General features: G+C 66.1%; 109 protein-coding genes and 4 pseudogenes (1 of these 113 running past the window's edge). 66 read left to right on the top strand and 47 right to left on the bottom strand.

The annotated features are described in order from the left end of the window. Positions 1 to 344: 344 nt before the first annotated feature. Both ASF16_RS07450 and ASF16_RS07445 read right to left on the bottom strand, forming a co-directional pair. Positions 345 to 1505 carry a nitronate monooxygenase family protein gene (locus ASF16_RS07450; RefSeq protein WP_056164885.1) on the bottom strand — a complete coding sequence of 387 codons (1161 nt, stop codon included), beginning with the start codon at positions 1503 to 1505 and terminating at the stop codon, positions 345 to 347. Between the two features lie 67 nt (positions 1506 to 1572). Further along, positions 1573 to 2442 carry a LysR substrate-binding domain-containing protein gene (locus ASF16_RS07445; protein ID WP_200926877.1) on the bottom strand — a complete coding sequence of 290 codons (870 nt, stop codon included), beginning with the start codon at positions 2440 to 2442 and terminating at the stop codon, positions 1573 to 1575. A gap of 42 nt (positions 2443 to 2484) precedes the next feature. Here ASF16_RS07445 and ASF16_RS07440 point away from each other — a divergent pair, with 42 nt between their 5' ends. Then, on the top strand, positions 2485 to 3795 hold the full coding sequence (locus ASF16_RS07440; RefSeq protein WP_369817121.1) for a YbfB/YjiJ family MFS transporter: 1311 nt from the start codon (positions 2485 to 2487) through the stop codon (positions 3793 to 3795). Positions 3796 to 3882: 87 nt separating this feature from the next. Here the strand turns inward: ASF16_RS07440 and ASF16_RS07435 are convergent, their stop codons facing one another. The 3 genes from ASF16_RS07435 to ASF16_RS07425 all read right to left on the bottom strand — a co-directional run bounded on the left by ASF16_RS07435 (position 3883) and on the right by ASF16_RS07425 (position 7701). Further along, positions 3883 to 5118, bottom strand: a complete 1236-nt coding sequence (locus ASF16_RS07435) for an ATP-binding protein (protein ID WP_056164883.1) — start codon at positions 5116 to 5118, stop codon at positions 3883 to 3885. Positions 5119 to 5121: 3 nt separating this feature from the next. Next, entirely contained in the window at positions 5122 to 5841 is a 720-nt protein-coding gene (locus ASF16_RS07430) for a response regulator (RefSeq protein ID WP_056164882.1), read from the bottom strand. Positions 5842 to 6045: 204 nt separating this feature from the next. Next, positions 6046 to 7701, bottom strand: a complete 1656-nt coding sequence (locus ASF16_RS07425) for a hypothetical protein (RefSeq protein ID WP_056164880.1) — start codon at positions 7699 to 7701, stop codon at positions 6046 to 6048. A gap of 171 nt (positions 7702 to 7872) precedes the next feature. Between ASF16_RS07425 and ASF16_RS07420 the strand changes: the two genes are divergently transcribed. The 3 genes and pseudogenes from ASF16_RS07420 to ASF16_RS27110 all read left to right on the top strand — a co-directional run. Further along, complete coding sequence (locus tag ASF16_RS07420; protein ID WP_056164878.1) at positions 7873 to 10035, top strand: hypothetical protein; 2163 nt, start codon at positions 7873 to 7875, stop codon at positions 10033 to 10035. A gap of 141 nt (positions 10036 to 10176) precedes the next feature. Continuing rightward, complete coding sequence (locus ASF16_RS07415; protein WP_082516792.1) at positions 10177 to 10854, top strand: response regulator transcription factor; 678 nt, start codon at positions 10177 to 10179, stop codon at positions 10852 to 10854. Further along, positions 10772 to 12691, top strand: a pseudogene (locus ASF16_RS27110) (sensor histidine kinase); the annotation flags it as partial. The gene ASF16_RS07415 and the pseudogene ASF16_RS27110, both read left to right, overlap by 83 nt. Positions 12692 to 12701: 10 nt before the next feature. Here ASF16_RS27110 and ASF16_RS07405 read toward each other — a convergent pair. Next, positions 12702 to 14141: an MFS transporter gene (locus tag ASF16_RS07405; RefSeq protein ID WP_056164874.1), complete on the bottom strand. Its 1440-nt coding sequence runs from the start codon at positions 14139 to 14141 to the stop codon at positions 12702 to 12704. Between the two features lie 166 nt (positions 14142 to 14307). Here ASF16_RS07405 and ASF16_RS07400 point away from each other — a divergent pair, with 166 nt between their 5' ends. After that, positions 14308 to 15156: a M48 family metallopeptidase gene (locus ASF16_RS07400; RefSeq protein WP_056164872.1), complete on the top strand. Its 849-nt coding sequence runs from the start codon at positions 14308 to 14310 to the stop codon at positions 15154 to 15156. Here the strand turns inward: ASF16_RS07400 and ASF16_RS07395 are convergent. Together ASF16_RS07395 and ASF16_RS07390 are read right to left on the bottom strand one after the other, a co-directional pair. Then, entirely contained in the window at positions 15132 to 16244 is a 1113-nt protein-coding gene (locus tag ASF16_RS07395) for a GGDEF domain-containing protein (protein ID WP_082516790.1), read from the bottom strand. The genes ASF16_RS07400 and ASF16_RS07395 overlap by 25 nt on opposite strands. 283 nt (positions 16245 to 16527) lie before the next feature. Further along, positions 16528 to 17166 (bottom strand): MBL fold metallo-hydrolase, encoded by a 639-nt coding sequence (locus ASF16_RS07390; protein ID WP_056164867.1) that lies wholly within the window; start codon positions 17164 to 17166, stop codon positions 16528 to 16530. A 248-nt stretch (positions 17167 to 17414) separates the two neighbouring features. Between ASF16_RS07390 and ASF16_RS07385 the strand changes: the two genes are divergently transcribed. Both ASF16_RS07385 and ASF16_RS07380 read left to right on the top strand, forming a co-directional pair. Beyond that, on the top strand, positions 17415 to 17951 hold the full coding sequence (locus ASF16_RS07385) for a pyridoxamine 5'-phosphate oxidase family protein (RefSeq protein WP_056164866.1): 537 nt from the start codon (positions 17415 to 17417) through the stop codon (positions 17949 to 17951). Beyond that, positions 17948 to 18859: a YihY/virulence factor BrkB family protein gene (locus tag ASF16_RS07380; RefSeq protein ID WP_056164864.1), complete on the top strand. Its 912-nt coding sequence runs from the start codon at positions 17948 to 17950 to the stop codon at positions 18857 to 18859. Before ASF16_RS07385 ends, ASF16_RS07380 begins: the two co-directional genes overlap by 4 nt. On the opposite strand, the pseudogene ASF16_RS26015 reads toward ASF16_RS07380, so the two are convergent. From ASF16_RS26015 to ASF16_RS07370, 3 genes and pseudogenes are all read right to left on the bottom strand, one after another. Beyond that, positions 18849 to 18968: pseudogene (locus ASF16_RS26015) on the bottom strand (exodeoxyribonuclease III); the annotation flags it as partial. The gene ASF16_RS07380 and the pseudogene ASF16_RS26015 sit on opposite strands and share 11 nt — an antisense overlap. Positions 18969 to 19075: 107 nt before the next feature. Further along, a complete protein-coding gene (locus tag ASF16_RS07375; RefSeq protein ID WP_056164863.1) occupies positions 19076 to 21886 on the bottom strand; it encodes an SIR2 family protein in 2811 nt (936 codons plus the stop codon). An 89-nt stretch (positions 21887 to 21975) separates the two neighbouring features. Continuing rightward, a complete protein-coding gene (locus ASF16_RS07370) occupies positions 21976 to 22779 on the bottom strand; it encodes an exodeoxyribonuclease III (protein WP_056164860.1) in 804 nt (267 codons plus the stop codon). 10 nt (positions 22780 to 22789) lie between these two features. On the opposite strand from ASF16_RS07370, the gene pyrE reads away from it, so the two are divergent. After that, entirely contained in the window at positions 22790 to 23488 is a 699-nt protein-coding gene (gene pyrE, locus ASF16_RS07365) for an orotate phosphoribosyltransferase (protein WP_056164911.1), read from the top strand. Between the two features lie 47 nt (positions 23489 to 23535). Beyond that, complete coding sequence (locus ASF16_RS07360; protein ID WP_235507286.1) at positions 23536 to 24192, top strand: DUF4124 domain-containing protein; 657 nt, start codon at positions 23536 to 23538, stop codon at positions 24190 to 24192. Between the two features lie 124 nt (positions 24193 to 24316). Here ASF16_RS07360 and gatB read toward each other — a convergent pair whose 3' ends face one another. From gatB to gatC, 3 genes are read right to left on the bottom strand one after another with little or no spacing between them, the layout of a single operon-like run. Next, positions 24317 to 25783 carry an Asp-tRNA(Asn)/Glu-tRNA(Gln) amidotransferase subunit GatB gene (gene gatB / locus ASF16_RS07355; RefSeq protein WP_056164856.1) on the bottom strand — a complete coding sequence of 489 codons (1467 nt, stop codon included), beginning with the start codon at positions 25781 to 25783 and terminating at the stop codon, positions 24317 to 24319. Position 25784: 1 nt separating this feature from the next. Beyond that, positions 25785 to 27287, bottom strand: a complete 1503-nt coding sequence (gatA, locus tag ASF16_RS07350) for an Asp-tRNA(Asn)/Glu-tRNA(Gln) amidotransferase subunit GatA (RefSeq protein WP_056164853.1) — start codon at positions 27285 to 27287, stop codon at positions 25785 to 25787. 11 nt (positions 27288 to 27298) lie between these two features. Continuing rightward, on the bottom strand, positions 27299 to 27598 hold the full coding sequence (gene gatC / locus ASF16_RS07345; protein WP_056164851.1) for an Asp-tRNA(Asn)/Glu-tRNA(Gln) amidotransferase subunit GatC: 300 nt from the start codon (positions 27596 to 27598) through the stop codon (positions 27299 to 27301). A gap of 216 nt (positions 27599 to 27814) precedes the next feature. Here gatC and ASF16_RS07340 point away from each other — a divergent pair, with 216 nt between their 5' ends. From ASF16_RS07340 to mrdA, 4 genes are all read left to right on the top strand, one after another. Further along, entirely contained in the window at positions 27815 to 28858 is a 1044-nt protein-coding gene (locus ASF16_RS07340; RefSeq protein WP_005798130.1) for a rod shape-determining protein, read from the top strand. A gap of 174 nt (positions 28859 to 29032) precedes the next feature. Continuing rightward, a complete protein-coding gene (mreC, locus tag ASF16_RS07335) occupies positions 29033 to 29956 on the top strand; it encodes a rod shape-determining protein MreC (RefSeq protein WP_056164849.1) in 924 nt (307 codons plus the stop codon). A 103-nt stretch (positions 29957 to 30059) separates the two neighbouring features. Further along, positions 30060 to 30578: a rod shape-determining protein MreD gene (gene mreD, locus ASF16_RS07330; RefSeq protein WP_056164847.1), complete on the top strand. Its 519-nt coding sequence runs from the start codon at positions 30060 to 30062 to the stop codon at positions 30576 to 30578. A 258-nt stretch (positions 30579 to 30836) separates the two neighbouring features. Then, positions 30837 to 32777, top strand: a complete 1941-nt coding sequence (mrdA, locus tag ASF16_RS07325; RefSeq protein ID WP_056164844.1) for a penicillin-binding protein 2 — start codon at positions 30837 to 30839, stop codon at positions 32775 to 32777. Positions 32778 to 33075: 298 nt separating this feature from the next. On the opposite strand, the gene ASF16_RS07320 is transcribed toward mrdA, so the two are convergent. From ASF16_RS07320 to ASF16_RS07295, 6 genes are all read right to left on the bottom strand, one after another. Continuing rightward, positions 33076 to 33975, bottom strand: coding sequence for a DMT family transporter (locus ASF16_RS07320; RefSeq protein WP_056164843.1), 900 nt, complete (start codon positions 33973 to 33975; stop codon positions 33076 to 33078). 216 nt (positions 33976 to 34191) lie between these two features. After that, positions 34192 to 35493 (bottom strand): DcaP family trimeric outer membrane transporter, encoded by a 1302-nt coding sequence (locus ASF16_RS07315; RefSeq protein ID WP_056164841.1) that lies wholly within the window; start codon positions 35491 to 35493, stop codon positions 34192 to 34194. 48 nt (positions 35494 to 35541) lie between these two features. Further along, positions 35542 to 36288 (bottom strand): amino acid ABC transporter ATP-binding protein, encoded by a 747-nt coding sequence (locus ASF16_RS07310; protein ID WP_056164839.1) that lies wholly within the window; start codon positions 36286 to 36288, stop codon positions 35542 to 35544. Then, positions 36285 to 37067 (bottom strand): amino acid ABC transporter permease, encoded by a 783-nt coding sequence (locus ASF16_RS07305; protein ID WP_056164837.1) that lies wholly within the window; start codon positions 37065 to 37067, stop codon positions 36285 to 36287. Before ASF16_RS07305 ends, ASF16_RS07310 begins: the two co-directional genes overlap by 4 nt. A gap of 35 nt (positions 37068 to 37102) precedes the next feature. Then, positions 37103 to 37867 carry an ABC transporter substrate-binding protein gene (locus tag ASF16_RS07300; RefSeq protein ID WP_056164836.1) on the bottom strand — a complete coding sequence of 255 codons (765 nt, stop codon included), beginning with the start codon at positions 37865 to 37867 and terminating at the stop codon, positions 37103 to 37105. Positions 37868 to 38231: 364 nt separating this feature from the next. Next, positions 38232 to 38990: a TSUP family transporter gene (locus ASF16_RS07295; protein ID WP_056164834.1), complete on the bottom strand. Its 759-nt coding sequence runs from the start codon at positions 38988 to 38990 to the stop codon at positions 38232 to 38234. Between the two features lie 365 nt (positions 38991 to 39355). Between ASF16_RS07295 and ASF16_RS07290 the strand changes: the two genes are divergently transcribed. Further along, positions 39356 to 40753, top strand: coding sequence for an ammonium transporter (locus ASF16_RS07290; protein WP_082516789.1), 1398 nt, complete (start codon positions 39356 to 39358; stop codon positions 40751 to 40753). A 182-nt stretch (positions 40754 to 40935) separates the two neighbouring features. After that, positions 40936 to 41268, top strand: a complete 333-nt coding sequence (locus ASF16_RS07285; RefSeq protein WP_056164833.1) for a hypothetical protein — start codon at positions 40936 to 40938, stop codon at positions 41266 to 41268. Between the two features lie 24 nt (positions 41269 to 41292). On the opposite strand, the gene ASF16_RS07280 is transcribed toward ASF16_RS07285, so the two are convergent. Continuing rightward, entirely contained in the window at positions 41293 to 41646 is a 354-nt protein-coding gene (locus tag ASF16_RS07280) for an antibiotic biosynthesis monooxygenase (protein WP_056164831.1), read from the bottom strand. A 304-nt stretch (positions 41647 to 41950) separates the two neighbouring features. Continuing rightward, positions 41951 to 43663 (bottom strand): GMC family oxidoreductase, encoded by a 1713-nt coding sequence (locus ASF16_RS07275; RefSeq protein ID WP_056164829.1) that lies wholly within the window; start codon positions 43661 to 43663, stop codon positions 41951 to 41953. A 293-nt stretch (positions 43664 to 43956) separates the two neighbouring features. Here ASF16_RS07275 and ASF16_RS07270 point away from each other — a divergent pair, with 293 nt between their 5' ends. The 5 genes from ASF16_RS07270 to ASF16_RS07250 all read left to right on the top strand — a co-directional run bounded on the left by ASF16_RS07270 (position 43957) and on the right by ASF16_RS07250 (position 48973). After that, entirely contained in the window at positions 43957 to 45084 is a 1128-nt protein-coding gene (locus tag ASF16_RS07270; RefSeq protein WP_056164826.1) for an ABC transporter permease, read from the top strand. Between the two features lie 148 nt (positions 45085 to 45232). After that, entirely contained in the window at positions 45233 to 46159 is a 927-nt protein-coding gene (locus ASF16_RS07265; protein ID WP_056164907.1) for an ABC transporter ATP-binding protein, read from the top strand. Further along, a complete protein-coding gene (locus tag ASF16_RS07260; RefSeq protein WP_056164824.1) occupies positions 46159 to 47124 on the top strand; it encodes an MlaD family protein in 966 nt (321 codons plus the stop codon). Before ASF16_RS07265 ends, ASF16_RS07260 begins: the two co-directional genes overlap by 1 nt. Positions 47125 to 47267: 143 nt before the next feature. Beyond that, positions 47268 to 47954 (top strand): ABC-type transport auxiliary lipoprotein family protein, encoded by a 687-nt coding sequence (locus tag ASF16_RS07255; RefSeq protein WP_056164822.1) that lies wholly within the window; start codon positions 47268 to 47270, stop codon positions 47952 to 47954. Between the two features lie 236 nt (positions 47955 to 48190). Then, positions 48191 to 48973, top strand: a complete 783-nt coding sequence (locus ASF16_RS07250; RefSeq protein WP_056164820.1) for a hypothetical protein — start codon at positions 48191 to 48193, stop codon at positions 48971 to 48973. A gap of 76 nt (positions 48974 to 49049) precedes the next feature. Here ASF16_RS07250 and ASF16_RS07245 read toward each other — a convergent pair whose 3' ends face one another. From ASF16_RS07245 to ASF16_RS07230, 5 genes are all read right to left on the bottom strand, one after another. Then, positions 49050 to 50459 carry an NAD(P)/FAD-dependent oxidoreductase gene (locus ASF16_RS07245; RefSeq protein ID WP_056164818.1) on the bottom strand — a complete coding sequence of 470 codons (1410 nt, stop codon included), beginning with the start codon at positions 50457 to 50459 and terminating at the stop codon, positions 49050 to 49052. A 180-nt stretch (positions 50460 to 50639) separates the two neighbouring features. Next, positions 50640 to 51173: a hypothetical protein gene (locus ASF16_RS26010; RefSeq protein WP_156371977.1), complete on the bottom strand. Its 534-nt coding sequence runs from the start codon at positions 51171 to 51173 to the stop codon at positions 50640 to 50642. Then, on the bottom strand, positions 51112 to 51402 hold the full coding sequence (locus ASF16_RS25340) for a hypothetical protein (protein ID WP_235507285.1): 291 nt from the start codon (positions 51400 to 51402) through the stop codon (positions 51112 to 51114). Before ASF16_RS25340 ends, ASF16_RS26010 begins: the two co-directional genes overlap by 62 nt. A 710-nt stretch (positions 51403 to 52112) precedes the next feature. Then, positions 52113 to 53558 (bottom strand): DUF1501 domain-containing protein, encoded by a 1446-nt coding sequence (locus ASF16_RS07235; RefSeq protein ID WP_056164814.1) that lies wholly within the window; start codon positions 53556 to 53558, stop codon positions 52113 to 52115. Between the two features lie 10 nt (positions 53559 to 53568). Continuing rightward, complete coding sequence (locus ASF16_RS07230; RefSeq protein ID WP_056164813.1) at positions 53569 to 55566, bottom strand: DUF1800 family protein; 1998 nt, start codon at positions 55564 to 55566, stop codon at positions 53569 to 53571. A gap of 432 nt (positions 55567 to 55998) precedes the next feature. Between ASF16_RS07230 and ASF16_RS07225 the strand changes: the two genes are divergently transcribed. The 4 genes from ASF16_RS07225 (at position 55999) to ASF16_RS07210 (ending at position 58895) form a co-directional block, all read left to right on the top strand. Next, positions 55999 to 56217, top strand: coding sequence for a CsbD family protein (locus ASF16_RS07225; RefSeq protein ID WP_056164811.1), 219 nt, complete (start codon positions 55999 to 56001; stop codon positions 56215 to 56217). Between the two features lie 72 nt (positions 56218 to 56289). Then, entirely contained in the window at positions 56290 to 56871 is a 582-nt protein-coding gene (locus tag ASF16_RS07220; RefSeq protein WP_056164809.1) for a hypothetical protein, read from the top strand. Positions 56872 to 57106: 235 nt separating this feature from the next. Further along, positions 57107 to 57634, top strand: a complete 528-nt coding sequence (locus ASF16_RS07215; protein WP_056164807.1) for a hemerythrin domain-containing protein — start codon at positions 57107 to 57109, stop codon at positions 57632 to 57634. 214 nt (positions 57635 to 57848) lie between these two features. Beyond that, the gene (locus tag ASF16_RS07210; protein WP_056164905.1) at positions 57849 to 58895 is read left to right on the top strand and encodes a sensor domain-containing diguanylate cyclase; all 1047 of its coding nucleotides are present in this window, start codon (positions 57849 to 57851) and stop codon (positions 58893 to 58895) included. Between the two features lie 89 nt (positions 58896 to 58984). Here ASF16_RS07210 and ASF16_RS26685 read toward each other — a convergent pair whose 3' ends face one another. Next, a complete protein-coding gene (locus ASF16_RS26685) occupies positions 58985 to 59380 on the bottom strand; it encodes a hypothetical protein (protein WP_235507284.1) in 396 nt (131 codons plus the stop codon). After that, positions 59377 to 60840, bottom strand: a complete 1464-nt coding sequence (gene creD / locus ASF16_RS07200) for a cell envelope integrity protein CreD (RefSeq protein ID WP_056164806.1) — start codon at positions 60838 to 60840, stop codon at positions 59377 to 59379. The genes ASF16_RS26685 and creD overlap by 4 nt, the downstream gene beginning before the upstream one ends. Positions 60841 to 61044: 204 nt before the next feature. On the opposite strand from creD, the gene ASF16_RS07195 reads away from it, so the two are divergent. Next, positions 61045 to 61449: a hypothetical protein gene (locus ASF16_RS07195; RefSeq protein WP_082516787.1), complete on the top strand. Its 405-nt coding sequence runs from the start codon at positions 61045 to 61047 to the stop codon at positions 61447 to 61449. Here ASF16_RS07195 and creC read toward each other — a convergent pair. The 4 genes from creC to ASF16_RS07175 form a co-directional block, all read right to left on the bottom strand. Further along, the gene (gene creC, locus ASF16_RS07190; protein ID WP_056164804.1) at positions 61446 to 62924 is read right to left on the bottom strand and encodes a two-component system sensor histidine kinase CreC; all 1479 of its coding nucleotides are present in this window, start codon (positions 62922 to 62924) and stop codon (positions 61446 to 61448) included. The two genes, ASF16_RS07195 and creC, sit on opposite strands and share 4 nt — an antisense overlap. A 146-nt stretch (positions 62925 to 63070) precedes the next feature. After that, a complete protein-coding gene (locus tag ASF16_RS07185) occupies positions 63071 to 63793 on the bottom strand; it encodes a winged helix-turn-helix domain-containing protein (RefSeq protein ID WP_056164802.1) in 723 nt (240 codons plus the stop codon). A 3-nt stretch (positions 63794 to 63796) separates the two neighbouring features. Next, entirely contained in the window at positions 63797 to 64432 is a 636-nt protein-coding gene (locus tag ASF16_RS07180; RefSeq protein WP_056164801.1) for a MarC family protein, read from the bottom strand. 171 nt (positions 64433 to 64603) lie between these two features. After that, the gene (locus ASF16_RS07175) at positions 64604 to 65359 is read right to left on the bottom strand and encodes an SDR family oxidoreductase (protein ID WP_056164799.1); all 756 of its coding nucleotides are present in this window, start codon (positions 65357 to 65359) and stop codon (positions 64604 to 64606) included. Between the two features lie 217 nt (positions 65360 to 65576). Between ASF16_RS07175 and ASF16_RS07170 the strand changes: the two genes are divergently transcribed. Next, positions 65577 to 66269: a dienelactone hydrolase family protein gene (locus ASF16_RS07170; RefSeq protein ID WP_056164798.1), complete on the top strand. Its 693-nt coding sequence runs from the start codon at positions 65577 to 65579 to the stop codon at positions 66267 to 66269. 235 nt (positions 66270 to 66504) lie between these two features. Next, positions 66505 to 67368, top strand: coding sequence for an amidohydrolase family protein (locus ASF16_RS07165; protein WP_056164796.1), 864 nt, complete (start codon positions 66505 to 66507; stop codon positions 67366 to 67368). Positions 67369 to 67416: 48 nt separating this feature from the next. Here the strand turns inward: ASF16_RS07165 and ASF16_RS07160 are convergent, their stop codons facing one another. The 3 genes from ASF16_RS07160 to hemB form a co-directional block, all read right to left on the bottom strand. Continuing rightward, positions 67417 to 68205 (bottom strand): DUF72 domain-containing protein, encoded by a 789-nt coding sequence (locus ASF16_RS07160; protein ID WP_056164794.1) that lies wholly within the window; start codon positions 68203 to 68205, stop codon positions 67417 to 67419. 967 nt (positions 68206 to 69172) lie between these two features. Continuing rightward, entirely contained in the window at positions 69173 to 70324 is a 1152-nt protein-coding gene (locus ASF16_RS07155; protein WP_056164792.1) for a magnesium transporter CorA family protein, read from the bottom strand. 66 nt (positions 70325 to 70390) lie between these two features. After that, positions 70391 to 71398 carry a porphobilinogen synthase gene (gene hemB / locus ASF16_RS07150; protein ID WP_056164789.1) on the bottom strand — a complete coding sequence of 336 codons (1008 nt, stop codon included), beginning with the start codon at positions 71396 to 71398 and terminating at the stop codon, positions 70391 to 70393. 434 nt (positions 71399 to 71832) lie between these two features. Here hemB and ASF16_RS07145 point away from each other — a divergent pair, with 434 nt between their 5' ends. From ASF16_RS07145 to ASF16_RS07040, 23 genes and pseudogenes are all read left to right on the top strand, one after another. Further along, complete coding sequence (locus ASF16_RS07145) at positions 71833 to 72270, top strand: CopD family protein (protein ID WP_056164787.1); 438 nt, start codon at positions 71833 to 71835, stop codon at positions 72268 to 72270. Between the two features lie 18 nt (positions 72271 to 72288). Continuing rightward, positions 72289 to 73386 (top strand): VanZ family protein, encoded by a 1098-nt coding sequence (locus ASF16_RS07140; protein ID WP_056164786.1) that lies wholly within the window; start codon positions 72289 to 72291, stop codon positions 73384 to 73386. Between the two features lie 210 nt (positions 73387 to 73596). After that, positions 73597 to 73944 carry a ferredoxin gene (locus ASF16_RS07135; protein ID WP_056164784.1) on the top strand — a complete coding sequence of 116 codons (348 nt, stop codon included), beginning with the start codon at positions 73597 to 73599 and terminating at the stop codon, positions 73942 to 73944. Between the two features lie 89 nt (positions 73945 to 74033). Next, positions 74034 to 74687 carry an alpha/beta hydrolase gene (locus tag ASF16_RS07130; RefSeq protein WP_056164782.1) on the top strand — a complete coding sequence of 218 codons (654 nt, stop codon included), beginning with the start codon at positions 74034 to 74036 and terminating at the stop codon, positions 74685 to 74687. A gap of 135 nt (positions 74688 to 74822) precedes the next feature. Next, complete coding sequence (locus ASF16_RS07125; RefSeq protein WP_056164780.1) at positions 74823 to 75992, top strand: D-alanyl-D-alanine carboxypeptidase family protein; 1170 nt, start codon at positions 74823 to 74825, stop codon at positions 75990 to 75992. 292 nt (positions 75993 to 76284) lie between these two features. Further along, positions 76285 to 76662 carry a 30S ribosomal protein S12 gene (rpsL, locus tag ASF16_RS07120; RefSeq protein ID WP_015012185.1) on the top strand — a complete coding sequence of 126 codons (378 nt, stop codon included), beginning with the start codon at positions 76285 to 76287 and terminating at the stop codon, positions 76660 to 76662. 174 nt (positions 76663 to 76836) lie between these two features. Then, a complete protein-coding gene (gene rpsG / locus ASF16_RS07115) occupies positions 76837 to 77310 on the top strand; it encodes a 30S ribosomal protein S7 (protein WP_005798541.1) in 474 nt (157 codons plus the stop codon). A gap of 154 nt (positions 77311 to 77464) precedes the next feature. Next, positions 77465 to 79567, top strand: coding sequence for an elongation factor G (fusA, locus tag ASF16_RS07110; protein WP_056164778.1), 2103 nt, complete (start codon positions 77465 to 77467; stop codon positions 79565 to 79567). Between the two features lie 226 nt (positions 79568 to 79793). After that, positions 79794 to 79889: pseudogene (locus tag ASF16_RS07105) on the top strand (GTP-binding protein); the annotation flags it as partial. 4 nt (positions 79890 to 79893) lie between these two features. Beyond that, positions 79894 to 81077, top strand: a pseudogene (gene tuf / locus ASF16_RS07100) (elongation factor Tu); the annotation flags it as partial. Positions 81078 to 81103: 26 nt separating this feature from the next. Continuing rightward, a complete protein-coding gene (locus ASF16_RS27105) occupies positions 81104 to 81184 on the top strand; it encodes a hypothetical protein (RefSeq protein ID WP_081345858.1) in 81 nt (26 codons plus the stop codon). A 27-nt stretch (positions 81185 to 81211) separates the two neighbouring features. Next, the gene (gene rpsJ, locus ASF16_RS07095) at positions 81212 to 81523 is read left to right on the top strand and encodes a 30S ribosomal protein S10 (RefSeq protein WP_005796953.1); all 312 of its coding nucleotides are present in this window, start codon (positions 81212 to 81214) and stop codon (positions 81521 to 81523) included. A gap of 212 nt (positions 81524 to 81735) precedes the next feature. After that, positions 81736 to 82407: a 50S ribosomal protein L3 gene (rplC, locus tag ASF16_RS07090; protein ID WP_056164776.1), complete on the top strand. Its 672-nt coding sequence runs from the start codon at positions 81736 to 81738 to the stop codon at positions 82405 to 82407. After that, positions 82407 to 83027: a 50S ribosomal protein L4 gene (gene rplD, locus ASF16_RS07085; RefSeq protein ID WP_010467171.1), complete on the top strand. Its 621-nt coding sequence runs from the start codon at positions 82407 to 82409 to the stop codon at positions 83025 to 83027. Before rplC ends, rplD begins: the two co-directional genes overlap by 1 nt. Next, the gene (rplW, locus tag ASF16_RS07080; protein WP_010467173.1) at positions 83024 to 83338 is read left to right on the top strand and encodes a 50S ribosomal protein L23; all 315 of its coding nucleotides are present in this window, start codon (positions 83024 to 83026) and stop codon (positions 83336 to 83338) included. The genes rplD and rplW overlap by 4 nt, the downstream gene beginning before the upstream one ends. A 2-nt stretch (positions 83339 to 83340) precedes the next feature. Beyond that, positions 83341 to 84165, top strand: a complete 825-nt coding sequence (gene rplB, locus ASF16_RS07075; RefSeq protein ID WP_010467175.1) for a 50S ribosomal protein L2 — start codon at positions 83341 to 83343, stop codon at positions 84163 to 84165. 10 nt (positions 84166 to 84175) lie between these two features. Beyond that, entirely contained in the window at positions 84176 to 84451 is a 276-nt protein-coding gene (gene rpsS / locus ASF16_RS07070) for a 30S ribosomal protein S19 (protein WP_056164774.1), read from the top strand. 9 nt (positions 84452 to 84460) lie between these two features. Then, positions 84461 to 84793, top strand: coding sequence for a 50S ribosomal protein L22 (gene rplV, locus ASF16_RS07065; protein ID WP_005796970.1), 333 nt, complete (start codon positions 84461 to 84463; stop codon positions 84791 to 84793). A 15-nt stretch (positions 84794 to 84808) separates the two neighbouring features. Beyond that, positions 84809 to 85690 (top strand): 30S ribosomal protein S3, encoded by an 882-nt coding sequence (rpsC, locus tag ASF16_RS07060; RefSeq protein ID WP_056164772.1) that lies wholly within the window; start codon positions 84809 to 84811, stop codon positions 85688 to 85690. Between the two features lie 2 nt (positions 85691 to 85692). Continuing rightward, complete coding sequence (gene rplP / locus ASF16_RS07055) at positions 85693 to 86109, top strand: 50S ribosomal protein L16 (RefSeq protein ID WP_056164770.1); 417 nt, start codon at positions 85693 to 85695, stop codon at positions 86107 to 86109. Positions 86110 to 86125: 16 nt separating this feature from the next. Further along, positions 86126 to 86320, top strand: coding sequence for a 50S ribosomal protein L29 (gene rpmC / locus ASF16_RS07050; protein WP_010467182.1), 195 nt, complete (start codon positions 86126 to 86128; stop codon positions 86318 to 86320). A gap of 10 nt (positions 86321 to 86330) precedes the next feature. Continuing rightward, positions 86331 to 86600, top strand: coding sequence for a 30S ribosomal protein S17 (gene rpsQ, locus ASF16_RS07045; RefSeq protein WP_056164767.1), 270 nt, complete (start codon positions 86331 to 86333; stop codon positions 86598 to 86600). Positions 86601 to 86757: 157 nt separating this feature from the next. After that, positions 86758 to 87267, top strand: a complete 510-nt coding sequence (locus ASF16_RS07040; RefSeq protein ID WP_056164765.1) for a peroxiredoxin — start codon at positions 86758 to 86760, stop codon at positions 87265 to 87267. Between the two features lie 6 nt (positions 87268 to 87273). Here the strand turns inward: ASF16_RS07040 and ASF16_RS26680 are convergent, their stop codons facing one another. From ASF16_RS26680 to ASF16_RS07025, 4 genes are all read right to left on the bottom strand, one after another. Continuing rightward, on the bottom strand, positions 87274 to 88080 hold the full coding sequence (locus ASF16_RS26680; RefSeq protein WP_235507283.1) for a reverse transcriptase family protein: 807 nt from the start codon (positions 88078 to 88080) through the stop codon (positions 87274 to 87276). After that, positions 87972 to 88889, bottom strand: a complete 918-nt coding sequence (locus tag ASF16_RS26675; RefSeq protein WP_235507282.1) for a hypothetical protein — start codon at positions 88887 to 88889, stop codon at positions 87972 to 87974. The genes ASF16_RS26680 and ASF16_RS26675 overlap by 109 nt, the downstream gene beginning before the upstream one ends. Before the next feature lie 221 nt (positions 88890 to 89110). Next, positions 89111 to 89602 (bottom strand): GNAT family N-acetyltransferase, encoded by a 492-nt coding sequence (locus tag ASF16_RS07030; protein ID WP_056164763.1) that lies wholly within the window; start codon positions 89600 to 89602, stop codon positions 89111 to 89113. A 46-nt stretch (positions 89603 to 89648) separates the two neighbouring features. Next, entirely contained in the window at positions 89649 to 90335 is a 687-nt protein-coding gene (locus tag ASF16_RS07025; protein WP_056164761.1) for a cytochrome b/b6 domain-containing protein, read from the bottom strand. A gap of 284 nt (positions 90336 to 90619) precedes the next feature. On the opposite strand from ASF16_RS07025, the gene ASF16_RS07020 reads away from it, so the two are divergent. Next, complete coding sequence (locus ASF16_RS07020; protein ID WP_200926874.1) at positions 90620 to 91075, top strand: cytochrome c; 456 nt, start codon at positions 90620 to 90622, stop codon at positions 91073 to 91075. A gap of 310 nt (positions 91076 to 91385) precedes the next feature. On the opposite strand, the gene ASF16_RS07015 is transcribed toward ASF16_RS07020, so the two are convergent. Next, complete coding sequence (locus ASF16_RS07015; protein ID WP_056164759.1) at positions 91386 to 91889, bottom strand: TlpA disulfide reductase family protein; 504 nt, start codon at positions 91887 to 91889, stop codon at positions 91386 to 91388. A gap of 248 nt (positions 91890 to 92137) precedes the next feature. Here ASF16_RS07015 and ASF16_RS07010 point away from each other — a divergent pair, with 248 nt between their 5' ends. From ASF16_RS07010 to ASF16_RS06985, 6 genes are all read left to right on the top strand, one after another. Next, positions 92138 to 92707: a hypothetical protein gene (locus ASF16_RS07010; protein ID WP_056164757.1), complete on the top strand. Its 570-nt coding sequence runs from the start codon at positions 92138 to 92140 to the stop codon at positions 92705 to 92707. Beyond that, complete coding sequence (locus ASF16_RS07005; protein ID WP_056164755.1) at positions 92704 to 93981, top strand: MFS transporter; 1278 nt, start codon at positions 92704 to 92706, stop codon at positions 93979 to 93981. The genes ASF16_RS07010 and ASF16_RS07005 overlap by 4 nt, the downstream gene beginning before the upstream one ends. Then, positions 93978 to 94430 (top strand): PTS sugar transporter subunit IIA, encoded by a 453-nt coding sequence (locus tag ASF16_RS07000; protein WP_056164753.1) that lies wholly within the window; start codon positions 93978 to 93980, stop codon positions 94428 to 94430. Before ASF16_RS07005 ends, ASF16_RS07000 begins: the two co-directional genes overlap by 4 nt. Then, entirely contained in the window at positions 94399 to 94668 is a 270-nt protein-coding gene (locus ASF16_RS06995; protein WP_056164752.1) for an HPr family phosphocarrier protein, read from the top strand. Before ASF16_RS07000 ends, ASF16_RS06995 begins: the two co-directional genes overlap by 32 nt. Positions 94669 to 94721: 53 nt before the next feature. Beyond that, a complete protein-coding gene (gene ptsP / locus ASF16_RS06990; RefSeq protein WP_056164750.1) occupies positions 94722 to 96491 on the top strand; it encodes a phosphoenolpyruvate--protein phosphotransferase in 1770 nt (589 codons plus the stop codon). 289 nt (positions 96492 to 96780) lie between these two features. Further along, positions 96781 to 98040: an MFS transporter gene (locus ASF16_RS06985; protein ID WP_056164748.1), complete on the top strand. Its 1260-nt coding sequence runs from the start codon at positions 96781 to 96783 to the stop codon at positions 98038 to 98040. A 157-nt stretch (positions 98041 to 98197) separates the two neighbouring features. Here the strand turns inward: ASF16_RS06985 and ASF16_RS06980 are convergent, their stop codons facing one another. The 5 genes from ASF16_RS06980 to ASF16_RS06960 form a co-directional block, all read right to left on the bottom strand. Then, the gene (locus ASF16_RS06980; RefSeq protein WP_056164745.1) at positions 98198 to 99031 is read right to left on the bottom strand and encodes a DMT family transporter; all 834 of its coding nucleotides are present in this window, start codon (positions 99029 to 99031) and stop codon (positions 98198 to 98200) included. Positions 99032 to 99123: 92 nt separating this feature from the next. Then, complete coding sequence (locus ASF16_RS06975) at positions 99124 to 99831, bottom strand: AraC family transcriptional regulator (protein ID WP_056164743.1); 708 nt, start codon at positions 99829 to 99831, stop codon at positions 99124 to 99126. A 19-nt stretch (positions 99832 to 99850) separates the two neighbouring features. Continuing rightward, entirely contained in the window at positions 99851 to 100831 is a 981-nt protein-coding gene (gene lipA, locus ASF16_RS06970; RefSeq protein ID WP_056164742.1) for a lipoyl synthase, read from the bottom strand. 24 nt (positions 100832 to 100855) lie between these two features. Beyond that, on the bottom strand, positions 100856 to 101554 hold the full coding sequence (lipB, locus tag ASF16_RS06965; RefSeq protein ID WP_056164740.1) for a lipoyl(octanoyl) transferase LipB: 699 nt from the start codon (positions 101552 to 101554) through the stop codon (positions 100856 to 100858). A 13-nt stretch (positions 101555 to 101567) separates the two neighbouring features. Beyond that, on the bottom strand, positions 101568 to 101888 hold the full coding sequence (locus ASF16_RS06960; RefSeq protein WP_056164737.1) for a YbeD family protein: 321 nt from the start codon (positions 101886 to 101888) through the stop codon (positions 101568 to 101570). Positions 101889 to 102164: 276 nt separating this feature from the next. Between ASF16_RS06960 and ASF16_RS06955 the strand changes: the two genes are divergently transcribed. From ASF16_RS06955 to ASF16_RS06915, 9 genes are all read left to right on the top strand, one after another. After that, positions 102165 to 102638 (top strand): ATP synthase subunit I, encoded by a 474-nt coding sequence (locus ASF16_RS06955; protein WP_056164735.1) that lies wholly within the window; start codon positions 102165 to 102167, stop codon positions 102636 to 102638. Between the two features lie 21 nt (positions 102639 to 102659). Continuing rightward, complete coding sequence (gene atpB / locus ASF16_RS06950; protein ID WP_056164733.1) at positions 102660 to 103538, top strand: F0F1 ATP synthase subunit A; 879 nt, start codon at positions 102660 to 102662, stop codon at positions 103536 to 103538. 60 nt (positions 103539 to 103598) lie between these two features. After that, complete coding sequence (gene atpE, locus ASF16_RS06945) at positions 103599 to 103868, top strand: F0F1 ATP synthase subunit C (RefSeq protein ID WP_007847749.1); 270 nt, start codon at positions 103599 to 103601, stop codon at positions 103866 to 103868. Positions 103869 to 103902: 34 nt separating this feature from the next. Then, positions 103903 to 104373, top strand: coding sequence for a F0F1 ATP synthase subunit B (locus tag ASF16_RS06940; RefSeq protein WP_007847746.1), 471 nt, complete (start codon positions 103903 to 103905; stop codon positions 104371 to 104373). A gap of 10 nt (positions 104374 to 104383) precedes the next feature. Further along, complete coding sequence (locus tag ASF16_RS06935) at positions 104384 to 104926, top strand: F0F1 ATP synthase subunit delta (protein ID WP_056164731.1); 543 nt, start codon at positions 104384 to 104386, stop codon at positions 104924 to 104926. Between the two features lie 42 nt (positions 104927 to 104968). Continuing rightward, positions 104969 to 106522 carry a F0F1 ATP synthase subunit alpha gene (gene atpA, locus ASF16_RS06930; RefSeq protein WP_056164729.1) on the top strand — a complete coding sequence of 518 codons (1554 nt, stop codon included), beginning with the start codon at positions 104969 to 104971 and terminating at the stop codon, positions 106520 to 106522. Between the two features lie 18 nt (positions 106523 to 106540). After that, complete coding sequence (gene atpG / locus ASF16_RS06925) at positions 106541 to 107407, top strand: F0F1 ATP synthase subunit gamma (RefSeq protein ID WP_056164728.1); 867 nt, start codon at positions 106541 to 106543, stop codon at positions 107405 to 107407. 35 nt (positions 107408 to 107442) lie between these two features. Continuing rightward, positions 107443 to 108873 (top strand): F0F1 ATP synthase subunit beta, encoded by a 1431-nt coding sequence (gene atpD, locus ASF16_RS06920; protein ID WP_056164723.1) that lies wholly within the window; start codon positions 107443 to 107445, stop codon positions 108871 to 108873. An 84-nt stretch (positions 108874 to 108957) separates the two neighbouring features. Beyond that, the gene (locus ASF16_RS06915) at positions 108958 to 109374 is read left to right on the top strand and encodes a F0F1 ATP synthase subunit epsilon (RefSeq protein ID WP_056164895.1); all 417 of its coding nucleotides are present in this window, start codon (positions 108958 to 108960) and stop codon (positions 109372 to 109374) included. Between the two features lie 405 nt (positions 109375 to 109779). Here ASF16_RS06915 and ASF16_RS06910 read toward each other — a convergent pair whose 3' ends face one another. Further along, positions 109780 to 109800, bottom strand: partial view of a hypothetical protein gene (locus ASF16_RS06910; protein WP_056164722.1) — the end only. 273 nt of this gene lie beyond the right edge of the window; only the last 21 of its 294 coding nucleotides appear in the window; the start codon falls outside the window, past its right edge; the stop codon is at positions 109780 to 109782.

Here is a 109800-nt window from a genome sequence, read left to right as displayed (position 1 = left end):
TCGGCGCTGAGGTGCGGCTCAGTTCCTTATCGACGCTCAGGGGCGGGGTGGGGGCTATCTTCGCCAGTCGGTCAAAGCCGATAGCCGGTATTCAGGCCCTCCACCCCAACACCTCCACCATACAAGCCGGCTCCACGGGTGCGCTGGCGTTGGGGGCGCGCCAGTTGCGAGGGCCGGGGCCCTCACCCTGCGCGGCTCTAACCCCGCCCCTCATCCGTTCGGGCTGAGCCTGTCGAAGCCAAGGCGCAGACGACGCAAACCTTGGCCTTGGCGTCGGGATTTTTGATTCAAATGGGCCGCTATCGGTTTTCCAGAAAGCGCAAACAGCTATTAAATCAATAGCGTTACTGCGCTGTGAGCAGCGCCGCTTGCGCTGCCAGCGCAGCCCGCCATTCCGCTTCCAGCGCGGCCACCAGCGCTGCGGCGGGCATAGGGCGCACGTTGGCCACGCCCTGGCCGGCCCACAGGGACAGGTGGTCTGCGCGGCCGGCCTCGGCGCTGGCCCGGCGCAGGGCGCCGGTGAGGGCGTTCTGCACGGGGTAGGCGGGCACGTCCGTCTCGTGCGCGTGCAGCTTCTGCAGCATCGGGTTGACGATGCCGCGCGCGGGGCGGCCCGAGAAGATGCGGGTGGTGCGCGTGTCGGTGGCGATGGCGCTCGCCATGGCGTCGCGGTAGGCACGGCCGATGCCCGATTCGTCGCAGGCGAGGAAGGCGGTGCCCATCTGCACCGCCTCGGCCCCCAGGGCCTGCGCCGCAGCGATGCCGCGACCGTCCATGATGCCGCCGGCCGCGATCACGGCCACGCCGTGGGGGCGCAGGGCATCGACGCACTGTGGCACCAGGGCCATCACGCCCACCATTGATGCGGCGAAGTCGGCCTGCGAGGGCGCTCCTGCACGCACAGCGGAGTCCGCGGGCGCCAGCCCTTCGGCCTGCGCGCGGCCCGTGGGCAAAAAGGTGCCGCGGTGGCCCCCGGCCTCCATGCCCGACGCGCAGACCGCGTCGGCCCCCACGTCGGCCCAGGCCAGGGCTTCGGCCACTGTTGTGGCGGTGCCGATCACGTAGCAGCCCGCGCTGTGCAGGCGCTCGACCTGCGCGGCCGTGAGGATGCCGAAGGTGAAGCTGGCCACCGCGGGCCGGGCCTCCACCATGGCATCGAACTGCGCACGGAAGTCCTCGCACCAGCGCGCGGGCACGGTGGCCTGTAGGCCGAACTCGGCGTACAGCGGGGCCAGGCGCGCCAGGGCGGTTTGCACGGTGGCGTCATCTGGCGCCGGGGTGTCTTGCACGAACAGGTTGAGCCCGAAGGGCCGGTCGGTACGGCGCCGGACCTCGGCGGCGGCCTCGGCCATGGCCGCTGGCGAGCGCATGCCGCAGCCCAGCGTGCCCAGCCCGCCCGCCGCGGACACGGCGGCCGCCAGGGCGGGCGTGTCCGCGCCGGTCATGGGCCCCTGCACGATGGGCAGGCGAAGGGAGAGGGCGGTGCGCAGGCTGCGGTCGGGCATGGTGACGTTCCGTGAAAGAAAGAAGGAAATGAAGTGGGAAACAAAGGGGGAAACGCGCTGAAGGCGGTCAGTCGACCAGCACCTGCTGCAGCGCATCGAGCGCGGCCGAGCGGTAGCCCTGGCGCCAGGTCAGCAAGGTGGTGATGGTGGTGATCGGCTCCTGGCTCAGCAATGCCGCGTGCGGCGAGATGCTGAGCACCGAGCGCGGCACGATGCCCGCGCAGCCGCCGCCCGCCACGCTGGCCAGAATGGCGTGGTACGAGCCCAGCTCCAGCAACTGCATCGGCTGCCGCCGGGGCGCAAACCACTCTTGCGCGATGCGGCGGTAGGTGCAGCCGGGCTCGAACACCGCCAGCGTGCCGGGCTGCACCTGGTCGGGGACGGCGGCGGGCGGGTGTCCGGCGGGCAAGACCAGCAGCAGCTCTTCCGTGAACACCGGGAGGGTTTCCAGGGCCGGGTCGGCGGGCTGGCCCGGTGGCCAGGCCACCAGCACCGCGTCGAGCGCGTGCGCGCGCAGGCGTTCCACCAGCACGCGGGTGGCAGCGGTCGTCAGCTCCAGCGCCACGCCGGGCCACTGGCTGTGCAGCCGCGCCAGCGGCGCGGGCAGGCGGCTGGCCGCGGTGCTTTCCATCGACCCCAGTCGCAGGCGGCCGGCGGGCGGGCCGGGTTGCAGCGCCTGCCGCGCCTCCTCGGCCAGCGCGAGCAGCCGGTCGGCATAGCCCAGCAGTACCTGGCCCTCGGGCGTGAGCGCCATGCGCTTGCCCTCGCGCAGGAACAGCGGCGTGCCCAGGTCGGCCTCCAGCTGGCGCACCCGCGTGGTCACGTTGGACTGCACACGCGACAGCCGCTCGGCAGCGCGCGTGACGCTGCCCTCTGCCGCCACGGTGCGGAAAATGTCGAGGGCGGCCAGGTCCAGAAGGGGTGGGGCTTTTTCCATCTTTAAAAAGTATGAATTACAAAAATTCAATCTCTTGCTAAGATGATAAGCACCCTCCACCCCCGTGGCAACCCTTCGCCACCCTGCACCGTGACCCAGGCGTCTCTTTCTCCCTCCGCCGATCATCCGCACACCGACGGCGCCGCAGCGCTGCGCGTGGCCCTGGCCGGCATGGCGGCGCTGGCAGCCGCCATGGGCATCGGCCGTTTCGCCTTCACCCCGCTCTTGCCCATGATGCTGCACGACGGCGTGGTGGACATCGCCACCGGCAGCTGGCTGGCCACGGCCAACTACGCCGGCTACCTGGCGGGGGCGCTCTTGTACATGGCGCTTCCGTGGCTGGGCCGCCGGCTGGGCGGCGTGCCGGGCAACGCCACGCTGGTGCGCGGCGGGCTGGTGGCCACCGTGCTGCTCACCGGCATGCTGGCACTGCCCTGGCCCGCGGTGTGGCCGCTGCTGCGCATGCTGGCGGGCGTGGCCAGCGCGCTGGTGTTTCTGGGTACGGCCAACTGGTGCATGGGGCGGCTGGCGCACCTGGGGCGCCCGGCGTGGGGCGGGTTGATATTCTGCGGGCCGGGGCTGGGCATCGTCATCACCGGCCTGCCCACCAGTGCCATGGTGGCCGCGGGCTGGAGCGCCGCGGCCGGCTGGGCGGCCTTCAGCCTGCTCGCAGCCGTGCTGTGCGCGGGCGCCTGGGCGGTGTTCCAAGGGGGTGAGGCGCCCCTGGCTGCGGCGCCCGGCAGCACCGGCGCGGCCTCGGTGCCTGCGCCACGCCCGGCCGCGGAGCGGGCCTTGCTCGCCATCGCCTATGGTCTGGCGGGCCTGGGGTACATCGTCACCGCCACCTTCCTGCCGGTCATTGCGCGCGCTGCACTCCCCGCGGGCTCGGTGTGGCCCGACCTGTTCTGGCCCATCTTCGGCGCGGGCGTCGCGCTGGGCGCGCTGCTGTCCACGCGCATCGCCCCCACGCGCGACCGGCGCTGGCTGCTGGCCGTGGCCTATGTGCTGCAGGCCGGCGGGGTGGCGCTGGGCGTGCTGTGGCCCGGGCCTGCGGGCTTTGCGCTGGGCAGCCTGCTGCTGGGCCTGCCGTTCACGGCCATCACGTTCTTTGCGCTGCAGGAGGCACGCTACCAGTGGCCGCAGGCGGGTGCCGGCTTCACCGGCCTCATGACGGCGCTGTACGGCATCGGTCAGATCGCCGGCCCGCCCATGGCGGCCGCGCTGCTGGCGCGGGCGGGGTCGCGGGCACAGGGGTTCGACTGGGCGCTGGGCGTGGCGGGGTCGGTGCTGCTGCTGGGGGCGGTACTTTACGCGGTCATGGCGTGGCGCTGGCGTCCACAGCACCAGAATTGAGCGGCTTGGAACGGATTCAAAGGTTTGAACTGCCTTTTTTAGCGTAAAAAAGACCTCTACCGCTTGCCCATCAAGCGCTACCAGCTATCAATGTGATAGCGGAAGCCTCAGCACGAAGCACGCGCCGCCACCGTCGCGGTCCTCGCAGTGCACGGTGCCGTTGTGGCGCCCGGCGATGGAGCGCACCAGCGCCAGACCCAGGCCCACGCCACCGGCGCGTTCGCTGGCGCCCGGCAGTCGGTAGAAGGGCTCGAAGATACGTTCGCGGTGCGTCAGCGGCACACCGGGGCCGCGGTCGCACACGCGCACTTCGGCGTGGCCCTGGCGGCGGTTGACCACCACGGTGATTTCGCCCGTACTGTAGCGGCGCGCGTTCTCCAGCAGGTTGCGGATGGCGCGGCGCAGCAGTTTGGACACACCCATCACGTCCACCGAATCGGGGCTGGCGCTCACGTCCAGGTCGGCGTCCACACGGGCGCATTCTTCGGCGGACAGGCCGATCAGGTCCACCAGCTCCACGGTGCCCACATCGGCCTCGTGCGCATCCAGGCGGCTGGCCAGCAGGATCTCGTCCACCAGCTGGTCCAGCTCGGCGATGTTGCGCAGGATCTCCTCGCGGAATGCGGGCGAGGGCTGTTGCCCGACCATGAGCTCCATGCCCATGCGGATGCGGGTGAGCGGCGAGCGCAGCTCGTGCGAGGCATTGGCCAGCAGCGACTTGTGCGACTTGACGAGTTTCTCCACCCGCTCCGCCGCAGCGTTGAACTGGCGCGCCAGGTCGGCCACCTCGTCCTGCCCCTGCTCGGGCACGCGCACCGAGAGGTCGCCTTCGCCAAAACGCTGCACGCTGCGCTGCAGCGCCTCCAGCCGCAGCGTGAGGCGCCGGATGATGGGGTACACGCCGATCGCCACCGCCAGGCCCACGATGCCCAGCAGCCACAAAAATCCGAAGGGCGGGCGGGTCCAGAAAGCGTCGCCGGGCCGGCCGCCGCCGCCCCGTTCACCGCGCTCGCCCCGGGGCTGGCGCGGCGCCATCTGCAGCACGAAGGGCTGTCCGTCTTCGGATTCGATGTTGAATTCCGCCCCTTCGCCCGGCTCGCTGGGCTGGCGTGTGGCCAGGCCGCGCAGCACCACGTTGCCCGTGTTGTCGCGCAGCACCATCTCGCGCGACGGGGGCACGAAGGGCTGTGCATTCTGGGCTTTTTGCTCCTCGGCCATGCGCCAGGCCCAGCCCACGGACAGCGTCAGCACCGCAATGCCGCCGACCACGGCCAGCCAGATGCGCAGATACAGGCGGCGGGAGAACGGTGTGGACAGGGACACCCGCTAGTCCTGCTGTTTGGCAAACACGTAGCCCACACCGCGCACGGTGAGGATGCGGCGCGGGTTCTTCGCATCGACCTCGATGGCTGCGCGGATGCGGCCCATGTGCACGTCGATGCTGCGGTCAAACGCCTCCAGCTCGCGGCCGCGCACGGCTTCCATGATCTGGTCGCGGGTCAGCACCCGGCCCGCGCGCTCGGCCAGCGCCACGAGCAGGTCGAATTGGTAGGAGGTGAGGTCGGCCAGCTGGCCGGCCACGGTGACGGTGCGCGCGTCGCGGTCGATCTCGAGCGTGCCGAAGCGCAGCGCCTGCGTGGCTGGCGTGCTGCCGCCATCGGTGCGCCGGCGCAGGATGGCGCGGATGCGGGCCAGCAGCTCGCGCGGCTCGAAGGGTTTGGGCAGATAGTCGTCGGCGCCCAGCTCCAGGCCGATGATGCGGTCCATGGGGTCGCCCTTGGCAGTCAGCATCAGCACCGGCACCTGCGCCGCGCTGCCTTGCAGCGAGCGGATGCGGCGGCACACCTCCAGCCCGTCCATGTCGGGCAGCATCAGGTCCAGGATCACCAGGTCGGGCAGCGCACCGGCCTCGGGCCCTTGCAGTTGCGCCAGGCCGCTTTTGCCATCGGCACGGTGCGTGACCTGCAGGCCCGACTGGCCCAGGTACTCACCCACCATCTGCGCGAGGCGGGCATCGTCTTCGATCATCAGCAGTTGGGAGCTCATGGGGGCAGTGTAGTAGCGGGTGCCACTCATGGTCGCGAGGCGGGGTCACGCGGTTTTGTCGGTCAGGTAAAGCTTCCGTAAAGCAAGCACTGCGGGTTGCGGATGTGCGTGTGCCTGCATTGCAGCGCGTGCCCATAAAAAAGGCTCCCCGCAGGGAGCCGGAAAACGTGCCCTTGGCAGCACGCGGGGTGTGTTCCGTCTCGCTCAAATCCCGAGCTTTGCGCGCAGGGCTGCCCACGCAGTGGCGTTCAGGCGGCGCGATGCGGTGAAGTTGAAGTCGACGCCGGTCTTGGTTTCGCGGGTCTGGAACACGCGGCTGCCGCTGGCGATGGTCGGCGCGTTGGCCACCTCGGAGTACGAGCGGGTGTGGCCCATGGTGGTGGGCGCGTGTCCGGCAAAGCGCATCACCCGCGCGCCGTGCAAGGTCGCGATGGAGTACGTGCCGGTCTGCGTGGCCGTGCAGTTGGAGATCACGGTCTGCGTGCTGTTGAGGTCGCATTCGTAGAACTGCACGGTGCCGGCCGTGGCGCTGGTCGTGCCGGTGAAGGCCACCCGCAGCGAGCGCGCGGGGCCGCTGGAGATGCCCAGGGACAGGGTGCCGGCACCCGTGCTCAGCACCACTGAGGACGCGGGCCGGGCCGTGATCATCTGCTCCAGGGTCGCTTCGCTGGCAGGCCGCGCATCGGCCGCAATGCTGTTGATGAAGACGGGCTGTGCGAGCGAAAGGTTGTAGCGCGTGTGCAGCCGGGAGCCGGCGGGGAAGGTGGCAGTGCCCACCGCGTTGAGCAGGTCGCTGGTGGAGGCGCCGTTGTTGTTGATGGTGTTCGTCTCGGCGTTGGCCTGGAGCGCGGTCACCACGCTGGACATGGTGCGCGTGTCGATGTCCTCGCGCGCCGTGAAGCCGACCTGCGTCAAGACCCCGCAGAAGCTGTTGCGGTTGGGTGTACCGACGGTGCCCTGCAGCAGGATGGTGTCGTCGCAGCGCTGCCAGCCGGTGGCCGTCAGGTAGGCCTGGTTGTAGAGCGTGCTCGCGGGCGTTGGCGAGCCGGCCGTGACACCGCCGCGCACGTCCCGCAAGGTGGTCCCTGCCGTGCCGCTGGCCTTGGCGATAGTGTCGATGGTGCGGTACGAGTAGTTGGCCGCATCGGCGTAGATGAAGCTCGACAGATCTCCAGCAGTAGCAGTGACCGCCGCCTGCTGGTCGCCGACCACCAGAGGCGCGCCTTCTTCCAGGCCTGCAGCCACCACCTTGGCCATGCTGCGCGCGCTGTCGAGCATGACGCCGGCCGTGGGGGCGTCGTCCTGGTAGTTGTCGATCTTGGCGGGGGCAATCGCCAGCTGCAGGGCGGCATTGCTGCGCGCCGAGGCTTCGGTCATGCCTGCGGTGATGCCCGCGGCCACCAGGGTGGTCAGCGGGTTGATCTGCCCGCTCTTGCCTGGCACCTGGCGCAGCACGTAGCGCGCGGCGGTGTTGCCCTCCGTCGTGTCGGCGGCGTCGATGGTGGTATTGGCGTCGGCCAGGGCTCCGGGCACCATGGGTGCTATCAGCGATGCGGCGGCGACCTGCGTCGTGCTGACCTGCGCGGTGTCATACGTCAGGGTGTAGGCGCCGTCGGCGCCGGTGCGGGCCGAGGCAGGCTCGCTGGCGTCGCAGGTGCTGTTGCTGTTCAGGTCCAGGCAGACGACGGCGTTGCGGATGGCCTGGTCGACGACCACTGTGCCGGTCAGCGTGACCTTGGTGTCCGGCGCTGGTGCAGGAGGGGCGGTGTCGTCGGAGGATGACCCGCCGCCGCAGGCCGTGAGGGTCAGGGCCAAGGCGCCGCCGAGTGCCAGCGCCAGGGTGGGGGAAGAAGTGTGCATGGAGTCGCTCCTGATCATGGTTGGGGAAGGTGAAGATGCCGTCACCGCGGGCGCTCGATGGCGATGCTCAGCGGTTACCTGACTGTCTGCAAATGCGCTGCGCGGCGCATCCCATGAACATGGGGGCCGGCCTTCTTGTGCGCTGGCAGGTTTGCCCCTACGCTGGGGCGCATGAAAATCGTCTTCACTTCCTGCATGGACGCAGAGCGCGTTGCGGACCAACCGATATGGAAGCGCATCGCAGAGCACGAGCAGCCCGACGTGCTGATGCTGCTGGGCGATCAGATCTACATGGACTGGGGGCTGGGCGCAGGCGCGACGGACTGGCGGTCGCTGATCGCCGCCAAGCCGGCCGCGGGCCTCACGGCGTACGCCGCCGACATGCACCGCCGCTATGCGCTGCAGTGGGATGTGGCGTCTTTCAGGGAGCTGGTCTGCGGCTTTGCGGGGCGCGCGGACCGGGCGCGGCTGCTGCTCACCTGGGACGACCACGACTACGCCTGGAACAACAGCCTGGGCGTGGATGGCTTGGATGGCTTGGATGGGGCGGGAGAAGCCTATCGCCACGGCGTACCTGCGCGGGTGAAGGCGGTCTCGCGCCGTCTGTTCGCGCAGTTCGAGCACCAGTTGCGCACGGCCAGCGTGGGCGATGCCTATCCCGCTCTGCCTGCTGGATGGGACGGCCCGCTGCCCGCCGGCACCGCAGACCTGTTCTGGTCGGGCGCGCTCGGCGGTTTGCAGGGGCCGCCCTGCCTGCTGCTGGACACCCGCTGGCATCGCCAGGCCAGAGCCGTGGGTGCCAGCATCCTTGGCGCCGACCAGGCCCATGCGTTGCTGGGTGCCGCGGGGGAGCCGGGCGCCGGCCTGCTGCTGGTGGCTGCTGGCACGCCCATGGCGCACCGCTATCTGCTGTCCCAGCAGGGATGGCATGCCGAGGGCGGTCCGAGCTACGTGGAGTTCGACGGCACCCTGCGCGCGGCCCGCAGGCCGGTGCTCTTCATCGGCGGCGATGTGCATGGCAACGCCTGGAGCGGGCGCTTGCCCTGCGCAGACGGCACGCCCAGCCGCGTGGTGCAGGCACTGTCGTCCGGCGCGGCCATTGGCCGGTACGGACCCAAGCGCTTCGCACCTTCTTACGGCGCGATCACGGTGCCGGACACCTGGCGCACGGGAGGCGCTGTGCAGTTGCAACTGTGGGCCCAGTCGCGCGAGGGGTCATGGGAGCCTGATCCGCCCGTGCCCGCGTTGCCCTTTGACGCCAACGACTGGACGCAGCCGCTGCATGCACAGGCGCAAAGCCGCGTGGAGGCTGCTGCGGATGACCAGCCAGTGGCCATGCTGGCCGCGCGCACCCGCACCGGGGCTTACCGGGGGAAGACCGCGGTGTCATTGCCCCAGGGGCTGGACGACCTGAATGCCGTGTACCTGGAGCAGCCCTTGCAGGACGGCCACTATGCCGAGCCACTGCATTGGCACGTGGCGCCGGATGGTGCCGCCTTCCTGCACGGCGAGGCCGACCTCGGGCGGCCCGACGACTGGCCTGCCGCAACGCGCCGGCTGGTGCAGTCCGCGTTCGATCGCGCGTTGGAGCAGCCGGGCACGACGTCGGTCGTGCTGTTCATCCACGGCTTTGGCAAGTCACCCGCACTGGGGCTTGCACAGGCCTACGGCTTGCGTGCCACGTACCCGGGATGCGAGCCGATTCTGTACGAGTGGGAGGCGGGGCGCGGCGGCGGGGTGCTTGCGGTGCTCGGTGGCGTACCGCGCGCCCGGCAGGGCGCAGAGGGCGGTGCCTTTGCGCTGGCGACGGTGCTGCACGCCTTCAACCTGGTGGCGGCATTGCCAGCCTATGCCGGGCTTGCCAAGGTGGTCCTCGCACGCAGTGCAGGGTGCCTCGCGCTGCACCACGCGCTGGACCGCATGGGCGTGGGTGGCCAGCGGCTGGGCCACGTGGACCGCATCGTGCTGTCGGCCCCTATGCTCAAGGCCTTCGAGTACAGACGCCAGGCGGGGCTGGGCGGGCTCGACGTGCCGGTGTTGATGACGCGCAACCGCCACGACCAGACCCTCCGATTCGCCGACTGGTTCGATGGCGTGGGCGCGCTGCTGGGGCTGGACGAGACTTTCGTGCCCGCGCGCCAGAGTCATGCCTGTGTGGATTTTTCAGAGAGCGCAGGCGTAGGGTCGCTGCACGACTACCTGCTGCTGCGCATCAACCCACAGCAGCACCGGCTGCAAGAGCAGCTGTTGTGCCAGCGCGAGTTTGCGTGGTCCGATGCCGTAGGTGGCGGCCTGGTATCGCCAGGCGACGCGGGAGTCTTTCATGTGCCTTGACCGAGGGATTGGCGCTGTGGATGTGGCGGGGGTGGCGGGGGCGATGGTGCCCATGGCGCTACCGGTGCTGCCGATGGCACTTGTCATGCTGATGGCACAGATGGCATTGATTCCACCGGTGGTGACTGCCGGAGCTTCCCATTGAGCGCCGCGCACCACAACACCTTGCCGGGCCCGGCCATCTCAGTGGCCCTGGTGGAGGACGACCCGCGCACCCGCGCACGGCTGGTGCGGGCCCTGGCCCGGGCGCCGCGCCTGAGCCTGGCTTTCACCGCCGCCACCGTGGGCGAGATGGTGGGCTGGCTGCACGACAACAGCGTGGATGTGCTGCTGGTGGACCTGGGCCTGCCGGACGGCTCTGGCCTGGAAGTCATCCGCCAGTGCCGCGCGCTGTCTCCGGTCACTGAAGTCATGGTCATCACCATGTTCGGCGACGAGGCCAACATGATGAATGCGTTCGAAGCCGGTGCGCGCGGCTACCTGCTCAAGGACGGGACGGAGGACGACCTGGCGCAGCACGTGCTGAGCCTGCGTGCAGGCGGCTCGCCCATGACGCCCATCATCGCGCGGCAATTGCTCGCCAGGCTGTCGCCGCGCCCGGCCGTGCCCCACAGCCTGACGCCGACCGATACGCTCACGGCGCGCGAGCAGGATATTCTGGCGAAGCTCGCCCGTGGCTACACCTATGCCGAGGTCGCCGAACTCCTGGGCATCGCCCCCTCCACCGTCCAGTCACATGTCAAGAACATCTACAGCAAGCTGGCCGTCCATTCCAAAGCCGAGGCCATCTTCGAGGCGCGGCAGATGGGGCTTTTGTAGCCGCACTTTGGCCCGCGCATGCTGCGGCGCGGCGCTGCGCCGGTGGGTGCTGTGGCCGGTGCTCTGGGTCATGCTTGCATCGTGGGCGGGGCTCGCAGGTGCACAAGACGCGGGCCAGGACGCCGCGCCGGCCTCTGCAGCGCAGCCCGGTGTGCACGTGCTGCACAAGGCCGTCGCGTACCTGGAGCCCGAGGGCGCGGTGCCCTGGTCCGGCACGTTGACGCTGCCCCACCGGTGGGACAAGGCGTTCGCGGGCCAATCCGGGAAGGCGCGCTATGTGCTGGAGATCCCTCCCGTGCCCAAGGGCAGCCCGCTGTCGGGCGTCTATTTCCCGCGGATCGGAAACCAGGTGGAGGTGTATGTGGGCGGCGAGTTGCTCATGCACCGCGGGGTACTGGGAGACACCCGCACCGACGCCGCCAAGTCGCCGCTGTGGATGCCGGTGCCCGCGAGTTTTCTGTCCGACGTGGAGCCCACCCCGCTCGAGGTGCGCGTGACCGCGCAACCCGGGCGCTGGGGTGGACTGGCCACGCCTCAATTCGGGCCCGAGGCAAGTCTGCTGCCCGAGTATCACGAGCGCTATGTCTGGCGGCAGTGGGCTGCGGTCGGCGTCGTGTTTTCACTGGCGCTCACCGGGGTGATTGCCGGTGGGCTGTGGCGCTTGAACCGCGAGCCGGTATATGGTTACTTTGCGCTGTGCGCACCGTTTGGCATCGTGCGGTATGGCGACAGGCTGTGGGAGACACCGCCCATAGGCTGGCCGCTGTGGGGCGGCCTCATGGCTTTTGCATTGGCCATCCATCTGCTGCTGCTCACCCGCTTCGCGCTGGCGATGGTGGGGTGCGATGGACCGCGCGTGCGCCAGGGATTCTGGGCATGGCTGGTGGTGGAGGTCGTGGTGATCTCGGGCGCGTTCGGAGCGGGCGTGCCCTGGCTCTGGACGCTGGGCCTGGCGCTGTTGTTTCCGCCCGCGTTCTTTGCCTACGCTTTGTCGACCCGGCACGCGGTGGTGACGCGCGAGCCCGAGGCGATCGCGCTGTGCCTGGCCAGCTTCATCCCGGTCGGTGCCAGCATCTACGACTTCATCGCGGTGCGCATTCCCAGTGCGGGGCAGGGACGCACCACCGTGCTGCCGCTGGCGACCATGCTGTTCGTGCTGCTGGTGGGCTGGCTCATCTTGAGCCGCTACGGCCGGCAGGCGCGCGCCTACCAGGGCCTGAGCAACTCGCTGGACGAGAAGGTGCGCCAGCGCGAGCGCGAGCTGCAGGTCAGCTACGACCTGCTGCAGCAAGAACACGCGCAGCACGCAGCGCTGCAGGAGCGCCAGCGCATCATGCGCGACATTCACGACGGCGTGGGCTCGCAGCTGGTGGGCTTGCTCAGCCTCATCGGCAAGGGCCGCGCCAGCCGCGCCGAACTGCGCGAGCACGCCAATGCCGCGCTCGATGAACTGCGCATGGCGGTGGATGCGATGCAGCCGGTGGATGGCGACCTGGCCACGGTGCTGGCCACCCTGCGCTACCGGCTGCAGCCGCGCCTGGCGGCTACGGGCATCCAGGTGGACTGGCAGGTGCAGGAGCTGCCGCCGCTGGAAACCCTCACGCCGCACATGGTGCTGCAGATCCAGCGCATCCTTCTGGAAGCCTTTACCAATGTGCTGCGGCATGCCCAGGCCACCAGCGTGCGGGTGAGTGCGCGGCACGATGCTGACCCGCAGCACCCGCCACCGTGCCTGGTGCTCGAGATCGCCGACAACGGCGTGGGCATGGAGGGCGCCGCACTGGCACGGGGCCAGGGGCTGGCCAACATGCGCGCCAGGGCCCAGGCCATCGGCGCGCTGCTGGAGGTCACGGCTGCGCCGGGCCAGGGGACGTGTGTGCAGATTGCATTGCCTGTGGTGCCGCAGGTGCCCGCACCCGCGATGCCAGCGCCACCAGCACCAACACCGGCAGCCCCAGCAGCGCCGTCGACGTGAAGAAGTGCGCGTAGCCAAACGCGTTGACGTAGTCGCCTGAAAACCCCGCGACGAACTTGGGTAGCAGCAGCATCATGGAGCTGAACAGCGCGTACTGCGTGGCCGAATAGCTCACGTTGGTCAGGCTCGACAGGTAGGCGATGAACGCCGCCGAGGCGATGCCGCTGGCCAGGTTGTCGGCCGAGACCACGGCGATCAGCGCCGTCACATCGTGCCCATGCCCTGCGAGCCAGGCGAACAGCAGATTGCTGCCCGCGCTCAGGATGGCGCCCAGCATCAGGATGCGCATCACGCCGAAGCGCATCGACAGCACGCCGCCCACGAAGGCGCCCGCCAGGGTCATGATGACGCCGTACACCTTGGTGACGGCGGCCACCTCGTCCTTGGTGAAGCCCATGTCCACATAGAACGGGTTGGCCATGATGCCCATTACCACGTCGCTGATGCGGTAGACGGCGATCAGCGCCAGGATCAGCGCCGCATGCCAGCCGTAGCGGCGCAGGAAGTCGGCAAACGGCTCGACCATCGCGCCCTGGATCCATTCGGCCGCGTTCTTTGCCGGGGGGAGCTGCACCGGCGCGGGCTCGCGCGAGAACAGCACCGTGACCACGCCCACAGCCATCGAGGCGGCCATCACCAGGTAGGCAGTTCGCCAGGCGCCATTCTGGTAGGCCGCAGCACCTTGGGCGATGGCTTGGCCGAGGGCGGGCGCGACCTCAGAGCGCGCCGCGATCCACAACACGCCGGCGCCGGCCCAGATCATCGCCAGGCGGTAGCCCGTCTGGTAGGACGCCGCCAGCGCCGCCTGGTGGTTGGCATCGGCCGATTCGATGCGGTAGGCGTCGAGCGCGATGTCCTGCGTGGCCGAGCCGAAGGCCACGGCGAGGGCGCACCACACGATAGGGCCAAGGGTCAGGCGCGGGTCGCAGACCGCCATGCCAACCAGCCCGGCGACCACGATGGCCTGCGACAGCAGCAGCCAGCTGCGGCGCCGGCCCAGCAAGGCGGTCAGCCCCGGGATGGGCATGCGGTCCACCAGCGGCGCCCACACCCATTTGAATCCGTAGGCCAGGCCCACCCAGCTCAGGTAGCCGATGGTGCTGCGGTCGATGCCCGCCTCACGCAGGCGGAACGACAGCGTGCCCAGCACCAGCAGCAGCGGCAGCCCGGCCGCGAAGCCGAGCGTGAGCATGCGCAGGCTGGCGGGCTCCAGGTACACGCGCAGCGTCTGCAGCCAGGGGGTGCGGCGGGGCACTTCGGGGGGCAGGGCGGGGCTGTTGGCGGTGGAATGGTTGGCGGAGGTGTCTGACATGGGCGCCCGGGGGTTTTGTCTATCATCGCTGACACCTTGCAGCCGGCCCGCCCGCCTTCATCTGGCAGGCAGTGCCGCTGCTCGGGGACACGGCCTGTGCCGTGCTGTCCTGCGTCAGTGCAGTTGCCTATTATTCCCTTGCCCTCTTCCCTTCAGGTGATCCGGTATGTGCCTTCTGTGCCCCACGCCTTCCGTTGCTCCCTCGTCGCCCTGGTCCGCGCGCCGCGGCTTCCTGCTGGCCGCCGGTGCCACCGCTGCTGCGCCCGTGCTGGCGCAGGTGGATGTGGGCACGGCGTCCAGCGTGCGCAAGCTGATCCCGGCGGAAACGCTGGAGGCCTCTGCCGCGCAGCAGTACCGCCAGATGCTCGAGCAAGCCAAGGCCAAGCGCGCGCTAGCGCCGGAGGGCCACCCCCAGCTGCAGCGCCTGCATGCCATCGCCAAGCGCCTGATCCCCTACACCGCGCCGTGGAACGACCGCGCCAAGCAGTGGCGCTGGGAGGTCAACCTGATCGGCAGCCAGCAGATCAACGCCTTTTGCATGCCCGGCGGCAAGATCGCCTTCTACACCGGCATCCTCGAGCAGCTCAAGCTCACCGACGATGAGACCGCGATGATCATGGGCCACGAAATGGCCCACGCCCTGCGCGAGCATGCGCGCGAACGCCTGGCCAAGACCCAGGGCACCAACCTGGCGCTGCGCCTGGGCTCGCAGCTGCTGGGGCTGGGCGACCTGGGCCAGGCCGCGGCCGGCCTGGGCGGGCAGTTGCTCACGCTGCAGTTCAGCCGGTCGGACGAGAGCGAGGCCGACTTGGTGGGGCTGGAGCTGGCGGCCCGTGGCGGGTTCGACCCCGCGGCGTCGGTGAGCCTGTGGAAAAAGATGGGCAGTGCCACGGGCAGCAAGCAGGGTGGACTGGCCTTCCTGTCCACCCACCCTTCGGGGCCCGCGCGCATCAAGGAACTGGAGATGAACGTGCCCAAGGTGCAAAAACTTTACGAAGCGGCGCGCAAGGGCTGAGCGGTCACGCGGTTGCGGCCGTCGTGCTTGCTGCGGTACAGAGCCTTGTCAGCGCGCGCGATGGCCGCAGGCAGGTCGTCGCTGCTGTCCACCTGCGCCACGCCGAATGACATCGTCAGCGGCACAGGCACACCCTGGTGGTCCAGGGCGATCCGCTCGATGGCGGCGCGGATGCGCTCTGCCACCTCCACGGCTGACGCCAGCGGGCTGGCTGGCATGAGCGCCAGAAACTCTTCGCCGCCCCAGCGCGCGAGCACGTCGCTTTCGCGCAGTTGCCCGGCGAGCACTTGCGCCACGGCCACCAGCACGCGATCCCCCGCCGCGTGGCCGTGGCGGTCGTTCACCTGCTTGAAATGGTCGATGTCGCACAGCATCAGCGCCACCGGCTCACCCGTGCGCTGGATGCGGGTGAGCGTGTGCCCGGCCAGCGTCTGGAAGTGCGCCCGGTTGTTCAGGCCCGTCAGCGCGTCGAGCGTGGCCTGCTTGAGCAGGCGGTTTTCGGCGATCAGGATGGTGCGCCGGTAGAACGCCGCCAGGGCGGCGAACATGCCGAAGACCACGCACACGTGCAACACGTTGACGATCTGCTGCCCCTGCCCGGCCAGCGGTGCCAGTGGCCCCAGGTGGTCGCACGCCAGGCGCAACCCCAGGTAGTAGGCCAGCAGCGCCAGCACCACGGGGACGGCGTAGCGGCCGGAGTTGGCGATCACCACCGCAGGAATGAACAGCCACAGGTAGTAGTGAAAGCCGCTGTCCCAGCCCACCAGCAGCGATCCCAGCGCGGAGTGCGCGATCACCTCCAGCCAGATGAGGAGGATGCCGGCCGTGTTGCGCCGCCGCTGGATGAGCGCATAGGCGCACAGGTACATCGCGATGCTGACCACGTTGACCAGTGCGAGCGGCACCGACCCCAGCCAGAGAAACAGCGCGATGTACAGCGTATCGATGCAGGCGGCGGTCAGTGCTACCCGCTGCGCCATCGCCCAGTAGGCCTTGCCCGCCACGCTGGAGCCGCGCTGGGCGGGTTCGTAGGGACGTGGTGCACGGGCCGGGGGAGCGGGTGGGGAGGAGCTTGCAGAGGAATCCATGGCGTGCGGCAGCCGAAGGGGCGCCTGCCGCCCCAGGGCGTTAACAAAATGTCACATCCTAGGGCGCGCGTGCGCGAGGCATCTGCAGATCAGGGTGGCGAAAACCGGTCAGTTGCCGGAAAGCCTGCCTTGATGGACCCTGGGTGCAAGGCCCGGGCGGCAGCGCATGCATCGGCGTTCCCCGCTGGGATGTGAATGCTCCTTTTTTGATGGCTGCTACCGCTCGCGCAGTGAGCGGTAGGGGCCAAAAAGAACCCTCAGGCCTTATTGCACTGCAGGCTGATCAGGTCCCGCCCACGTAGGGATTGCTCTGGCGCTCCCGCCCGAAAGTGCTCTCCGGGCCATGCCCGGGGATGAACACAGTCTGGTCGCCCATGGGCCACAGCCGCTGGGTGATGCTGTCGATGAGGTCCTGGTGGTTGCCCATCGGAAAATCCGTGCGGCCGATGCTGCCCGCAAATAGCACGTCGCCGACGAAGGCGCGGTCGATCTGCGGGGCGTGGAACACCACGTGGCCGGGCGTGTGGCCGGGGCAATGGCGCACCTGCAGCGTCTCGTTGCCGATCTGCACCGTGTCGCCATCGGCCAGCCAGCGCGTGGGCGTGAACGGCTGCGCCGGCGGAAAGCCGAACATCGCGCTTTGCTGCGGCAGCCCGTCGATCCAGAACTGATCGCCAGGGTGGGGGCCGACGATGGGCAGGGTCAGCCGCTGCGCCAGCTCGCCCGTGCCGCCCGCATGGTCGATGTGCGCATGCGTGAGCCAGATCTGCTCCAGTGCAATGCCCAGACGCTCGGTCTCGGCCAAGAGGGTGTCCAGATCGCCGCCCGGGTCGATGACGGCGGCCTTGCGGGTGGCATCGCACCAGACGATGGAGCAGTTCTGTTGAAACGCCGTGACGGGGACGGTGAGGTAGCGGAGCATGGGGCAGGGTGTGTGGGTGCAGACAATCCGCGATTTTGCCGACAAAGCAGGGATCTCTGGTTTACAAAGATGGAGCGATGCGATGCGATGCGATGTGGTGGGCGAGAGGGCCGCGCGAAGTGAGAGGTCCTGAGCCTCCCTGTTGCCTTCCCACGCACCGAGAGGGCAACTGCAAGGGACGGGCTCCTACAGTCCCAGCCACGGTGTTCAGGCTCAATTCCGACCTTCATACCCATTCGGAGATTGCCATGGATTCGATCAACCAGAACCAGCCCGAGGACACCCACAAGCACCTGAGCGGTACCGATGCCACGCAGCGCATCCGAGACATGGCCGAGGATGCCAAGTCGTGCTTCTTTTGCACCAACTCTCCCCACAGCGACACGCGCGGAACGCGGCCGATGGGGGTGGAGAAGGTGGACGAGGCGGGGCATCTGTGGTTCCTCAGTGCGTCCGACAGCCACAAGAACCGCGAGATCGAGGCGGACCCGCAAGTGCGGATTTTCATGCAGGCCTCCAAGCACTCGGGGTTTCTGGTGCTCGACGGCAAGGCCAGCATCCACCGCGACCAGGCGCTCATCGATGAGCTGTGGGATCCCATCATGAAAACCTGGTTCACCGAGGGCAAGGATGATCCGCGCATCACGGTGATCCAGGTTGCGCCGGTGTCCGGGTACTACTGGGACACCAAGCACGGCAGTCTCGTGGCCGCCACCAAGATGGTGATCGGCGCTGCCATCGGCAAGACGCTGGACGACTCGGTGGAAGGGCAGCTTCGCCCATGATGCAGGGCTTGCGGCGCCTGGGCCGCGCCATCACCGGCCTCCCGGTGGTGGGCGTGCTCATTCTGGCGACACGCAACTATGTCCTGCACCAGAGTGCCAACCAGGCGGGCAGCCTGGCGTTCTCTGCGGTGCTGGCGATGTTCCCGCTGCTGCTGCTGTTGTCGGCGGCCGCCGGCTTTGTCGGCCAGCCCGGCGACGCGGCGGCGCTGGCTGAACGCATACTGGGCTATGCGCCGCAGCTCGTGCGCGATGTGATGCAGCCCGTGGTGCAGCAGGTGCTGGCCCAGCGCAACGAAGCACTGCTCACCGTGGGGCTGGCCGTCACGTTGTGGACCAGTTCTTCCGGCATGCAGGCGGTGCGCTCGGCGCTCAACCGCTCGTACGGCATCGACAGGGGCCTGCCTTTCTGGAAGGCGCGCATCAAGTCCACACTGTTCACTGTGGTGGTGGGCTCGGGGCTGCTGCTGGTGTTCAGTTCGGTGATCGTCATGCCGCGTGTCTGGCAGTTCGTGGTCACCAATGTCGCGGCGGACGGCGAAGAGGTCATCTGGCTGTACGACAGCGTGCGCTATGGGGCCGCCTATCTCACGCTGGTCGTGCTGTACGCCCTGCTCTATGGCTGGTTGCCCGACATTCCGCAGCGCGTCGCCACGGTGCTGCCGGGCGCTTTGATCGGTGCCGGGCTGTGGGTGGCCGCTGCGGCCACGCTGTCGTACACGCTGCGCACGGCGGGCAAGCTGGTGCTGATCTACGGCAGCTTTGCAGGGGTGGTCGCCACGCTCGTATTTTTGTATGTGAGCGCGACCACACTGATCTATGGCGCGGAGATCAATGCGGTCATCCGCGAGCGCAAGTTACAGCCCCAGCCGAAGCTCAAGCCCGGTGGGCCGTTGCCCGCTACAGACTGAAGTCGTAGTCCACCGTGATCGGTGCGTGGTCCGAAAACTTCTCGCCCTTGTAGATGGATTCGCTGCGCGCCAGCGCGGCCAATGCCGGCGTGGCCAGGTGGTAGTCAATGCTACAAAAAACCTGCACCCGACCGTACGCTCGGCAACTTGACCTTTGGCTGGCTGCGGCATGTCGCGGACTTGAGCCAAGCCCGGAACAGGAGCGGCAACGCGAGCTTAGTTTGCCGTGCCGAGAAGTCCTCGAAGACCCTCAAAGGAGACCCTGTTCGGGTCCGCCAAGCCTTTCAGGACCGGGTCTTCGACCAGCCGCCCGGCACTGACTATTCCCGCAGCGAGCCAGCCGATGGCTTCGGCACTGTCTTTGGGGCGTGGAGTTCCAATGCGGTCAGCGTCTTTGTCGTACCTTTCGAAGTAGCTTAGTGATTTGCTGTCACTTCTGGTGAGGCGCCCCAGGTAGGCGACGGCGCGCCTAGCCAGCGCAAAGGGGCAACTGGGCTGGGATGTTGCAAGCTTGCTGAAGGCCACACCAAGTCCGGCGAAGGTTCTCTTAGCACGGTCCATCGTAATGGTGATTGGCCGGAAGTGATCCGACACCGAAAGCCCCTGGACCCATGCGTCCGCTCCATGATTTGTTCCGTGCTTTCCGGTCGATCCCTCCGCGACGCCCCATTCGTGCCAATAGCCACGAATGACGTCTTCGTAGTCCACTTTCGTCGGCGCATCCTTTAGGTGATCTCTGAACACATCGATTGCGTCGTCATACTGGCCGGCCAATCGATAGGCGTTACCCAGGCCCACCACGCAAGCCAACCACTCCGGCTTGCACTCGAGGGCAGTGCGAGCCGCCGACAGTCCTGCAGCGGTGCGATCGTTCTCGGGAATGGACTTTGGCAGGTCGTCACGCAACCTGGGACCAGCGTGGACCACCTTGGAGAACCAAAACATCGGCAACCGTTGCTCGCGATCCGTCCTGACCGTATGGCGCACAAGGGTAGACCAGATCTCAGCCAAGTCCATGCCGAAAGTGGAATGCGCTTCGGTCACGATTGCCATGGCCACGCGGGTGTGCCGTGTGACGATGCAGCCCGCACTCCTGACGGCGATAGACTCCTCCCCGAGCGGGCGCACCACGCGCGTTTGAATGCGCTCGCGGGGTACGGACAGCAGGTCGGCCAGGACGGCTTCATGGATACCAGCAATACCCACGGCGTGGCAGACCGCGATGTAAACGGCAGCGTCGAGAAGATTGTTCGCGCTCCCTTCGATGTGGATGTCGCGCAGATGGATGAGCAACTCGCGGACGTGGGTGAGCAGGCCCGCATCGTCGAAGCGCACAGCGAGCAGACCACCGAAGAGGGAGCCATCTCCGCGCCGCGTGGCTGCTTCCTTTGAGGCGAGCAGCAAGGCCGTGGTGCGCGATTCGAGGCCGTCGATTTCGGCTAGTTTCCCCAGGCCTTGTGGCCCAAACCGGCCCCAGGCGTCAACAATCAGTTGCGCATCCTCCGCGCTGACATGTCTGAGCATGATTTCGGGCTGAACCTTCAGCCACTGGCGCCACGGCGCCTCATGGGCGCGCACGGCGCGCCAGTCGGTGTCGCGCGCCGCCAGAAGGAAATCGACATTGGCTTGCCCGGCTCCGTGCATGGAGCGTGCACAAGCCGCCAAATCGCGGGCGGCGCTGTCGGCGTCATCCGCCACGATTAGCCACTGCGTGTCTGTTGCCAATCTGGACAAGTCGGCAGGCGTCAGCGTAGCCTCCGGCGATGCGCGCCAGAGGACGGTCCAATCGCCGCTGCGCACGAAATCTGCAGCCGCCTGGAGCAGCACTGTGGTCTTGCCCTCTCCACCCGCAGCCGTGATCAGCTGCATGCTCCCAACATCGGCCAAATCGGTCAGTTGGCTCGGCCATTTCGCCAGCATCTTGACCACTTCGCGGCGCGGAATGGCATCCGACACTGCGTGCCGCCACGTCGGTACGGCACCGTCAAAATAGCGAACTACCTGTTCTTGGCTCAGCGGCTTCAGCGCCGCGAGGTAGGCCGGATCGACCAAATCCCAACCTGGGATAGGTGACTTGGCGGCCTTCGCGGTGCTCGCGACAGAGACACTTGGTGCGCAGAGGTCCGAGAAGATTGAATGGCAGTCGATACCCCCATAGGCGATGAACCGGCCGCGTCGAATAGCGGGCTGGATGCGAGAGATCAGCCTCGCATAGCGGCTGGCGATCGCAGAAGGATCGCTTTCGTAAAAGCACCACACAATGTTAACTTTGGCTTCGTCGTCATCGAGGAGGCCTGCCAAAGCATCCGTGAACACGTCGTCCCAACCCGCATAGGCGGCAACGACCAACGTGTGCGCGCGCAAGAGATTCTGTAGGGAGGCTTTCAGCTTCGGCCTGGGGCTCGTGAGCTGCGTAGCGGTGTGCAAGGTATCGGACTCGCGCCAATACCCATGCAGATGAACGATCTGAACATGGCCAGGTTGCGCTTCGACGCTTCTGCCCGCACTCCCGTCGGAGTCCAGCACACGTATGCTGGCTCGGCCACCGCTGCCTTCAATGGCGAGCGACAGCAGTGGATCGAAGTTCGTGGTCAGAATCGGCCCGGTGAACTTCTCGTTTTGGGTGACGACCAGCTTCGCCAGATCGCGCGTCCCCCTAGGAAGCATCCAGTCGCCAGCTACGCCATCACCCACAAAATGAGAAGCGGCACCGCTCTTTCGCGCCTTGAGTACCGCGCGCTGGATCACTCTATTAACGGCGTCTTGGCCCAAGTTGCCCTGAAGCCACCGCATGCCCGTCTGGTACTTGTCGGCAGGTGTTGCGCCGCTGAGATCGGCGTCGTATCGTCCGCACTCGGTAGGGGCCTTTGCGGCGATTTCGTCGCGAACAAACTTAAGCATGTCGGAAACGCCAGGTACTCCTCCGGACAAATCGACGGAAAGCGCCGATCCCACGAGAAACGCGATCGGCCTATCGGTGGACCGTAGGGCGGTCAGCAGCGCCACCTTTGGATGTATGTCAATCATCTTCTTGTCCCATGGTCGTTCCACAATGCCAGGCCGGCAGCCATTGCGGATCGATTATCTAAGGTGAATGAAGCCATCGAGGCTGCTAGTCAAAGTTCGAAGTCGTAGTCGATCGTCAGCGGCGCATGGTCGCTGAACTTCACGTCCTTGTAGATGGTCGCTGTCAGCGCCTTCTCCGCCAGGGCCGGAGAGGCCAAGTGGTAGTCCAGACGCCACCCCACATTGTTCGCATACGCCTGGCCGCGATTGCTCCACCAGGTGTAGGCAGTGTCCGTGGCGGTAGGTTGTAACTGACGGTAAACGTCGATCAAGCCGCCGCCTTCATCAGTTGTGTGTAACAACTTTGTCATCCACGCACGTTCTTCGGGCAGGAAGCCGCTGTTTTTCTGGTTGCTGCGCCAGTTTTTCAGGTCGATCTGCTGGTGGGCGATGTTGATGTCGCCACACAGGATGAAATCGCGTTCGCCCTTGGTGCGCATGAGATGGGGGTGGAACTCCGCCAGGAAGCGGAACTTGGCCAGTTGCCGTTCTTCACCCGACGAGCCGCTGGGGAAGTAAGCGCTGATGATGGAGAGCTTGCGCGCGGGCGTGTCAAAGCGCAGTTCCACATAGCGGCCCTCGGCGTCGAACTCGGTCGAGCCATAGCCCACGACCACATCCGAGGGCTCGTGGCGCGTGTAGATACCCACGCCGGAATAGCCCTTTTTCTGCGCGAAGTGAAAATGCCCCTGCAGGTCCGCCACGCGTTCGAAGCGGTTGGCAATGTCGGCCGCCTGGGCTTTGACTTCCTGCACGCAAATACAATCCGGCCGCGTGGCTGCCATCCAGCTTTCCACGCCTTTGCTGGTGGCCGAGCGGATGCCATTGAGATTGAGGCTGATTAATTTGAACAAGGATTTTCCCATGGTGGATGTTGGCGCACAAAAAGATGGCCAAGGCGAGCTGGCACAGGATTTTGTACGTTTTGCCGTCGAATCGGGTGTGCTGCGCTTCGGCGAGTTCAAGACCAAGGCCGGCCGCCTGAGCCCGTATTTCTTCAATGCGGGGCTGTTCGACGACGGCAGCAAGATGGGCCGGCTGGCCGAATTCTATGCAAAAGCCCTGATCGCCAGCGGCATCGAATTCGACATGGTTTTCGGTCCGGCCTACAAGGGCATACCGCTGGCCGCCACTGTGGCCGTGGAGCTGGCGCGGCTGGGTCGCAACGTGCCTTTTGCGTACAACCGCAAGGAGGCCAAGGACCACGGCGAGGGCGGCACCCTGGTGGGGGCGCCGCTAAAGGGCCGCGTGCTCATCGTGGACGATGTGATGTCCGCCGGCACGGCAGCGCGCGAGTCGATCGCCATCATCCGCGCAGCCGGTGCCACCCCGCACGCGGTAGCTATTGCGCTGGACCGGCAGGAGAAAGCCACCGAGAATGGCCAGGACGTGGACCACAGCGCGGTCCAGTATGTGCGCCAGCAACTGGGCATGCAGGTGTGCACCATTGCGCGGCTGGCAGACTTATTGCTGTATCTCTCGCATAACGGGGGGGAGGGGATGCGTTCCCATCATGAGAATGTGCTGGCGTACCGCCAGCGGTACGGCGTCAATGAGAGGTAAATGACTTGAGCAGGTTGGCGTGGACCGTTGGGGCGGTGATGTGTGCCATGTTGGGTTCGGAGGCCGCGCGCGCGCAACCGCAGCCGGGCGGTATCTACACCTGCGTCGACCGCAATGGACGCAAGCTCACGGCGGACCGGCCCATTCCAGAGTGCCTGGACCGTGAGCAGCGCGAATTGAGCCCTTCGGGTACGGTCCGCCGCCAGATCGGCCCGTCGCTCACGGAGAACGAGCGTGCGGCCCAGGAAGTGCAGCGCCGCAAGGAGGCCGAAGAGCGCGCCCGTGTCGTCGAGGAGCGCCGCCGAGAGCGCGTGCTCACGGCCCGCTACCCCGACAAGGCCACCCACGACGTCGAGCGCGCCGCCGCCATCCAGCTGGTGGACGACGTCACGGCCACGGCAGAAAAGCGCATTGCCGAACTCAAGCAGCAGCGCAAAGGCTTCGATACCGAAATGGAGTTCTACAAGAAGGACCCCAACAAGGCGCCCATGACACTGCGCCGCAAGATCGCCGAAAACGAAGACAGCATTGCCGAGCAGCAACGCTTTCTGGCCGGGCAGGACCAGGAAAAGCGCCGGGTGCACCAGCGCTTCGATACCGAGCTGGCGCTGCTTCGCAAGCTGTGGGAATCGCAGCGAGCGCCTGTACTGGCACCTGCGGCCACCGGCGCAGGAGAGCTTGCTGCGCCTGCGGCGTCACGCTAGGCGGTAGATTCAAAGAGCTTGTAGCCGGCCTGCGCGCAGCGGGGCGATGGCACAAAAAAAGGGGCGTACTGCCCCTTTTTCGTTGCTGCAAGCCGGGGGAGTGTTTTCCCCCCAAGTTGCTCGTTCAGCCTGCCAGCTTGGCGCGCAGCACGTCGTTGACCTGCTGGGGGTTCGCCTTGCCCTTGCTGGCCTTCATGATCTGGCCGACCAGCGCATTGAAAGCCTTGTCCTTGCCTGCGCGGAACTGGGCGACGTTGTCTGCGTTGGCAGCGATGACTTCGTCGATGATTGCCTCCAGCGCGCCGGTGTCGTTCATCTGCTTGAGGCCCTTGGCCTCGATCACGGCATCCACCTCGTGGCCGTCACCGGTCCACAGCGCGTCGAACACCTGCTTGGCCGCGTTGTTGGAGATGGTGCCGTCGGCAATGCGCGCGATCAGCGCGGCCAGCTGGGCCGACGATACCGGCGCCTGCTCGATGCCGGTCTCCACCATGTTCAGGCGGCGCGACACCTCGCCCATGATCCAGTTGCTGGCCAGCTTGGCCTGGCCACAGGCCTTGGCCGCGGCCTCGAAATACGCGGCCATGGCCTTGCTCTGCGTGAGGGTCGTGGCGTCGTACTCGGGCAGGCCATAGTCCGCCACGAAGCGCGCCGCCATGGTGCGCGGCAGCTCGGCCATCAGAGCGCGCTGCTCATCGATCCAGGCTTGCGAGATGCACAGCGGCGGCAGGTCCGGGTCCGGGAAGTACCGGTAGTCGGCCGCGTCTTCCTTGGTGCGCATCGCACGCGTCTCGCCCGTGTCGGGGTCGAACAGCACGGTGGCCTGCTGGATCGCGCGGCCGTCTTCGATCTCCTCGATCTGCCAGCGGATCTCGTAGTCGATCGCCTGCTGCATGAACTTGAAGCTGTTCAGGTTCTTGATCTCGCGGCGCGTGCCTAGGGGCTGGCCCGGCTTGCGCACCGAGACGTTGGCGTCGCAGCGGAACGAGCCCTCCTGCATGTTGCCGTCGCAGATGCCGATCCAGGTCACGATCTTGTGCAACTCCTTGGCGTAGGCCACGGCCTCTTCGCTCGAGCTCATGTCGGGCTCCGTCACGATCTCCAGCAGGGGCGTGCCGGCGCGGTTCAGGTCGATGCCGGACTGACCCCCACCTCCGAGTGCTGAGTCCTCGTGCAGGGACTTGCCGGCATCTTCTTCCAGGTGAGCACGCACCAGGCGCACGGTTCGTTTCTCATCGCCCAGAAAGAACTGCACTTCGCCGCCCTGCACGACCGGGATCTCGAACTGGCTGATCTGGTAGCCCTTGGGCAGGTCGGGGTAGAAGTAGTTCTTGCGGGCAAAAATGCTCTTCTGCGCAATGTGGGAGCCCAGAGCCAGTCCTAATTTGATAGCGCAGACCACCGCTTCGCGGTTCATCACCGGCAGCGTGCCGGGCAGCGCCAGGTCCACCGGCGATGCCTGGGTGTTGGGCTCCGCGCCGAAGGCCGTGGGCGAGCGGCTGAAGATCTTGCTCTGCGTGGCAAGCTGGGTGTGGGTCTCGAAGCCGATGACGACTTCGTAGCCGTGGATCAATTTGGGGGTCGTCGTCATGTCACAGGCCTCCGGGTTGGCGGAGGTGGAAGTCAGTGGCTTGCTGCAGGCGGTGCGCAGCATTCAGAAGGCGGGCTTCCTGGAAGTAGTTGCCGATGAGCTGCAGACCCACGGGCATGCCGGCTTCGCCAAAGCCCGCGGGCACGCTCATGCCGGGCAAGCCGGCGAGCGAACCGGGCAGGGTGAAGATGTCGGCCAGGTAGTCGGCCAGCGGGTCGTTGCCATGCTCGCCCAGCTTCCAAGCCACGGTGGGCGCCACGGGGCCGGCGATCACGTCGCAATCCTTGAAGGCGTTCTGGAAGTCGTCGGCGATCATGCGGCGGATCTTTTGCGCCTGCAGGTAGTACGCGTCGTAATAACCGTGGGACAGCACGTAGGCGCCGATCATGATGCGGCGCTTGACCTCGTCGCCAAAACCTTCGGCCCGCGTCTTCTTGTACATGTCCACCAGGTCGGTGTAGTCCTTGGCGCGGTGGCCGAACTTCACGCCGTCGAAGCGCGACAGGTTGGACGACGCCTCGGCCGGGGCGATGATGTAGTACACCGGAATCGACAGCTCCGTGCGGGGCAGGCTGATCGGCACGAGTTTGGCGCCGAGCTTCTCGTATTCCTTGAGCGCGCCGTCCACGGCCGCGCGCACGTCGGGGGCCAGGCCTTCGCCAAAGAACTCGGCAGGGATGCCGATGCGCAGGCCGTCGATGGAGTCGTTGAGCGAGCGGCTGAAGTCTTCCGCAGGCACATCCAGGCTCGTCGAATCACGGTCCGGATCGGGGCCGCACATGGCGGACAGCAGCAGCGCGCAGTCCTCGGCACTGCGGGCCATCGGGCCGGCCTGATCCAAGCTGGAGGCGAAAGCGATCATGCCGTAGCGGCTGGCGCGGCCATAGGTGGGCTTGATGCCGGTGATGCCGCAGAACGACGCCGGCTGGCGGATGGAGCCGCCGGTGTCGGTGCCGGTCACGGCCGGGGCCAGGCGCGCGGCCACGGCGACCGCGCTGCCGCCCGAGGACCCGCCGGGCACACGGCTGGTGTCCCACGGGTTGCGCACCGGGGCGGGCGCGTCGAAACCCACCGGGGCCACGGCAGAATTTTCATTGGCCGAGCCCATCGCGAACTCGTCGCAGTTGAGCTTGCCCAGCGTCACCGCGCCGGCTTCGGCCAGCTTGGCCACCACCGTGGCGTCGAACGGCGACTGGTAACCGGCCAGCATCTTCGAGCCTGCGGTGCTGGGGAAGTCGCGCGTGACGAAGATGTCCTTGTGTGCCAGCGGCACGCCTTCCAGCGCGCCTGCCGTGCCTGCAGCCAGGCGGGCATCGGCGGCGCGCGCCTGCGCCAGGGTGGCGTCTTGGTTCAGCGCGACAAAAGCGCCCAATTGGGGGTGGGCCTGGGTGCGCGACAGAAAATGCTGCGCGGCTTCCACCGCAGAAAATTGCTTGGCGCGCAGGCCGGCGGCCAGTTCGGTCACGCCCAGGTCGTGCAGGGCTTTGTTCGTGGTCATGGTCATGCGGGCCTTCCTTACTCGATCACTTTGGGAACGAGGAACAGGCCGCGCTCCACGGCAGGGGCGCTCTTCTGATTGGCTTCGCGCTGGTTGGGCTCGCTGGCCACGTCGTCGCGCAGGCGCAGGGCCACGTCCTGAATGGCCGCCACGGGGTGCGCCAGAGGTGCCACGCCCGATGTATCCACAGCCCGCATCTTCTCCACGATGTCGAAGAAGCCATTGAGCTGGGTCAGCATGCGCTCACTTTCGGAGGGTGTCAGCTCAAGCCGCGCCAAATTGGCAATGCGGCCGATGTCCTGGGGGGTCAGTGCCATAGGGAGGAGAATCTAGAGAAACCAGAAGTAAAGCTGTGATCCACGCCGCGCCGGGGGGAGTTATTCACAGGGGATCGGGTATTATCCCGGCTTTGCCGCAATACCCTCTTTTCAGCCGGTCATTGTGCGAAAAAAGCGATATTTGACCCCCACTATTCCCTGACACACCCGGCGATGGCAGGCCGACGTGCATGCCGTGCCTGAGAGGATTTTTGAATGTTCGGAGCTTTCCGTCGGTACTTCTCCACCGACCTTGCCATTGATCTTGGCACAGCCAACACCCTCATCTTCGCCCGCGACAAAGGCATCGTTCTCGACGAGCCTTCCGTGGTGGCCATCCGCCACGAAGGCGGGCCCCACGGCAAGAAAGTCATCCAGGCCGTAGGCCGCGAAGCCAAGGCCATGCTGGGCAAGGTCCCAGGCAACATCGAAGCCATCCGGCCCATGAAGGATGGCGTGATCGCCGACTTCGTGATCACCGAGCAGATGATCAAGCAGTTCATCAAGATGGTCCACCCGCGCACGCTGTTCACCCCCAGCCCGCGCATCATCATCTGCGTGCCCTGCGGCTCCACCCAGGTCGAGCGCCGCGCCATCAAGGACGCCGCAGAAGCTGCTGGCGCCACCGCCGTCTACCTGATCGAAGAGCCCATGGCCGCCGGTATCGGCGCGGGCCTGCCGGTTTCCGAAGCCTCCGGCTCCATGGTCGTCGATATTGGCGGCGGCACCACCGAAGTGGGCGTGATCTCGCTGGGCGGCATGGTCTACAAGGGCAGCGTCCGTGTGGGCGGCGACAAGTTCGACGAAGCCATCATCAGCTACATCCGCCGCAACTACGGCATGTTGATCGGCGAGCCCACTGCAGAAGCCATCAAGAAGAACATCGGCTCGGCCTTCCCAGGCTCCGAAGTGCGCGAGATGGAAGTCAAGGGCCGCAACCTGTCCGAAGGCGTGCCGCGCAGCTTCACCATTTCTTCCAACGAAGTGCTGGAAGCCCTGACTGACCCGCTCAACCAGATCGTCTCCGCCGTCAAGAACGCGCTGGAGCAGACCCCTCCCGAACTCGGCGCCGACATTGCCGACCGCGGCATGATGCTGACCGGTGGCGGCGCGCTGCTGCGCGACCTCGATCGCCTGCTGGCCGAAGAAACCGGCCTGCCGGTGCTGGTGGCCGAAGACCCGCTGACCTGCGTGGTGCGCGGCTGCGGCATTGCGCTGGAGCGCATGGACCGCCTGGGCAGCATTTTTACCAGTGAATAATGGCACTCCCCCCTGAGTCGCTTCGCGGCTTCTCCCCGCTCTCGCAGCGCCGTGCGCTGCGGGCAGGGGGACGCACCCAGCAGCCTGGCAAAGCCAGTTCTGCGGGTGCACTGGCGTTGATCTCGCCAGGTTCGTAGGCCGGGGGGCTGGCGCACAGCGCTATGAATCACTGACATGCCTCTGGGTACCCTCGAGCGCAGCGCTCCCCCCTTCTTCAAGCAAGGCCCTTCGGCCCTGTCGCGTTTGGCCGTCTACAGCGCTTTGGCGCTGTTTCTCATGGTGGCCGACGCTCGCTTTCAGCTCACCGGGCCTTTCCGGCAGGCGGTGGGCACGGTGCTGTACCCCGTGCAGTGGCTCATGCTCAAGCCGGTGGAGATGGCCGGCCACAGCTCGGACTATTTTCAGTCGCTGACCACGGCACAGCAAGAGCTGGACGACGCGCGCAAGAAGATGACCGTCATGGGCCAGCGCGCCACCCAGGCCGAGCAGCTGGCGCTGGAAAACACGCGCCTGCGGCAACTGCTGGCGCTGCGCGAGCGGCTCGAAACGCCGGCCCAGGCGGCCGAGGTGATCTACGACACCGCCGACCCGTACACCCGCCGCGTGGTGCTCGACCGCGGCCAGATGGGCGGCGTGGAGCTGGGCTCGCCCGTGATGGACGAGGCCGGTGTGCTGGGCCAGGTCACGCGGGTGTTCCCGCTGGTGAGCGAGGTCACGCTGCTGGTCGACCGCGACCAAGCCATCCCTGTGCTGAACATCCGGACCGGCGCGCGCGGCGTGGCCTACGGCGACCCGGTGGCGGGCCACGGCGGTGGGATGGAGCTGCGCTTCATGCCCGCCAACGCCGATGTGCGCGAGGACGACCTGCTCACCACCAGCGGTGTGGACGGGCTCTACCCCTCGGGCTTGCCCGTGGCCAAGGTCGTGCGTGTGGAGCGCCGGGCCGACTCGGCCTTCGCACGCATCTACTGCGTGCCGCTGGCGCAGGTGCAGGGCGCGCGCCATGTGGTGGTGCTCAAGCCGCTGGCCGACAACGTACTGCCCCGGCCCGAGCCCGCCCACCCGGTGCCGGCCAAACGCGGCACGCGCAAGGGATGACGACGATGCTGATGCTGCAACACGCAAGCGTCCGACCCGTGGCATTGCCCTGGCCATGCGCCCCGGCGGACACACTGCTGCAATTTCTGAAAGGCCCCACGCCATGATCATGCCGCGCGGCGAGCCCTTGCTGCTGCCGGTCAACCCGGTGTTCATCGGCGTCAGCCTGGCCGTGGGCCTGGCGGTCAACATGCTGCCGCTCGGCCGCATCGTCTGGACGCCCGACCTGCTCATGGTGCTGCTGGTCTTCTGGGGCGTGCACCAGCCGCTGCGCATCGGCATGGGCGTGGCATTCTTGCTGGGCCTGTGCATGGACGTGAGCCAGTCGGCGCTGCTGGGCCAGCATGCGCTGTCGTACACCGTGCTGTCGTTCGGCGCCATAGCCGTCCACCGCCGCCTGCTGTGGTTCAGCGTACCGTCGCAGGCGCTGCAGGTGCTGCCGCTGTTTGCGCTGGCGCATGCGATCGAGCTTTTGCTGCGCATGGCGGCGGGGGGCATCTTCCCCGGTTTGTGGAGCTTTCTGGCGCCGCTGATCGAGGCGCTGCTGTGGCCGCTGGCCAGCTGGGTGCTGCTGGCGCCGCAGCGTCGGCCGCCGGACCGTGATCAGAACCGGCCGTTGTGATGAAGCTCCCCCTGAGTCGCTTCGCGCCTTCCCCCTCTCCTTCGGGAGGGGGACGCCACCCGTGGCCTGGCAAAGCCAGTTCCACGGTGGCACTGGCCTGGGCCGTGCGCTTGCGGGCGCTGCGCCGCGCAATGAAGCCTCTCCTGAGCCGCTTGCCATCCTTCCTCTGGACGCCACCTATAGCTTGGCAAAGTCAGTTTTGCGGCACTGGCCTGTGCGGGACTGGTTTCACGGGCAGCAGGCGCATGGAGTTCAGCCATGACTGAGCTGCGCAACAGCGAAGCCGACGCATCGCGGTTTCGGCTGCGGGCGTTCATCATTGGGCTGGTGGTGCTGTTCGCGTTCGGCCTGGTGGTGTCGCGGCTGGTGTATCTGCAGGTGGTCCGCCATGACGACCTGGCCGCGCAGGCCGAGAGCAACCGCACGGCGGTCGTGCCCATCGTGCCGAACCGGGGGCTCATCCTGGACCGCAACGGTGTGGTGCTGGCTACCAACTACTCGGCCTACACGCTGGAGATCACGCCCTCGCGCGCGGGCGTGCTCGATGAGACCATCGACGAGCTGGCCAAGATCGTGGACATCCAGACGCGCGACCGCCGCCGCTTCAAGCGGCTGATGGAAGAGTCGCGCAACTTCGAATCCCTGCCCATCCGCACACGCCTTACGGACCAGGAGGTCGCGCGCTTCACCGCGCAGCGCTATCGCTTTCCGGGCGTGGACATCAAGGCGCGGTTGTTTCGCAACTACCCGATGGGCGAAGTAGGCGCCCACGCCGTCGGCTACATCGGCCGCATCAACCAGCCGGAAAAGGCGCGCATCCAGGACTCGGAAGACGAGGCCAATTACCGGGGCACCGAGTACATCGGCAAGCTCGGGGTCGAACAAAGCTTCGAGTCGTCGCTGCACGGCACCACCGGTGTCGAGCAGATGGAGACATCGGCCGGCGGCCGCGCGGTGCGCAAGCTGTCGAGCCACGCGGCCACGCCCGGCGACAGCGTGATGCTGTCCATCGACATCAAGCTGCAGAAACTCATCGAAGAGCTCTACGGCAGCCGCCGCGGCGCGCTGGTCGCCATCGACCCGCGCAACGGCGAGATCCTGGCGCTGGTGAGCAAGCCCACGTTCGACCCCAACCTCTTTGTCGAAGGCATCGACGTGGAGAACTGGGCGGCGCTCAACGAATCCATCGACAAGCCCCTGCTCAACCGCGCACTGCGCGGCACGTACCCACCGGGCTCCACGTACAAGCCCTTCATGGCGCTGGCGGCCCTGCAGCTGGGCAAGCGCTCGCCCAGCCTGGTGGTGAACGACCCGGGCTCGTACACGTTTGGTGGCCACACCTTCCGCAGCCACGAAGGCGGCCTGGGCGGGGTGGACATGCACCGCGCCATCCAGTTCTCGAGCAACACCTACTTCTATTCGCTGGCCGTCGAGATGGGCGTGGACGCCATCCACGACTTCATGAAACCGCTGGGCTTTGGCCAGAGCACGGGGATCGACCTGAACGGTGAAGTGCGCGGCACGCTGCCCAGCACCGAGTGGAAGCGCAACACCTACAAGCGCGCCGACATGAAGCGCTGGTTCCCGGGTGAGACCGTGTCCCTGGGCATCGGGCAGGGCTACAACAACTTCACCATGCTGCAGCTCGCGCTGGCCGAGGCCACGCTGGCCAACGGCGGCACTCGCTACCGCCCCCACCTGGCCAAGGCCATCAAGAACTCGGTCACCGGCGTGGTGACCGAGATCGTGCAGCCCCCGGGCGAGAACCTGGGCTATTCCCCCAAGAACGTGGAGATCGTGCGCAACGCCCTGGTGGGCGTGAACAAGGGCGGCACCGGCACGCGCGTGTTTGCCGGCGCACCCTACACCTCGGCGGGCAAGACGGGCACGGCGCAGGCGGTCAGCCTGGGCCAGAACGTGAAGTACAACGCCAAGGCGCTCGAAGAGCACCAGCGCGACCACTCGCTGTTTGCTGCCTACGCCCCTGCCGAGGCGCCCAGCATCGCCCTTGCGGTGATCGTGGAGAACTCGGGCTTTGGCGCAGCGCATGCCGCGCCCATCGCGCGCCGTGTGTTCGATTACTGGCTGCAGGGCGACTACCCCAGCGAAGAAGACATCGCCGCCGTGCAGAAGGGTCTGGCCTCCGCCCCCATCGGCAAGCCCCGCCGGGCGGCCGACGTGCCCTTGCCGCTGCCCTGACGCAGCGCACCAACGTGTGAGGGGGGGCACCAGCCCCAACGGCTGCCGCCTGTGTTGCAGGGGATTGGATTTGCTATTGTTTTAATAGCTTTCCGCGCTTGTCCAGAAAGCGGTAGGCGGCTGTTTGATTTGAAATTGTGTGGCTTGATGAGCGACTTCCATCAGATGCCACATCCCCCAACCGTTCGTGCCGAGCTCGTCGAAGCCTTGCGCGCCCGGGGCACGCCCTGGCTTCGACAGATTCAGCCCGAGCGGCTTGGGGTGGACTGAGGCCTGCAGCGCATCCGGCGGTGGGACTTCAGGCCGGCGGCCGCACCTTCGCGTTGGCGGATGGCGCCAGCTGGCTGAACACCAGCGCCGCGACGATGAGCGCCGCGCCGGCAAGGCCCGCCCACCCCAGCCGCTCACTCAGCAGCGCCCAGGCGGTGAGCGCGGCAAACACCGGCTCCAGCCCGAAGACGATGGCGCTGCGCATGGCATCCACCCGCTGCTGGCCCCAGGCCTGCAAGCTCACCACCACCACGCTCGCCAGCAGGCCCAGGTACAGCAGGGCCACCCAGGCATCGGTGGGCAGCCGTGTGGCGGACTGCTCCAGCCAGCCTATGCCGCCACCCCGCCCCAGCAGCAGCGCGGTGGACGCCAGCGCCATCACCGTCGCCTGCGCAGCCGCCATGCGCGTGGCCCGCAGCGGGTGCGCGGCCGTGCGGCTGGCGCAGGCCTCCAGCGCCAGGATGTACAGCGCGTAGAACACCGTGCTCGCCAGCGTCAGCGTATCGCCCAGGTTCCAGGGCTCGTTCTCGTGGAACATCAGGGCCATGCCGGCACACGCCATGGCGCACGCGGCCCACAGTGCCCAGCCGTAACGGCGCCCCAGCGCGGCCATGGCGATCAGCGGCACCACCAGCACATTGAGCCCGGTCACGAACGCATTGCGGTTGCTGCTGGTGCGCGCCAGCCCCTCGATCTGCAGCCAGAACGCCAGGAACAGCAACACCCCCAGCGCACAGCCCCACACCCGCTCGCCGCGCCGCATGCCCCACCACAGCGGGGCCAGCACCACCAGTGCGATGACAAAACGCAGCCAGATGATCTGCAGTGCATCCAGGTGCGCGGACAACAGCTTCATGGCGGGGAAGGTGGTGCCCCACACCACGGTCACCACCAGCAAGGCCACCAGGCCCAGACGTTCGGGTTTCATTGGCTTTAAAAAAGAAAGGGCTGGTCGGTTCCCCGAACAGCCGCTTGCAAATGATGTCCTGCTCAGCGCCCTGTGCACGGCCTGCTGCCGCCGTACAGGCGCGGCCCACGCCAGGTAGCAGCGGAACTGGCTCTGCCAGGCCGCTGGCTGCGTCCCCCTCCCGTAGCGCGCAGCGCGTAGAGAGAGGGGTGAAGGCGCGCAGCGCCTCAGGGGGTGTCAATTAAAAAGGTAGCGTGCCTGGAGATTCAGGCGCAGCATGTCACCCTGCTGGCCATCGAACGTCGTGCGGCGGCCGCCGATCAGCTCGCCGCCCAGCTCCACGTTCTTGATCGGCAGGTAGTACATGCCGGCGTGCCATTGGTACAGCTTGTGGTTGCCTTCGGCGCCGTACGCGTTCACGTAGGCGTCGCCCAGCTTGTTGCGCGAGCGCACCATGCCCAGCGACACGGTGCCGCGCAGCTTCTCGCTGAACACGTTGGACAGGCCCAGCACCACGCCGTGCGACTTGTCGAGGCGCACCGTGCCGGCATCCAGCACCGGGTAGTTGGTGCCCACCAGGTAGGCGCCGTCGCCATCGCCGTCCAGGCGCGTGTACTGCGCCATCAGCGTGGTGGTGCCGGTGATCTTGTAGCCCGCGCCCAGGCCGAAGCCCATGCCGCGCTTGCTCACGCCGTCCACACGCTGCTCGTGCGACATCAGACGGGCGTTGACGTTGCCCCAGTCGAAGGCTTTGTCCACGCGGGCCACCAGGTTGGGGCTTCTGGCGCCGTCGGTGGGTTCTTCGATGGCGAACTGGAACTTGGCCAGGTTGGGGTCGTTGTACGTGTAGCGCACCTGCGTGGGGCGGCGGAAGGTCGCGCCGGGCGGGCCGTTGAAGTCCACCGTCTCGGGCAGGTTGTCGGTGTCCATGAAGGTCGACCAGGTCTGGCCGATGAGCCAGCCGGCGTACTCGCCGTAGGCGTGGCGCAGGCGCAGGCGGCCCCGGTTGCACTCGCTGCCGCAGTAGGCATAGAAGTCGGCTTCGATCTTGGTGTTGAACGTGCCGATGGAGGTGGGCGTGGAGGTCTCGAAGCCGAAGCGCGAGGTCTGCGCGGTCAGGCTGGCCTTGCCCGAGTGGTTGTCACCCAGGGGCTGCTCCATCAGGTTGGTGAAGGTGTCGCCAGGCGCGGTGCCCTTGAAGTCCTTGACCATGTTGGCTTCTGCAAAACCGTAGATGCGGATCGATGTCTCGCTGCCCGGCAGGCGGAAGCTTCCCGGAATGTCGCCCAGCACCACGGCGTCCTTCTGCTTGAGCTCGACCGCGTCGATGCGGTCGTTCCAGGCCGATGCCGACGCGCCCGCGGGCGCTGCAGCCGGTGCCTGGGCCTGCTGGGCCTTGAGCTGGTTGAGCTCGGCACGCAGCGCCTTGAGCTCGTTGCGCATCTCTTCGAAATCCTTGGCGGTCTGGGCCAACGCTGCGGGTGGCAGGCTGCACAGGCCGGCGGCCAGCAGGGCAAGGAACGTGTGGTTCAGTTTCATGGTCACTCCGGTAGGGGCTTGTGGTGGTTGTCGCAGAGCACCTGGATCTCAGGCGCCCATGCGTCCGATGAAGGCTCGGATACGGTCGTTGGCGGGGTTATTGAAAAATTCGCTGGGAGGTGCGTCGTGGGCGATGCGGCCCTGGTCGAAGAACATCACGCGGTCGGCCACCTCGCGCGCGAAGCCCATTTCGTGGGTCACCACGATCATGGTCATGCCGCCACGGGCCAGCTCGCGCATCACGTCGAGCACCTCCTGCACCATCTCCGGGTCCAGGGCCGAGGTAGGCTCGTCGAACAGCATCACCTGGGGCTGCATGGCCAGCGCGCGCGCAATGGCCACACGCTGCTGCTGGCCGCCCGACAGTTGCCAGGGGTACTTGTGCGCATGGTCCTGCATGCCCACGCGGCGCAGCAGGGCCATGGCCTGCTCGTTGGCCTGGGCGCGCGGCGTGCGGCGGATGCGGCGGGGGGCCAGCGTCACGTTGTCCAGCACGCTCATGTGGCCGAACAGGTTGAACTGCTGGAACACCATGCCGACCTCGCTGCGCTGCTTTTGCAGCGTGGCCAGGTCGTCGGTGACGTCTTCGCCCCCGATGGTGATGCGGCCGGAGTCGTGGGGTTCGAGCCGGTTGATGGCGCGCAGCAAGGTGCTCTTGCCCGAGCCCGATGCACCGATGATCACGGTGACCTCGCCGGTGTTGAACGTGGTGGAGACGTCCTTCAGAACCTGGTGCGCGCCGAACGACTTGCAGACCCGGTCCACCACGATGAAGGGTGTGGACGCGCCCGTCATTGGTTGCGGCCTTCCACGTCGAAGCGGTATTCCACCGCGTTCGAGATCTGCGTGACCAGGGTGGTCAGCAGCAGGTAGGTGATGGCCACCGTGGACAGCGTGGCAATGGGCTGGAACGTGGCCGACTGGATGCGATTGCCCACATTGGTCAGCTCCACCACGCCGATGGCGTAGGCCAGCGACGAGTCCTTGAGTAGCGCCACGAAGTTGCTCACCAGCGGCGGCAGCGAGAACTTGAACGCCTGCGGAAACACCACGTCCATGAACACGTGCATCCGCCCCAGGCCCAGGGCCTTGGCCGCCTCGGTCTGGCCGCGCGGCACGGCCAGCAGCCCGGCGCGGATGGCCTCGGCGTTGTAGGCACCCACGTTCAGGCCCAGCGCCAGCACGGCGGCCGCGAAGTCGGGCAGGTTCAGGCCCGGCACCAGCACCGGCAGCGCGAAGTACACGAACAGGATCTGCACCAAGAGCGGCGTGCCGCGGATGACCCAGATGTAGAAGCTCGCGACCCAGCGCACCGCTGCAAAGCGCGATGTGCGGGCGAGTGCCGCGCCGGTGCCCAGCACCAGCCCCACGCTGCCGCTGATCAGCGTGAGCCACAGGGTGGTGCGCGCGCCGTCAGAGAACGCCTGGGCGTTGGGGCCGATGGGATCGGGCAAAAAGGACAGCAATGTGCCCAGCAGAGACAGCGCCAGCACCATCAGGATGACGGCCGAGACGAGCGTGGCGTTGCTGCGCTGCTGGCGGCTCCAGCGCTGCGGCCAAAAGGCAGTGAGCATGAAAAAAGACCCCGGTAGCTACAAGCGGGTCGTGCTTACTGGCAGCGGACGTCTTCGTTGAAATACTTCTTGGACAGCGCGGCATAGCTGCCGTCGGCCATGACTTCGGCCAGGGCCTTGTTCCAGCCGCCGGCCAGCGAGGTGTTGCCCTTGGCCACGGCCGCGGCGATGCGCTCGATGAACAGCATGTCGCCCAGCTTGAAGCCCGCGCCGGGGTTCTTCTCGGCCACGGCCTTGGCCACGAAGCGGTCGGTCACCCAGGCGTCCACGCGGCGCGAGTTCAGCGCGCTGCGGGCGTCCACGTCGGTGGGGAAGTTCTTCATTTCCTTGATGGAAGAGACCTTCTGCACGTTCTCGAGGTAGCTGGTGCCGGTCTGCACGGCCACCACCTTGCCCGCCAAGTCCTTGGCGCTCTTGATGGCGGGGTCCATGGCGATGATCATGCCGCCCGAGCAGTAGTGCGGGTCGGTGAAGGTGACGGCCTTGGCGCGCTCGTCGGTGATGCCGTGCGAGGCGATCACCAGGTCCCAGCGGTCCTGGCGCAGTCCGGTCAGCAGCGCATCAAAACCCAGGGTCTTCCACTGGATGGTGACACCCATCTTCTTGGCCACCAGTTCGGCCGTCTCCACTTCGAAGCCCGTCAGCGTGGTGCCGTTGAAGAAATTGAACGGAGCGAACTGCCCCTCGGTCGCAATCAGGATCTTGCCGTCCTTCTTGACCTCGTCCAGCGTGCGGGCTTGGGCGGCGGAAAAAGCGGCGCAAAGCGCGAGGGCGGTGGCTACAGCCTTGAACAATTTCATGGGAGGGGTCCTGTCAGGGGTATTTCAGGTACAAAAAATCCGGCATGCGGGTAGCAGGCCGGAGGCTGGTGGTTCGGACATACAGGCATCGCAAAACGCGAAGCCTGCCGTCATCAAGTGGTAACGATTATAAATATGCGAATTTTTCCCTTGGGCCTGCGGACAACCCTCAAAGCCCCGTTGTGTGCCAATTCACAACAGGTTTAGAGCGGTGTCCCCAACAGGACGCAGGGGCTGGGCCGCCGACTACAGGGCGCGGTCTGCGCTACCGGCGCGCCCCAGCCCAGTGTCCCCGCGCAGGGGCCGCCCCGCCGCGCTGGGGGCGTCCCCCTCCAGGGGGCGGCGCCGAAGGCGACTCAGGGGGTTACCGAAGAAATGCGTCGTAGCCGGTCTTGAGGATCAGCGTGCTCACCACCACGATGAAGATGCCGCGCACAAAGCCCGTGCCGTGCTTGAGCGCCAGGTGCGTGCCCAACAGGCTGCCCACCACGTTGGCCACCGCCAGCGTCACCGCGAAGTGCCACCACACGTGGCCCTTGGCCGCGAACAGTGCGATGGCGGCAAAGTTGGTCGCGCAGTTGAGCAGCTTGGCCGACGCCGATGCGTTGAGGAAGTCATACCCCAGCAGCCGCACGAACAAAAAGACGAAGAAGCTGCCGGTGCCGGGGCCGAAGAACCCGTCGTAGAAACCGATCAGCACGCCGATCAGGCTGGCGGCCACCACCTCCGTGCGGCCGCTGTAGCGCGGCGTGTGGTGCCGCCCCAGCTCCTTCTTGGCCAGGGTGTAGGCCAGCACACCCAGCAGCACCAGCGGCAGCAGCTTGCGCAGAAAGTCCGCCGACATCACCGTCACGGCCCACGCGCCGGCGAAAGAGCCCGCGAACCCCGCGGCGGCCGCGGGCAGCATGGCGTGCCACCGCACCTGCACGCGCCGGCTGTACTGCCAGGTGGCCATGGCCGTGCCCCACACCGACGCGGCCTTGTTGGTGCCCAGCAGCGTGGCCGGCGGCGCCGCCGGAAAAGCCGCGAACAGCGCCGGCACCATCACCAGCCCCCCTCCGCCCACGATCGCGTCCACAAACCCTGCCAGCAGCGAGGCCAGGGTGATAAAAATCCATTCCATCGCTGGATTGTCGCACCCGGTGCGCTATCAATTCAGGAGTCATCGGTGCGCCCGGCGGAGGCCGCACACGCTGCGAGCAGGCAAGAAAAAGGCGCTGGGATCGCCAGCGCCTGGAAAGGGTCTGCACCTCGTTGGGTGCTTTGAATATCGTTGTTGGTAGAAAGAGTGTCTCCTCGGCCCCTCGCTTGGCACACCGGAGCGCGCTTTCGAGTGCCGCAACTGTAACGGCCGCACCCGGGTGGTGCATTGGGGGTTTCCCGACCCCTTAACAGGGCACGGTGCCGGGCTTCCCTGTGTATTCCTGGCATTTTCTGCTGGCATGGCTCGTGCAACTTGCTTGTAACAATTTGCGAGAAGGAGCCTTCATGCAGGGAGTCGTGCACCGGGTTGTGGCAGTGGTGGTGTTGTGTCTGGGGCTGTGCGGGGCTGCGCTGGCGCAGCAGGGGACGCTGCCGGACGCGGGGGCTGCAGGCGCTGCCGTGGCGGCCCCGGCTGTGGCGGGGGCCGTGGCTGCGCCCGCGCTGGTGCGGCCCACTCTGATGTCGCAGGACACCATCAGCGCTGCGCACACCGGCTGGATGATGACCTCTACCGCTCTCGTCCTGCTGATGACGCTGCCGGGCGTGGCGCTGTTCTATGCCGGCATGGTGCGCAAGAAGAACGTGCTCAACACCATGGCCAGCGTGGTCGCGGTGGCGGCGCTGGTCAGCCTGTGTTGGTTCGCGGCAGGCTACTCGCTGGCCTTCACGCCCGGCAGCCCGTGGCTGGGCGGGTGGGATCGGGCGGGCTTTGCCGGGCTGGACTTCGATCTCGCGGGCGGCAAGCTCGCGGTGAGCCATGTGGCGCCGCACATCCCCGAGTCGGTGTACGCGATGTTCCAGCTCACCTTCGCCATCATCACCGCCGCGCTGCTGGTGGGGGCGCTGGTCGAGCGCATGCGGTTTTCTGCGCTGCTCATCTTCACCAGCCTGTGGACGCTGTTGGTCTACGCCCCCGTGGCCCACTGGGTGTGGGAGCCCGGCGGCTGGCTCGCAAAGATGGGCGCGCTCGACTTTGCGGGGGGCTCGGTGGTGCACGTCAACGCGGGCGTCGCGGGCCTGGTGTGCGCCTGGTACCTGGGGCGGCGCACCGGCTACGGGCGCGAGCCGTTCGAACCCTACAACCTGGGGCTCACCATGGCGGGCGCCGGCATGCTGTGGGTGGGCTGGTTCGGCTTCAACGCGGGCTCTGCCGTGGCGGCCGATGGCCGTGCGGGGCTGGCCATGGCGGTCACCCACCTGGCAGCGGCCGCGGGCGCCCTGTCGTGGATGGTGGGCGAGTGGATCGTGCGCGGCCGCCCGTCGCTGCTTGGGCTGTGCTCGGGCCTCATCGCGGGCCTGGTGGCCATCACGCCTGCCGCAGGTTTTGTCACGCTGCGCTCGGCGGTGGTCATCGGGTTGGTGGCGGGCCTGGCCTGCTACTGGGGCGCCACGGGGCTCAAGCGCCTGCTGCGTGCCGATGATTCGCTGGATGTGTTCGGCGTGCATGGCATCGGCGGCATCGTGGGCTCGCTGCTCACCGGCGTGCTGGCCAGCCCCACGGTGGGCGGCGCCTCGGGCAGCCTGCTCACCCAGGCCATCGGCGTGGGCGCCGTGATGGCCTACAGCCTGGTGGTGACCGGGGTGCTGCTGTGGATCACCAACTTTGTGGTGGGCCTGCGGGTGGACGAGCTGAGCGAGCAGACGGGGCTGGACATCGCGCAGCACCGTGAGCGGTTGGGGTAGCTATGGCTCCCCCTGAGTCGCCTTCGGCGCCTTCCCCCTGGGGGGGGACGCCACCGGTGGCCTGGCGAAGCCAGTTCCACGGTGGCCCTCGCCTGGGGCGTGCGGGCTCGAAGGCCGTGGGCAGGGCCACCTTCAGACGTTACTTCCACTGAACTGTGATCCCTATGTCTCAAGGAGCGACCATGCCTGATTCCGACAAGCTGGCCATTGCCGCCCACCTGCACGTGCTGCTGCGCCGCAAGACGGGGCGTGTGACGGACACCGAGTGGATGGCCGTGAACGTGGACTATGCGGCCGAGGTGGTGCGCTTTGCGCGCCAGCGCGCCCAGGAAGACGGTGTGCCCGAACTGGCCGACTGGGCCGACCGGCTGGACCACGCCATGCACGCGGTGCCACCGCCTGCGCCGCGCCGCCCCCTGCTGGACGTGGCGACCCAGGCCATGCGCCAGCGCAGTGCGCCTGCCGCGCCCGAGCCCGCTCCCGAGGTGCCGCGCTATGTGGGCGGTATCCGCTAGCGGGTGTCTCGCCGCCGGTATTGCTCAGTGCGCGGGAGTGCCGCCGCCTGCAAACAGGGCGGCAGTGGGCAGCAGGCCTGTGAGCTTGTCGTCGCCATAGGTGCGCAGCACTTGCGACACCACCACCTGGTAGCCGTTCAGCCACTGCGCCTGCGCGGCCTTGGCCTCGAGGTGCGTGGGGTGGCTCATGAGCGCCTGCAGCGCCTCGAGCGACTTCCAGTAATACACGTTGGAGACGAGGCCCCGCGCCGTGTCCTCCCATGCCTCTTCGCCCAGGTAGCCGTCGATGGACCGGGCCGCGGTGGCAATCGCCTGGTCCAGGCGGTGGAAGGTGTCGTCGAACTGCCGGGTGGCAAAGATGAAGGTGGAGGAGTACATGGGGCGCGATGGTAGTCACATCACAGGCGGTGACCTCAGCTCAACTCCGATCCCGCTGGATTGACTGCCTGCCTGCGAGCATTGGCGGGTGGTGCAGGGAATCGCTGCGGTTTGTTCCGGGGCCCTGCCCAGTGGCTTCAAACAACAAAAACCGTTCACGCTGAGCCCGTCGAAGCGCGGCACAGGCTTCGACAAACTCAGCCCGAACGGTGGGTGGGAGTACTGGAGCCCGCCGCCTGCGATGCCGCCATCAAGCCCTCATCGCTCCCTATCAAACTCCATCACGCCCCCGTCACGCCCCCAGTCACGCCGTTTGGCGTGCCGCCTGCCGCGCCTTCACGATCCACTCCGCCGCCTTCTCCGCCAGCATCAGCGTGGGCGAGTTGGTGTTGCCGCTGGTGATGGTGGGCATGGCGCCCGCATCCACCACGCGCAGGCCGGCCACCACGGCGCCGGGGCCGTTGCGCGGGTCGCGCACGCGCATCTGCGAGTCCAGCACGGCCATCGGGTCGCCGTCGCGGCCCATCTTGGTGGTGCCCACGGGGTGGAAGATGGTGGTGGCGATGTCGCCGGCCAGGCGGGCCAGGTCTTCGTCGCTTTCAAACTGCACGCCGGGCTTCCATTCCTCGGGCTGGTACGCGGCCAGCGCGGGCTGGGCGACGATGCGGCGGGTGACGCGCAGGCTGTCGGCAGCCACCTGGCGGTCTTCGGGCGTGGAGAGGTAGTTGGGCGCGATGGCCGGGGCGGCCTTGAAGTCGGGCGCCTTGATGGTCACCGTGCCGCGGCTGGTGGGGTTGAGGTTGCACACGCTGGCCGTGAACGCCGGAAAGCTGTGCAGCGGCTCGCCGAAGGCGTCGAGCGACAGCGGCTGCACGTGGTATTCGATGTTGGGGTAGGGCTGGCTCGCGCTGCTGCGCGTGAACGCGCCCAGCTGCGACGGCGCCATGCTCATGGGCCCGCTGCGCTTCATCGCGTATTCCAGGCCGATCTTGGCCTTGCCCCACAGCGAGCCGGCCATGGCGTTGAGCGTGGGCACGCCATTGACCTTGAACACCGCGCGGATCTGCAGGTGGTCCTGCAGGTTGGCCCCCACGCCGGGCAGGTCGACCGCCACGTCGATGCCGTGCTGGCGCAGCAGCGCGGCGGGGCCGATGCCCGACAGCTGCAGCAGCTGCGGCGAGTTGACGGCGCCGGCGCACAGGATCACCTCGTCGGTGGCGTGGGCGGTGACCATCTCGTGGCCGTCCCACACCTGCACGCCGGTGCAGCGCTTGGTGCCGTCGGGCTGGGTCTCGACGACGAGCTTGGCGGCCTGCGCGCTGGTCCACATCTCGAAGTTGGGGCGGCCGTAGCAGGTGGGGCGCAGGAAGGCCTTGGCCGTGTTCCAGCGCCAGCCGCTCTTCTGGTTGACCTCGAAGTAGCCCACGCCTTCGTTGTCGCCGCCGTTGAAGTCGTCGGTGGCCGGGATGCCCGCCTGCTGCGCGGCCTGGGCGAAGGCGTCCAGCACGTCCCAGCGCAGGCGCTGCTTTTCGACCCGCCACTCGCCGGTGCTGCCGGTGGACTTGTTGCCGTGCAGGCGCTTGAAGTTTTCATTCACGCCGCCGGGCTGGTCCAGGCGCCAGTGGTCCTCGTGGCGGCGAAAGTGGGGCAGGGTGTTCTCCCAGCGCCAGCTGGCGTCGCCGGTCAGCTCGGCCCACTGGTCGTAGTCGCGGGCCTGGCCGCGCATGTAGATCATGCCGTTGATGCTGCTGCACCCGCCCAGCGTCTTGCCGCGCGGGTAGCGCAGCGTGCGGCCGTTCAGGCCCGCGTCGGGTTCGGTGTGGTAGAGCCAGTCGGTGCGCGGGTTGCCGATGCAATACAAATAACCCACGGGGATGTGGATCCAGTGGTAGTCGTCCTTGCGGCCGGCTTCGATCAGCAGCACCCGGTAGCGGCCGTCGGCGCTCAGGCGGTTGGCGAGCAGGGCGCCGGCGGTGCCGCCGCCGATGATGATGGTGTCAAACGTGGTGTCGCTCATGGGCAGGGCAGATCGGATCAGGGCCAGCGGTGCTGTGCAGTGTGGGTCGGTGCGCCATTGTGCGGATCGCACATGCCCTGTCGATAGGGGTCCTGCCTATTGCTATTGTTTTAATAGCTGGTGGCGCTTGGTGGTCCAGCGGGACGGGGCTGTTTGATATTAATTTCACACACTGGGTGCCTTTGGCCACCCCGCGCCGTGCCTCTGGCGGGAGAAAATCCTACGCGCTGCGGTGGCGTGGCTCCGCTACCATGCAGCCTCCCTTATCACCTGGCGGCCGCGCCGCCCAGTTCATGACCGACCACACCCCCCGCATAGTTCGCACCGACACGCCCCAGGGCGCGTGTGCGCAACTGCATGGGCGCTGGGGCGCGGCCGAGCTGGGCACCCGCAGGCAGTGGGCGGCCGTCTCGGGACAACTGCAATCCAACCCCGCCGCGCCTGACCTGGGCTGGGACCTGACGCCGCTGCAATGGCTGGACCATGTCGGCGCGCAGCTGGTGTGGAACCACTGGCAGCGGGCCTGGCCCGCGCAGCTGGACTGCACCGACGCCCAGCGCGACATGCTCGAACGCGTGGCCGAACTCACCACCGGCACCGAACCGCCGCGCGAGCCGTGGCGGCTGGCCGAAGAGGTGGACCGGCTGGGCCTGCTGGTGCTGCATGGCGTGAACCACGCGCGCCACATGCTCGAAATGGTGGGCCAGCTGGTGCTGGACATGGGCCGCCTGGCGCGCAACCCGCGCCGCGGGCCCTGGCGGGATGTGTCGGGCCACCTGTACCGTATGGGAGCGACGGCGCTGCCCATCACGGCGCTGGTGGGCTTTCTGATCGGGGTGGTGCTGGCCTACCTCATGAGCCTGCAGCTGCGCCAGTTCGGGGCCGAGTCCTTCATCGTGAACATCCTGGGCATCTCGCTGATCCGCGAGCTGGGGCCCATGCTGGCCGCCATCCTGGTCGCGGGCCGCTCGGGCTCGGCCATCACCGCGCAGATCGGCGTGATGCGCGTGACCGAAGAACTCGACGCCATGCGCGTCATGGGCATCCCGCACGGCTTTCGGCTGGTGATGCCGCGCACCATCGCGCTGGCCATCGCCATGCCGCTCATCAGCCTGTGGACCACGCTGGCCGCGCTGGCCGGGGGCATGCTGGCGGCCGACCTGGCCATGGACATTTCTCCCGCCTATTTCGCGCAGGCGCTGCCCGCCGCGGTGAAGGTGGGCAACCTGGGGCTGGCCATGGCCAAGTCGGTGGTGTTCGGTGCCTTCATCGCGCTCATCGGCTGCCACTGGGGCCTGCGCGTCAAGCCCAACACCCAGAGCCTGGGCGAAGGCACCACGGCGTCGGTGGTGACGTCGATCACCATGGTGATCATCGTGGATGCGCTCTTTGCCATCGGCTTCAAGAACATCGGTATATGAAGTCCCCCCTGTGTCGCTTCGCTCCATCCCCCCCTCGAGGGGGACGCCACCCGTGGCCGGGCGAAGCCAGTTCCACGGTGGCACTGGCATGGGGGCGCGCCAGTTGCTGCGTTGGGTGGCGGTACCTACGCATATGGGGAGTGGCGCCATGACTGAACGCATCGCCAAGCCCGAGCACATCGCCGTGGCGCCGGACGAGCCGCCGGTGGTGGACGTGCGCGGGCTGTGGAGCATTTTCGGCAAGGGCACCGAAGCGTTCACCGTGCACCAGGACCTGAACTTCAGCGTGCAGCGCGGCGAGATGCTGTCGCTGGTGGGCGGCTCGGGCACGGGCAAGACGGTGCTGCTGCGCCAGATACTGGGCCTGGCCAAGCCGGCGCGCGGCACGGTGACGGTGCTGGGGCGGCCGGCGTCGGAGATGGGGCGCGAGGGCGCGGCCAGCCGCGTGGGCATGCTGTTCCAGCACGGCGCGCTGTTCTCGGCCTTCAACGTGCTCGACAACGTGGCCTTCGCGCTGCGCGAGCAGGGCACGCTGCCCCATGACCTGGTGCGCGACGCGGCCCTGGTCAAGCTGCAGATGGTGGGCCTCAAGCCCGAGCACGCGAGCCGCATGCCGTCCGATTTGTCCGGCGGCATGGTCAAGCGCGTGGCGCTGGCGCGTGCGCTCATCATGGACCCGCCGCTGCTGCTGCTCGACGAGCCCACGGCGGGGCTGGACCCGAACAGCTCCGACGAATTCTGTGCGCTGCTGCGCGAGCTGCGCGCGGCGCTGGGGCTCACGGTGGTGATGGTCACGCACGACCTGGACACGCTGTTCGCCCTCAGCACCCGCGTGGCCGTGCTGGCCGACAAGAAGGTCATCGTCACCGGGCCACCGCACGAGGTGGCGCATTTCAAGCACCCGTTCATCGAGCAGTTCTTCATGGGCGAACGGGGCCAGCGCGCCATGGCGCCGGTGCAGGCCCCCGCACCCGAATCCGCATCCGCCCCCCTCACTGAACCCGCACCTCCACCTGCATTGGCGCAGGGCCCCGCGCAGCCGGCCGCACCCCAGCCAGACAAGGAACACACCTGATGGAAAACAAATCCCACGCGCTTGCCGCAGGCATCTTCGTGCTGGTGGTGGCCGCCATGCTGGCGGGCCTGGCCATCTGGCTCACGCGCGACAGCGCCAACTACGAGCAATTCGAGCTGTCCACCAAGGACGGCGTGGGCGGCCTGCAGCCCCAGGCCGCAGTGCGCTACAAGGGCGTGGCCGTCGGCAAGGTCACCCGCATCGGGTTCGACCCGCAGGTGAGCGGCAACGTGCTCATCCGCATCGCTGTGAACGAGCAGGCGCCCATCAGCCCCACCACCTTTGCCGTGCTGGGCTACCAGGGCGTCACGGGCCTGGCCCACATCCTGCTGGACGACGCCGAAAAGCCCTACCCCGAGCTGCCGCCGGGCCCGAGCGGCCTGCCGCGCTTGCCCATCAAGGCGTCACCGTTCGGCAAGCTGGCCGAACAAGCCCCCGCCATCCTGAGCCAGGTCGAAGAAGCCACGCGCCGCGTGAACCAGATCCTGTCGGACAGCAACCAGCAAAAGCTCTCCGAGGCCATCGGCAACATCGCGCTGGCCGCCGGCAGCGTCAACACGCTGACCCAGCGGCTCGATGCCACCGTGGCCCAGCGCCTGGACCCCGCCCTGGCGTCGATCCCGCCCCTGGCCAACGACGCGCGCAAGACCCTGCAGTCGCTGCAGCAGGCCGGCGCCAGCGTGTCGTCGCTGGCGGCCGACGTGAGCAAGACCACCCAGCGCCTGGGCGCCGACGGCGGGCCCATCGACCAGATCACGATCGGCACGCAATCGCTGGCGCGCGCGGCCGACCAGTTCAGCACCACCACGCTGCCACGCCTGAACCGCGCGGCCGACGACACCTCGCGCGCTGCACGGCAGCTGAGCCGCACTGCCGGCGGCGTGTCGGACAACCCGCAACTCTTCATCTACGGCTCGGGGCGCGTACCGCCCGGCCCGGGTGAAGCGGGGTTCAGCCCCCCCTGAGCCTCGCCTGCGGCGCTTTCCCCCCGAAGGGGGGCGCAGCCGGTGGCCTGGGGAAGCCGGTGCCACGGGTGCGCTGGTATCCCGGCAGCGCCGGTCGTGAAGCGTGTGGCGATGCCGCCGAAATGGATCTCTGAGGAATGCAAATGAAGACTATCAAAAGCATAGCTGGCCGCGCTTATCTGTCCGGCGCGAGCGCCGTTCTGGGCCTGATCCTGCTGGCTGGCTGCTCGGCCCTGCCCACACCACCCGCCCGGCCCGTGCTGTACGACTTCGGCCCCGGCGCGCTGGCCCCGGTGCCCACCGACCGGCGCGCACCGCTGCCGCCGCTGGCGCTGGCCGACGTGGACGCGCCCGGCCTGCCCGAAGGCAGCAACGCCGTGCTGTACCGCCTGATGTACGCCGACACCCAGCAGCTGCGCCCCTACAGCCAGGCGCGCTGGAGCCAGCCGCCTGCGCAGCTGGTACAGCAGCGCCTGCGCGAGCAGCTGGGCCAGCGCCGCGCCATCCTCAAGGCCGACGACGCCGCCGCCCAGGCGCGCGACTCAGCCCAGGGCAGCCGCCTGCCGTCCGTGCTGCGCGTGGAGCTGGAAGAGTTCAGCCATGTGTTCACCAGCGCCACGGACAGTGCCGGCGTGGTGCGGCTGCGCGCCACGGTGGTGGACCTCGCCTTGGCCGGCGAGGTGCTGCGCGGCCAGCGTGTGTTCATCGTGCGGACCCCCGCCCGTAGCGCCGACGCCGCAGGTGGCGTGGCCGCGCTGTCGGATGCATCGACGCAAGTGGCGCAAGAGCTGTCCCAATGGCTGGAGCAGGTGGCCGACGTCCGGCCCTGATGCCGCCGCCGTGAGGCGCGGCCCCGTGGGGCCACCCTGCTGTGCGGGCCATGGTGGTCTGTGTGTACACCGTCTTTCGTTCGAGAGGATTCCAGGCGGGCGAGCACGGCACTGCGTTGCGTGATGGAAACAGGGACGCATTCCCAGGCGCATCCCCCGGTGCCTTGGCAGCCGCAGTGCGTACCATGCGGCTTCCCGTTTCCCAAAAATCACACAACACACCGAGAGGGGTTCCCATGTTCATCGTCTGGGGGAAGAAGCTCGTCTATCGAAAACTCGGCCATGTGGCCGATTTCTGCCCTATCTGCCGCAAGCCGCGGCCCTTCGTGCTGCGGCGCCTGGGCTCGGCGGGGCACGTGTACTACATCACCGTGAGCCAGGGCGAACTGGTGGGCTACGAGCGCACCTGTGCGCGGTGCGGCACCGCGTTCAACGCCGAGCCCACCCACTACGCGGCGGCGGCGTCCCAACCGGCGTCTTTGCCCGAGCTGGCGCGGCAGACCTTCCCGAACCTGGAGCAGGCCTGGAAGGAGCGGCTGGACCTGGAGCGGCAGCTGCGCGAAGACCCGCGCGCCCTGCATGCCGATGACCGCAAGGCGCTGATCCGCAGCCCGTTTTTGCTGCTGTCGCCCAAGGTCGAAAAGCGTTTTGCCTCCACCCATTTCGACAAGGAGGTCGGTATCTCGGCGCTGGTCGCGCTGGGCTTGATGATCGCCGGGCCCGCCCTCGTGCACAAGGTGTCCCCCGACTCGTCCGACCTGGCGGTGCTGGTGTTCATGGCCCTGGGCGTGCTGCTCGTGATCGTGCAGATGGTGCTGGCGGGCGGGCGGTTCATGCGGCGCGAGGTGGTGCCGGTGCTGGCCCAATGCCTCAGGCCGCTGCAGCCGACACCCGGTGAGTTGCAAGCCGTGATGGCAGAGCTCAAGACCCTGCGACACAAGATGGCCAGCAAGCTCCGGCTGGAGGACCTGATCGCGCACCTGCGGGGCCCGCAGGGCGCTGCCGGGGCGCGAGGCTGAACCAGGTTCTGGGAACGCCGGCGTGCAGGCGGGGCGGGAAGACGCCGCCCCGCTGCGGTACTGCGGCGTCCGTGCCCTACGGTTGGGCCTTGTCGGGGGTTTTGGATACCGGCGCTGCGGCCACGGACGGTTGCCCCTCGATCCCCGTCACCACCCGCGCATAGCGCGCGAAGCTCCAGTACGCCCAGGCCCAGTCCATCAGCACGACCAGCCGGTTGCGAAAGCCGATCAAAAAGTACACGTGCGCAAACAGCCAGAACAGCCACGCGAAGTAGCCCGAAAACCGCACCGGCCCCGCGGGCGAGGTGAGGTCCACCACCGCCGAGTTGCGGCCGATGGTCGCCAGGTTGCCGTAGTCGCTGTAGCGAAACGGCTGCGTGGGCTGGCCACCGAGCCGCCGCAGGATGTTGGCCGCCGCGGCGCGGCCCATCTGCTTGGCACCCGGCGACACGCCGGGCACCGGCTTGGGCTCGTGCCCGGGCGCATGGCTTTGGGCCGAGGCCAGGTCGCCGATCACGCTGATCTCCGGGTGGCCGGGCAGCGACAGGTCGGGCGCCACGACCACGCGGCCTGCGCGGTCGGTGGTGCAGCCGGTGGCTTCGGCCAGGTGCCGGCCCAGCGGCGAGGCCGCCACCCCCGCAGCCCAAACAATGCATTTGCTCTTGATTTGATAGCTGTTGGCGCCTGCTGAGCCAGCGGTAGCAGGCGATTCCACCATCAAACCTCCAGCATCAATGGCCGTGACACGGGCCTGCAGCCGCACCTCTACGCCCAGCTTCTCCAGTTGCTCCTTCGCGCGCTGGCTCAGCGCCTCGGGCATGGCCTGCAGCACCCGCGCGCCGCCTTCGAGCAGGATGATCCTGGCGCTGGCGGGGTCGATGTGGCGAAACTCGCCGGGCAGCGTGTGGTTGGCGATCTCGGCCAGCGTGCCCGCCATCTCCACCCCCGTGGGCCCGGCGCCCACCACGACGAAGTTGAGCCAGTCGGCGCGGCGCTGCACGTCGGCCTCTTTCTCGGCCGCCTCGAACGCCAGCAGGATGCGGCGGCGGATCTCGAAGGCGTCGTCCAGCGTCTTGAGCCCCGGCGCATGCGTGGCCCACGCGTCCTGGCCGAAGTAGCTGTGCGTGGCGCCTGCCGCCACCACCAGGTGGTCGTAGTGCAAAGGCTCGGATGGGTGGGGCCCGTCCTTCAGATACACCGTGCGCGCCGCCACATCGATGCGCTGGACCTCGCCCAGCAAGGTGGTGACGTTGGGCTGCTGCCGAAACAAATGCCGTATGGGCGCAGCAATGGCGGGCGCCGACAACCCGGCCGTGGCGACCTGGTACAGCAGGGGCTGGAAGAGGTGGTGGTTGGTCTTGTCGATCAGCGTCACATCCACCGCGGCGCCCCGCAGCGCACGCGCGGCTTCCAGGCCGCCGAAGCCGCAGCCGATGATGACGATACGGGGGCGGGGCGACGGAGGCGAAGAGGATGAAGGTGTCATCCGGCCATTATTAGCGCTCAGCATTGCGGTTGCTCTACTTGGCCCTGACAAGCATGGCAGCACGACCTTGGCGCAGCGTCTCGGCCGAATTGTTCAAGTTCGGAGCTGCGACCCATCGTTGGCGATTTGATGGCCGCAGCCCGCCAGCGTAGCGAAAGCGCTGAGCAAGGTTAGATAGCGTTAGTGATTAACCGTCTTCAATAACTTGAATTGAGAACCATCAAACTGGTAGTAGTGGATGCCCGATCCTTGCTCATTCCTGCTGCCTTGAATAACGAGAAGAGCACTGTCTTTCTGAAAAGCGAGGGGTTCCACGACCTGGAGCGGCCAATTGGATACAGTGAACGGCAGCATCACCACACGCCCTGTCACGGTGTCGATTGCACCGCCCATCACACAACCAGAACCGCAGCCCCACGTAGCCAGGATATAGTGCCCTGCAAAATTGATGGGTTGTCTTGCTGCGGAGTTGAGTTGAGAGATGTACGGAGTAGCGTCAGCGGAAGTTGTTTTCGGCAGTACTGAGCTTTTTTTAGTTGCAACGCCTACCTTGTATGTGTCGAAGCTGATGGGGTGAGAGTGGTCGGCAGCAGAAATAGAGGTTGAATAAATGATTAATGCAATGCAAAGAGATTGCGGATTTATTTTCATTTTAGTACCAATGGTGCTTTTCCCAAAACGCTTTTGCCTTCTGTGAGGAATGATAGCGTCCATATATATAGTGGATGCCCCCTTGGCATTCTTCCACTGCGTTGCCAAAAGATTTTTCTCCGTTGGGGTTTAACGGATATTGTGCCATCAGGAGTTGAAAAAGTCCTCTCGCTGTCGATGATCCATCGCGCACTCCAACAACACCTCCCGATTCTTGCGCCATGATCCATAGCAAATCGTCGAAATCCGTTACTGCTATATTTTCTTTCTCCATGGCTTCTTTTAGTGCCATTTGCACATGTAGCGACACAATGTTAGATGATTTCGCTTTCCACTTGTGTCGTGCCGTTTTTAGAGGCCGGTGCGTATGCAGGTGGTCATGAGTCATACGAATTGAAAATATATGTAATCGTTTTGTTAGGGGTGCTTACGCGACGCGAACCATAAGGGCCATGATTTCGTATGAAATAATACTTCGCAGTCATAGTATTAGTTGGTTTATTTTTTGTCCAACTTTGATAGTCCATGCTGAAGACGTTTGATGCGCAGTTGATAAATTGGGCCTCATAATTGGCTGTAGCAAAATTCTGGATATGGCTGTCGTCGCGCAGGCACACCGTTGATTTAGCAGTGGGCTGAGGAATCGATGGAAAGACGATCGGAGTGAAGCGGCTAGTTGCAAAAATAAACCCTGCAAATATATCTGCATGGTTTATTTTTGTTAGCATGTCTCGAATGCTCAGTTGCCGATTGATTGCAATTTAATAAAATATTAATTATTCAATTAAATATGCTGTTCGGCTTTTTAGTGCTAGGGTGGGGTGCAAATGCTATTGGGCATTGCTGTGGGGGTCACCCATTGAACGCCCCCTGAGCGCGAATGGCCCAATATGCGATTGAAATTCGAATACCGGGCTTTGCTGAATATATCTATCAATTAGATGGATCGGCAGTTCGTGAAATGGCTTGAACCTGACACAGGGCGGTCAGGCCCACCAATCTTCACACCATGAATCCCAGATTCGTCGGGTAGTCCGCTCCGCCAAAGTGGCTCAGATTCGGCAGCACGCCCGGCAGTTCCGTATTGCTCACACCGAACCAGCTGGCCAGCGTGGCCGCGTACTGGTCGACCGAGGTGCTGGGCAGCAGGCGGCCCTGGCCCACGTGCCACTGGTCGTTGGCGTCTGTCGTGTTGGTGATGCTGACCGGCGGCGCCTTGCCGTAGAAGGCCTTGCCCTTGACCGCACCGCCGACCATCAGGTGGTGGCTGCCCCAGCCGTGGTCCGAGCCGTCGCCGTTGGAGCTGAGCGTGCGGCCGAAGTCCGACGCGGTGAACGCGGTCACCTTGTCGGCCAGGCCCAGCTCTGCCGTGGCGTTGTAGAACGCGGTCATGGCTTCGCTCACGCGCTGCATCAGCACGGGCTGCTGCGAGATCAGGTTATCGTGCAGGTCGAAGCCGCCCAACGACACCATGAACACCTGGCGCTTGCTGCCCAACGTGGTGCGTGCGCCGATCAGGCGGGCCACCATCTTGAGCTGGTCTGCCAGCGGGTTGTTGGTGGGGAAGGCTGTGGTCAGGTTGACCCCGGCCAACCCGGAGGTGATGGTGGCTTCGGCGCCGACGGCGCGTGCGGTGATGCGGTTGTATTCGTTTTCCAGCGCCTGGCCGCTGTTTTGCTGGATCAGCGAGGTGAGCGCCGAGCGCACGGCGGTCGAGCCGTAGACGTTGTTCTTGACGCCGTTGATCGGAATCGCGCCGCTGGTGCTGACCTGGTACTGCAGCGCCGAGTCGCCCGACAGGAACACCGCGTTGCCGGTGACGGAGATGCAGGTGAACAGCGAGGTACCGTTGGACGACAGCGCCAGGTCGCCCAGGTTGCCGCCCCAGCCGACGGTGGAGCCCTCGGGCGAGGACGACTGCCACACCGACTGCTGGTCGTTGTGCGAAAAGAGCTTGGGCGGCAGCGGGTACAGCGCGCGGTTGCTGCTGTTGTACTGCGCGCGCGTCAGCGGCACCACCAGTGGCCCCACGTTCAGCTGCACCGCAGCCTTGCCGGTGTTGAACAGGTTGGTCAGCCCCGTCATCGACGGGTGCAGCGCGTACTGGCGCCCGCCGGCCAGCGGCGTGGTGGGCGCCAGCAGCGTGGGTGTGAGCGCGGACTTTGCCAGGGCGATGCCACCGGCCGACTGCCCGCCACCGCCGCCGCGGATGGTGCTGTACTTGTTGTAGCTGTCGTCGTCGTAGGTGATGACGGTGTTGCCGTAGTCGTTGCCGCCATACAGAAAGACGCAGACGAGCGCCTTGTAGTCGGTGGCGGTGAAGGCCGCTGCCTCGCCGACGGCGGCGAGGTTGAGCGCAAATGGCAGGGCGGTGCCGGCGATGCCCAGTTGGGCCGAGCGGCGCAGGAAGGCGCGGCGGGAATGGAGTTCGGGCTGGATGAATTGCATGGCGGCCGCCTTACTTCTGGATCAGGTATTCGGCCGAGGCCATGACGAGGAAAATCGCAGCGGCGACGCGGTCGCGTTTGGCGTTGTCGGTGCTGGCCGCCGTGATGGCGGTCGCCTTGAGGGCGTCCGCAATCAGCTTGACGGTGCCTGCGGACAGCTGCCCGCCTGTCATGAGCAGGTTGACCCGCGCGACCAGTGCATCGGCGTCGGCGACGATGGCCAGCTCGGTGGTGTAGGCCGCCTTGATGTCGTAGCCGTTGGTGGCGTTGCTGCCGCCGTTGGGCAGGTCGGGCGCGTTGACGAAGATGCCGTTGCGGATCACGCCCTGCATGTAGTTGAGGTACCCGCCCACGCTGCTTTCGTTGACCAGCTGAAACTCGGGCGCCACCGCGCTGGCGGTCGCCAGCGAGGTCGAGGGCGGCACATAGCCGGGCCGAAAGAAGTTGAATACCGACGGCGAGCGCAGCGGGCTTTGCGCCAGGCGCGTGCCAACCGAGCTCAGGTCGCCGATCTTCCAGCTGCCGTACTGCGACGAGATGCCGAAGGTGCGTCCCCACTGCACGAAGCGCAGCATGGGCTCGCGCAAGCGGCCGAACATCGGGTCGGCCAGCCCTGCGGGGCTGCGCGCATCGTTGTCCAGCAGCACGGCCTTGATCACGGCACGCATGTCGCCGCGCACGCCGGCGCCGTTGTTGTTGAAGGCACCCGCCACGCGGCTCACGTAGCCGGGCGATGGGTTGCTGGTGACCAGGCGCTGAATCAGCTGCTTGCCGATGAAAGGGCCCACATTGGGGTGGTTGAAGATGGTGTCGAGCGCCGTCTTGAGCGCCGCGGCGCCCGGTGTGCCAGCGGCCACCGTGGTGCCCAGAAAGGTGGCCGCCAGTGTGGAGTGCAGCGACGCGTTGAGCGACATGGGCAGCCGCGTGAAGTCGGTGCTGGGCACGGTGCGCGTGGTGCCGGGGACGGTGACCGGGCTGTTCTGCGACTGGTTGTAGTCGTAGCCGGTGAACACGCGCGCGAGGTTGGTGACGTCGCTCTGCGTGTAGCTCTCGACCACCTGGCCCGAGCCGTTGCGCTTGGCGGTGCCGTCTTGATTGAGTTCCACGAGACCGATGGACATCAGCTGCAGGATTTCGCGGGCGTAGTTCTCGTCGGGCTGGCGGCCTGAGGCGACGTTTTCCTTCTGGTTGCCGCGGGTGTTGAGGTAGTAACCCATGGCAGGGTTCAGCGTCACGTCTTCCAGCAGCTGGCGGAAGTTGCCGAACGCGTTGGCGACGAGCTGGTCCCAGTAGTGGGCCATGGCGTGGCTGCGCCAGTTGAAGTCCAGGCCCGAGAGCGACACCACGCAGATCTCCGACAGCGCCAGCGCCACGCGTTTGCGCAGGCCGTCGCTCGACGTCATGAGCTGCTGCCAGATCATCGCGTCGCCGGGGTAGGTGTTGTCGTAGTACGAAGTGGCGTTGTCCACCGCGTTGTAGCCGCGCTGGTTCAGCCAGTCCCAGCCCTTGGTGCCCACGGGCTGGCCGAACTGGTCGTTGATCCACGCGTCATAGCTGCTGGAGCGCAGGGCCGCGATCTCGGTCGGTGAGGCGGAGAACTGGGCCTGGAGCAGAAAGCGCGCGGCTTCTGGATCGGTCGCGGCGGTGGGGTGGGCGTAGTTGCCAGCACCCGGTGCAGGCGGCGGGGGCGAGGTGGGGGCTGGTGATGGCGATGGCGATGGCGTGGCGGGCGCTGGGGCTGGCGACAGTCCTGGGTTGGGTGACGGTGCAGGCGTGGCGCCCGGCGCAGGGGCGGCGCCCGGGGTGGGCGTGCTGGGCGGGCCGGCGTTTTCGGTGGCGGCGTCGCCACCGCCACCACCGCAGGCTGCGAGCGCGACGCTGGCCATCAGTGCTGCCAGTGTGGCGTCGCGGGGCAGGGGGCTGGGCCGTGGGGCCGTCGGCGCAGCGTGGGATCCCTCGGCAGCCTCGGCGTCCGCTAGCGCGCGAGGAGCTTCTTGTATCTGTGTCATGGTGGAGTGCTGGTTATTTTTCGCGAAGCACTGCCACGCTGAGCCGCTGCAAACCGTGAGCTCGACGGTGTGCTGCGGTGCTTTCACAGTGGGTGCCCCGGCCCTGTAGCCAAGTGTATGGATTTGCAACGAGGAGCCTCTAGGGCTAAATCGTTATCAATGACAACAAACGGTCACTAAATGCAACTTTTTACCCAAGAGGTCTGCATTCGATTACCGCAGCGCCACGGCCGGGGCGCGTACGGCCAAAGCAGGGCGTGAGGCACGGCAATTTGTCCGGCAATGCTGTAGTCCAACAGCCGACGCTGCGTTCCCCCCACTGCCTACGCGCCGCGGCGTGGGGAGTTTCTACAGTCACTCCATCGCTGAACGGCACCGATCACCGCCATACCGGCAGCAGGCCACAGCGAATCACTCTCCAGGAGGAACACCATGAACGAAGACACCATCAAGGGCAACTGGAAACAATTCAAAGGAAAGATGGTCGAACAGTGGGGCAAGCTCACCAACGACGATCTGGACGTGATCGATGGCAAACGTGAACAGTTCCTGGGCAAGCTGCAAGAGCGCCAGGGCATCGCCCGCGACGAAGCTGAAAAGCAGCTGACCGACTGGCAATCGCGCCACCCCGATTTCCGCTTCAACGACTGAAGCTCCGGCTCTGCCGACCCCATCCCCCTGACCCATACCAAATCACAGCACTGCTGATCGAGGAGAAAAACCATGAAATTCACACGTACCCTGATTGCTTCCGTTGCCGCCGCCCTGATGGCAACCTCCGCCTTCGCGCTGACCGACGCCGAATACAAGACCGGCAAGGACCGCATCTCTGCCGACTACAAGTCCGCCAAGTCGCAGTGCGACACGCTGAAGGCCAACGCCAAGGACATCTGCGTGAAGGAAGCCAAGGGCGCTGAAGACGTCGCCAAGGCTGAACTCGACGCACAGCACAAGCCCAGCGCAAAGGCCACCCGCAAGGTCGCTGAAGCACGCGGTGACGCTGCCTACAACGTTGCCAAGGAAAAGTGCGACGACCTGAAGGGCAACGACAAGGACGTGTGCGTGAAGGACGCCAAGGCTGCCCACGTGAAGGCCAAGGAGGATGCCAAGGTCGCAGAGACCCAGGCCAAGCCTGCCGACACTGCCGCTGAAAAGGGCGCTGCAGTGGCCGAAGCCAAGAAGGACGCCAACGCCGAGAAGAACGAAGCCAACTACAAGGCGGCCAAGGAGCGTTGCGACGCGCTGTCGGGCGACGCCAAGTCCAAGTGCGTGGACGACATGAAGCGCATGTACGGCAAGAGCTGATCTGACGCGATCTGAACGGACAACGCAGCACTCCTGCGTTGTCCACTGGACTGGCGGCAGACCGCCTGATCGTCCCCAAGCCAATGCCCCGCCCAGTGCGGGGCATTGGCTTTTGGGCGTTGTGCATTCGATGGCGCCGGGATGTGATCTGCATCAACGTACATCGCGGTCTGAAAACCTAAGCTTGATCCCTTGTCTTTCACACAGTGCGCACAGCACACGAAGGGAACATCCTGTGGCTCAACTCGAATGGTCGGACGCGCTCGCCCTGGACCTCGACCTGATGGACGACACCCACCGCGAATTCGTCGACCTGCTGGCCGTGGTGGATGGCGCGGACGATGCGCAACTGCTGGGCGCATGGCAGGCGCTGGTGGAGCACACACAACAGCACTTCGGGCAGGAAGACACCTGGATGGCGTCGACACGGTTTGCATCCGGCAACTGCCACAGCATGCAGCACCGGGTGGTGTTGCAAGTCATGCGCGAAGGCACCACGCTGGCGCAGCAGGGCGACCTTCAGGTGCTGCGCGTGATGGCGGGCGAGCTGGCGCTGTGGTTCCCGCAGCATGCGCAGAGCATGGATGCCGCGCTGGCCCTGCACCTGCGCCGCGTGGGGTTCGACCCTGTCACGGGCGTGGTGCACGCGCCGCAGGCCTTGCCCGGCGATTTGATCCAGGGCTGCGGGGGGGCGACCTGCTCCGACACGGCCGCGCCCGGCACTTCGCCAGCCAGCGCAATACCCCAGGCCGCACTGGCCTGAAAGACGGGCCCGCGTCGAATCCCGGATCGCGCAGGCGGCAGTTCAGCCGCGTTTAACTTCGTTTGGCTGCATTCAACTGTCGTAGGGTGCGCCGCGCATGCCCTGGCCATGGCCCAGCGCGCCGTGCGGGTATGTGCCCGCGGGTTGTTGCGCATGCGGTGCGCGGGTGGGCTATGGCATGCTGCCCAGGCGTTCTGCCACTGCACTGCCTGCCATGGACACCCTTGCCTTCCCCGACGCCCTGATCGACGACGCCACGCGTCTGCAGGCCCTGCAGCGCTACGCCATTCTGGACACCCCCATGGAGCCCGCTTACGACGAGCTGGCGGACATGGCAGGGCACATCTGTGCGGCCCCGGTGGCGCTCGTCAGCTTTCTGGACCGCGAACGCCAGTGGTTCAAGGCCGCGATGGGCCTGGCGCTGCAGGAGACACCGCTCGACCAGTCCATCTGCCGCTACGCCGCGCGCCAGACCGGCGTGTTCGTGGTGCCCGATCTGGCGCAGGATGCGCGGTTTGCGCACTTCGACATCGTGACGCAGGAACACCCCATGCGCTTTTATGCCGGCGCGCCCTTGGTCACGCCCGATGGCTATGTGCTGGGCACCGTGTGTGTGCTGGACCACGTGCCGCGCCTGCTGGCCCCGCGCCTGCAGGAGCTGCTGCTGACCATCGCCCGCCAAGTGATCCGGCTGCTGGAGCTCAAGCGCGCCAACGAGCGCCAGGGCATGATGCTGGTGGAGCTGGAAGAAGCCCGCCACCAGATGGCTGTGCTGGCCCACACCGACGTGCTGACCGGGCTGGCCAACCGCCGCTCCTTCACCGAGCGGCTGCGTCAGGAGCTGGCCCTGCTGCAGCGGGGCGGCGAGCCCGCCTGCCTGTTGATGCTGGATGTGGACCACTTCAAGCGCGTGAACGACGTGCACGGCCACCACGCCGGCGACCTGGCACTGCAGCACGTGGCCGCGGTGTGTCGTGATGTCTTCCGAGCCGCCGACGTAGTGAGCCGCTGGGGCGGCGAGGAGTTTCTGGCGCTGCTGCCCGCCACCGGGGTTGACCAGGCCCAGGCGGTGGCCCAGCGGTTGCACGCTGCGCTGGCGGCCGGGCCTGTGCCGGGCATCGAGCCTGCCGTGGTGCTGACCGCCAGCATGGGCCTGTCGGCATTCAACCCGCAGCGCCCGCTCGACATGACGCTGCGCACCCTGGACGCAGCGATGTACACCGCCAAGCGCGAGGGGCGCAACCGCACGGTGGTGGCCTGACTGACGCCGCGCTGTACTAATTTGCTATTAATTTTATAGCTATTGCCGCACGCGGAGAGCGCGGTAGGCGGCATTTTGGCCTGAGGCGCTCAGTCTCCACGCTGGCGCGGCAGCACCAGGATCGCCATCCGCCAGCACAGGTCGCGCAGCGCCCGGCGCATCGCCGGCGACCCATTGGCGCAGGGCCGGGCAACCCCCGAGCCACTGCGAAACGCGGCCTGCAGCACGTCTTGCTTGGCGCTGCGCAGGGCTCCCCGGTCCTGCGATTGCACGGCGGCCATGAGGCGGTCGCGGTAACGCTGCACGCGCTGCGCCTCGGCCATCGACAACGTGGGGCCAGTCGGTGGCCCAGCGTCCAGCGGCAAGCCCGGGTGCGCATCAGGTTCGCTGCAGCCGCTGGGTTCACTGCTGGCCGCACCGGCCAGGTGCCGTGACCAAGTGGTGGCTGCGGGCAGAAGGGGAGGCGATGTGGATGCGGCGTTCATGGTGCCTCCGTCCGGGCAGAGGTTGTGGAAGAGGGTGTTGCAGGCGCAGGGCGCGCAGCCGGTGGTGGCGTGGGCCGCTGTGGCGGAGTGCCTTGCGACAGGCCATACCAGTTCACCTTGCGCGTGAGCACCATCACCGCCGCCAGCACCAGGAACAGCGCAATCGCGCCCACCGCCAGTGCGGTCTGCTCCAGCTGCAGCAGCACGTACAGCAGGCCGTACAGCAGCGCAATGCCGGCCCCCAGCGGAATCCCGCGCGCCAGGCCGCCCAGCATGTGGCTGGCGTAGTAGGCAAGCAGCAGCACACAGGCACTGGCCGCCGCCGCGTACGACGCGCCAAACGGCAGATGCTCCGACAGGCTCACCAGCAGCAGGAAGAAGCTGCACAGCGCACTGCCCACCAGCAGGTACTGCACCGGGTGCACGCGCAGCTTTTTCATCAGCTCGAACAGGCCCACGGCCACGAAGGTCAGCGCAATGAACAGCACGCCGTATTTGGTGGCGCGGTCGCTCAGCGAATACGGGTTCACCGGGTCGACGAATGCCACGTTGAAGCTGTCGGCGCAGTCCCGCGGCGTGGCGCCGCCGGGGGCATAGTCGCTCGGGCTGTCGTCGTAGCCGCCGATGCAGATGCGGCTGCCTTTTTCGATGTCCGCCTGCGCCGTGGTGGCCAGCGACGACAGGCGCCACTGGGCCGAGAAGCCATCCTTTCGGACCTCGCGCTCCGACGGCAAAAATCGCCCGCCGAAGGAGGGGTGCGGCCAGCTGCTGGTCATCTGCACCTCGGTGTTGCCCCCCAGCGGCACGATGGCGATGCGCTCGGTGCCCACCAGTTCCAGGTCCATGCTGACCGACAGGCCCGGAGCCTGGCCGCGCACCGTCTCGGGCAGCACCGCATGCAGGCCGCGGCTGTAGGTGGGGTGGAAGGTGCCGGGCTTGAGCGCCAGCGTCTGCTCGCCGAGCGTGAGCTGCGCCGTGCGGATGCCGCGCGCATCGCCCACGGCCATCATGATGATCGGCGCGCCGCAGTGCATGCGCGAGTTCTTCTGGGTGGTCTGCGGCTGCAGGCCGGCCAGCGAGCCCCATTGCGCGGTGAGGTGCGCCTTCAGGTTGAAGGTGTTCACCTTGTGCAGGCCGCGGGCCCGCTCTTCCATGGCGGCGCCCGAACGCAGCTTGAGCTGCTCGGGCATGGCGGTCAGCAGGAACTCGCGGCGCTGCTCGACCACGCGGCGCTCGTCGCCCTTGCCGGTCTCCACGTCCCAGCTCTCCACGCAGGCGCTGTGGATCATGGGGCCCATCAGCGTCTGCGGCCCGGCCAGGCTTTCGGCCACGCTCTGCGCGGTCAGGCTGCGGTAGCGCTGGCGGTCGCGCACCACGTCTTCGATCATGGAAAGGCCAAACAGCAGCAGCACGGTGATGGCCGCCAGCGCTGCCAGTTTGGTAAAGAGTGGGTGTTTCAAGGAGTCCTCCGCAAGTGATGTGCAGGCAGTGTTGGCCGCGGGCGTGAGGTGTCGATGAAGTTTGTGAAGCGGGTGTGAAGTGACGAGCGCCACGCACTCCGCAGGTCGCGGGTCACAGGCTGACCTGGGCGGCGGCGCGGCGCCCGTTACCTGCGAGGTCATCGACGGCCGGCGCGCGCAGGGCTACAAACAGGCCTTCCATCCATGAAGAAAGGCAAGCGCATGCGCTGGATCGTCTCGGGAGTGCTGATGCTGGTGGCCGTGGTCCATGCCCTGCCGCTGGCCGGTGTGCTGGGGGCCGGCAAGCTGTTGCAGCTGTACGGCGTGCCGGTGCAGGACCCGGGCCTGGAACTGCTGCTGCGGCACCGTGCGGTGCTCTTCGGCCTGCTGGCCGCGCTGCTGGGATATGCGGCCTTGCACCCGCCGCTGCACCGCGCCGCGCTGGTCGCGGGCCTGGTGAGCGTGGTGTCGTTTCTGTGGCTGTGGTGGTCGACGGGCACCACCAACGCGGCGCTGGCCAGGGTGGCGCTGGTCGACGGGGTGGCGCTGGCGCTGCTGGTGGTGGGCGCGGTGGCACACCTCAGGGCAGGCGCTGCAGCCGCGCCCTAGCCCAGGCCGTGCGGTGCGCGGGGCGCAAACTCCAGCGCCACCCGCAAGCCCGGCGCCGTGTTGCCCACCACCATCTGCCCGCCATGCAGCGCCATCACGCGCCGCACGATGGCCAGGCCCAGGCCCGAGCCGCTGCGCTCGCCGCCGGGCCGTGCCGTGGTGAAGAATCGCTCGCCCAGGCGCGGCAGCGCGTAGTCGGGCACGCCGGGGCCCGTGTCCTGCACGGCCACGGTGCTGCCCTGCAGCGCCACCTGCACCGTGCTGCCCTCGGGCGCGAAATCGATGGCGTTGTCCAGCAGGTTGGTCAGCGCCAGGGTGACCAGCTCGGCCTCCCACGGGCCGCTGCCGCCTGTGCCTGCGAGGGCCAGGGTGATGCCGCGCTGCGCCGCGCGGCCGCGGGTCTGGCCGATGGCGGCTTCGGCGCAGGCCTGCAGCGCCACGGGGGCGCGGCCTTCGGCATGGTGGCGCTGCTCCAGTTTGGACAGCTCCAGCAGCCGGTCGATGATGCGCTGCAGGCGCTCGCTTTGCTGCACCACCTGGGTGGCAAATTCGGCCCGGTCGGCGGCGGGCAGCTCGTCCTGCAGCAGCTCGCCCGCGCCACGGATGGCGGCCACGGGGCTCTTGAGCTCGTGCGTCAGGGCGCGCACGTAGCCCTCGATGTAGTCGCGCCCCTCCAGCCGGGCGCGCATGCGGTCCATCGCACGGGCCAGGTCGCCCAGCTCTCCGGGCACCTGCGGCACGGCCAGGGCGGCGGTGGGTGGCGCATCGGCGTCGCGGTGTTCGCCGTCGGCGGGGCCCTGCACGCTCAAGGCGTAGTCGCGCAGGCGGCGCACGTTCCATACCATCCACAGCGTCACCGCCACGCCCACGGCGGCCGACAGCGCCAGCAGCAGCAGGCCGCCCATGAACACCTTGCGCTCCGCGCGGTCGATAAAGCGCTGCACGGTGCGCGTGGGCTTGGCCACCGTGAGCACGCCAGCGATCTCGCCCTTCACATAGATGGGGGCCGCCACATGCATCACGCCCGTGGTGTCATCGGTTTCCACATCGCGCGTGGAGCGCGCACCGTACTCGCCGCGCAGCGTGCGCGACACATCGCGCCACTGCGAATAGTCCGCGCCCACGGCCCGGTTCTCGGAGTCGAACAGCACGCGCCCCTGCCGGTCGGTCACGTAGATGCGGTAGTCCAGCGACTGCTTGGCAAACCCCCAGATCGCGGCATCCACCGGCCGGCTCGCGTAGCGGCGCACGTTCTGCGCAAACGGACTGGCCTGCCCGCTGCCGTCCGCCAACCGCCCGGCGGCCAGGTCTTCGCTGGCCAGCTCCGCGAGGATGTTGGCCGTGTCCACCATCATGTCTTCCATCACCTCGCGCACGCTCGGCTTGATCTCGGCCATGAACACCCGCAGCACGAAGAATGCGGCGATGCCGTTGATCAAAAAGAACGCGAACAGCAGCCGAATCCCCAGGCGCATAGCTAGCCCTTTGCCACGCTCGCACGCGTCAAAACCGGCGAGGCCCAGGCGAGCGCCACCGTGGAACCGGCTCCGCCGGGCCACGGGTGGCGTCCCCCTCCGGGGGAAGGCGCGCAGCGACTCAGGGGGGCTTCACTCATCGGGCTTCACACATCCAGGCAGTACCCCATGCCCCGGTGCGTGCTGATGTACTCCTTCGCTGCATCCACCTCGCGCAGCTTGGCGCGCAGGGTCTTGATGTGCGTGTCCACCGTGCGATCGGTGCTGTCGCTGTCGTCGCCCCAGGCGGCGGCCAGCAGGGCTTCGCGCGAATGGATGCGGCCTGCGCCGCGCAGCAGGTGGGACAGCAGGCGGTACTCGCGCCGGGTCAGCGGCAGCGGCTGGCCGCGCAGGCTGACGCGCTGGCCGGCCTCGTCGTCTTGGAAGAGGCTGCGGGCGCTGCCAGGGGCCGGCGGCGAATGGACTGCACCGGTTGCACCACCAGCGCTGGTGCGGCCACCCGCGCGGCGCAGCAGCGCCTTCACGCGGGCCGCGAGCTCGCGGGGGCTGAAGGGCTTGGCCAGGTAGTCGTCCGCGCCCAGCTCCAGGCCGAGCACGCGGTCGATCTCTTCGCCGTGGGCACTGAGCATCAGCACGGGCAACGTGGCCGTGGGGCTGGCGTTGCGCAGCTCGCGCAGCAGGTCGAGCCCGCTGCCGTCAGGCAGGCCCACATCCAGCACCAGCAGGTCGAAGTGCGCCGCGCGGATCTGGCGGCGGGCATCGTCCACCAGCAGGCTGTGCGTCACGGCCAGGCCGTCACGCTCCAGCGCATAGGCCACGGTGCGGGCGATCGCGGGGTCGTCTTCGAGCAGCAGCAGGCGGGCGGACATGGCTCAGCGGGCGATCAACACCGGAAAGATCTTGCCCAGACCGTCGGCCATCACTTCCACGGCCAGCGCCGCCAGGATCAAGCCCATGAGCCGGGTCATCACGTTGATGCCCGTCTTGCCCAGCACCCGGGCGATGGGGTCCGCCAGGGCAAAGCACACGGCGGTGGCCAGGGCGATGACGACGCCGTAGCCCACCAGCGCCAGGGTTTGCCAGACGCCCTGGGCGCGGTCGGCGTAGATCACTACCGTGGACATGCTGGCCGGGCCGGTCAGCAGCGGGATGGTGAGCGGCACCACGGCGATGGAGCTGCCCGCCGCGGCCTTCTCGGCGCCTTCTTCATATTCGTTGGTGGTGGGCTTGGCCTCGGCCGGCTGGGCGTTGAGCATGTTCATCGCACTGATGAGCAGCAGCATGCCGCCGCCCACCTGAAAGCTCTGCAGCGAGATGTTGAAGAAGTCGAGGATCTGCAGGCCCAGCAGCGCGCAGGCGGCGATCACGCAGAACACGCTGAAGCTGGCCACCTGGATGGTGCGCCGCCGCTGCGGGTACGAAAACCCCTGCGTGTAGTGGATGAAGAAGGGGACGATGGCCAGCGGGTTCACGATGGCCAGCAGGGTGATGAGGGGCTTGAGGTCCATCAGGGCGCTCCGAAGGTCAGGGGAGGGGCAGGGCGGTTCGTCGGCGGCCGGCGCGGGCGGCGCAACGGCGTTGCGGGCCCCCGGCTGTGCGCGAGTATGCGGTGTTTTCGGGCGGATTTGCCCCGCGCGCATGCTGCGCTGCAGCGGACCCGCGCCGGGCCCAGGCAGCGGTCAGCGCCCGCCCGACACGTCCATCAACGTGGCCGTGGTGTAGCTGGCCCCCGGCGACATCAGCCACACAATGGCCTCGGCCACCTCGTCGGCCGTGCCGCCGCGCTGCATGGGCACCTGGTACGACAGGTCGCGCACCCGGTCGGGCAGGCCGCCGCTGGCGTGGATGTCGGTCTCGATCAGGCCCGGGCGCACGGCGTTCACGCGGATGCCGTCGGCGGCCACCTCGCGCGCCAGGCCCAGGGTCATGCTGTCGATGGCGCCCTTGGCCGCGGCGTAGTCCACATACTGGCCGGCCGCGCCCAGGCGCGATGCGGCGCTCGACACGTTGACGATGCTGCCGCCCGCGCCGCCGTGCTTCGTGCCCATGCGCAGCACGGCCTCGCGCGCGCAGATGAAGCTGCCGATCACGTTGATGTCGAACATGCGCCTCCAGCGCGCCACGCTCATCGCCTCCACGCGCGACGGCACGTCCACCACGCCGGCGTTGTTCACCAGCGCGGACAGGCGCCCCAGTTGTTCATCGACCGTGCGGAACATCGCCAGCACCTGCGCTTCGTCGGCCACGTCGGCCTGCACGGCGATGGCCGTGCCGCCCGCCGCGGCGATGGACGCTACCACGGCCTGGGCGGCCTGCGCATCGCGGGTGTAGTTGACGGCCACGGCCCAGCCCTGGCGGGCGGCCAGGCGCGCGGTGGCCGCGCCGATGCCCCGCGAGCCTCCGGTGATAAGTGCTACTTGGTGGGTGTCTTTCACGGCGGGGCCTCCTGAAGAAAATGGCCCGCATTTGAACAGAGGACCGCGCTCCGTCCAGAATGTCGCTTTCGCCGCGCACATGGGTTGCATGCCGAAAGGCGTGCAGATGGCGGTCCCAGGCGCCGCAGCCCGCTGCCACGGTGGTGGTCAGCGCTCTGTCCGTTAACGTGTCCCTCCGCTTTTAGTCCCGCCGATCAACGCAGCAAGGAGTCATTCCATGGGTCAATTCGTCAATCTCACGTCCAGCGATGGTGTCGTGGTGCCCGCCTGGGTCGCGCAGCCCGATGGTCCGCCACGCGGCGCCGTGGTGGTGCTGCAGGAAATCTTCGGCGTGAATTCGCACATCCGCGCGGTGGCCGACCGCTTTGCCGCGCGCGGCTACCTGGCGGTGGCGCCAGCCACCTTTCACCGCGTGCAGCAGAACGTGGAGCTGGGCTACACCGGCGATGACATGCAGGCCGGCATGGGCCTCAAGGCCGCGGTCGAGGCTCTGCCCGCCCCGGGGGTGATGCCCGACATCCAGGCCGCCATCGACTACGCCGCCGCGCAGAGCGGTCGCAAGGTCGGCATCGTGGGCTTTTGCTGGGGCGGCCTGCTGACCTGGCGCGCGGCTTGCACGCTGACCGGCCTGTCGGCCGCCGTGCCCTACTACGGCGGCGGCATGACATCGGCCGATGAAGCGGCCCGCGTGCCGAACGTGCCGGTGCTGGCGCATTTTGGCCAGCGCGACCACTACATCCCGGTGGACAGCGTGCAGGCCTTCGCCCGCGCCCATCCCGAGGTCGAGGTGCATTTGTACGAGGCCGACCACGGCTTCAACTGCGACCAGCGCGGCAGCTACGACGAGGCCTCGGCCATGCTGGCGCGCGACCGCACGCTGGCGTTCTTCGACAAGCATCTGACGGCTTGATCCCCCCTGAGTCGCCTGCGGCGCCTTGTCCCCCCGGGGGACGACGCCCTCGCTGCGGGGCGGCCCTTGCTTGGTGTCGCTCGCCTGACCGCGCCCTCCGCGGGCGCCGGGTGTCGCGATGACTGCTCAATGTTTGGAGGTTGCCATGGCGAGTTCGACGCGTATCCAGGTGATGAAGCTTTTTTGGCCGCTACCGCTTGCCTATAAAGCGCTGGCAGCTATATCTTTGATAGCAATGGGGCTGCAAGCCCATGCCGCCGACTACAGCGGCCCGCTGTTCGACGCCCACTTGCACTACAACGAGGAGGCGTGGGACGGCAAGACCGGCCCGCACCCGCCCGCCGATGTGCTGGGTCGCATGCAGAAAAGCGGCGTGCGCGCCATCGTCGCCAACTCGCGGCCCAACACCGGCTCGCTCACGCTGGCGGGGCTGCCGCAAACGCGCGAGGCGGGCGTGGCCGTGGTGCCGTTCGTGCGGCTGTACCGCAACCGGGCGGACTACACCGGCTGGTTTGCCGACGAGAGCATCTACACCATGGTGCAGACGGAGCTGGCGCGCGGCACGCCCGCCGGGCCTTATCGCGGCATCGGCGAGTTCCACCTGTACGACAGCGCCAACGCCGACGGCCCGGTCGCCAAGAAGCTCATGGCACTGTCCGAAGAGCGTGACCTCGTGGTGCTGGCGCACGTGGACGACGCGGCCATCGATTTGCTGATGGCCAACACGCCGTCCAAGGGCCGCAAGCTGCGCCTCATCTGGGCGCACACCGGCATCGGCGGTGCGCCCGTGGAGCGTGTGGACGCGCTGTTCGCGCGCTACCCCGGCCTGGTGGGCGAGCTGTCGTACCGCCCGGGCCTGGTGTGCGACGACAACCAGCTGTGCCCAGCGTGGCGCACGCTGCTGCTCAAGTACCCCACGCGGTTCGTGCTGGGGTCCGACACCTGGGTCAACCAGCGCTGGCAGCACTACGAAAGCCTGATGGCGGGCTACCGCACCTGGCTGGGCGGCCTGCCCGCCGACGTGGCGCGCAAGGTGGCGTGGGACAACGCGGCGGGGCTTTTCGGCACGCCGGCACCGGCGCCCGTGGCGGCACGCTGACCCGCGGCGGGCGATGGGTGCTGGGGCTGTGTTCGGTCCCGAGCAGCCTCAGCCCCGCAACGCCGGGTGCTGCTGCAGGTCCAGCGCGTTGCCTGTCGCCGCACCGCTGGCCGTGTTGTCGAAGACGCACCACACACTGCTCGCCTCGTGCGTGGCGGCCTGGATGCGCCGGGCCAGCGCTTCGATCAGCGCGGGCTCGTAGGCGGAGTGATAGGTGCGCGGCGAGCCATGCAGCCGGCAGTACACCAGCCCGGGCCAGCCGCCCGGCATCCTGCCCGCATCGTGCAGCACCGGGTCGGCCAGCACGCGTGCGGCCTGCCAGTGGGACAGCAGTGCGTCGCCCTCGGGCGTGAACCAGCTGGCGTGGCGCGGCTCCACGGCAATGCCAACGGCGCCGCTCAACCGCCGCAGGTTGCGAAAGAATGCCTCAGCCACCGGTGTGTCGAGCACCAGGCTGGGCGGCAGTTGCACCAGCAGGCAGCCCAGGCGCTCGCCCAGGCCGTTGACCTGTTCCAGAAACGTTTGCTGCAGTGCCTCGGTGTCCTTGAGCCGCGCGTCGTGCGTGATGCTCCGCGGCAGCTTCACGCAGAACCTAAACGTGGGCGGCGTGGCCGCTGCCCAGCGTTCGTAGGTGCTGCGCTGGTGCAGCCGGTAGAACGATGAGTTGATCTCCACCGCCGGCAGTTGTCGGGCATAGCGCATGAGGTGCGAATCCGCCGGGTCCGCAGCGGGAAAGCGGTGCTGGCTATCGCGCGGCAGGCTCCAGCTGGCGGTGCCGATGCGCACAGGGGCGGGTGCTGGCGCTGGCGCAGCGGGGCCGGCGGCTGGTGCATTCATCTGCGAACTCCTGAGGGTGGTGCAGGCACCATGCTGGCCCCGCTGCGGCCGCGTGTGGGTAGGAAATGACCGCCGCGTTCGAGAGAGGTATTGCTTGCGCCGGAACAACGACCGATGGAATGAGTGCTGCGGGCTACGGGCGGCCGCCGGCCCCATAGCCACGCGTAGTTAATCCTCTGATCGCTTCAGCTAACCGCACTTTGGCGCACTGTTGGGGATACGGCCTTGGATGCGACTGACTGAACTATGAGTCGAAACAGTGTCAGGCGTAATTTAAATGTTGTGCGGGTCTCGTTGTTCAACCGATTCGCATAGTTTGGGCGCTGAACAACGGTGCCTGTTCTGGAATAGCTGCGGCTAGGATGGAGTTATGCGGGCCCATTCAGGGTTCGTGCAAAACGCCTAAGAGGTGATTTAGACATGCCGATACCTTCAGGACACTTTACAGGATAAGCAGAATGCCGAGGCCCTTGAATTTTTGGCTGAATACAGGCATCTTGTTTGCTGTTTCAATAGCAATTGGCCTTGCGATTATTGTTGGCGAGCAAAATCGGGAATCTGGTTATCTGTGGGTAAAATTTCTTGCATTAATTCTGCTGGCGTTTACGTATGCAAGATGGATCTTTAAAAAATTCTTTCAATTGACATTGAAGAATTTTATTCGGTATTTGTTGCTAATGCTTTTGCTGAGTGTTATCGCTGTCTGTATATTTTCTGTGGCAGTAGTGAAGTTGATCGGTCTTTAAAGACGATTTGCGCAAATAGGCACTAGCGTGACCAGCCTCCAGTTGCGCGACCAAGGTGGCCCAGCCGCCACCGCTGCCGATTCATGTCTCTCAGCGTTCGCGCAAGCGCTGGATCAGGCCGCTACGCTTGCGTACGCACTGGGCCGATATCGTCCCAATCGTCAACGAACAATCCACTGGCTCGAGAACGCAAGCAGCGTCTGGAAGGTGTCTGATGGTGCTCAAGCACCCGTGCGTGCGAGGTAGCGCTTGCGCCAGAACAGCGCCACCAGCGCCACCGCGATCGTGATCATCGAACCCATGGCCCACCAGAAGCCGTCGGCCTTGTGGATGAGCGGAATGAACTCGAAGTTCATGCCGAAGATGCCGGCGATCAGGTTCAGCGGCAGGAACACGGCCGTCAGCGCGGTCAGCGTGCGCATGATGTCGTTGGTGCGGTTGCTCTGTACCGAAAAGTGCATCTGCACGGCGGTCTCGGTGCTTTGCTCCAGCCGGCGCACGTGGTGCACCACGCGTTCGATGTGCTCCAGCACGTCGCGGCTGCGCACCTTGAGCAGGTCCAGCTCGCGCAGGCCGGTGGGCGTGTCGGGCAGGGCCCAGGTTTCCAGCGCGTCGATCCAGTCCTGCACGGCGGTGCGCTGGTCTTCGCAGATTTCGTCGAGCTGGTGCAGCGACAGCCGCGCCTCCAGCAGCGAGCTCCAGTTCACGTAGCGCGCGCGGGGCTTGAGCAGCTCGTTTTGCCAGTGGTCGAGCTGGCGCGTGAGTTCGCGGCGCAGGTCCAGGTAGCCGTCCACCATAAGGTTCACCACGCGCAGCATCAGGTCGGCAGGGCTGGTGGGTACTCGGGCCCCGGGCACCGGGCTGCTGCGGCCTTCGGCGGGGCCGGCGGGCAGGGCGGGCAGCGCTGCCAGCAGGCGCGTGGCGTAGGCGTCGCGCACCGAGCAGTCGGTGGGGTGCACCGTGAGCAGCAGCTGGTCGAACACCGCAAAGCCCACGGGGCTGGTGTCGATGCGCCGCAGTACGGGCGGGCCGCCGCGTCGCAGCGCGCTCGCCGCCGCCGCGTGGGCATCGTCCGGTGGCGATGGGGGCTGCGCTGCATCGCCGTGCGCACTGGCCAGGCGGCGAAACACCAGCAGGTCGTACTGCGAGGTGTAGTCGTAGTGCGACGGCAGTTGCGCGTTGAGCAGGTCGGACACGTGCAGGTCCACCAGCTGCAGGCCCACCAGCGCCTGCAGGCGGCCCTGGATCTCGGCCAGGCGGGCCTGGAACGTGGAGCGCGAGCAGGCGATCCAGACGAAACCCTGTGCGGGCATGTGCGCGGGCAGGCTGTCCAGCTCCTGGACGCCACCGCCGTGGATGTGAAAGATGCGCATCGAGGCCGGCTCGGTTGTGGAGGAGGAAGGCGCCGCTGGCGCGGGAGTGCCGGTCACCGTCGGCGGCTACCGGGTCAGCAGCCGGGCTGCGTCGCGTGCGAAATAGGTCAGCACACCATCGGCGCCCGCGCGCTTGAAGGCCAGCAGGCTTTCCATCATCACCGCGTCGTGGTCCAGCCAGCCGTTGGCTGCGGCCGCCTTGATCATGGCGTACTCGCCGCTCACCTGGTAGGCGAAGGTCGGCACCTTGAACTCGTCCTTCACACGGCGCACGATGTCGAGGTACGGCATGCCGGGCTTGACCATCACCATGTCCGCGCCTTCGGCGATATCGAGGGCCACCTCGCGCAGTGCCTCGTCGCTGTTGCCCGGGTCCATCTGGTACACGTTCTTGTCTGCCTTGCCCAGGGCGCCGCGCGTACCCACCGCGTCGCGGAAGGGGCCGTAGAAGGCGCTGGCGTACTTGGCGCTGTAGGCCATGATGCGCGTGTGAATGTGGCCCTGCACTTCCAGTGCATCGCGGATGGCGCCGATGCGCCCGTCCATCATGTCGCTGGGCGCGACGATGTCCACGCCGGCCTCGGCATGGGTGAGTGCCTGGCCGGTGAGGATCTCCACCGTCTCGTCATTGATGATGTAGCCGGTGTCGTCCAGCACACCGTCCTGGCCGTGGCTGGTGTACGGGTCCAGCGCCACGTCGGTCATCACGCCCAGGCCGGGAAATTCCTTCTTCAGCGCCCGCACCACGCGCGGGATCAGGCCGTCGGGGTTCAGGGCCTCCTTGCCGTCCGGCGTCTTCAGGGCCGGGTCGATGGCAGGGAAGAGCGCCATCACCGGGATGCCCAGCTTCACGCAGTCCTCGGCCACGGGCAGCAGCAAGTCCAGGCTCAGGCGGTCCACGCCGGGCATGGACGACACCGTCTCGCGCTGGCTCACGCCTTCATGCACGAACACGGGGTAGATCAGGTCGTCGACGGTAACGGCGTTTTCGCGCACCAGGCGGCGGGTGAAGGCGTCGCGGCGCAGGCGGCGGGGGCGGTTCTGGGGGAACGGGGCTGGGCTGGGGAGGTGCATGGTGAGATTATCCCCCTGAGGCGCTGCGGGCCGTCCTCCAAGGGGGGGCGCACCCGGTGGACCGGCGAAGCTGGATCCACAGGTGCACTGGCCTGGGGCGAGCCGGTTTTGCAGGCCTGTTCCGGGGAGGGGCCGTTTGTCCTGGGGGAAGTCCGTTGACCGGTGCAAGTACGGTCATCCTGCACCCTGAAAAGGCCGCTTGTAACACGGTGTGTCCGGTGCTAAATTGGCGCCGGGCAGCTGGCTGCCCCCCGCTTTTCCTCCCTGAGCGGGGCCTTGAGTTGCAGCGATGCAAAAGAGGCTTCCCGGCCCGGCGGATTGCCGGGCTCTTTTTTTGGGCGTGGGGCGCAGCACATTGCTGCAAAGCGCATCCTTTGCGAGCCCTTGAGGGGCTTCTGCGCGCGAGGGGCTCGATCGGCCCTTAAACTGCCTCCATGCTCTGGGTCAAAGCCTTTCACATCGTCTTCGTGGCCAGCTGGTTTGCTGGTCTTTTCTACCTGCCGCGCATCTTCGTGAACCTGGCCATGGTGGCCCCGGGGTCGGTGGCTGAGCGTGACCGCCTGCTGCTGATGGCCCGCAAGCTCTTGCGCTTCACCACGCTGCTGGCGGTGCCGGCCCTGGCGCTGGGCGCGTGGCTGTGGCTGGGCTACGGCATAGGGCGCGGCCCCGCGTCGCAGGGTAATGGCTGGATGCACGCCAAGCTGGCGGTGGTGGTGCTGGTGATCGGCTACCACCATGCCTGCAGCGTGCTGCTGCGCAAGCTGGCGGACGGCAGCAGCCGCCGCAGCCACGCGTGGTTCCGCTGGTTCAACGAGGTACCGGTGGCCCTGCTGCTGTGCGCGGTGGTGCTGGTCGTCGTCAAGCCATTCTGATACCGGGGGCCAACGCCGGTGCACAAGACCTCCGCCTGGCCACTGGCGCTGATCTATGCAGCGCTGATCGTTTTTGCCAGCCTGTTCCCGTTTGACGGCTGGCGCGCCCAGGGCATCGACCCCCTGGTGTTCTTGCTGGCCCGCCTGCCTCCGCCGTACTGGACGGGCTTTGACGTGGCCACCAACGTGGTGGGCTACGCGCCGCTGGGCTTTTTGCTGGTGCTGGGCATGCTGCGCTCGGGCTGGCCGCGCGGCGCGGTGTGGCTGGCCACGCTGGCGGGCGGCCTGCTGTCGCTCTCCATGGAGTTTCTGCAGATTTACCTGCCCCGGCGCGTGCCGTCCAACCTGGACCTGCTGCTCAACATTGGCGGCACGCTGGCGGGCGCCCTGATCGCCGCGCTGCTGGAGCGCCTGGGCGCCATCGACCGCTGGAGCGATTTTCGGGGGCGGTGGTTCGTGAGCGACGCCAGCGGCGCCATGGTGCTGCTGGCGCTGTGGCCGTTGGCGCTGCTGTTCCCGGCGGCCGTGCCCTTCGGGTTGGGCCAGGTGCTGGAGCGGCTAGAGGCCTCGTTGATCGAAATCCTGGCCGACACGCCGTTTCTCGAATGGGTGCCGCTGCGCGAGGCGCCGTTCGAGCCCCTGTCGCCCGGCGGCGAGCTGCTGTGCGTCACGCTGGGGCTGCTCATCCCGTGCCTGCTGGGCTATTGCGTGATCCGCCAGATGGGGCGCCGCGCCCTGTTTGCGCTGGGCGTGGTGGGCGTGGGCGTCACGCTCACGGCATTGTCCGCTGCCCTCAGTTGGGGGCCGGTGCACGCCTGGGAATGGATGGGCATGCCCACGCGCGTGGGCGTGTGGGGCGCGCTGGCGCTGGCCGTGCTGACGCTGGGCCTGTCACGCCGCGCGTGCGCCGCGGTGCTGCTGGTGGCGCTGGCCTGGCACCTGGCGCTGCTCAACCAGGCGCCCACCAGCGCCTACTTTGCGCAGACGTTGCAAATCTGGGAGCAGGGGCGGTTCATCCGCTTTTACGGCCTGGGCCAGTGGCTGGGGTGGCTGTGGCCGTACGTGGCGCTGCTGTATGTGGTGGTGCGGGTGTCGAGGAGGGAGCGTACCCCCTGAGCCGCCTGCGGCGTCTCGGTGCGTTCGCCAGAGGCGACGGCTCCTCGGTGCCGTCCAGGCCTGCGCTGGCAAGCCTGGAGCCGCGGCACTCAGCCCCTCTTTCGCCGCGCGGGAGGGGGGCGCACCCGGTGGACTGGCAAAGCCCGATCCACGGGTGCGCTTGCGTGGCGCTGCGCCAGTGGTGGAGAGCGTGGTTCGTAAAATAGCGGAATGAGCGACACATCCACTGCGCCTGGCTACTACCAGCGCCACATCTTCTTCTGTCTGAACGACCGCGCCAACGGCGAAGACAGCTGTGCCCACCACAACGCCCAGGCGGGCTTTGACCGCTGCAAGTCCCTGGTCAAGGCCGCGGGGCTGTCGGGCCCCGGCCAGGTGCGCGTGAACAAGGCCGGTTGCCTGGACCGCTGCGCGGGCGGGCCCATCGCGGTGGTCTACCCCGAGGGCACCTGGTACACCTATGTGGACACGGCAGACATCGACGAGATCGTCGAATCGCACCTCAAGAACGGCCAGGTGGTGGAGCGCCTGGTCACGCCAGCGGAACTTGGGCGCTGAAACCGCGTCTGTCTCTGGTCTTGAATGTTTTGGGCCGCTACCGCTTGATGGTCAAGCGCTGGCAGCTATGAATTGAGTAGCAAACCACCGTGAACGCACACACCGAACGCCTGACCCTGTCCGGCCCCGCTGGCGCCATCGAGGCCGTGCGCGACAGCGCCGTGCTGGCCGACGGCGTCACCGCCCCGCGCGGCGTGGCCGTCATCGCCCACCCGCACCCGCTGTTTGGCGGCACCATGGACAACAAGGTGGTGCAGACCCTTGCGCGCGCTTTTGTGCACTGCGGCTGGACTGCGGTGCGCTTCAACTTCCGCGGCGTGGGGGCCACGGCCGGCGTGCACGACGACGGCCAGGGCGAGCTGCAGGACCTGCTGGCCGTGGTCGAGCAGGTGGCGCCCGCGGCTGAGGGGCAGCGCATTGCGCTCGCAGGTTTTTCGTTCGGCGCCTTCGTCACCAGCCATGCGCTGGCCGCGCTGTGGCCCGAGGGCCGGGTCGATACCGCCGTGCTCGTGGGCACTGCCGCCAGCCGCTTCACCGTGGCACCCGTGCCGCCCGACGCCCATCCGCACACCCTGGTTGTGCACGGCGAGGCGGACGACACCGTGCCGCTGTCGGCCGTCATGGACTGGGCCCGCCCGCAGATACTGCCTGTCACAGTCATTCCTGCGGGGGGGCATTTCTTTCACGGACAATTGCCGCTTCTGAAGAATCTGGTGGTGCGCCACCTGCAGGCCGGCGCTTGACGGCCGCGCCCATGGCGGGCGTCGCTGCCCGCCGGCCTGCCCAGCCAACCGGGCGCGTCCGCACTGTGCCCGCCATGCTCTCTGTTTCCTCTCTCCCTTTCTCCCTTTCTCCCATCCCAGCCCAGTCCCCTGCCCATGAAACGAATCCTGTCCGCGCTGCGATCCCTCGCCGTCTTTGTCGCAGTGGCCCCGGCCGCCTTTGGCGCTTTGGCCCAGGCGCCCCAACCCCCTGAAATCGCCGCGCGCACCTATCTGCTGGTGGACGTGACTGCCAACCAGGTGCTGGCCGCCAAGGACATCGATTCACCGGTGGAGCAGGCCTCGCTCACCAAGCTCATGACGGGCTACCTGGTGTTCGACGCGCTGCGCGCCAAGAAAATCTCGCTCGAGCAAAAGCTGCCCGTGAGCGTGCGCGCCTGGAAGATGCCCGGTTCGCGCATGTTCATCGACCCCAAGATGCAGGTGCCGGTCGAAGACCTCATCAAGGGCATGATCGTGCAGTCGGGCAACGACGCCACCATGGCCCTGGCCGAAGGCGTGGGCGGCACGGCCGAGAACTTCGTCAAGCTCATGAACGACCAGGCGCAAGCCCTGGGCATGAAGGGCACGAGCTACAAGAACCCCGAAGGCCTGACCGAGCCCGGCCACACCACCACAGCGCGCGACCTTGCCACGCTGGCCACGCGCCTGATGAAGGACTTCCCGGAGTACATGCACTACTACTCCACCAAGCAATACAGCTACCCGGGCACCCCGGCGTCGAACGGCACCAACCGCAACTCGCTGCTGTTCCGTGACCCGACGGTCGACGGCCTCAAGACCGGCCACACCGCCGCCGCCGGCTACTGCCTGGTGGCCACGTCCAAGCGTGAGTTCCCGGGCGTCGGCCAGCGCCGCTTGCTGTCCATCGTGCTGGGCGCCGCCAGCGAAAATGCGCGCGCCAATGAAAGCCAGAAGCTGCTGAACTGGGGCTACACCGCGTTCGAAGCCGTCAAGCTGTTCGACGCCGGCAAGCCCGTGGCGACACCCGCTGTCTGGAAAGGCACGGAAAGCACCCTCAAGATCGGCCGCGAAGACGCCATCGTCGTGGCCGTGCCTTCGGGCAGTGCCGGTAAGATCGCCACCCAGATCGTCCGTCCTGACCCGCTGGTGGCGCCTTTCACCAAGGGCCAGGCCATCGGCACACTCAAGGTCGTCCTGGGAGAGCAAGCGCTGGCCGAAGTGCCGCTGGTGGCTCTGGAAGAAGTTCCGCAGGCGGGCTTCCTGGGTCGCGCGTGGGATGCGATCCGCCTCTGGATAAAGTAAGGATCATCCCCCTGAGGCGCTTCGCGCCTTCCCCCTTCTCTCGAATGGCTGCGCCATTCGGGAAGGTGGACACCGCCAGCGCGGCGGGGCGGCCCTTGCGCGGCGGTCCTGGCATGGGCAGCGCGCTTTCACAGGGCGTGCCGCGTGTGGTGCATGGGCCTTCAACAGAGACGAGAAGCCGAGCGCTTGCCCGTTTTGGGTCTTGCTGCTACATTAGAAGGCTTTTCGGAATTTCCGAAGGGATTCACGTTTTCGCTTTCACGAAGCAAATTCACGTTTAGGGACGTATTTCATGCCAACCATCAATCAACTGGTCCGTCAGGGGCGCGAGGTCGAAAAGACCAAGTCGAAAAGCCCCGCGATGGAAAACTCTCCACAGCGCCGTGGCGTGTGCACCCGTGTGTACACCACGACGCCCAAGAAGCCTAACTCCGCTCTGCGTAAGGTCGCCAAGGTGCGCCTGACCAACGGTTTCGAGGTGATCTCCTACATCGGCGGTGAAGGCCACAACCTGCAGGAACACAGCGTGGTGCTGGTTCGTGGCGGTCGTGTCAAGGACTTGCCAGGTGTGCGTTACCACATCGTGCGCGGCTCGCTCGACCTGCAAGGCGTCAAGGACCGTAAGCAAGCTCGCTCCAAGTACGGCGCGAAGAAGCCAAAGGCCAAGTAAGCCCTTTCGGGTTTCTTGCAAAGAATTTTCGGTGCTGTTTCCCGCGTGGCGCGGTGATACGGCGTAGTGGCCCCAAACGCAGGTGTTCTGCGCGGGTCGAGTAAGTGGGAGTCCTTCATTGGCTCTCGCGGTGTCTGAAAAGATGCCAACTGAAGCAAAGATAGAGGTGAAAAAATGCCACGTCGTCGCGAAGTCCCCAAACGTGAAATCCTGCCGGATCCCAAGTTCGGCAATGTAGAGCTGTCCAAATTCATGAACGTGATCATGGAAGGCGGCAAGAAGGCAGTTGCAGAGCGGATCATTTATGGCGCCCTGGAACTGATCGAGAAGAAGCACCCCGACAAGGACCCACTGGAAGCCTTCACCGTTGCCATCAACAACGTGAAGCCCATGGTGGAAGTGAAGTCCCGCCGCGTGGGCGGTGCCAACTACCAGGTGCCAGTGGAAGTGCGCCCTGTGCGCCGCCTGGCCCTGTCGATGCGCTGGATCAAGGAAGCCGCCCGCAAGCGTGGCGAAAAGTCGATGGCCCAACGCCTGGCCAACGAACTGCTGGAAGCGACCGAAGGCCGTGGTGGTGCCATGAAGAAGCGTGACGAAGTTCACCGCATGGCCGAAGCCAACAAGGCATTCAGCCACTTCCGCTTCTAAGCGAATCGACGACCGTTCTCGTCGCCAAGCGCAAGGCTGCCGGCATTTTTGCCTGCAGCCTTGTGGCGATTGAGGCGGTCACAAAATTGACGGATCGCCGCCCCACAATGGTTGCCCCGTCCCCCGAATAACACGACCCATCCAAGGACTCACCATGGCTCGCAAGACCCCCATCGAGCGCTACCGCAATATCGGTATCTCGGCCCACATCGACGCTGGCAAGACCACGACGACCGAACGTATCCTGTTCTACACCGGTGTGAACCACAAGATCGGTGAAGTGCACGATGGCGCTGCCACCATGGACTGGATGGAGCAAGAGCAAGAGCGCGGCATCACGATCACGTCGGCTGCCACGACCTGCTTCTGGAAGGGCATGGACATGTCCTACCCAGAGCACCGCTTCAACATCATCGACACCCCCGGCCACGTGGACTTCACGATTGAAGTCGAGCGCTCGATGCGCGTGCTGGACGGCGCCTGCATGGTGTATTGCGCCGTGGGTGGCGTGCAGCCCCAGTCGGAAACCGTCTGGCGCCAGGCCAACAAGTACAAGGTGCCCCGCCTCGCGTTCGTCAACAAGATGGACCGTACCGGCGCCAACTTCTTCAAGGTCTATGACCAGATGCGCCTGCGCCTGAAGGCCAACCCTGTGCCCGTCGTGATTCCGATCGGCGCAGAAGACAACTTCACCGGCGTGGTCGACCTGCTCAAGATGAAGGCCATCATCTGGGACGAAGCCTCGCAAGGCATGAAGTTCAACTACGAAGAAATTCCGGCTGAACTCCTGGAGTCCGCCAAGGAATGGCGCGAAAAGATGGTGGAAGCCGCTGCCGAAGCGTCTGAAGAGCTGATGAACAAGTACCTGGAAGAGGGCGACCTCTCCGAGGAAGAGATCAAGCTCGGCCTGCGCACGCGCACGATCGCCACCGAAATCCAGCCCATGCTGTGCGGTACCGCGTTCAAGAACAAGGGCGTGCAGCGCATGCTGGACGCCGTGATCGACTACCTGCCAGCGCCTACCGACATCGAAGACGTCAAGGGCACGGACGAGGACGAGCAGCCCGTCACCCGCAAGGCGGATGACAGCGAGAAGTTCTCTGCACTGGCGTTCAAGCTGATGACCGATCCGTTCGTGGGTCAGCTGACTTTCGTGCGTGTGTATTCGGGCGTGCTCTCCAAGGGCGACACCGTCTACAACCCCATCAAGGGCAAGAAGGAACGTATCGGCCGTATCGTGCAGATGCACGCCAACGAACGTATCGAAGTCGAAGAAATCCGCGCTGGTGACATTGCCGCCTGCGTGGGCCTGAAGGACGTCACCACCGGCGAAACGCTGAGCGACATCGACTCCCAGATCATTCTGGAGCGCATGGTGTTCCCTGAGCCCGTGATCACGCAGGCTGTGGAACCCAAGACGAAGACCGACCAGGAAAAGATGGGCATTGCCCTGCAACGCCTGGCCGCTGAAGATCCTTCGTTCCGCGTGAAGACCGACGAAGAGTCGGGCCAGACTCTGATCGCCGGTATGGGCGAGCTGCATCTGGAAATCATTGTCGACCGCATGAAGCGTGAATTCGGCGTGGAAGCCAACGTGGGCAAGCCCCAGGTTGCCTACCGCGAAACCATCCGCAAGACGGTGGAAGAAGCCGAAGGCAAGTTCGTGCGCCAGTCCGGCGGTAAGGGCCAGTACGGCCACGTCGTGCTCAAGATCGAGCCGAACGAAGCCGGCAAGGGCAACGAATTCGTCGACGCCATCAAGGGCGGTGTGGTTCCTCGCGAATTCATCCCTGCGGTGGAAAAGGGTTTCAACGAAGCCGTGACGCAAGGCGTGCTGGCTGGCTACCCCGTGGTGGACGTCAAGGTCACGCTGCACTTCGGTTCGTACCACGATGTGGACTCGAACGAACTGGCGTTCAAGATGGCCGCCATCTTCGGTTTCAAGGAAGGCTGCCGCAAGGCCAACCCCGTGATCCTGGAGCCCATGATGGCCGTGGAAGTGGAAACGCCTGAAGACTACGCCGGTACCGTGATGGGCGATCTGTCCTCGCGCCGCGGCATGGTGCAAGGCATGGACGACATGGTCGGTGGCGGCAAGGCCATCAAGGCTGAAGTGCCCCTGTCCGAAATGTTCGGCTACTCGACCTCGCTGCGCTCCGCAACGCAAGGCCGTGCCACCTACACGATGGAATTCAAGCACTACAGCGAAGCCCCTCGCAACGTGTCTGAAGCCATCATGGCTTCGCGCGCCAAGTAATTGGTGTGCTGGAGTGAAAGGTCTGCCTTGGGCAGGCCTTTCCTCTTTGTTTTGATGAAAATTGGCTGCTACCGCTTGTCTGGCAAGCGCAAACAGCTATAAAAACAGTAGCAAGATTCTTGCAATCTGCGACCCGGTGCCGTCCTGTTGCCCTGTGCGGGACGAATCAGCAATCGGGTGCAGACGTTAAACCCCAACACAGGCATTGCTCTTTGGAGAAAAGAAAATGGCAAAAGGTAAGTTCGAACGTACCAAGCCCCACGTCAACGTGGGCACGATCGGCCACGTGGACCATGGCAAGACGACGCTGACGGCGGCGATCNAAAATGGCAAAAGGTAAGTTCGAACGTACCAAGCCCCACGTCAACGTGGGCACGATCGGCCACGTGGACCATGGCAAGACGACGCTGACGGCGGCGATCGCCACGGTGCTGTCCGCCAAGTTCGGCGGCGAAGCCAAGGCCTACGACCAGATCGACGCAGCACCTGAAGAAAAGGCCCGCGGCATCACGATCAACACCGCTCACGTGGAATACGAAACGGCCAACCGCCACTACGCCCACGTGGACTGCCCAGGCCACGCCGACTATGTGAAGAACATGATCACCGGCGCAGCCCAGATGGACGGCGCCATCCTGGTGTGCTCGGCCGCTGACGGCCCCATGCCCCAGACCCGCGAGCACATCCTGCTGGCCCGCCAAGTGGGCGTGCCTTACATCATCGTGTTCCTGAACAAGTGCGACATGGTCGACGACGAAGAGCTGCTCGAACTCGTCGAGATGGAAGTGCGCGAACTCCTGGACAAGTACAGCTTCCCAGGCGACGACACCCCCATCGTGCGCGGTTCCGCCAAGCTCGCCCTGGAAGGCGACAAGGGCCCTCTGGGTGAAGAAGCCATCATGAAGCTGGCTGAAGCGCTGGACACCTACATCCCCACGCCAGAGCGCGCTGTGGACGGTGCCTTCCTGATGCCCGTGGAAGACGTGTTCTCCATCTCTGGCCGCGGCACCGTGGTGACCGGCCGTATCGAGCGCGGTATCGTCAAGGTCGGCGAAGAAATCGAAATCGTCGGTATCAAGGACACCGTCAAGACCACCTGCACCGGCGTGGAAATGTTCCGCAAGCTGCTGGACCAAGGTCAAGCTGGCGACAACGTCGGCCTGCTGCTGCGCGGCACCAAGCGTGAAGACGTGGAACGCGGCCAAGTGCTGTGCAAGCCCGGCTCGATCAAGCCACACACCCACTTCACCGCCGAAGTGTATGTGCTGAGCAAGGACGAAGGCGGCCGCCACACCCCGTTCTTCAACAACTACCGCCCACAGTTCTACTTCCGCACGACCGACGTGACTGGCGCCATCGAGCTGCCAGCCGACAAGGAAATGGTCATGCCTGGTGACAACGTGTCGATCACTGTGAAGCTGATCAACCCCATCGCCATGGAAGAAGGTCTGCGCTTCGCTATCCGCGAAGGCGGCCGCACCGTGGGCGCTGGCGTCGTGGCCAAGATCCTNTGTGAAGCTGATCAACCCCATCGCCATGGAAGAAGGTCTGCGCTTCGCTATCCGCGAAGGCGGCCGCACCGTGGGCGCTGGCGTCGTGGCCAAGATCCTCGCGTAATCGTTACTAGTTGCACAAGGAATCGCCATGTCCAAGCAAAAAATCCGCATCCGCCTGAAGGCGTTTGACTACAAGCTGATCGACCAGTCCGCTGCCGAGATCGTTGACACCGCCAAGCGCACCGGCGCCATCGTCAAGGGCCCTGTGCCACTGCCGACCCGCATGAAGCGCTTCGACATCCTGCGTTCGCCCCACGTCAACAAGACGTCGCGCGACCAGCTGGAAATCCGCACGCACCAGCGTCTGATGGACATCGTGGACCCTACGGACAAGACCGTGGACGCCCTGATGAAGCTCGACCTGCCCGCTGGCGTGGACGTCGAAATCAAGCTCCAGTAATGGCTGCTTTCAAGGCGGGCCACGTGCCCGCCTTGGCAAAAATAACGCGAACTTGCTTGAAAAAGCAGTTCGCGTTATACTTTAGGGCTTCGCTTCTTTTGCGTCCGGTCTCGGGCGCTTTTTTGCGGAGTTTTATTAACCTTCTTTCATGCACGCAAGTGCAACGCCACAGCCAATTGAAGTTGGGGCGGTGAGAGTTTTGGAGAAAACCAATGAGTCTGAGCAACTCCCTCGGGTTGCTGGGTCGCAAGGTGGGCATGATGCGTCTGTTCACTGATGATGGGGACGCAGTGCCTGTCACGGTGGTCGATGTGTCGAACAACCGCGTAACCCAGATCAAAACCCAAGAGAACGATGGCTACGTGGCCCTGCAGGTCACGTTCGGTTCGCGCAAAGCATCGCGCGTGACCAAGCCAGAAGCCGGCCACCTTGCCAAGGCAGGTGTGGAAGCCGGTGAAATCATCCAGGAATTCCGCGTGACCGCCGATACCGCTGCCCAGTACCAAGCTGGCGCATCGGTGGCTGTGACGTCCGTGTTCTCCGTGGGTCAGAAGGTCGACGTGCAAGGCACCTCGATCGGTAAAGGCTACGCCGGCACCATCAAGCGTCACAACATGAGCTCGCAACGCGCGTCGCACGGTAACAGCCGTTCGCACAACGTTCCCGGCTCCATTGGTATGGCGCAGGATCCAGGTCGCGTGTTCCCTGGCAAGCGGATGACGGGCCACCTCGGCGATGTCACCAAGACCACGCAAAACCTCGATGTGATCCGCATCGACGAAGCGCGTCAACTGCTCTTGATCAAGGGCGCTATTCCGGGCTCCAAGGGTGGGTTCGTGACGGTGCGTCCAGCGGTCAAGGCCAAAGCACAAGGAGCGAACTAATGCAGCTCGAACTCCTGAATGACCAAGGCCAAGGCGCATCCAAGCTGGATGTTCCAGAAACCGTGTTCGGTCGTGAATACAACGAAGATCTGGTTCACCAGATCGTGGTGGCCTATCAGGCCAACGCACGCCAAGGCACTCGCGCCCAGAAGGATCGCGAGCAAGTCCGTCACTCGACCAAGAAGCCTTTCAAGCAAAAGGGTACGGGTAACGCACGTGCAGGTATGACCTCGTCGCCACTGTGGCGCGGGGGCGGTCGGATTTTCCCGAACATGCCTGACGAAAACTTCACGCAAAAGATCAACAAGAAGATGTACCGCGCCGGCATGTCTGCGATCCTGTCGCAGCTCGCCCGTGAAGGCCGTCTGGCTGTGGTCGACTCGCTGAAGCTTGACTCGCCCAAGACCAAGGTCCTGGCCGACAAGTTCAAGGCGATGAACCTGCAATCGGTGATGGTGATCGCCGAGGAAGTGGACGAAAACCTGTACCTGGCATCGCGCAATCTGGTGAACGTGCTCGTCGTCGAGCCACGTTACGCCGATCCCGTGTCGCTGGTCCGTTTCAAGAAAGTGCTCGTCACCAAGGGCGCAATCGACAAACTCAAGGAGATGTTCGCATGAGCACACTCAAGTTTGACGAAGGTCGTCTGATGCAAGTGCTGGTCGCTCCCATCGTGTCCGAAAAGGCCACCATGGTTGCTGAAAAGTCCAATGCTGTGACGTTCAAGGTGCTGCAGAACGCAACCAAGCCAGAAATCAAGGCCGCTGTGGAATTGATGTTCAAGGTCGAGGTCAAGGGCGTCTCTGTGGTGAACACCAAAGGCAAGACCAAGCGTTTTGGCAAGACCATCGGCCGCCGCGACAACGTTCGCAAGGCTTATGTCACGCTGCAGCCTGGTCAAGAGCTGAACCTCTCTGGGGAGGCCGCGTAATCATGGCTGTCATCAAGATGAAACCCACTTCGCCCGGCCAACGTGCCGTGGTGAAGGTCACACGTGACCACCTGTACAAGGGTGAAGCGTACGCCCCCCTGCTGGAACCTCAGTTCCAGAAGGCCGGCCGTAACAACAACGGTCACATCACCACCCGTCACAAGGGCGGTGGCCACAAGCACCACTACCGTGTGGTGGACTTCAAGCGCAACAAGGACGGCATCCCTGCCAAGGTCGAGCGCATTGAGTACGATCCCAACCGTACGGCCCACATCGCTCTGGTGTGCTATGCCGACGGCGAGCGTCGCTACATCATCGCTCCCCGCAACCTGGAAGTGGGCGCAACCCTGCTGTCCGGTTCGGAAGCACCGATCCGCGCTGGCAACACGCTGCCTATCCGCAACATCCCCGTGGGTTCGACCATCCATTGCATCGAGCTCAAGCCCGGTGCTGGTGCTCAGATCGCCCGCTCGGCGGGTGCTTCGGCAACGCTGCTGGCCCGTGAAGGTGTCTATGCCCAGGTGCGTATGCGCTCGGGTGAAGTGCGCAAGATTCACATCGAGTGCCGCGCCACCATTGGCGAAGTCGCCAACGAAGAACACAGCCTGCGCCAACTGGGCAAGGCCGGTGTCAAGCGTTGGATGGGTATCCGCCCAACCGTTCGTGGCGTGGCCATGAACCCGGTGGATCACCCTCACGGTGGTGGCGAAGGCCGCACCGGCGAAGGCCGCCATGCAGTCGATCCTTGGGGCAATCTGACCAAGGGTTATCGCACCCGCAACAACAAGCGCACACAGATCATGATCGTGTCGCGTCGTAAGAAGTAAGGGGTAGCAAATGACTCGTTCTCTCAAAAAGGGCCCGTTTGTTGACCATCACTTGCTGGCCAAGGTCGAAAAGGCCATTGCCACCAAGGACAAGAAGCCAGTCAAGACCTGGTCGCGTCGCTCCATGGTTCTGCCCGATTTCATCGGTCTGACCATTGCCGTGCACAACGGCAAGCAACACGTGCCGGTCTACGTTACCGACCAGATGGTGGGCCACAAGCTCGGCGAATTCGCCCTGACGCGCACCTTCAAGGGTCACCCCGCTGACAAAAAAGTCAAGAAATAAGGAACGACCATGTCTGAAACACGTGCAGTCCTCCGGGGCGTCCGTCTGTCGGTCGACAAGGGCCGTCTGGTCGCCGATCTGATCCGCGGCAAGAAGGTTGACCAAGCTCTGAACATCCTGACGTTCACGCAGAAAAAAGCTGCTGGCATCGTCAAGAAGGTTCTGGAGTCCGCCATCGCCAACGCTGAGCACAACGACGGCGCTGACATCGACGAACTGAAGGTCAAGACCATCTACGTCGAGCAAGGCACCACGCTCAAGCGCTTCACCGCGCGCGCCAAAGGCCGCGGCAACCGCATCAGCAAACCCACGTGCCATGTGTACGTGACGGTTGGCAACTAAAGGCTCGGGAAGACTATGGGACAAAAAATCCATCCTACCGGCTTCCGCCTTGCGGTCAGCCGCAACTGGTCCAGCCGTTGGTACGCCAGCAACCGCGACTTCGCGGGCATGCTGGCCGAAGACATCAAGGTGCGCGAGTACCTGAAGGCCAAGCTCAAGAACGCCGCTGTGTCGCGCATCCTGATCGAGCGTCCTGCCAAGAACGCCCGCATCACGATTTACTCGGCACGCCCTGGCGTCGTGATCGGCAAGAAGGGTGAAGACATCGAGAACCTCAAGAAGGAACTCGCTGCTCGCCTGGGCGTGCCCGTCGCAGTGAACATCGAAGAAGTGCGCAAGCCTGAAATCGATGCCAAGCTGATCGCCGACAGCATCACGCAACAGCTCGAAAAGCGGATCATGTTCCGCCGTGCCATGAAGCGCGCCATGCAAAACGCCATGCGTCTGGGTGCTCAAGGCATCAAGATCATGTCGTCCGGCCGTCTGAACGGTATCGAAATCGCACGTACCGAGTGGTACCGCGAAGGCCGTGTGCCACTGCACACCCTGCGCGCCGACATCGACTACGGCACCTCCGAAGCCAAGACCACCTACGGTGTGATCGGCGTGAAGGTGTGGGTCTACAAGGGCGATACCCTGGGCCGCAACGATCTGCCAGTGGCAGAAACGCCGCGTCCTGAAGAAGAGCGCCGTCCCCGTGGTCCTCGCCGTGATGGCCGCCCAGGTGGCGACCGTCCAGGCGCAGGCCGTGGTCCACGTCGTCCTGTCGGTGGCAACACCGCACCGGCCGACGGCAGCGACAAGCCAGCGGAAGCTGGTGGCGCTGATAACACCGCCGTTAAGCGCGTACGCAAAGTCGCCGCGCCCGCTACAGCAGCGGACGGAAAAGGAGAATAAGTATGCTGCAACCTGCTCGCCGCAAGTATCGCAAGGAGCAAAAGGGCCGTAATACCGGTGTCGCAACGCGGGGTGCCTCCGTTGCGTTCGGTGATTTCGGTCTGAAGTGCACCGATCGTGGCCGTCTGACGGCCCGCCAGATCGAAGCTGCACGCCGTGCGATTTCCCGTCACGTCAAGCGTGGCGGCCGTATCTGGATCCGCGTGTTCCCGGACAAGCCAATCTCTACCAAGCCCGCAGAAGTGCGTATGGGTAACGGTAAGGGCAACCCCGAGTACTACGTGGCCGAAATCCAGCCCGGCAAGATCGTTTTCGAGATCGTCGGTGTGCCCGAAGAACTGGCCCGTGAAGCGTTCCGCCTGGCTGCTGCCAAGCTGCCGCTGCGCACCACGTTCGTCAGCCGTCACATTGGCGCGTAATTCAGGAGAACAAGCAATGAAGACTACTGAACTGCGCCAAAAAGACGTCGCCGGCATCGAGACCGAAATCAAGGCTCTGCAAAAGGCCCATTTCGGCCTGCGCATGCAAAAGGCTACGCAGCAATTGGGTAACACCAACACGCTGCGCACCACCCGCCGCGATATCGCCCGTGCCAAGACCATCCTTGCTGAAAAGCAAGCCGCCAAGTAAGGAGCCCCCTATGACGGAACCTAAAAAATCCCTCAAGCGCACCTTGGTTGGCAAGGTGGTCAGCGACAAGCGTCAAAAGACTGTGACCGTGCTGGTCGAGCGCCGTGTGAAGCACGAGCTCTACGGCAAGATCGTTGCGAAGTCGAGCAAGTACCACGCCCATGATGAAAATGGCGAGTACAAGCTGGGCGACGTGATCGAAATCACCGAGAGCCGTCCGCTCTCCAAGACCAAGAACTGGGTTGCCAGCCGCTTGGTGCAAAAGGCCGGCCTCCTCTAAGCCCTTGCGGCTTATTGGCAGCACTGCCCTCCAGAACGACCCACAATGTGGGTCGTTTTGCTTTTGGGGCCCGCATTTTTCCAAGGCCTCGCATGTGGACGCGACAGCCAATCGGTCCATCACACAAACCAACCAACCCACAACCTAGGAGAGATCAATGATCCAAGTCGGTGACACCCTGCCCGCAAGCACCCTGATGGAATATTCGGAAGTCGAAGGCGAAGGCTGCAGCATTGGCCCGAACGCCGTGCCGGTCGACAAAGCCACCGCGGGCAAGACCATTGCACTGTTTGCACTGCCCGGCGCCTTCACGCCCACCTGCTCGGCCAAGCACGTGCCCGGCTACCGCGACAAGGTCGAAGAATTCAAGGCAGCCGGTGTGGATGAGATCTGGTGCGTGAGCGTGAACGACGCCTTCGTGATGGGCGCCTGGGCGCGCGACCAGAAGACCGACGGCAAGGTGCGCATGTTGGCCGACGGCGACGCCGTGTTCGCCAAGGCCACCGGCCTCACGCTGGACCTGAACGGCAAGGGCCTGGGCCTGCGCAGCAACCGCTACTCCATGCTGATCAAGGACGGCAAGGTCGCTACGCTGAATGTGGAAGCGCCGGGCAAGTTCGAAGTGAGCGACGCTGACACGTTGCTGCAGCAAGCCCAGAAGGCCTGACGGAGTTCAAGGGCCAAAGCGGATGGCGTCGAACAGCCGCTTCAACTTTGCGGTGCGTGTCGTCGCCAGCCACTGGCTGGCCCATTGAATCTCCCCTGCAACGCGAGCGCGTTCGCTGGCGTGCACCTGCGGTTGCTGCGCCAGGCGGTGCAACTGGGCCTTGAGGTTGTCGAACTGCGTTCGGCTGTAGTTGACGCCCTCGTTGACCACGAGGCCGGTAACGTACTGCCGCTGGTGCGCCGGCATCACGCGGGTCTTATCGGCACGAAGCGCAAAGCCCTCGTCCTGGGCGATGGCAGACACCCAGGCCCGCAGGGCGCCGAACCGGCCCCGCAGCGCCTGCGGGCCAGAGAACACCATGTCGTCGGCGTAGCGCGTGTAACGTGCACCGAAGCGCTTTGCCAGGGCATGCAGCCTCACATCGAGTCCAAAAGCGCACAAGTTGGCCAATGCCGGCGACGTGGGTGCACCCTGCGGTAGATGGGCCAGCGACAAACGCTGGCCCAGGGTGCGACGCTGCCCGAGGTGGGCCGGCGACGACCCCAATGCTTCCAGCAGCCGTTCGCGCACGGCCGATGGTGTGCGCGTTGTGGTCAGACGCGTCAACAATTGCGCAGCAGCGCGCCCATGCCCCAATGCTTGCCAAAGCGCCTGCACCCTGGTCGCGTTGATCGATGTGAAGAAATCAGCCAGATCAAAGCGGATCACGACGGCTTGGTTGGCATGAACCACCGCATGGCTACCGACTCCGCAGCCGCGAACAAAACCGTGTGCGGCTTCGTGCACAGGCACGGACGCCAGCAGCGTATCCAAAATTCGCCTTTGGGCCTGGGCCAGCCGTGGGCGTGGTGCTTCCAGAAGGCGCAGGCCGCCCTGGGCTTGGCCAACAAACGGTACCGGTAGTGCGAGGGTGGCAGAGCATGCCCGCCGTTGCGGCATTCTCGCCAATGGGCGTGTTCCGGCGCCAGCCACAACAGGTCTTCCAGCGACAGAGCAAGGGGCTGGGTGACGTCGGCAGCCGTGGCCAGCAGCGGAAAGCCCGGCGCGTGATCCATCCATGTGGGCTGCGGGCCGGTGGTGGCGGGACGCAACAACCAGCTGAGATGCATGCCTGTGTGTGGGCTGGCGGCCCACTCGCGGAAGGCCCGGGCAAGATTCTGCGAAGGCTGTAGAGCCAACGGCACGTCCGGATGCCCCTCCTCCTCCTTATCATCATCCTGCGTGCAGACCAGAAAGACGCCGTCATCATCGATTTCGGGCTCAGCGTGCGCGGTGTGGGGGTTGCGCTCCCCCGCCTTGCGCCACCAGCGGCCCCTGCAAAGCCAGGTGGCCACGTCCTCCAACTCCAGCCGTGCCCATTCCAGTGCCGACACCATGGCCAGGCGGCGGATTTGTTCAACCAGGCTGTCCGGCAGGATCGCGTCTTGCGCCGTGTGTGTGCCCAGGCAGGCCATCGCACGCGCCGCCAGCGCCTGGTGCGTGCGGCGCTCGGGCGCGCCCTGTGCATCGGCCAGCACAGCCATGGCCAGGGCTTTGGCCAGCACGCGGGCGCGGGCGGAGTTTTTCACGAGGGGCGCGCAATAAGGGGGCCTGGCACCAACCGGCGGGTTGGGCGCGAACATGTTTGCCAGGATGGCTGGTTGGTTCGCGCGCCGCAATGGACGCTTGGAGTGAGACACCGTGGGGCTACCCACGGTTCGAACCGGTGAAGGTTCGAGATGTTTGGCGCCAGGCCGCGGCGATTCTAGCGGCGCGCTGTGCGACCTGGGCATGTGTTCAACGCGGATGTGCGTTGCAGATATCGCGTCGGCCCGAGGCGCTGCACTGCGCAGGACCGCCAGCATCAGGAAATATCCACCTTGAGGTAGTGCGACCCCGCGATGGGGTTGTGATAGTACGGCGGGATTTCCTCGAACCCCAGGTCCGTGTAGAGCGCACGGGCCGATTCCATGTCGTCCAGGGTGTCGAGAAGGACGCAGGCGTAGCCTGCCTGCCGCGCCCGGTCGAGCATGGCGTCGGCCAGCTCGCGGCCCAGGCCGAAGCCGCGGAAGGCCTTGCGCACGTACAGGCGCTTCATCTCGCTGGCATTGGGATAGTCGGCGGTGTCCAGGGGCCGCAGGGCGCAGCAGCCGGCGACTGCACCATCCACCCTGGCCAGCAGCAGCGAGCCGCGCGGCTCTGCGTAGTCGCCCGGCAGGTCGGCCAGCTCGCTCTCGAAATCCTGAAAGCACAGGTCCACGCCCAGGGTGCTGGCGTATTCCCGGAAGATGTCGCGAACCTCCTGCATCTCGGCGTCCGAGGTGGGGGTCAGCAGGGTGACGGTGGGTTTGTCCACAACATGGTTGGTGCAAAACGGCGGAAGCGGCAGTGTAGCGAGTCTGCTAGAACGAGGGCGCGCCGGCCAGCGTGGAGACCCACCAGGCCAGCGCGGCGCTGGCTGCCAGCACCACCAGGGCCACCACACGGCTGGCCCAGTCGTCGCGTGATGGGGCGGCGGGGGCGGCCAAGTCCTTGTCGCCATGCACCATGGGCCGCACGATGCGCTGGCGCCGCACCAGCACGTAGAACGCGATGGCCAGCAGGTGCAGCACCACGAGGCCGATTACGAGGTACTGGCCGATCTCCTTGTGGTAGCTGGTGGCCTGGCCGACCACCGCGTTGGACACGAAGCGGGTCAGCGGCCCGGCGAACGCGATCTCATCGTCGCTGAGCAAGCCCGTGGCCACCTGCGCGACCAGCACCGCCAGCAACCCGAACACCGACAGCGCGCCCAGCGGGCTGTGGCCGATGCCATCTTCCGGGTGGGCAGAGCCTTTCAGGTGGCGCACCAGGCGCGCCGGTGAGTACAGAAACGACGTGAAGCGCGACCACCGGCCGCCCACCAGCCCCCACACGATGCGAAACACCAGCAGGGCCAACACCACATAGCCCAGGCGGAAGTGCCATTCCATGGCATTGCCGCCGACCTTGGCGGTGACAACCAGCCCGATCACGCCGGCGGCCAGTGCCCAGTGAAAGAGGCGGACGGGAAGGTCCCAGATGCGTACGGTGTGCTGTGGCTGCGTCATGGTGGCTGCGGCGGCGTGGCTGGTGGATGGGTCGGCAGAGCGGGATGGATGCACGAACGGATCGGTCCATCCAAGGGCGATGGCCGCATTGTGCGGGAGACAAGGCACCGCGCAAAGCGCCCGGCGCACACCGAAGCAGCACGAACAGCGCCAAACCGGCATACTGCCTGCGCTGGGAATCTGTTCGTGATCTGGCGTGGGCCGCCATGGGTGCGCCTGCAGGGTCGCTGTCGGTTCCAAGCCGCCGATTCTTGTTCCCACCCCACGATAAAAAGGAAATTCCCATGAAAGCAATCGCCGCGCTCGCCCTGGCTGCCGCCACCCTCACCTTGTCGGCACCGGCCTCCGCCCAGTTCGCCAAGGCCGAGGACGCCATCAAGTACCGCCAGAGCGCGCTGTTCGTGATGGGCCAGCACTTTGGCCGCCTGGGCGCCATGGCCAATGGCCGCATCCCGTTCGACGCCAAGGCCGCACAAGAAAATGCCGACGTGGTGGCCCAGATGGCCAAGCTGCCCTGGGTGGCTTTCGGCCCGGGCACCGACAAGGGCGCCCCGACCAAGGCCCTGCCAGAGATCTGGACGGAGCAGGCCAAGTTCAAGGAACACGCCGAGAAGCTCGAAGCCGAGTCGGTGAAGCTGGCCGCTGCAGCCAAGACAGGCAACCTGGACAACCTCAAGACCGCCTTCGGTGCCGCGGCCGGCACCTGCAAGGCTTGCCACGACAACTATCGCGCGAAGTAAAAGTACATCCCCCTGAGCGGTTGCACCGCTCGGTGCTGGTCGCCAGAGGCGACAGCTCTTCGGGCCGTCCAAGCCTGCTCAGGCAGGCTCGGAGCCACGGCCCGCAGCCCCTTCTCTCTGCGCGCTACGCGCTCCGAGACGTGGGACGACGCCAGCGCGATGAGGAGGCCCTTGCGCGGCGTCCCTGGTCTGGGCCACGCCAGTGGGGCACGTCAGCTATTAAAATGGTAGCTGCTTGCGCAGGCTCCATAAGCGACAAAGGCCGATTTCGTAAGAAATCGGCCTTTTGTTTTGGAGGTGCAGTCGCGCTTCAGGTCTCTGCAAGCAGCTTCTCGATCAGCTGGTGTAATTCCGGGAAGTTAGGCGCGCCGACGTAGGTCTTCACGATCTCGCCGCGCTTGTTCACGATGAAGGTCGAAGGGGTCAGCCGAACATCGCCCCAGGCCTTGGCGACGTTGCCGGTGTTGTCGATGGCCACCTTGAAGGGCAGCTTGCGGGTTTCCGCGAAGTTCACCACGTAGCTCGGTGGGTCGTAGCTCATGGCCACGGCCAGGGTGTCGAAGCCCTGGCTGTTGTACTTGTTGTAGGTGGAGACGATCTCGGGCATCTCGGCCACGCAGGTGGTGCAGCTGGTGGCCCAGAAGTTGACGAGCGTCACCTTGCCCTTGAGGTCCGTGGTGGACTTGCTGGTGCCGTCCAGCAGCACAAAGGTCGATTCGGGCGCGGTGGAGCGGCCCGTGTCCAGGTACACATAGGCGCCCACGGCAGCGAACGCCGCCACCGCCACACCCGCCGCCCAATGTTTGATTGCCATGACTTTCGCTTTCGTCCATCCGTCGATGCTGAACTGCCGGCCGTCCTTCGGTCCGCCTGACGCAACTACTGCAGGCCCGCTTGTGAAGGCACCGCCCGGAGCAGATTGTGCCGGACCGGGCGTTGCGGCGCTGGTGCAAAGCCCTGAGACCCCGCCGCCAACCATCGGATGGAGCGGCGCCACGGGCAAAAGTTCTGCGCGCAGCATGATCTGGCGCCAACCTGAAGCGCTCTGCCGATAATGGGCCGATGAATTGGACACTGACCGGGGCCCGGGCCCTGCCGCTATCGCTCTCGGTATCCGTGGCGCTGGGACTGCTGCTGGTGGGCTGCAGCCCGGCGTTGAACTGGCGCAACGTGCCCCTGCCCGAGGCCGCCATCACCATCACGCTGCCCTGCAAGCCTGACCAGGCCACGCGTGCGGTCGAGCTGGCCGGTATGCCGGTCGAGCTGGCGATGACGGGCTGTGACGCCGACGGCGCCACGCTGGCCGTGTCACACACCGCGCTGGCCGACCCGTCGCAGGCGGGCGCAGCCCTCATGCACTGGCGCGCCGCAGTCCTTGCGAACCTGGGGCCCGCAGCCGCGGCATCGGCCACCGACACGCCCTACACACCCACGGGGGTGCTGCCCCTGCCGCAGTCGGTGCGCACGGTGGTCCAGGGCCAGCGCGCCGATGGCAGTGCAGTCAGCGCGCAGGGCGTGTGGTTTGCACGGGCCGTGGGGCCGCAGGTGCGGCTGTACCACGCGGTGGTCTACACCGCCAAGCCGCGCCCCGAAGTGGCGGACACCTTCTTTGCCGGGATCGCCTTCCAATGACGGGCGCGCCCCACCTGTTGCCGCGGCGGGCGGCCATCATCGTGTTCCTCGCCTTTGCGTTTGCATACTTTCTGTCGGCGCTGGTGCGGGCCGTGACGGCCACGCTGGCGCCCACCCTGGCGCAGGAGTTTTCGCTGCATGCCAGCGACCTGGGCCTGCTGGCGGGCGGGTACTTTTTAGGCTTTGCGGCCACGCAGCTGCCGCTCGGTACGTGGCTGGACCGGCACGGGCCGCGCAAGGTGGCACTCGGATTCTTGGGTGTGGCCGTGGTGGGCAGCCTGGTGTTTTCGGTGGCCACGGGGTTTTCGGGCTTGCTGGCAGGACGCGTGCTGTGCGGCGCGGGCGTCAGCGCCTGCCTGATGGCGCCGCTCACCGGCTACCGCCGCTGGTTCGAGCCCACCACGCAGATGCGCGCCAACTCCTGGATGCTCATGACGGGCTCGCTCGGCATGGTGGCGTCCACGCTGCCGGTGCAGTGGGCGCTGCCGCTGGTGGGCTGGCGCCCGCTGTTCTGGGGCCTGGCCGCGCTGATCGCGGTGTCGATGGTGGTGATCGCCGTGTGGGTGCCAGGCTGGGCGGCTGCGGGGCAGGGCGGGGCGGACTCTTCTGCAGGCCGCCGTGATGCGCCGCCGCCCGAGGCACCGGGCTATGCGGTGGTCTGGGGTCATGCGTACTTCCAGCGGCTGGCCCCGTTGGGCTTCTTCGTCTACGGCGGCATGGTGGCCATGCAGACGCTGTGGGCGGGCCCGTGGATGCAGCGTGTGGCGGGCTACACGCCGCTGGAGTCGGCCACGGGGCTGTTCTGGATCAATGTGTCCATGCTGTGCACCTTCTGGACCTGGGGCATGGTCAACCCGTGGCTGCTGCGCAAGGGCCTGGGGCCTGACCGGCTGATGGCGGCGGGGCTGCCGTTCTCGCTGCTGATCCTGCTGGCCATCATCGTGGCCGGCCCGCGTGCCGGCGGCGGGGCCTGGGCGCTGTTCTGCGTGTCGTGCACCTTCGTGTCTCTGTCGCAGCCGGCGGTGGGCATGGCGTTCTCGCAGGCGCTGGCGGGGCGGGCGCTGTCGGCCTACAACCTGGTGATCTTCGCGGGCGTGTTCGTCGTGCAGTGGGGCATCGGCCTGGCCGTGGATGCGTTCGCCGCGCTGGGGATGGACACCGTGCCGTCGTTCCAGGCCGCCATGGGGCTGTTCCTCGCGTGCAACGTCTCGGCCTATGCGTGGTTCATGCTGCGGGGGCGGCGCCATAATGTGATCCAAACATCCGCCCCATGAGCACCACCAGCATCCTCCTCATCGCCCACGCCCCGCTGGCCCATGCACTGCGTGAATGCGCGCTGCATGTGTTCCCCGACTGCGGCAGCAGCGTGGCCGCGCTGGACGTGCCGCCCAACCAGCCGCCCGAAGAGTCGCTGGCCCAGGCGCGCATCCTGCTGGACCAGCTGGGCACCGACTCCACCCTGGTGCTCACCGACGTGTTCGGTGCCACCCCCTGCAACATCGCGCAGCGCCTGACCGACGGCGTGCGATCGCGCCTGGTGACGGGCGCCAACCTGCCCATGCTGCTGCGCGCCGTCAGCTACCGCAGCGAGCCGCTCGACTCCGTGGTCAACCGCGCCGTGGTGGGGGGCACGCAGGGTGTGATGCAGGTGGCGATCTCCGCGCCGCAGAATCAGAACCGCCGTAATTCCCATGATCAAGACACGTACGACCATCAGCAATAAATTGGGCCTGCATGCCCGCGCCTCGGCCAAGCTGACCAAGCTGGCAGGCAGCTTTCCCTGTGACGTGTTCATGAGCCGCGGCGACCGTCGCATCAACGCCAAGAGCATCATGGGCGTGATGATGCTGGCCGCCGGCATGGGCACCGAGGTCGAGGTCGAGACCAGCGGCGACCGCGAGCAGGAGGCCATGGATGCGCTGCTCGCGCTCATCGCCGACAAGTTCGGCGAGGGTGAGTGAGCTGGCCGGCTGTCCATTTTTCATCACGCTGTTGAACCTGTAGCCCCACCACCATGACCTTCTCCGTCCACGGTCTCGCAGTCGCCCGGGGCATCGCCATTGGCCGTGCGGTGCTGGTGGCATCGAGCCGTGTGGACGTGGCCCACTACTTCATCCAGGCCGAGCAGATCCCGGCCGAGATCGAGCGTGTGCGCCAGGGCCGCAATGCCGTGGTCGAGGAGCTGCAGCGCCTGCAGGCCGACATGCCCGCCGACGCGCCGCACGAGCTGACCGCGCTGCTCGACGTGCACCTGATGCTGCTGCAGGACGAGGCCCTGACCGGTGGCGTCAAGCACTGGATCACCGAGCGCCTGTACAACGCCGAATGGGCGCTGACCACGCAGCTCGAGGTCATCGCGCGCCAGTTCGACGAGATGGAGGACGAGTACCTGCGCGAGCGCAAGGCCGACCTGGAGCAGGTGGTCGAGCGCATCCTGCGCTACATGAAGGGCGTGGCCAGCCCCGTGGCGCCGCCGCCCGCCAGCCCGCGCCGGCACAAGCAGCTGGGGCTGCAGCAAGACCTGCTGCTGGATGAGACCGTGGATGTGCCCCTGGTGCTGGTGGCGCACGACCTGTCGCCCGCCGACATGCTGCAGTTCAAGCAAAGCGTGTTCGCCGGCTTCGTCACGGACGTGGGCGGCAAGACATCGCACACCGCCATCGTGGCGCGCAGCATGGACATTCCGGCCGTGGTGGGCGCGCGCGCGGCCAGCCAGCTGGTGCGCCAGGACGACTGGGTCATCATCGACGGCGACGCGGGCGTGGTCATCGTCGATCCGTCGCCGATCATCCTGGCCGAGTACGGCTTTCGGCAGCGCCAGGTCGAGCTCGAACGCGAGCGCCTGGCCCGGCTGCGCCATACGCCCGCCGTCACGCTCGACGGGCATAAGATCGAGCTTTTGGCCAACATCGAGCAGCCGGGCGATGCCGCTGCCGCTGTGCGCGCCGGGGCCGTGGGCGTGGGGCTGTTTCGCAGCGAATTTTTGTTCATGGGCAAGACCGGCAACCTGCCCGGTGAGGACGAGCAGTACCGCGCCTACTGTGAAGCCATCGAGGGCATGCAGGGCCTGCCGGTGACCATCCGCACCATCGACGTGGGGGCCGACAAGCCGCTGGACAACAAGGCCCACAAGGACAGCTACCTGAACCCGGCCCTGGGCCTGCGCGCCATCCGCTGGAGCCTGGCCGACCCCAGCATGTTCCGCACGCAGCTGCGGGCCGTGCTGCGCGCAGCGGCGCGTGGCAGGGTCAACCTGCTGTTCCCCATGCTGGCCCACACGCACGAGATCCAGCAGACGCTGGCCCAGGTCGAGCTGGCCCGCGCCGAGCTGGACGCCCGCGGCGAGCCCTACGGCCATGTGGAGCTGGGCGCGATGATCGAGGTGCCGGCCGCGGCGCTCATGGTGCGCACCTTCCTCAAGTACTTCGACTTCTTGTCCATCGGCACCAACGACCTGATCCAGTACACCCTGGCCATCGACCGCGCCGACGAAGCCGTGGCCCACCTGTACGACCCGCTGCACCCCGCCGTGCTGCGCCTGGTGGGCGATGTGATCGCCGAGGGCCACCGCCAGGGCAAGAGCGTGTGCGTGTGCGGCGAGACCGCCGGCGACGTGACCATGACGCGCCTGCTGCTAGGCCTGGGCCTGCGCAGCTTCTCCATGCACCCCGCGCAGATCCTGGCCATCAAGCAGGAGGTGCTGCGCGCCGACACGCGCAAGCTCGCGCCGTGGGCGCAGCAGGTGCTCGAGGGTGAAGAGCCGGGGACGCTGCTGGTTTCGTGACGTGTGGACATCCGCTGCGCTGCGCTGCGCTGTGGCGTTGCGTTGCGTTGCGTTGCGTTGCGTTGCGTGGCGGGATGTAGGTACCGTTGCCGTTGCTACTGAATTGATAGCTGCTTGCGCTTGCTGATTTAGCGGTAGCGGCTTGTTGTGATCAAAAATCTGGCTTTGTGCCCTGTGCCCTGTGCCCTGTGCCGCGGCCATTGCTCCCGTCGCGCAACCGCCGCATTTCCCCGCTCACCCGGCGTGGCCGCCCGGCGCAACGCTTCGACATTCATCCCCCAGCGCACCCATGCACACCGCTCCCGCAGACCCGTCCCTCATCGATTCGCCCCAGGCCCTCCGGCGCCTTCTGGCGACCCTCGGCCTCGTCGTGTTGGGCAACAGCAGCATGTACGTCGTCTCGGTGGTGCTGCCCGCCGTACAGGCCGAGTTCGGCGTGGGCCGTGCCAGCGCCTCGTTGCCCTACACGCTGATGATGGTCTGCCTGGGCCTGGGCGGGCTGGTGACGGGCCGGCTGGCGGACCGCCATGGCCTAACCCCAGTGCTGTGGCTGGGCGCGCTGGCGGTGTTCGGCGGCTTTCTGGGGGCCAGCCTGTCCGGCAGCATCTGGGCCTTTGGCCTGGCGCATGCCGTCATGGGCTTCATCGGCGGGTCGTCCACCTTCGCGCCGCTGCTGGCCGACACCGCGCTGTGGTGGAACCGCCGGCGCGGCATCGCGGTGGCGGTGTGCGCCAGCGGCAACTACGTGGCGGGCGCCGTCTGGCCGCCCATCGTGCAATACGGCATCGACACCATCGGCTGGCGGCCCACCTACATGGCGCTGGGCGCCGTCTGCGGTGCGGGCATGCTGGCCCTGTCGCTGCGCATGCGCCAGCGCCCGCCGGCCATCCCGGCGCAGGCCACGGGTACCGGTGCCAGTGCCACGGCGGTGGACCGCAGCCTTCCCTTCGGCCTGGCGCCGGGCACCGCGATGGCGCTGCTGTGCGTGGCCGGCGTGGCGTGTTGCGTGGCCATGGCCATGCCCCAGGTCCACATCGTCGCCTACTGCACCGACCTGGGCTTCGGCGCCGCGCAGGGCGCGCAGATGCTGTCGCTCATGCTCGCCTGCGGCATCGTGAGCCGCCTGGTCTTCGGCCTCATCTGCGACCGCATCGGCGGCATCCGCACGCTGCTGCTCGGGTCTGCGCTGCAGGGCGTGGCGCTGCTGCTGTTCCTGCCCTACGACGGCCTGGTGCCGCTGTACGTGATCTCGGCGCTGTTCGGGCTGTTCCAGGGCGGCATCGTGCCGACCTACGCCATCATCGTGCGCGAGCACTTTCCGCCCAGCCAGGCCAGCGTGCGCGTCGGCGCCGTGATCATGGCCACGCTGGTCGGCATGGCGCTGGGCGGCTGGCTGTCGGGCTGGATCTTCGACCTGACCGGCAGCTACCACGCTGCCTTTCTGAACGGCATCGGCTGGAATCTGCTGAACCTCTCCATCACCGGCTGGCTGTTCCTGCGCCTGCGCAGCCAGCACGCAGCCGCGCATGGCACGGCGCTATCGAAATAGGAGCTGTTGGCGCTTGTCAGTAGCGCGGCAGGCCCCGATACACCTCACATCGGCCACAACGGGGCGCGCCCAATGCCAGCGCTCCCGTGGATCTGGCTCCGCCAGTCCACCGGGTGCGTCCCCCTCGGGGGGAAGGCGCGCAGCGCCTCAGGGGGGCTTACTTGGCTTTCATGCCGATGACCGCGGCGGCAATGATCATCGCGGTGGCCAGCGCAATGCTCCAACTGAACGTCCGCCCGCTCACCACGATCAGCAGGCTGGTGGAGGCCAGCGGCGTGATGTAGCTCAGGATGCCGATGTGCCGCGCGTCGCCCAGCTTCAAGGCCTTGTCCCACAGGAAGAACGAGGCCCCCAGCGGCCCCAGGCCCAGCAAGGCCAGCAGTGCCCAGTCGCGCGGCTGCAGCGCCACCGACGGCTCCAGCGCCACATGGCACAGCAGCGACAGCACGCCCGACACCAGCCCGAACAGGCCGATGGCCGTGGTCGGGAACGCCGCCACCCGCTTGGTCAGCAGCGAGTAGGTGGACCAGATGAACGCGGCCGCCAGCGCGGGCAGGTAACCCCAGGCCAGGGTGCCGCTCAACTCGCGGCCGCCGGCGATGGCAATCGCCGCACCGCCAAAGCCCAGCAGCGCCGCCAGCACGTGCGGCAGGCGCAGCGACACACCGGGCAGCACCACGGGCGAGAGCACCACGATGAACAGCGGCCACAGGTAGTTGACCAAGTTGGCCTCCACCGGCGGCGCATGGCGCAGCGCGATGAACAGCAGGAAGTGATACGCGAACAGGCCGTACACGCCCAGCGCGAGCGTGCGCAGCGGAATGCGCCACTGCGACGGATCGCGCACCACGAACGGCCAGGCCGGCACGCTGCCGATGATGAGCGCGATGCCCGTGAGGAGGAACGGCGGCACATGGGTGAGCGACACCCCCAGCGACGCGAGCGAGGCCCACAGCGCAATGGCGCCCAGGGCGTAGAGATTGGCTTGCATGCCGCCGACTGTATGCGCACCGGGCCGCCGGCATCGTCGCGCAACGATGGCGTGTCGTCGCGCAAGAGGGGTAGGCCAGGCGCCTGCGGCTGCTACGGCCCCGCGCGGCGCAGCGCTGCGGTGAGCGCCGACGGCGATCGGTAGCCCGTGCGCCGCGCCACCTCGGCCACCGCCATGCCGCTGTCGCGCAGCAGCCGCGCTTGCGCCAGCCGCTGGCCGCGCAGCCAGGCCATGGCGCTGATGCCCAGGTCATCGCGGCAGCGTGCTGCGAACTGGCTCGCGCTCAGGTGCACCCGTGCGGCCAGGTCTGCCACGGTGATGTGTGCATCCCCCTGCTGTGCAGCCCAACCCTGCAGTTGGGCCCAGTCGATGGCCCTGCGCCGGGACGCAGGCCCCGCAGTACCGCTGTGCGTCGCTGCGGGTGCCGGCAGGGCCTGCCAGGCTTCCAGAAGCAACGCGGGGCCGTGGGCCTGGGCCATCGAAAGGCCCTGCTGCAAGGCGCTCGCCAGATAGTGGGCCAGGGCCAGTGCCGGCGCGGGAGGCTTTGCGCATTGCGACCACGCGTGGTCCGGGCTGTCGAGCACCAGGCACACGCTTCCGTGGCGGGATTCGAAGTCGTGGCGGGCGCCGGGTTCAATCACGTATCCGCTGCCAGGGGCGACGCGCAGGCCGCGCCCCTCCACTTCCAGTTCCAGCGCACCGGACACACCCATCAACACCTGGAAATGCCCATGGCTGTGGCTCCCTGGCGAGGCACCGTAGCTGCGCAGCGACAGGCTCGGCGCAGCGGCGTGGTCCATGGCAGCCCCGTGCGAAGCGTCAGACGCCAGCGGCGTGCGCCTGCTGGTCGGCGTGGTAGCTCGAGCGCACCATGGCGCCCACGGCCGCGTGGCTGAAGCCCATCTTGTAGGCCTCTTCCTCGAACATCTTGAAGGTGTCGGGGTGCACGTAGCGGCGCACCGGCAGGTGGCTGTTGCTGGGCGACAGGTACTGGCCGATGGTCAGCATGTCGATGTCGTGCGCGCGCATGTCGCGCATCACCTGCAGGATCTCTTCGTCGGTCTCGCCCAGGCCGACCATGATGCCGCTCTTGGTCGGCACCTTCGGGTGCAGCGCCTTGAACTTCTTGAGCAGGTTCAGGCTGAACTGGTAGTCCGACCCCGGGCGCGCTTCCTTGTACAGGCGGGGCGCGGTCTCCAGGTTGTGGTTCATCACGTCGGGCGGCGCGGCCTTGAGGATCTCGAGCGCGCGGTCGTCGCGGCCACGGAAGTCGGGCACCAGGATCTCGATCTGCGTGGTGGGCGACAGCTCGCGGATGTTCTGGATGCATTCGACGAAGTGGCCGCTGCCGCCATCGCGCAGGTCGTCGCGGTCCACGCTGGTGATCACCACGTATTTGAGGCGCAGCTGGGCAATGGTGCGGGCCAGGTTCAGCGGCTCGTCCTTGTCCAGCGGGTCGGGGCGGCCATGGCCCACGTCGCAGAACGGGCAGCGGCGCGTGCACTTGTCGCCCATGATCATGAAGGTGGCCGTGCCCTTGCCGAAGCATTCGCCGATGTTGGGGCAGGACGCTTCCTCGCACACCGTGTGCAGGTTGTTTTGGCGCAGGATGTCCTTGATCTCGTAGAAACGCGTGGTGGGCGAACCCGCCTTCACGCGGATCCACTCGGGCTTCTTGAGGACTTCGCCCTGTTCCACCTTGATCGGAATGCGCGACAGCTTGGCCGCGGCCTTCTGCTTGGCCAGCGGGTTGTACGTTTCGGTGGATTGCGCTTCGCGGACGACTTCAGGGGTGCTCATGGCGTGTAGGCAGCGTGGTGGAGGTCAAGGCGCAAGGCGGATGCTGAGCTGCTGGCCCAGCACCTGCGCGGCTTCGTCCCAGGTGGTGTGGACCCCGATTGTAGAAAGGTCCACCGTTTGCAATCCTGCGTAACCGCAAGGGTTGATGCGGCCGAAGGGTTCCAGGTCCATCGCCACGTTGAGCGCCACACCGTGGTAGGTGCAGTGCCGGCTCACCTTGATGCCCAGCGCGGCGATCTTTCCCAGGCCGTCGAAGTCGGGCTCCGGCGGCGCGCCATCCACGGCGCGCTTGTGCGGGCGCTGGGGCAGCATCGCGTGGCTGTGCGGGTCGGCAAGGCGAATGTAGATGCCCGGTGCCCCGGCCACGCGGTGGCCCGTCACGCCGAAATGCGCCAGGGTGCGGATCACCGCTTCTTCGACCCGGTAGACATACTCCTTGACGAAATAGCCGGCCCGTCGCAGGTCGACCAGCGGGTACGCCACGACTTGCCCCGGGCCATGGAAGGTGACCTGGCCGCCCCGGTTGGTCGGCACCACAGGAATCTCGCCGGGCTGCAGAAGGTGGTCGCTCTTGCCCGCAATGCCCTGGGTGTACAGGGGGGGGTGCTCGCAGAGCCAGAGCGCGTCGGGGCTGCTGTCCGCGCGCGTGGCGGTGTAGTCCTGCATGGCCTGCACGGTGGCGGCATAGTCCACCCGGCCCAGCGTGCGGATCTCGATGCTCATGCGCTGCGGCCGGTCAAAGAACGATCTTCACCAGCGGGTGCGAAGACAGTGCGGTGTACAGGCCATCCAGCTGTTCGCGGCTGGTGGCGGTGATGGTGATGGTTATTCCGAGGTAATTGCCGGCCCGGCTGTCGCGCAGTTCAATGGTGGCGGCGTCGAAGGTCGGGTCGAACTGGCGGGCCAGTTCGGTGACGGCGTGCACGAAGCCGTCCACCTTGGCGCCCATGACCTTGATCGGAAAGCTCGACGGGTACTCGATCAGAGAGTCTTTGCGCGAATCGTTAGGCTGTGGGGGCACGTGGCCGTTTGCGGGCGGCAGGGGGGATGAGGTCATGGTGAGCGGTGCTTCGGTTTCAATAGCGGGAAAGCCTTGTCCATTGTGCGCCAAGGTGGGGAGCGCCTGCCGGCGCAACGGGGCCATCGTGCATCAACTCGGTGCAAGTCTGCACCCGGTATGTGCGCGCAATGTGTGGCGCCACCGCACTCCCCGGCATGCATCGACACGGGTTTTTGCCGCAGGATTGCGGGTCTTTGCAGACCTACATGGGTTTTTACTTATAATTAGAGGCTTTGTGAAAGTTTCGGTCTGTAACGCGGGCGTCATTCAACAATGAAAACAATCGCTCCTGAGACAGAAACTGAGGCTGATGAATCCGACTTCAAGCCCTTGACCGCGCAAGAGGCCGAGCAGTGGCGCAGTCGCCATGTGCCGATCTCGGTGTGGAAGGTGGTGCTGGGTCAGGCGGTGGTCGGAATGCTGGTGGCCCTCGGGGCCTGGGTTCTGACCGGCAGGGTGTCGGTGGGCTGGTCCGCAGCGTACGGCGCTCTGGCGGTGGTGCTGCCGGCGGCCTTGTTTGCACGGGGGGTGCTGCGCCACAAGGCGTCCGCCAATCCGCGTGCCGCCATGGTGGGATTCTTCGGCTGGGAAATTGCCAAGATTGTCTTGACGGTGCTGCTGCTCGCAGCGGCACCCCGGCTCGTGCCGGGCTTGAGCTGGATCGCTTTGCTGGTAGGCATGGTGATCACAATGAAAACGTATTGGGTGGCACTGATGGTGCGGCCCGGTGTTCGAAAAACCGATTGATAGTTACAAGAGAGTTGTCCGATGGCCGCAGAAGCGCACGCTCCGACTGCAAGTGAATACATCGTTCACCACCTGCAGCATCTTCAAAACGTCAACCAGACCAAGATTGTTGACTTCACGGTCATCAACTACGACTCCATCATCGTGGGTTTGGTTCTGGGTGCCCTCACGCTTTTGATCCTGTGGTCAGCCGCCCGTAAGGCAACGTCTGGCGTGCCGGGCCGCTTCCAGGCGGCTGTGGAGATGCTGGTCGAAATGGTGGACAACCAAGCCAAGGCCAACATCCACAACGCCGAAAGCCGCAAGTTCATCGCACCCCTGGGTCTGACGGTATTCGTCTGGATCTTCCTGATGAACTTCATGGACATGCTGCCCGTCGACCTGCTGCCCGCCATCTGGGCCCAGATCTACGGTGCTGCCGGCCACGACCCACACCACGCCTACCTGCGCGTCGTGCCCACGGCCGACCTGTCGACCACCCTGGGTCTGGCATTCGCCATCCTGATCCTGCGCTTTTGGTACAGCGTCAAGATCAAGGGCGCTGGCGGCTGGGCACACGAACTCGTGTCGGCTCCGTTCGGCACCAGCAAGAATCCCATCTTCGCCCTCATCCTGGGCGTGATCAATCTGCTGATGCAGATCATTGAATATGTCGCCAACACCGTATCGCATGGCATGCGGTTGTTCGGCAACATGTACGCCGGTGAACTGGTGTTCATGCTGATCGCCCTGATGGGTGGTGCGGCTGCACTGTCGCTGTCGGGTGTGCTGCTGCCTGTGGGCCACGTCATCGCTGGCACCATCTGGACGCTGTTCCACATTCTGGTGATTTCGCTGCAAGCCTTCATCTTCATGATGCTTGCGCTGATCTACCTCGGTCAGGCGCACAACGCGCACTAACGGTTCCCTTTCGTTTCCTTTTCCTTTCTCAACCTTTCTTTTTTAAACTCAGGAGTCATCATGGAAAACATTCTCGGTCTCGTCGCTCTGGCTTGTGGTCTGATCGTTGGCCTCGGCGCTATCGGCGCTTCCATCGGTATCGCACTGATGGGTGGCAAGTTCCTCGAATCGTCGGCACGTCAGCCTGAGCTGATCAACGAACTGCAAACCAAGATGTTCATCTTGGCCGGTCTGATCGACGCTGCGTTCCTGATCGGCGTGGCTATCGCTCTGCTGTTCGCTTTCGCCAACCCCTTCGCTTCCACGTTCTTGGCCAACCTGCCCAAGTAATTCCCGTTCAACGCCACTCTAGAAAGGTGTTGCCGTGAGTATCAACGCGACCCTGTTCATTCAGGCCATCGTTTTCCTGATCCTGGTGTGGTTCACGATGAAATTCGTGTGGCCCCCGATCGCGAAGGCGTTGGATGAACGAGCCCAGAAAATCGCCGAAGGCCTCGCTGCTGCCGACCGTGCCAAGTCCGAACTGACCGCTGCCAACCAGCGCGTCGAGAAGGAACTGTCACAGGCACGCAACGAAACGGCCTCGCGTCTTGCGGACGCCGACCGACGTGCCCAGGCCATCATCGAAGAAGCCAAGGCACGCGCCACGGAAGAAGGCAACAAGATCGTTGCTTCCGCCCGTGCCGAAGCCGAGCAGCAAACGGTGCAAGCCCGCGAAGCCCTGCGTGAGCAGGTAGCAGCGCTGGCCGTCAAGGGTGCTGAGCAGATTCTCCGCAAGGAAGTCAATGCCGGCGTTCACGCCGACCTGCTCAACCGCCTGAAGACCGAGCTGTAAGGGGACACACATGGCTGAACTCGCCACCATTGCCCGCCCTTACGCCGAAGCCCTGTTCAAGGCCGCTACCGCGGGTGCGGGCATGGACCTGGCCAGCACCGCTGACTGGGTCGATGAACTGGCGGCCATTGCCGCCAACCCCCAGTTGCGCCAGTTGGCCGACAACCCCAAGGTGACGGCAGACCAGGTGTTTGCCGTTGTCACGGGTGTTGCGCGTTCGGCACTGTCCGATACGGCCCAGAACTTCCTGCGCACGATCATCGATAACGGGCGCCTCACCGCGCTGCCGGAAGTCGCTGCACAGTTTCGTGCCCTCGTGAATGGCCGCAGCGGCTCTTCGGATGCCGTGGTGCACAGCGCCTTTCCGATGGACGCCGCCGCACTGGCTGAGGTCGGCTCTGCGCTCGAAAAGCGCTTTGGCCGCAAGCTCAACCTCACCGCTCAGCTGGACCAGTCCCTGATCGGTGGCATTCGCGTAGTGGTGGGTGACGAGGTGCTGGACACTTCGGTCAAGGCCCGTCTTGAACAAATGAAAGCGGCCCTCACCGCGTAACGCGCGGCGAGGACAGCGAACCAAAGAAAGAAGGAAAGAGTCATGCAACTCAATCCCGCAGAAATTTCTGAACTCATCAAGAGCCGCATCGAAGGTCTGGCCGCCAGCAGCGATATCCGCAATCAGGGTACCGTGGTGTCCGTGTCCGACGGTATCGTGCGCGTTCACGGCCTGTCGGACGTGATGGCCGGTGAAATGCTCGAGTTCCCCGCTACCAAGGACGGCCAGCCCTCCTTCGGCCTGGCACTGAACCTCGAGCGCGACTCCGTCGGCGCCGTGATTCTGGGCGAGTACGAACACATCTCCGAAGGCGACACCGTCAAGTGCACGGGCCGCATTCTGGAAGTGCCCGTCGGTCCCGAGCTGATCGGCCGCGTGGTGAACGCCCTGGGCCAGCCTATCGACGGCAAGGGTCCCATCAACGCCAAGCTCACCGACGTGATCGAAAAGGTCGCTCCGGGCGTGATCGCCCGTAAATCGGTGGACCAACCCCTGCAGACCGGCCTGAAGTCCATCGACTCCATGGTGCCTGTGGGCCGTGGCCAGCGCGAGCTGATCATCGGTGACCGCCAGACCGGCAAGACCGCTGTCGCCATCGACGCCATCATCGCCCAGAAGGGCCAGGGCGTGACGTGTATTTACGTCGCCATCGGCCAGAAGGCTTCGTCCATCAAGAACGTGGTGCGCGCGCTGGAACAAGCCGGTGCCATGGAATACACGATCGTGGTGGCCGCATCGGCCTCCGAATCGGCTGCCATGCAGTACGTGTCGGCCTACTCGGGCTGCACGATGGGCGAGTACTTCCGCGACCGCGGCCAGGACGCCCTGATCGTTTATGACGACCTGTCCAAGCAGGCCGTGGCCTACCGCCAGGTATCGCTGCTGCTGCGCCGCCCACCAGGCCGCGAAGCCTACCCCGGCGACGTGTTCTATCTCCACAGCCGCCTGCTCGAACGCGCAGCCCGCGTGAACGCCGACTACGTCGAAGCCTTCACCAAGGGTGAAGTCAAGGGCAAGACCGGTTCGCTGACGGCACTGCCCATCATCGAAACGCAAGCCGGCGACGTGTCCGCCTTCGTTCCTACCAACGTGATCTCGATCACGGACGGCCAGATCTTCCTGGAAACCAGCCTGTTCAACGCCGGTATCCGCCCCGCCATCAACGCCGGTATCTCGGTGTCGCGCGTCGGTGGTGCAGCCCAGACCAAGCTGGTGAAGAACCTGTCCGGCGGTATCCGTACCGACCTGGCCCAGTACCGTGAACTGGCTGCATTCGCGCAGTTCGCTTCCGACCTGGACGAAGCCACCCGCAAGCAACTGGACCGCGGTGCCCGCGTGACCGAACTGCTCAAGCAGGCACAGTACAGCCCCCTGTCCATCTCGCTGATGGGCGCGACGCTGTTCGCTGTGAACAAGGGCTTCATGGACGACATCGACGTCAAGAAGGTTCTCGACTTCGAACACGGTCTGCACCAGTTCCTCAAGACCAGCCACGCGCCCCTGTTGGCCAAGCTGGAGCAGGCCAAGGCCATGGACAAGGATGCAGAAGCCGAATTGACCGCTGCTGTCGCTGCGTTCAAGAAGTCGTTCGCTTAAACCGGACGAGGAGCGATCATGGCAGCAGGCAAGGAAATACGCGGCAAGATCAAATCGGTGGAAAACACCAAGAAGATCACCAAAGCCATGGAGATGGTGGCTGCATCCAAAATGCGCAAGGCGCAGGAACGGATGCGGGCTGCCCGCCCTTACAGCGAAAAGATCCGCAACATTGCAGCCAATCTCGGCCACGCCAACCCCGAATATGTGCACGCGTTCATGAAAGTGAACGATGCCAAGGTGGCGGGCGTGATCGTGGTGACCACGGACAAGGGCCTGTGCGGCGGCATGAACACCAACGTGTTGCGTGCCGTGACGACCAAGCTGCGTGAGCTGCAAGGTGCTGGTGTGTCGACCGAGGCCGTGGCCATTGGCAACAAGGGCCTGGGTTTCCTGAACCGTGTCGGCGCCAAGGTTGTTTCGCACGTGACGGGTCTGGGCGACACGCCCCATCTGGACAAGCTGATCGGTCCGGTCAAGGTGCTGCTCGACGCGTATGCGGAAGGCAGGATCAACGCGGTGTACCTGAGCTACACCAAGTTCATCAACACCATGCGCCAGGAATCGGTGGTGGAGCAGTTGCTCCCCCTGTCGTCCGAGCAGATGCAGGCCGACAAGACCGAGCACGGCTGGGACTACATCTACGAACCCGATGCACAGACCGTGATCGACGATCTGCTGGTCCGCTATGTCGAATCCCTGATCTACCAGGCCGTTGCGGAAAACATGGCGTCCGAGCAGTCGGCACGCATGGTGGCCATGAAGGCCGCCACCGACAACGCCGGCAGCGTCATTGGCGAGTTGAAGCTGGTCTACAACAAGACGCGCCAGGCAGCGATCACGAAAGAACTTTCGGAAATCGTGGCTGGCGCCGCTGCTGTGTAAAGCAGCTCAACCAAATCTAAATTGGAGCGAGAAAAATGGCTCAAGAGAATTCCCAAGTGAACGCTGGCGTTCAGGGCAAAGTTGTTCAATGTATCGGCGCTGTGGTGGACGTTGAGTTCCCGCGCGACAAGATGCCCAAGGTGTACGACGCTCTGAAGCTCGAAGGCACGACCCTGACGCTGGAAGTGCAGCAACAGCTGGGCGACGGCGTGGTGCGTACCATTGCGCTGGGCTCGTCCGACGGCCTGCGCCGCGGCATCATGGTGACCAACACCGGCAACGCCATCACCGTGCCCGTGGGCAAGGCAACCCTGGGCCGCATCATGGACGTGCTGGGCGCGCCCATCGACGAACGTGGTCCGGTCAGCCAGGAACTGACGGCATCCATCCACCGCAAGGCCCCTGCGTACGACGAACTGTCGCCTTCGCAAGAGCTGCTGGAGACCGGCATCAAGGTGATCGACCTGGTGTGCCCGTTCGCCAAGGGCGGCAAGGTGGGCCTGTTCGGCGGCGCCGGCGTGGGCAAGACCGTGAACATGATGGAACTCATCAACAACATCGCCAAGGCTCACTCGGGTCTGTCGGTGTTCGCTGGTGTGGGCGAGCGTACCCGCGAAGGGAACGACTTCTATCACGAAATGGCCGATTCCGGCGTGGTGAACCTGGAGAAGCTCGAAGAGTCCAAGGTCGCCATGGTGTACGGCCAGATGAACGAGCCCCCAGGCAACCGTCTGCGCGTGGCCCTGACCGGTCTGACCATTGCGGAATCTTTCCGTGACGAAGGCCGTGACGTGCTGTTCTTCGTGGACAACATCTACCGCTACACGCTGGCCGGTACCGAAGTGTCCGCTCTGCTGGGCCGTATGCCTTCCGCCGTGGGCTACCAGCCTACGCTGGCCGAGGAAATGGGTCGCCTGCAAGAGCGCATCACCTCGACCAAGGTCGGCTCGATCACGTCCATCCAGGCCGTTTACGTGCCAGCCGATGACTTGACCGACCCATCGCCCGCCACGACGTTCGCTCACTTGGACTCCACCGTGGTGCTGTCCCGTGACATCGCTTCGCTGGGTATCTACCCCGCCGTGGACCCGCTGGACTCCACCAGCCGTCAGCTGGACCCGAACGTCGTGGGCGAAGACCACTACGCCACGGCCCGTGCGGTGCAAGGCACGCTGCAGCGCTACAAGGAACTGCGCGACATCATCGCGATTCTGGGCATGGACGAACTGGCTCCCGACGACAAGCTGGCCGTGGCCCGCGCTCGCAAGATCCAGCGTTTCCTGTCGCAGCCTTTCCACGTGGCCGAAGTGTTCACGGGTTCCCCAGGCAAGTACGTTCCGCTGTCGGAAACCATCCGTGGTTTCAAGATGATCGTGAACGGCGAGTGTGACCACCTGCCAGAACAAGCGTTCTACATGGTCGGTACCATCGACGAAGCCTTCGAAAAGGCCAAGAAGGTGGCCTGATTGCCCGGTGGCTGAGCGGCGCCACCGTGCCGCCCGGCCTTCCACTGCAGTCAAGCAACCCATCCCCTTTTCCTAGGAGCAATGATGAACACCATCCACGTTGATGTGGTCAGTGCCGAAGAGTCCATCTTCTCCGGTGAAGCACGCTTTGTCGCGCTGCCTGGTGAAGCTGGCGAACTGGGCATCTTTCCCCGCCACACCCCGCTGATCACCCGCATCAAGCCGGGCTCGGTGCGCATCGAAATGGCCGACGGCCGCGAAGAATTCGTGTTCGTGGCCGGTGGCATTCTGGAAGTGCAGCCCAACCGCGTGACCGTGCTGTCCGACACCGCCATCCGCGGCAAGGACCTGGACGACGAGAAGGCCAACGCTGCCAAGGCTTCGGCCGAAGAAGCGCTGAAGAACGCCAAGAGCGAGATCGACCTGGCCAAGGCCCAGTCCGAACTGGCTGTGCTGGCTGCCCAATTCGCGGCCCTGCGCAAGTTTCGCCAGAAGAAGTAAGGCGACGTCCGAGTTGCTGTATCGGCAACCCTTCAAGAAAAACCCGGCTTTGCCGGGTTTTTTTATGGACCGACGGATGACCAGTTCGGCAACTTTGTCCGCCATCGAGTGAGCCATCTAGCCAGCCGAACATTTCGGCTGAACGTCGGCCCTGCGCGGCCTGCCTTCTCTGCACTTGGAGCACTTGCCAGCTGATGCTGGTGCGCCGCCAGCCGGGTCCATCGATAGCGGGCAAACCAAGCGTGCAGGTCAGGCGAGAGTTACTGCTCACCAACGACAACGGGCTCCTTCGTGGAGCCCGTTTTGTGCAGCGGAGACATCGTCAAACCGCCCTGCATAGCTGCGACACCCAAAGGCATCGCCACGATCGGGTGGCAAACAATGATGCCCCCCGAACGTTGTTGCTTACATCGCGCTGATTTCGCC

This window comes from Acidovorax sp. Leaf78 (assembly GCF_001422735.1).
Classification (GTDB): Bacteria; Pseudomonadota; Gammaproteobacteria; order Burkholderiales; family Burkholderiaceae_C; genus Acidovorax.
The sequence above is the reverse complement of the archived record's forward strand: the minus strand, read 5'-3'. Positions and strand labels throughout refer to the sequence as shown.

What these genes read in the sequence shown, in the direction of transcription:
- ASF16_RS07450 (WP_056164885.1), bottom strand. Translation starts at nt 1,505, where the DNA reads ATGCCCGACCGCAGCCTGCGCACCGCCCTCTCCCTTCGCCTGCCCATC.
- ASF16_RS07445 (WP_200926877.1), bottom strand. Translation starts at nt 2,442, where the DNA reads ATGGAAAAAGCCCCACCCCTTCTGGACCTGGCCGCCCTCGACATTTTC.
- ASF16_RS07440 (WP_369817121.1), top strand. Translation starts at nt 2,485, where the DNA reads ATGATAAGCACCCTCCACCCCCGTGGCAACCCTTCGCCACCCTGCACC.
- ASF16_RS07430 (WP_056164882.1), bottom strand. Translation starts at nt 5,841, where the DNA reads ATGAGCTCCCAACTGCTGATGATCGAAGACGATGCCCGCCTCGCGCAG.
- ASF16_RS07425 (WP_056164880.1), bottom strand. Translation starts at nt 7,701, where the DNA reads ATGCACACTTCTTCCCCCACCCTGGCGCTGGCACTCGGCGGCGCCTTG.
- ASF16_RS07420 (WP_056164878.1), top strand. Translation starts at nt 7,873, where the DNA reads ATGAAAATCGTCTTCACTTCCTGCATGGACGCAGAGCGCGTTGCGGAC.
- ASF16_RS07405 (WP_056164874.1), bottom strand. Translation starts at nt 14,141, where the DNA reads ATGTCAGACACCTCCGCCAACCATTCCACCGCCAACAGCCCCGCCCTG.
- ASF16_RS07400 (WP_056164872.1), top strand. Translation starts at nt 14,308, where the DNA reads ATGTGCCTTCTGTGCCCCACGCCTTCCGTTGCTCCCTCGTCGCCCTGG.
- ASF16_RS07395 (WP_082516790.1), bottom strand. Translation starts at nt 16,244, where the DNA reads ATGGATTCCTCTGCAAGCTCCTCCCCACCCGCTCCCCCGGCCCGTGCA.
- ASF16_RS07390 (WP_056164867.1), bottom strand. Translation starts at nt 17,166, where the DNA reads ATGCTCCGCTACCTCACCGTCCCCGTCACGGCGTTTCAACAGAACTGC.
- ASF16_RS07385 (WP_056164866.1), top strand. Translation starts at nt 17,415, where the DNA reads ATGGATTCGATCAACCAGAACCAGCCCGAGGACACCCACAAGCACCTG.
- ASF16_RS07380 (WP_056164864.1), top strand. Translation starts at nt 17,948, where the DNA reads ATGATGCAGGGCTTGCGGCGCCTGGGCCGCGCCATCACCGGCCTCCCG.
- ASF16_RS07375 (WP_056164863.1), bottom strand. Translation starts at nt 21,886, where the DNA reads ATGATTGACATACATCCAAAGGTGGCGCTGCTGACCGCCCTACGGTCC.
- pyrE (WP_056164911.1), top strand. Translation starts at nt 22,790, where the DNA reads ATGGTGGATGTTGGCGCACAAAAAGATGGCCAAGGCGAGCTGGCACAG.
- ASF16_RS07360 (WP_235507286.1), top strand. Translation starts at nt 23,536, where the DNA reads ATGTTGGGTTCGGAGGCCGCGCGCGCGCAACCGCAGCCGGGCGGTATC.
- gatB (WP_056164856.1), bottom strand. Translation starts at nt 25,783, where the DNA reads ATGACGACGACCCCCAAATTGATCCACGGCTACGAAGTCGTCATCGGC.
- gatA (WP_056164853.1), bottom strand. Translation starts at nt 27,287, where the DNA reads ATGACCATGACCACGAACAAAGCCCTGCACGACCTGGGCGTGACCGAA.
- gatC (WP_056164851.1), bottom strand. Translation starts at nt 27,598, where the DNA reads ATGGCACTGACCCCCCAGGACATCGGCCGCATTGCCAATTTGGCGCGG.
- ASF16_RS07340 (WP_005798130.1), top strand. Translation starts at nt 27,815, where the DNA reads ATGTTCGGAGCTTTCCGTCGGTACTTCTCCACCGACCTTGCCATTGAT.
- mreC (WP_056164849.1), top strand. Translation starts at nt 29,033, where the DNA reads ATGCCTCTGGGTACCCTCGAGCGCAGCGCTCCCCCCTTCTTCAAGCAA.
- mreD (WP_056164847.1), top strand. Translation starts at nt 30,060, where the DNA reads ATGATCATGCCGCGCGGCGAGCCCTTGCTGCTGCCGGTCAACCCGGTG.
- mrdA (WP_056164844.1), top strand. Translation starts at nt 30,837, where the DNA reads ATGACTGAGCTGCGCAACAGCGAAGCCGACGCATCGCGGTTTCGGCTG.
- ASF16_RS07320 (WP_056164843.1), bottom strand. Translation starts at nt 33,975, where the DNA reads ATGAAACCCGAACGTCTGGGCCTGGTGGCCTTGCTGGTGGTGACCGTG.
- ASF16_RS07315 (WP_056164841.1), bottom strand. Translation starts at nt 35,493, where the DNA reads ATGAAACTGAACCACACGTTCCTTGCCCTGCTGGCCGCCGGCCTGTGC.
- ASF16_RS07310 (WP_056164839.1), bottom strand. Translation starts at nt 36,288, where the DNA reads ATGACGGGCGCGTCCACACCCTTCATCGTGGTGGACCGGGTCTGCAAG.
- ASF16_RS07305 (WP_056164837.1), bottom strand. Translation starts at nt 37,067, where the DNA reads ATGCTCACTGCCTTTTGGCCGCAGCGCTGGAGCCGCCAGCAGCGCAGC.
- ASF16_RS07300 (WP_056164836.1), bottom strand. Translation starts at nt 37,867, where the DNA reads ATGAAATTGTTCAAGGCTGTAGCCACCGCCCTCGCGCTTTGCGCCGCT.
- ASF16_RS07295 (WP_056164834.1), bottom strand. Translation starts at nt 38,990, where the DNA reads ATGGAATGGATTTTTATCACCCTGGCCTCGCTGCTGGCAGGGTTTGTG.
- ASF16_RS07290 (WP_082516789.1), top strand. Translation starts at nt 39,356, where the DNA reads ATGCAGGGAGTCGTGCACCGGGTTGTGGCAGTGGTGGTGTTGTGTCTG.
- ASF16_RS07285 (WP_056164833.1), top strand. Translation starts at nt 40,936, where the DNA reads ATGCCTGATTCCGACAAGCTGGCCATTGCCGCCCACCTGCACGTGCTG.
- ASF16_RS07280 (WP_056164831.1), bottom strand. Translation starts at nt 41,646, where the DNA reads ATGTACTCCTCCACCTTCATCTTTGCCACCCGGCAGTTCGACGACACC.
- ASF16_RS07275 (WP_056164829.1), bottom strand. Translation starts at nt 43,663, where the DNA reads ATGAGCGACACCACGTTTGACACCATCATCATCGGCGGCGGCACCGCC.
- ASF16_RS07270 (WP_056164826.1), top strand. Translation starts at nt 43,957, where the DNA reads ATGACCGACCACACCCCCCGCATAGTTCGCACCGACACGCCCCAGGGC.
- ASF16_RS07265 (WP_056164907.1), top strand. Translation starts at nt 45,233, where the DNA reads ATGACTGAACGCATCGCCAAGCCCGAGCACATCGCCGTGGCGCCGGAC.
- ASF16_RS07260 (WP_056164824.1), top strand. Translation starts at nt 46,159, where the DNA reads ATGGAAAACAAATCCCACGCGCTTGCCGCAGGCATCTTCGTGCTGGTG.
- ASF16_RS07255 (WP_056164822.1), top strand. Translation starts at nt 47,268, where the DNA reads ATGAAGACTATCAAAAGCATAGCTGGCCGCGCTTATCTGTCCGGCGCG.
- ASF16_RS07250 (WP_056164820.1), top strand. Translation starts at nt 48,191, where the DNA reads ATGTTCATCGTCTGGGGGAAGAAGCTCGTCTATCGAAAACTCGGCCAT.
- ASF16_RS07245 (WP_056164818.1), bottom strand. Translation starts at nt 50,459, where the DNA reads ATGACACCTTCATCCTCTTCGCCTCCGTCGCCCCGCCCCCGTATCGTC.
- ASF16_RS26010 (WP_156371977.1), bottom strand. Translation starts at nt 51,173, where the DNA reads ATGGACGCTATCATTCCTCACAGAAGGCAAAAGCGTTTTGGGAAAAGC.
- ASF16_RS25340 (WP_235507285.1), bottom strand. Translation starts at nt 51,402, where the DNA reads ATGGCACTAAAAGAAGCCATGGAGAAAGAAAATATAGCAGTAACGGAT.
- ASF16_RS07235 (WP_056164814.1), bottom strand. Translation starts at nt 53,558, where the DNA reads ATGCAATTCATCCAGCCCGAACTCCATTCCCGCCGCGCCTTCCTGCGC.
- ASF16_RS07230 (WP_056164813.1), bottom strand. Translation starts at nt 55,566, where the DNA reads ATGACACAGATACAAGAAGCTCCTCGCGCGCTAGCGGACGCCGAGGCT.
- ASF16_RS07225 (WP_056164811.1), top strand. Translation starts at nt 55,999, where the DNA reads ATGAACGAAGACACCATCAAGGGCAACTGGAAACAATTCAAAGGAAAG.
- ASF16_RS07220 (WP_056164809.1), top strand. Translation starts at nt 56,290, where the DNA reads ATGAAATTCACACGTACCCTGATTGCTTCCGTTGCCGCCGCCCTGATG.
- ASF16_RS07210 (WP_056164905.1), top strand. Translation starts at nt 57,849, where the DNA reads ATGGACACCCTTGCCTTCCCCGACGCCCTGATCGACGACGCCACGCGT.
- ASF16_RS26685 (WP_235507284.1), bottom strand. Translation starts at nt 59,380, where the DNA reads ATGAACGCCGCATCCACATCGCCTCCCCTTCTGCCCGCAGCCACCACT.
- ASF16_RS07195 (WP_082516787.1), top strand. Translation starts at nt 61,045, where the DNA reads ATGAAGAAAGGCAAGCGCATGCGCTGGATCGTCTCGGGAGTGCTGATG.
- creC (WP_056164804.1), bottom strand. Translation starts at nt 62,924, where the DNA reads ATGCGCCTGGGGATTCGGCTGCTGTTCGCGTTCTTTTTGATCAACGGC.
- ASF16_RS07185 (WP_056164802.1), bottom strand. Translation starts at nt 63,793, where the DNA reads ATGTCCGCCCGCCTGCTGCTGCTCGAAGACGACCCCGCGATCGCCCGC.
- ASF16_RS07180 (WP_056164801.1), bottom strand. Translation starts at nt 64,432, where the DNA reads ATGGACCTCAAGCCCCTCATCACCCTGCTGGCCATCGTGAACCCGCTG.
- ASF16_RS07170 (WP_056164798.1), top strand. Translation starts at nt 65,577, where the DNA reads ATGGGTCAATTCGTCAATCTCACGTCCAGCGATGGTGTCGTGGTGCCC.
- ASF16_RS07165 (WP_056164796.1), top strand. Translation starts at nt 66,505, where the DNA reads ATGGGGCTGCAAGCCCATGCCGCCGACTACAGCGGCCCGCTGTTCGAC.
- ASF16_RS07160 (WP_056164794.1), bottom strand. Translation starts at nt 68,205, where the DNA reads ATGAATGCACCAGCCGCCGGCCCCGCTGCGCCAGCGCCAGCACCCGCC.
- ASF16_RS07155 (WP_056164792.1), bottom strand. Translation starts at nt 70,324, where the DNA reads ATGCGCATCTTTCACATCCACGGCGGTGGCGTCCAGGAGCTGGACAGC.
- hemB (WP_056164789.1), bottom strand. Translation starts at nt 71,398, where the DNA reads ATGCACCTCCCCAGCCCAGCCCCGTTCCCCCAGAACCGCCCCCGCCGC.
- ASF16_RS07145 (WP_056164787.1), top strand. Translation starts at nt 71,833, where the DNA reads ATGCTCTGGGTCAAAGCCTTTCACATCGTCTTCGTGGCCAGCTGGTTT.
- ASF16_RS07135 (WP_056164784.1), top strand. Translation starts at nt 73,597, where the DNA reads ATGAGCGACACATCCACTGCGCCTGGCTACTACCAGCGCCACATCTTC.
- ASF16_RS07125 (WP_056164780.1), top strand. Translation starts at nt 74,823, where the DNA reads ATGAAACGAATCCTGTCCGCGCTGCGATCCCTCGCCGTCTTTGTCGCA.
- rpsL (WP_015012185.1), top strand. Translation starts at nt 76,285, where the DNA reads ATGCCAACCATCAATCAACTGGTCCGTCAGGGGCGCGAGGTCGAAAAG.
- rpsG (WP_005798541.1), top strand. Translation starts at nt 76,837, where the DNA reads ATGCCACGTCGTCGCGAAGTCCCCAAACGTGAAATCCTGCCGGATCCC.
- fusA (WP_056164778.1), top strand. Translation starts at nt 77,465, where the DNA reads ATGGCTCGCAAGACCCCCATCGAGCGCTACCGCAATATCGGTATCTCG.
- ASF16_RS27105 (WP_081345858.1), top strand. Translation starts at nt 81,104, where the DNA reads ATGGAAGAAGGTCTGCGCTTCGCTATCCGCGAAGGCGGCCGCACCGTG.
- rpsJ (WP_005796953.1), top strand. Translation starts at nt 81,212, where the DNA reads ATGTCCAAGCAAAAAATCCGCATCCGCCTGAAGGCGTTTGACTACAAG.
- rplC (WP_056164776.1), top strand. Translation starts at nt 81,736, where the DNA reads ATGAGTCTGAGCAACTCCCTCGGGTTGCTGGGTCGCAAGGTGGGCATG.
- rplD (WP_010467171.1), top strand. Translation starts at nt 82,407, where the DNA reads ATGCAGCTCGAACTCCTGAATGACCAAGGCCAAGGCGCATCCAAGCTG.
- rplW (WP_010467173.1), top strand. Translation starts at nt 83,024, where the DNA reads ATGAGCACACTCAAGTTTGACGAAGGTCGTCTGATGCAAGTGCTGGTC.
- rplB (WP_010467175.1), top strand. Translation starts at nt 83,341, where the DNA reads ATGGCTGTCATCAAGATGAAACCCACTTCGCCCGGCCAACGTGCCGTG.
- rpsS (WP_056164774.1), top strand. Translation starts at nt 84,176, where the DNA reads ATGACTCGTTCTCTCAAAAAGGGCCCGTTTGTTGACCATCACTTGCTG.
- rplV (WP_005796970.1), top strand. Translation starts at nt 84,461, where the DNA reads ATGTCTGAAACACGTGCAGTCCTCCGGGGCGTCCGTCTGTCGGTCGAC.
- rpsC (WP_056164772.1), top strand. Translation starts at nt 84,809, where the DNA reads ATGGGACAAAAAATCCATCCTACCGGCTTCCGCCTTGCGGTCAGCCGC.
- rplP (WP_056164770.1), top strand. Translation starts at nt 85,693, where the DNA reads ATGCTGCAACCTGCTCGCCGCAAGTATCGCAAGGAGCAAAAGGGCCGT.
- rpmC (WP_010467182.1), top strand. Translation starts at nt 86,126, where the DNA reads ATGAAGACTACTGAACTGCGCCAAAAAGACGTCGCCGGCATCGAGACC.
- rpsQ (WP_056164767.1), top strand. Translation starts at nt 86,331, where the DNA reads ATGACGGAACCTAAAAAATCCCTCAAGCGCACCTTGGTTGGCAAGGTG.
- ASF16_RS07040 (WP_056164765.1), top strand. Translation starts at nt 86,758, where the DNA reads ATGATCCAAGTCGGTGACACCCTGCCCGCAAGCACCCTGATGGAATAT.
- ASF16_RS26675 (WP_235507282.1), bottom strand. Translation starts at nt 88,889, where the DNA reads ATGTTCGCGCCCAACCCGCCGGTTGGTGCCAGGCCCCCTTATTGCGCG.
- ASF16_RS07025 (WP_056164761.1), bottom strand. Translation starts at nt 90,335, where the DNA reads ATGACGCAGCCACAGCACACCGTACGCATCTGGGACCTTCCCGTCCGC.
- ASF16_RS07020 (WP_200926874.1), top strand. Translation starts at nt 90,620, where the DNA reads ATGAAAGCAATCGCCGCGCTCGCCCTGGCTGCCGCCACCCTCACCTTG.
- ASF16_RS07015 (WP_056164759.1), bottom strand. Translation starts at nt 91,889, where the DNA reads ATGGCAATCAAACATTGGGCGGCGGGTGTGGCGGTGGCGGCGTTCGCT.
- ASF16_RS07010 (WP_056164757.1), top strand. Translation starts at nt 92,138, where the DNA reads ATGAATTGGACACTGACCGGGGCCCGGGCCCTGCCGCTATCGCTCTCG.
- ASF16_RS07005 (WP_056164755.1), top strand. Translation starts at nt 92,704, where the DNA reads ATGACGGGCGCGCCCCACCTGTTGCCGCGGCGGGCGGCCATCATCGTG.
- ASF16_RS07000 (WP_056164753.1), top strand. Translation starts at nt 93,978, where the DNA reads ATGAGCACCACCAGCATCCTCCTCATCGCCCACGCCCCGCTGGCCCAT.
- ASF16_RS06995 (WP_056164752.1), top strand. Translation starts at nt 94,399, where the DNA reads ATGATCAAGACACGTACGACCATCAGCAATAAATTGGGCCTGCATGCC.
- ptsP (WP_056164750.1), top strand. Translation starts at nt 94,722, where the DNA reads ATGACCTTCTCCGTCCACGGTCTCGCAGTCGCCCGGGGCATCGCCATT.
- ASF16_RS06985 (WP_056164748.1), top strand. Translation starts at nt 96,781, where the DNA reads ATGCACACCGCTCCCGCAGACCCGTCCCTCATCGATTCGCCCCAGGCC.
- ASF16_RS06980 (WP_056164745.1), bottom strand. Translation starts at nt 99,031, where the DNA reads ATGCAAGCCAATCTCTACGCCCTGGGCGCCATTGCGCTGTGGGCCTCG.
- ASF16_RS06975 (WP_056164743.1), bottom strand. Translation starts at nt 99,831, where the DNA reads ATGGACCACGCCGCTGCGCCGAGCCTGTCGCTGCGCAGCTACGGTGCC.
- lipA (WP_056164742.1), bottom strand. Translation starts at nt 100,831, where the DNA reads ATGAGCACCCCTGAAGTCGTCCGCGAAGCGCAATCCACCGAAACGTAC.
- lipB (WP_056164740.1), bottom strand. Translation starts at nt 101,554, where the DNA reads ATGAGCATCGAGATCCGCACGCTGGGCCGGGTGGACTATGCCGCCACC.
- ASF16_RS06960 (WP_056164737.1), bottom strand. Translation starts at nt 101,888, where the DNA reads ATGACCTCATCCCCCCTGCCGCCCGCAAACGGCCACGTGCCCCCACAG.
- ASF16_RS06955 (WP_056164735.1), top strand. Translation starts at nt 102,165, where the DNA reads ATGAAAACAATCGCTCCTGAGACAGAAACTGAGGCTGATGAATCCGAC.
- atpB (WP_056164733.1), top strand. Translation starts at nt 102,660, where the DNA reads ATGGCCGCAGAAGCGCACGCTCCGACTGCAAGTGAATACATCGTTCAC.
- atpE (WP_007847749.1), top strand. Translation starts at nt 103,599, where the DNA reads ATGGAAAACATTCTCGGTCTCGTCGCTCTGGCTTGTGGTCTGATCGTT.
- ASF16_RS06935 (WP_056164731.1), top strand. Translation starts at nt 104,384, where the DNA reads ATGGCTGAACTCGCCACCATTGCCCGCCCTTACGCCGAAGCCCTGTTC.
- atpA (WP_056164729.1), top strand. Translation starts at nt 104,969, where the DNA reads ATGCAACTCAATCCCGCAGAAATTTCTGAACTCATCAAGAGCCGCATC.
- atpG (WP_056164728.1), top strand. Translation starts at nt 106,541, where the DNA reads ATGGCAGCAGGCAAGGAAATACGCGGCAAGATCAAATCGGTGGAAAAC.
- atpD (WP_056164723.1), top strand. Translation starts at nt 107,443, where the DNA reads ATGGCTCAAGAGAATTCCCAAGTGAACGCTGGCGTTCAGGGCAAAGTT.
- ASF16_RS06915 (WP_056164895.1), top strand. Translation starts at nt 108,958, where the DNA reads ATGAACACCATCCACGTTGATGTGGTCAGTGCCGAAGAGTCCATCTTC.